Consider the following 89,506-nt stretch of genomic DNA (forward strand, 5'->3'; position numbering starts at 1 on the left):
CCATCCAGCCAGTCGGCCTTGTTTGGCTTGTAATGCTGGCCGACCTCGAATTCCTGCTCGAGATGTGCCCGCCAGTCCGCCTTCATCTTGTCGAATTCGGCTTGGGTGAGGTGGCCCTCGGCGATCAGCCGGTCGGCATAGATCTGCACCGTCGTCTTGTGGCTGCGGATGTTGCTGTACATGATCGGCTGGGTGAAGGCCGGCTCGTCGCCCTCATTGTGGCCAAAGCGGCGGTAGCAGAACATGTCGACCACGACAGGCTTGTGGAACTTCATGCGGAATTCGATCGCCACCTTGGTGGCATGGACCACGGCTTCCGGATCATCGCCGTTGACGTGGAAGATCGGCGCCTCGATCATCTTGGCCACATCCGATGGGTAGGGCGACGAGCGCGAGAAGCGCGGATTGGTGGTGAAGCCGATCTGGTTGTTGATGATGAAATGCAGTGTGCCGGCGACGCGGTGGCCGCGCAAGCCCGACAAGCCGAGGATTTCGGCAATCACGCCCTGGCCGGCAAAGGCGGCGTCGCCGTGCAGGAGCAGCGGCAGCACCTTGGCACGCTCTTCCAGCGGCACGATCTCCTCGCGGCTGCGGCCGAACAGGGAGTCCTGCTTGGCCCGCGCCTTGCCCATCACCACCGGATCGACGATTTCCAGATGCGAGGGATTGGCGGTCAGCGACAGGTGCACCTTGTTGCCGTCGAACTCGCGGTCCGACGAAGCACCGAGATGGTACTTCACGTCGCCCGAGCCCTCGACCTCGTCGGGTGCGGCCGAGCCGCCCTTGAATTCGTGGAAGATGGCGCGGTGCGGCTTGGCCATCACCTGGGAGAGCACGTTCAGCCGGCCGCGATGCGCCATGCCGAGCACGATCTCCTTCATGCCGAGCTGGCCGCCGCGCTTGACGATCTGCTCCAGCGCCGGGATCAGCGCTTCTGCGCCGTCGAGGCCGAAGCGCTTGGTGCCCTTGTACTTGACGTCGATGAACTGCTCGAACCCTTCGGCCTCGACCAGCTTCTGCAGGATCGCCCTCTTGCCGGCAGCGGTGAAGGAGATCTCCTTGTCGGTGCCCTCGATGCGCGCCTGGATCCAGGCCTTCTCCTCGGGATCGGAAATATGCATGAACTCGACGCCGAGCGTCGAGCAATAGGTGCGGGTCAATATGTCCAGCATCTGCCGGATGGTGCCGAATTCGAGGCCGAGCACATTGTCGAGGAAGATCGGGCGATCGAAATCGGCGGCGGTGAAGCCGTAATTTTCCGGCGACAGCTCGTTGTAATCCTCGAGCGGCTTGGCGATGCCGAGCGGATCGAGATTGGCGTGCAGGTGGCCACGCATGCGGTAGGCGCGGATCATCATGATGGCGCGCACGGAATCGCGCGTCGCCTGATGCACGTCGGCGTCGGAAAGGGCGACGCCGTTCATCACCGCCTTGTGCTGGACCTTCTTCTCGATGTGCTTTTCGACGATGCCCCAATTGCCGTCGAGCGCCGACACCAATTCGCCATTGGCCTGCAGCGGCCATGAGGGCTTGGCCCATGAGGCGCCCTTGGCATTCTTGCGGACATCGCCGGCGTCGTCCTTCAGCGCCGCGAAGAAATCCCGCCATTCGGGATCGACCGAAGAGGGATCGTCCTCATAGGCGGCGTAGAGCGCGTCGATATAATCGGCATTGCCGCCATAGAGGAAAGAGGTAAGCGAAAATTGGTCGTTGGCCTGATCTTGTCTTGCCATTTTTTCCGCGGAGCCTGGCTCCGTCTCCTTTTCCGAAGGGGAGTAAGGGAATAGGGGATTAGGGCAGTAGGGAAAGTGGCAATCGTCGCCACTCGTTCCGTTCTTCCTATTCCCCTACTCCCATACTGCCCTACTCACTTAACCCTTAATTGCTTCGACCAGGGTCGTGCCGAGCCGGGCCGGCGACGGCGAAACTTTTATTCCAGCCGATTCCATCGCCGCGATCTTGTCCTCGGCGCCGCCCTTGCCACCGGAAATGACCGCGCCGGCATGACCCATGGTGCGGCCGGCCGGCGCCGTGCGCCCGGCGATGAAACCGGCCATTGGCTTCTTGCGGCCACGCCTGGCTTCGTCCTTGAGGAACTGCGCGGCGTCTTCCTCGGCCGAGCCGCCGATCTCGCCGATCATGATGATCGACTGGGTCTCGTCGTCGGCGAGGAACATCTCCAGCACGTCGATGAACTCCGTGCCTTTGACGGGGTCGCCACCGATGCCGACGGCGGTGGTCTGGCCGAGGCCGACATTGGTGGTCTGGAACACTGCCTCATAGGTAAGCGTTCCCGAGCGGGAAACAACGCCGACCGAGCCCTTGCGGAAGATGTTGCCGGGCATGATGCCGATCTTGCATTCGTTGGGGGTCAGGACGCCGGGGCAGTTGGGACCGATCAGCCGCGATGTCGAGCGGTCGAGCCGCGCCTTGACCTTGATCATGTCGATCACCGGGATGCCCTCGGTGATGCAGACGATCAGCGGAATTTCGGCTTCGATCGCTTCCAGGATCGCTTCGGCGGCGCCCGCCGGCGGCACATAGACGACGGAAGCATTGGCACCGGTCTGCGCCTTGCCTTCGGCGACGGTGGAAAAGATCGGCAGGCTCTCGCCCTTGGTACCGGTCCACGTCTCGCCACCTTTCTTGGGGTGGATGCCGCCGACCATTTTTGTCCCGTGATAGGCAAGCGCCTGCTCCGTATGGAACGTGCCGGTCTTGCCGGTTAGGCCCTGCACGAGCACCTTGGTGTTCTTGTCGACGAGAATGGACATGGTGGTCCTTTTTACAAACCGTTGATCGAGGAAGGCTGCGTGGTCATCGTCAGAGCCGCCATGGTCAGAGACGCTTGAGATCGGCGACGGTGAGGTCGCTCTTGGCGTTGCCGGTGTTGAGCGTCGTCGCCGGCTCGAACATCAGCACCACCGGCTCCTCGCTCAGCGAGCGCGGCCGGTGCTCGACGGCGCGCGGCACGACGATGAACTCGCCGCTGCCAAGCTCGACCGTTCCGTCGCGGAAATCGATGGCAATGCGGCCGCGAAGCACCAGGAACGCTTCGTCCTCATTGTCATGCGCATGCCAGTCAAAGACCTCGCCGAACTTGGCGATCTTGACCTGGGCATCGTTGACGTCGCCGGCGATATGCGGATCGAAGACTTTCTTGATCTTCGTATCCGCCGCCTCGACCAGATTTATCTTGTGCGGAGGCACCGGATCAGCCCTTCACTGCCGCCACGATCTTCTTGGCGGCATCGTCGAGGTCGTCGGCCGACACCACGTTCAACCCGCTGTCATTGATGATCTTCTTGCCGAGTTCGGCGTTGGTGCCTTCCAGCCGCACCACCAGCGGCACTTGCAGGCCGACTTCCTTCACCGCCGCAATAACGCCCTCGGCGATGATGTCGCACTTCATGATGCCGCCGAAGATGTTGATCAGGATGCCTTTGACCGCCGGATCCTTGGTGATGATCTTGAACGCCGCCGTCACCTTCTCCTTCGACGCACCGCCGCCGACATCGAGGAAGTTGGCGGGCTCGGCGCCATAGAGTTTGATGATGTCCATCGTCGCCATGGCGAGGCCGGCGCCGTTGACCATGCAGCCGATATTGCCGTCGAGTGCGACATAGGCGAGGTCGAATTTCGACGCCTCGATCTCCTTCTCGTCCTCTTCGGTAATGTCGCGCAGCTCCATCACGTCGGGATGGCGGAACAGCGCGTTGTTGTCGAACGATACCTTGGCGTCGAGCACGCGCAGCCGGCCGTTCTTCATGACGATCAGCGGGTTGACCTCGAGCAGGCTCATGTCCTTCTCGACAAACGCCTTGTAGAGGATCGGGAACAGCGTCTCGCCGTCCTTGGCCGCGTCGCCGTCGAGCTTCAGCGCGCCGTTGAGTTCTTTCAAATCATCCGCCGTCATGCCCTTTTCCGGGTCGATTGCGACGGTGATGATCTTTTCCGGCGTGTCATGGGCGACCGCCTCGATGTCCATGCCGCCCTCGGTCGAGACGACGAAGGCAATGCGGCCGACGGAGCGGTCGACCAGCAGCGACAGATAGAGCTCGCGGTCGATGTCGGCGCCGTCCTCGATGTAGAGGCGGTTGACCTGCTTGCCCGCCGGGCCGGTCTGCTTGGTGACCAGCGTGTGGCCGAGCATCTCGTTGGCGTTGGCGACGACATCAGCAACCGACTTCGCCAGCCTGACACCACCCTTGGCGTCGGGGCCGAGCTCCTTGAACTTGCCCTTGCCGCGGCCGCCGGCATGGATCTGGCTCTTCACCACATAGAGCGGGCCGGGCAGCGCCTTGGCGGCGGCTTCCGCTTCGCTTGCCTCGAACACCGGCACGCCTTCGGCCACCGGTGCGCCAAAGCCCTTCAGCAGCGCCTTGCCCTGATATTCATGGATGTTCATGCGCGTTGTCTCCAGATCAATTTACTGGCGGGTCACTTGGCGGCGGGTCACTTGGCGGCGAGATGGGGAGCGATCTTGACGCAGGCCTCGCACAGGCCCTGCACCGCCGCCACCGAACTGTCGAACATCTTCTGCTCGGGCTTGCTGAGCTCGATCTCGATGATGCGCTCGACGCCGGCGGCGCCGATCACCACCGGCACGCCGACATAGGTGTTCTTGACACCATACTGGCCGGAGAGATGCGCAGCACAGGGCAGCACGCGCTTCTTGTCCTTGAGATAGGCTTCGGCCATGGCGATCGCCGAGGCGGCCGGTGCGTAGAAGGCCGAGCCGGTCTTGAGCAGGCCGACGATCTCGGCGCCGCCGTCGCGGGTGCGCTGCACGATCTGGTCGAGCTTTTCCTTCGAGGTCCAGCCCATCTTGACGAGGTCGGGCAGCGGGATGCCGGCGACCGTCGAATAGCGGATCATCGGCACCATGGAATCGCCATGGCCGCCAAGCACGAAGGCGGTGACATCCTCGACCGACACCTTGAATTCCTCGGCCAGGAAATATCGGAAGCGCGCACTGTCCAGCACCCCGGCCATGCCCACGACATGGGTCTTCGGCAGGCCGGAGAACTTCTGCAGCGCCCAGACCATGGCGTCGAGCGGATTGGTGATGCAGATGACAAAGGCTTTCGGCGCGTATTTCTTGAGACCCGCGCCAACCTGCTCCATGACCTTCAGGTTGATGCCGAGAAGGTCGTCGCGGCTCATGCCGGGCTTGCGCGGCACGCCGGCGGTGACGATGCAGACGTCGGCGCCCTCGATGCCGGCATAATCGTTGACGCCGGTCAGCCTGGAGTCGAACCCATCGACCGGCGACGATTGCGCGATATCCAGCCCCTTGCCTTGCGGGATGCCCTCGGCGATATCGAACAGCACAACGTCGCCGAGATCCTTGAGGCCGATCATGTGGGCGAGCGTGCCGCCGATCATGCCCGAGCCGATAAGCGCTATCTTGTTGCGTGCCATGTCAGGATGTTTTCCCTTTAGACTGTGACGGCGCCCAAATCCTTCACGAAATTGGATGACGGCGTCGAGGAAGGAGGCCGGAATGCAGCGGGGAAGCCGCAAAGATTTCGCCGAACCCAATAGCCCCGGCGCCCGAAATATTCAAACGATTATTTTGGAGTGAGTTTTTTCAATCGGTTAGATGAATTGGGATTTACGTAAACGTCAAAGTTTGCAAGCCGACTTGGGAGATTTACACAAGTGGATGTGCAAATCGTAAGGCTCAACCCCGGAGATGAAGCCCTTGTGATGCGGGTCGCCGAGGATGTGTTCGATGAAGCGGTCAGGCCGGATCGGCTGGCAGCGTATCTCCGCGAACCCGGCCATTTCATGATCATCGCCGTGGCCGACGGCATAGTCGTCGGCCAATGCGCAGCCGTCATCCACCGCCACCCGGACAAGGTGAGCGAACTCTACATCGATGAAGTCGGCGTATCGCCGGCCTTCCAGCGCCAGGACATAGCGACGAAAATGCTCGACGCCATGTTTGAGCTCGGCCGCGAGCATGGCTGCGAGGAGGCCTGGGTCGGCACTGAGCCGGACAATATTGCGGCCCGCGCGCTTTACGAGGCACGGAAGGAGCCGCATGGATCGGCGGAGGAGTTCGTGATGTATGTTTATCGCCTCTAGGCCTGCGCCTGCCTCGCCTCCACAGGCACCACCTTCCCCCTCTGCCTCCCCGCCCAGTCTTCCAGCCATTCGTGACTCTGCATCTCGATCAGCCGTGACGCGGTGCGCTCGAACTCGAAGACCTCGTTGCCGCGTCTGGCCGTATACAGCTGCGGTGGCGGTGCAGCGGCGCTCACCACCAGCCGCACATTATGGTCGTAGAGCGTATCGATCAGCAGGATGAAGCGCTTGGCCTCGTTGCGCATGCCTTCGCCAAGCACCGGCACATGATCGATGAAGATGGTCGAGAAGCGGTCGGCAATCGCCAGGAAATCGCGGGCACCGAGCGGTTTTTCACAGAGATCGGCGAAGGAAAACCGCGCCGCTTCGCCGGCGGCTCGCGGCACCACGACCTGCCGGCCCTTTACCGTCAATGCCGCCTCCGCTGTCCGCCGGCCACGCGTCATCACTTCCCAGGCCTCGTCGAGGACAGCATCGGCGGCGGCATCGGCAGGGGTGACATACATCGGCAGGCGGCTGAGCTTGTCCAGCCGATAGTCCTTGTCGGCATCCAGCGCCAGCACCTGCGCATGCCGCTCCAGGATGCCGATGAAGGGCAGGAAAAGCTGGCGGTTCAAGCCGTCGCGGTAGAGATCCTGCGGCGCGACATTGGACGTGGCGACCAGCACGACGCCGTTGGCAAACAGCGCCGAGAACAGCCGGGACAGGATCATCGCATCGGCGATGTCGGTGACGGAAAACTCATCGAAGCACAGCACCCAGGCTTCCTCGGCCAGCGCGCGGGCCACCGGCGCGATCGGGTCGTCTTCCCTGACGGCGCCCTCTTTACGCGCCTGCCGGTGCTTCTGGATGCGATCCTGCACATCGGCCATGAAGTCGTTGAAATGCACACGACGCTTGCGCCTGACCGGCACCAGCTCGAAGAACATGTCCATCAGCATGGTCTTGCCGCGGCCGACGCCGCCATGGATGTAGAGGCCCTTGACGGCCTCGCGCGTTTCACGCTTGCGGGCGAACAGCCAGCCCAGCGCGCTCGATTTGTGCGCCAGCCGCTTTGCCGAGATCTCATCGATCAGCCGGTCGAGTGCCGCGACGATCCGCTCCTGCGCCGGATCGCGGTCGATCAGGCCGGTATCGACCAGATGGTCGTATCGCTGCCGGACGGTCGCATGGGTCTGAAGGCCGTCACGCAGATGCATCGGTCACGTCGTTCTAGAGCAATTCCAGCAAAAGTGCTTAGCGGTTTTCGGTCCGGAATTGCGTATCAACAAAAGGCAGCAATTCCAGGAAAAGTGTGTAGCGGTTTTCCGTTCGGAACTGCGTAAAACAAATAAGCGGCGGGTCAGCCTCTTGTAAGCGAGATCGGCAGGCCGTTGGAAGTCTGGCCGTCGAATTTCTCGCCGCCTGAGGAATAGAGCCGTGCCAGCGTGCCGCCATTCTCGTCGTACAGCGTCAACTGCTTGCCGGCGACGTTCCACGATTTGATGCCGTCGATCGGCGCCGGGCAATGCAGCGGTCCGGCCCGGTAGCCCGCGCCGAACTTGGTCTGCGGCGTCGCCACCTGGCAGCTCTGGCCGGACACACTGGCCTTCCACACGCCGGCGACGCTGCCTGCGGTAAGATCCGGGGCTCCGGCAGGAGCCGTCCCGTCCGGCGGCAGCGAGGCGACCTGGGGGTTTAACGTCCCTTGCGGCGCCGTCGGAAATTTCGACGGGTCGGCCGTGCCGGGCGACGCCGGCGGCGGCAGCTGATTTGCGGTCACCTTGCCAGAGGGCGCGGCTTGCAGCGGCGACGGCTGCTCCTGGTCCATCGACGAGAACCGTGACGTTGAACAGCCGCTCGCAACGAGCGCGGCAAGCGATACGGCCAGCAGACCGGTTTTCGAAAAATTCATTTCAAACCTCCGTCGGATCCGGCTGGGGCTGCCGTCCGCACAATATCCCCTTCACCAAGATGGAGAAGGTGGCGAAATTTCAACCCGATATGGTTAAAATACCATTTGAGGCAGCATCTGTTGCAATTTTACCACAAAATGCATGCCGCCCAGCCTGCACTTCGGGCCTGACCCGAGGCTGCCAGTGGTCTACCCGGACAAGCATGCCCTTGGCATTCCGGTCACCAAATGCTTGCGTCAATCGGCTTCGGTCCTATCTCTGATGAAACGGAACCCTGCCGGAGGCGAAACCTTGGCTGCGAGAAAAAGAGCCGCCAATCGCTATTACAGCGGCCCACCGAGCGATCATTTCGACGGCACCTTGTTCTTCAATCCCAACGGCAAGCCGCCTGCCCGCTTTTCCGATCTTTTGAAGTGGCAGCTGGGCGGCGAGCGCTCGAAATGGCCGGCGGCGAATCCGAGTCCGTTTCATCAAGCGACACCGGCCAAACGGATCGACGGCTCCGGGCTGAGGCTGACCATGGTCGGCCACTCCTCGCTGCTCATCCAGACGGCCGGCCTGAACATCCTCACCGACCCGGTCTGGTCTCGGCGCGTCTCGCCGCTGTCCTTTGCCGGGCCGAAACGGGTCAATCTGCCGGGCATCGCCTTTTCCAACCTGCCGCCGATCGACCTCGTATTGGTCAGCCACAACCACTACGACCATCTCGACCTCGCCACGCTGAAGCGGCTGAAGATAAAGCACGACCCGCTGGTGCTGGCGCCGCTTGGCAATGACGCCATCATCGACGATGGCGTTCCCGGCGTGCGGCTTTCCGTGCATGACTGGGGCGAGCGGGTCGAGATTGGCAAGGACCTCGCCGTCTATGTCGAGCCGGTGCACCACTGGTCGGCGCGCGGCACCCGCGACCGGCGCATGGCGCTGTGGGCGGGATTTGTGGTCGAGACGCCGGGCGGAAAGGTCTATTTCGCCGGCGACACCGGTTTCCACGATGGCATCAACTACCGGCTGATGGCCGAAAGGCACGGCGGCTTCCGCCTAGCCATCCTGCCGATCGGCGCCTACGAGCCGCGCTGGTTCATGGCGCCACACCACCAGAACCCGGAGGAGGCTGTGCAAGGCATGCTTTTGTGCAACGCCGCCCATGCTGCCGGCTGCCATTGGGGCACGTTCCGGCTGACCAACGAGCCGATCGACGAGCCGGCCAGAAAGCTTGGCGAAGCCCTCGACGATCAAGGTATCCCGCAAGAACGCTTTCGCGCCTTGCGTCCCGGCGAAGTCTGGGACGTGCCGGCGGTCTAGGCAGGCGGCCGGCTTCGCGGCGAGCGGAACCCGGGACGTCGTAAACGCGTTGGCAGGTATCCACAACCGTCGGCTGCGAGGTTTTTTCTCATGATCAAATGGATTGTCATTCTTCTGATCATCGCGGCCGCGGCAAGCCTGCTCGGTATGCCGGCATTGGCCGGAGCCGCCGCCACCGGCGCCCGTATCCTCATCGGCATCGTGCTGATCATCTTCCTGCTGATCGTGCTTGGCGTCTTCGCGGTGGCCTAATGCATGTCGCGCAAAAGTGCGCAGCAGAAAGCACGTGCGCTGGTTCAAAAATGTCAGAGCGTACTTTGTGGGTCCAAATGGACGCACGTCGCTCTGACGTCCGCACACTGGTAATTTCGGCCGGTATCCGCCATATAGGCGCCAAACCGGCATGAGACCTTTCGATCCATGGCAAGCACCGCCCCCTTCGCCAAGATGAACGGCATTGGCAACGAGATCATCGTTGCCGACATGCGCGGTCGCGCCGATCGGGTGACGCCGGCTGCCGCCCTTGCGCTCAATGCCGATGCCGCGACGAAATTCGATCAGATCATGGCGATCCACGACGCCAGGACGTCGGGCACCGCCTTTTTCATCGACATCCTGAATTCCGACGGAACCGGCGCGCAGGCCTGCGGCAACGGCATGCGCTGCGTGGTGCAGGCACTTGCCGCCGAGACCGGCCAGAAGACATTCGCCTTCGAGACCGTCGCCGGCATCCTCAACGCCGAAGAACATGCCGACGGGCTGATCTCGGTCGACATGGGCAAGCCGCGTTTTGGCTGGCAGGATATTCCGCTCGCCGAGGAATTCCGCGATACCCGCATGATCGAGCTGCAGATCGGCCCGATCGACGCGCCTGTGCTGCATTCGCCCTCGGTCGTGTCGATGGGCAATCCACATGCCATCTTCTGGGTCGACCGCGATGTCTGGTCTTACGAGCTCGACCGCTTCGGCCCGCTGCTCGAAAACCACCCGATCTTCCCCGAACGCGCCAACATCACCATCGCGCAAGTGACCTCGCCCGAGACGATGGTCATCCGCACCTGGGAGCGCGGCGCCGGCCTGACCAAGGCGTGCGGCTCGGCCGCGTGCGCCGCGGTGGTTGCCGCGGCCCGCACCAAGCGGACCGGACGCAGCGTCACGCTGATGACGCCCGGTGGCGGCTCGCTGCATGTCGAATGGCGCGGCGACGACCACGTCATCCTCACCGGTGCCGCCGAATGGGAATTTTCCGGCAGCTTCGACCCGTCGACCGGCGTGTGGGCCCGCGACACCGAAAGCGCCGCCTGATGGCTCCTCTTGCCAAGAAGGGAGTAGACGTCGTCACCTTCGGCTGCCGGCTGAACACCTACGAATCCGAGGTGATGCGGCGGGAGGCGGAGAGCGCCGGCCTTGGCGCGCTGGAAGGCGGCGCAATCATCTTCAACACCTGCGCCGTCACCGGCGAGGCGGTGCGCCAGGCAAAACAGTCGATCCGCAAGGCCCGGCGCGAGAACCCGGCCGCCCGCATCATCGTCACCGGCTGCGCGGCGCAGACCGAGCCGCAGAATTTCGTCGCCATGGACGAGGTCGATCTCGTCCTCGGCAATGAAGAGAAGCTGAAGGCGCATTCCTATCGCGCGCTGCCGGATTTCGGCGTCAACGATACCGAGAAGGCTCGCGTCAACGATATCTTTTCGGTACGCGAGACGGCCGGCCACATGGTCGACGCCATCGAGGGCCGGGCGCGGGCCTTCGTCCAGGTGCAGAACGGCTGCGACCACCGCTGCACCTTCTGCATCATCCCCTATGGCCGCGGCAATTCGCGCTCTGTGCCGATGGGCGCCGTGGTCGAGCAGGTCGAGCGGCTGAGTGGCAATGGTTATGCCGAGATCGTGCTGACCGGCGTCGACATGACCAGTTTCGGCGCCGACCTGCCTGGCAGCCCGAAACTCGGCAAATTGGTCAAGACGATCCTGAAGCAGGTGCCTGGCGTGAAACGCCTGCGCCTCTCGTCGATCGATTCGATCGAGGCTGACGACGATCTGCTCGACGCGATTGCCACCGAGCCTCGGCTGATGCCGCATCTGCATCTGTCGATGCAGGCGGGTGACGACATGATCCTGAAGCGGATGAAGCGGCGGCACAACCGGGATCAGTCGATCCGTTTTTGCGAGGATTTGCGCAAATTGCGTCCCGGCATTGTCTTCGGCGCCGACATCATCGCCGGCTTCCCGACCGAGACGGACGCCATGTTCGAAAAATCGCTGGAGATCGTCGAGGAATGCGGGCTGACGCATCTCCACGTCTTCCCCTTCTCGCCGCGCGAAGGCACCCCCGCCTCGCGCATGCCGCAGCTTCGCCGCGAGGTGGTCAAGCAGCGTGCGGCACGACTGCGCGCCGCCGGTGACGCCGCTTATCGCCGCCACCTCGCTGCACTCGCCGGAACACGCCAGTCGATCCTGGTCGAGCGCGACGGGCTCGGCCGCACCGAAGGCTTTACGCTTGCCACGATCTCCGCGGGCGCGCCGGGCGAAATCGTTGAGGCCGATATCGCCGGCCATGACGGCGCGCGGCTGATCGCGGCGCCGCTTGCCGCCCGCGCCGCTTGAGACGCAGAACATGGCTGGTTTTTTCAAGAAGATATTTTCGTTCGGCAAGAAGGAAGTGGTCGACGAGCGGATCGATGAGTCAACACCCCTGCCGCCGATCAAATGGGATGCGCTGGAGGCGCTGAAACCGGCCTCCGAGCAGACCGTTTCGGAATTTTTGAAACGCGAAGAGCCTCGGCCCGAAGCGGAAGCTGTGCCTCCGCCGCCGGTCGAGCCGGAAGCACCGCCCGCGCCGCAGCCGGCGCCTGTTGAAGAAGCCGAGCCCGAACCTGCGCCGACCATTCGGCCCGAGCCGGACATCCAGCCGGAACCCGCTCCGGTCGAGGAGCCGGAGGCGCCCGCCGAACAGGCGGCGCCAAAGGAGATTCCGGTCGCTCCCGTCATTCGCCAGCCAGCTCGGGAGCCAGAGCCGGAGGAAATTCCTGAGCCAGAGCCGGCGCAGGAGATTGTCCAGTCTGAGCTTCCGTCATCCGAACGTGGCGCTGCCCCTCATCCGCCTGCCGGCATCTTCTCTCCGTATAGGGACGGGGAAAAGGGTGCTGATCGTCACGCCGAGCCTCCTTTTGAAAGCGGCAAAGAAGAAGCTCCTACGCTGACGCCCCCCTCTCCGCGTCCTTTACGGGGAGAGGGTAAGGGTGAGGGGCAGCGCGGACCTGCGCAAGATGCCGCGCCGCCGGCCGAGCCCCCCTCAACTGCGCCCGAGCCTGAAGCGCCGGCGGCCGAAATCCCGCCCCCCATTCGCCAGCCTGCGCCGGTCGAGGCAAAGCCGGTCCTTGCCGAGATCGCACCGGAGCCGAAGGCCGTTCCGCAGCCGCCGCCGGAGCCAAAGCCCGCTCCCGGCAAGGTCACCGTAACCAAGAAGGTCGAGCAGAGAGCCGAACCGCAGAAGGCGCCGGGACCAGCACCGAAACGCTCGTGGTTCCAGCGCATGAAGGAGGGGCTTGCCCGCTCTTCTCGGGAACTGTCCGGCAACATCGCCGGCGTCTTCACCAGGCGCAAGCTCGACGAGGACACGCTGCAGGATCTGGAGGACGTGCTGATCCGCGCCGACCTCGGTATGGAGACGGCGTTGCGCATCACCGATTCGCTGGCCGCCAGCCGCTACGGCAAGGACGTCTCCGAGGCGGAAGTCCGCGCCATCATGGCGACCGAAGTGGAGAAGGTGCTGACCCATGTCGCCTTGCCGCTGGAGCTCGACCTCAGCCACAAGCCGCACGTGATCCTTGTCGTCGGCGTCAACGGCACCGGCAAGACCACGACCATCGGCAAACTGGCGGCAAAGCTCACCGATGGCGGCCTGTCGGTGATGCTCGCAGCCGGCGACACGTTCCGCGCCGCGGCGATCGAGCAGTTGAAGATCTGGGGCGAGCGCACCAAGTCGCCGGTCATCGCCTCGAAGCTTGGCGCCGATGCGGCAGGTCTTGCTTACGAGGCCTTCGAACAGGCCAAGCAAGCCGGCTCCGACGTGCTGATCATCGACACCGCCGGGCGGCTGCAGAACAAGACCGAGCTGATGGCGGAACTGGAAAAGATCGTCCGGGTGCTGGGCAAGCTCGATCCGGAGGCGCCGCACACCGTGCTGCAGACGGTCGACGCCACCACCGGCCAGAACGCGCTCAACCAGGTCGAGATCTTCCGCAATGTCGCCGGCGTCAACGGCCTGGTGATGACCAAGCTGGACGGCACCGCACGCGGCGGTATTCTGGTGGCGATCGCGGCAAAGCACAAATTGCCGGTCTATTTCATCGGCGTCGGCGAACAGGTCGACGACCTCGAACCATTCTCCGCAAGCGAGTTCGCCAGGGCGATCGCTGGAGTGGCGTAACAAGCATGATCCCAAGAAGTCGCAGACTTCTTGGATAGGGTCATGCGCAAGAAGGAAAGCCTATGAACCCGCGCATCCTCGAACGCGACCCATCCGACCCGCAGAAACAGAAGAAGGAAGGCGTCAATCCGCTGCTCAAGATGGTGCTGGAGCTCGGCCCGTTGATGGTGTTCTTCTTCGCCAACGCCCGCAGCGCATGGCTGACGCAGAAATTTCCGGCGCTGGCCGAATTCGGCGGGCCGATCTTCGTCGCCACCGGCCTGTTCATGGCCGCGACCGCGATCGCGCTGATCGCTTCCTGGCTGCTCACCCGCACCTTGCCGATCATGCCGATGGTATCGGGCGTCGTCGTCTTCGTCTTCGGCGCGCTGACGCTCTATCTGCAGGACGACATCTTCATCAAGATGAAGCCGACCATCGTCAACATGCTGTTTGGCGGCGTGCTGCTCGGCGGGCTGTTCTTCGGCAAGTCGCTGCTCGGCTACGTCTTCGATTCGGCTTTCAGCCTCGATGCCGACGGCTGGAAGAAACTCACCTTCCGCTGGGGCCTGTTTTTCCTGTTTCTGGCCCTTGTCAACGAAGTGGTCTGGCGGAATTTTTCCACCGACGCCTGGGTTACTTTCAAGGTCTGGGGGATCATGCCGATCACGCTTCTTTTCACCTTCAGCCAGATGCCGCTGATCATGCGCCATTCGCTTGAAGGTAAGACCGGAAACGAAGAGAAGGCCGGCAAGTAACGGTTAAGGAGAGGGCATGGAATTCGTCACCACGCGCGAGGAGCTGAGAACGATCTACAAGACGCCTCGGCCGACCGACGGCTCGATCCGCAAGGAATTGAAGGCGCTGGATGGCCACAGCCGTTCCTTCATCGGCAAAAGCCCGTTCGTGCTGATCGGCTCCTCCGACCGCGCCGGCAATGCCGATGTGACGCCGAAGGGCGACAGACCGGGCTTCGCCGCCGTGCTTGACGAGAAGACCATCGCCATCCCCGACCGGCCCGGCAACAACCGGCTCGACACGCTGGAGAACATTCTTCTCAACCCCTCGGTCGGACTGCTCTTCCTCATTCCAGGCATGAATGAGACACTGCGCGTCAACGGCGATGCCCGCATCACCGTCAATGCGGCTTTGCGCGAGCGGCTCGCCGTCGACGGCAAGGAACCGCAAAGCGTCGTCCTGGTGACGGTCAAGGCCGCCTACATGCATTGCGCCAAGGCTTTCATGCGCTCCGATTTGTGGAAGCCGGAAACCTGGTACGACCGCGCGACGCTGCCGACGCTCGGTCAGATCCTGCGCGACCAGCTGGCGCTCGCCGATTCGGCCGAGGCGACCGATCGCTGGCTGGACGAAGAATACAAACACACCATGTGGTAAATCTGCTCGGGCGCGATCCGCCCGAGAAGGCATAGCAATGTGCTCGCTTGCATATTGCTTGGCGGCCGCTCAGTAGGTCTTTGCGCCGTTGACCATCAGCCGTACCATGTAGAGCGAGGTCGTGCCGGCGATGTAGAGGCAGTTCAGCTTGTTGCCGCCGAACACGCAATTGGCGACGACTTCCGGCACCTTGATCCTGCCGATCAGCGTTCCGTCCGGATCGTAGCAATGGATGCCGTCGGCGGCACTCGTCCAGATCCGCCCTTGATCATCGAGCCTGAAGCCATCGAACAGGCCGGCCGTGCAGTCGGCGAAGACATTTCCGCCGGAGACCTTCTTGCCGCCCTCGTCGACATTGAACACCCGCATATGCGCCGGATTCTGGGCGCCATGCGTGCGACCGGTGTCGACGACGTAGAGCTTGCTCTCGTCGAGCGAGAAGGCAAGCCCGTTGGGCCTGACCATATCGGTGATCACCGCTTCGATCTCACCGGTGCCGGGGTCGGCCCGGTAGACATGACAGGCGCCGATCTCGCTCTCGGCCTTGTCGCCCTCGTAATCCGTATCGATGCCGTAGGTCGGGTCGGTGAACCAGATCGAACCATCGGACTTGACCACCGCGTCGTTGGGCGAGTTCAGCCGTTTGCCGCGCCATTTGTCGGCGATGGTGGTGATCGAGCCGTCGTGCTCGGTGCGGCTGACGCGGCGGCCCGAATGCTCGCAAGTGACCAGCCGGCCCTGCCGGTCGACGGTGTTGCCGTTGGAATTGCCCGACGGCTGCCGAAACACGCTGACGCTGCCATCGGTCTCGTCGTAACGCAGCATGCGGTTGTTCGGGATGTCGGACCACACCACATAGCGACCGGCCGCAAACCAGGCCGGCCCTTCCGCCCACCGGCATCCGGTGAACAGCTTGTCCACCTGCGCGTTGCTGTTGAACAGCCGCGCAAAGCGCGGATCGAGAATCTCGTAGTCTTCGGCGGCCATGGTTTCCTCCCGGTCATGCAAATCGCTAGTGCCGGGGCGATCAAGCCAGCCGGAGATCGATATGGCAAGATCGTTGATATCTGTCTCACCGCATCTTGAGACATTGGGGCAAAACGCGGCAAGGCCACCCTTGATGACGGGCCCTAAATGACGGCGCTCATTTGCCGTTAACCGGCTATGCGCTCAGTGCAATGGTGCATTGCAACATCTTCTTTTTGCAACGCACCATTACTATGTCATGCTCCATATCGATCAGGGAGGAACAACCTGCCGCTACAATGCGGCACAGAAGGAACCTCGCTATGATTCTCGACAGCCTCATGAGCCGCGCTCGCACCAGCATCGCCAAGCGCCGGCAATACAACCGTCTCGTCGCCGAAATCGACTCCTTTTCCAGCCGTGATCTGGCCGACATGCGCGCCGACCGCAGCGAAATGCTCTACCAGGTCCACAAGCAGATCTACGGCTGAGGCGAACGCATGATCCCGAACCGAAGGTCAGCGCAGCAAAAAGTTGCCGACTTTCGGACGAGATCATGCGCAACAAGAACTGTTTGATTGGGCTTAGCCAATCCATTCGATCCAGCGGCCGTGGTAATCGCAATTGGCTAGGCGGCGTGTCTTGCCGCCGGGCCATAGAGTGAGGCTGAGTACCGCCCACTGCTTTGTCGGATCGCGCGGCTCCATCCTCAGCCTTGCGATAGGCGCAACGGCCGTGGCCTCTCTGCCCGACTGCTCCAGGGTGGCGGCGATGGCATCCTTGGTCGCCCGCGGCAGGTATTGCCACATGATCGAGTGATAGAGCACGAAGGCGCCGCCCGGCTGCCGTGCCGCCAGCGCCTTCTCGACAAAATCCGCCGCGTCCGCTTTGACAGGCAGCGGTTGAAACTTTTCGGCAAGTGACAGCGCGGCGTCGAGCCGGGCCAGTCGTTCCGTCTGATCGGCCCAGACGTAAGACCGAAGCCGTAACCGCGCCGCTGCGTCGGCGGCGTCGACCGGCGCGATGTCGCAGCCGGCGCGATGGCGGACGTTGATCGCTCCTCCAAGCGGAACAGCGTGGCCGCGCACCTCCGGCGCCAACCGGACTGGGGAGGCCGGGTCTCCCCACTCGGCATCGCCGTAGCGGTAGTGAAAGCTGTCGAACAGGAGATTGAGCCCGGCGCTGGCGCCGATCTCGCACAGATCCAGCGGCAGGCCGGTTTCCCGCGCCACCATCAGAAATCCAGGCAGCAGCATCGCCGACCGGGCGATTTCATTGGTCTGCGGCGCGCCGGCGAGGCCGGCGATGATCTGATCGGCGGACCGCGCAATTACCTCCGGCAGCACCGCCGCGATCTCGGATTCGCTTGTCTGGTTGGGTGGATAGATCAGTGCCAGCCGCTCACTGGCACCCGTCAGGACCAACGCATGCAGCGCGCCGCAGAGCCGCAATGCAAGCCCGTCGGCGCGCGCATTGCCCGGCCAGCCGAGCACCGCCTGCCCACCCCTGGTGTTTGCGTCGAGAACCTTGGCCAGCGCACGGCATAAATTCGCGGTGAAGGGCGAGCCAAGTCGATCGCAGGCTCTCGCCTGAGCCAGAAAATGGTCGCGGATGTCTCGTTCGTCCATCGCGTTTTCGCTGTCTCAGCCCGGAGCGGCCAGCGCCTTCTCGATCTCGGGCAAAAGCAGCGTCTGTGCCGAGCCTGGCGTCAGCGGGCCGACATGTTTGTAGGCAATCTTGCCGTCCTTGCCGACGACGAAGGTTTCCGGCACGCCGTAGACGCCCCAGTCGATTGCCGCGCGCCCCGCCGCGTCGACGCCGATCGCCTGGAACGGGTTGCCGAGATTGCCGAGGAACCGGCGGGCGTTTTCCGGCTGGTCTTTGTAGTTGAGGGCGGCGATGACGAAGCGCTTGTCTTGCGACAGCGCCAGCAGCACCGGATGCTCGTCGCGGCACGGCCCGCACCACGACGCGAAGACGTTGACCAGCGTAACCTTGCCGGCGAACTGCTTGGAGTCGAGCCCGGGCAAATTCATGCCCTCCAGCGCCGGCAGGTTGGTCGGCGGCGCGGGCAGGCCGATCAGCGCCGATGGCACTTCCGAAGTGTCGCGGCCGGACAGCAGCTGCGTCAGGAACAGTCCCGCCAGCCCGAGGAAAATCAGCAGCGGCAAAAGCACGATCAGGCGCCGCGCGCGCGCCGGCGTTTCCGTTTGCATGCTCATGATTTCCCCGCCTTGTCGGAGCGCCGCCGCACGCCGGACGCTTCCAACTCGGCGAGGTCCCTCTTGCGTGCACGCTGGTCGAACAGGATCCAGCCGATCAGCCCGGCCAGAACCACGGCCGTGATGGCATAGGCAGCGGTCACATAAAGGGCGTGTACGCTCATTTCTCGATCCAGGCTTCTTGCAGCGAAGTTCATAGCTGCACTGGCTGTTCGTCGCAATGAACGCCGTCTGCGGCGGATTTGCGGTCACTCGGAATCGGAAGTTCATCTACTGCGACTGCAGCAGACCGGATATTTTGACGATGCGCATGAACTGGCATGTGAGGGACAGCCTCACAGCTCCTTCGCAGGTGAGCAGAATTTTGCCTGCGTCGTCCCACATTCTGACTGCGCTCCTGTCATGACTCTGGAACTTGCGAACGCTGATCGACTCGACACCTTCGAACGCGAGTTCAAAATACACCGCGTTGAATGGTCCCCATTTGACGGGAGGCCGGTAGGGGAGACGGGTGGATATAAAATGCAGGTGCAGGCCAGGCCCGTCGCGACTGATTTCGGCCTTGGTGATCTCGACAGAAGACAGGTCCGGATAGTGGCCGTAGATGGTCTGGAGAAAGATCGGATTTTCTATGCGTAGCGGCCACATCAGTCCGCCGCATGACGCAGCGCCAACGCTGCCGCAACCGGCCCCAGCACGGCAAGAAACAAGGTCAGCGCGGCGAGGATGAGGAAAGGCTGCAGGAACGGATCGGGGTTCGCCACCGCGCCATAGCTTGCCGACACGCCAAAGATCAGCACGGGAATGGTCAGCGGCAGCACCAGCACCGAGATCAGCAGCCCGCCGCGCGGCAGCGCCACCGCCACCGCCGCACCGGCAGCGCCGATGAAGGTGATCGCCGGCGTGCCGACCAGAAGGGTCAGCGCCGTGGCGCCGATGCTGATCGGCTCCATATTCATGAACAGGCCGAGCAAGGGTGCCGCGATGACCAGCGGCAGCACGCTTCCCGCCCAATGCGCCAGGCATTTCGTCAGAACGGTCAGCGCCAGCATCTGCCGGTCGTTGCCGAGCACCAGCAGATCGAGCGAGCCGTCTTCCCGGTCGGCCTGGAACAATCGGTCGAGACCGAGCAGGCAAGCGAGCAAGGCGCCGATCCACAGGATCGCCGGGCCGATGCGGGCAAGCAGATTGAGGTCCGGCCCGACGCCGAAGGGGATCGTGGCGATCACCGCGAGAAAGAAGATCACGCCGGTCAGCGCCCCGCCGCCGGCCCGGATATTCAGGCGGATATCGCGCAGGAAGAGGGCTAGCATGGTGTGAGACGCCCTTGCCCAGGACAGAGGGGGGCGCGAAGGAATGCCGACATTACCCAGTTTCCCCCATCACCAGCGCTTGTGCCCCGTCGAGCCCCAATGGCAAATGCGTTGCCGCAATGACTATCCCGCCTTCTCCGCAATGCTGCGTCATCAATCGGGCGAATCGCTCTTCCGAAGCCTTGTCCAGCCCGGCCGTCGGCTCGTCGAGCAGCCACAGCGGTCGCCGACTGACCAGCAGCTTTGCGATCGCCGCGCGGCGGCGTTGCCCGGTGGAGAGATAGCCGAACGGCAGATGGCCGATACCATCAAGCCCGACCATTTCCAGCGCCGCTTCAGCGCTCAAAAAATCCGCGCCCGAAAAATCGCCCCAGAAGCGCAGATTTTCCGCCACGCTCAGCGCCGTCTTCATCGCGTTCTGGTGGCCGAGATAGTGGCAAGCCGAGGCGACCGACGGAAAATCCTCGCCGCCGCCTTCGAAAAGCAAACCGCCTGCCGCCACCGGCAGCAGCCCGGCGACGACCCTGAGCAGCGTCGATTTCCCGGCGCCGTTCGGCCCGGTGACGATCAGCGCCTGGCCTTTCTCAAGGGCAAAGCCGATGCCGGAAAAGACCGCCTCGCCGCCGCGTTCTCCGCCCAGATTTTCGGCGATCAGCCGCATTCATTCCCCTTCGCCGAAAGTCCTAGCGCGGCTTCGGTGCGCCGCAACAAAAATGGCGATTCCGTGTCTAGAACTATTCCAGGAAATTCTCTATATGCGGGTCATCCGTGCCAGCGGTCGGCACGGGAACAGAATTAGCGCCGAACCAGCGCACGCGCCGCCTTGAACGGCTCGGGTTGGCTGGGAACGGACAGCGGAAATGGCCGTACCCGCACCTTTGCGCGTGATTGCATGCCATCGGCGTCCGTTCCCTTTCAGGCTGAACAGACAAGGACGGACCGCACGTGTCAAAATCCCTCGATAGTTTCAATTGCCGCCGCACGCTGACCGCTGGCGGCGCCGAGTATGTCTATTACGACCTCATAGAGGCCGAGAAGAACGGCCTCACCGGTATCGCCCAGTTGCCCTATTCGATGAAGGTGCTGCTGGAGAACCTGCTGCGCAACGAAGACGGCCGCTCCGTCACCAAGGAGAGCATCCAGGCGGTCGCCGGCTGGCTGACCGACAGGGGAACCGCGGGCGTCGAGATTGCCTATCGCCCGGCCCGTGTGCTGATGCAGGATTTTACCGGCGTTCCGGCCGTGGTCGACCTGGCCGCCATGCGCGATGCCATGGCCTCGCTCGGCGGCAACCCGCAAAAGATCAATCCGCTGGTGCCGGTCGACCTGGTCATCGACCACTCGGTCATCGTCGATGAATTCGGCACGCCGCTGGCTTTCGCCCGCAATGTCGAGCTTGAGTACGAGCGCAACGAGGAGCGCTACAAATTCCTCAAATGGGGCCAGCAGGCCTTCCGCAATTTCCGCGTCGTGCCGCCCGGCACCGGCATCTGCCACCAGGTCAATCTCGAATATCTCGGCCAGGTCGTGTGGACCAACACTGAAGGCGGCGAAACCACCGCCTACCCCGATACCTGCGTCGGCACCGATTCGCACACCACCATGATCAACGGCCTTGGCGTGCTCGGCTGGGGCGTCGGCGGCATCGAGGCCGAGGCCGCCATGCTCGGCCAGCCCGTCTCCATGCTGTTGCCCGAAGTCATCGGCTTCCGCCTTACCGGCAGACTGAGGGAAGGCGTCACCGCCACCGACCTCGTGCTCACCGTCACTCAGATGCTGCGCAAGAAGGGCGTCGTCGGCAAATTCGTCGAGTTCTTCGGTCCGGGTCTGTCCAACATGACGCTGGCCGACCGCGCTACTATCGGCAACATGGCGCCCGAATATGGCGCCACCTGCGGCTTCTTCCCGGTTGATGGCGAAACCATCCGCTACCTCACCATGTCCGGCCGCGAGGAAAACCGCATTGCGCTGGTCGAGGCATACGCCAAGGCGCAAGGCATGTGGCGCGATACCGGCTCGGCCGACCCGGTCTTCACCGACCTGCTCGAGCTTGATCTCGGCAGTGTCGTGCCGTCGATGGCCGGCCCCAAGCGTCCGGAAGGCCGCGTAGCACTGGAAGACATTCCGACCGGCTTCGCCAAGGCGATGGAAACCGAATACAGGAAGGCCGCCGAAATCGACAAGCGCTATGCCGTCGAGGGCACGGACTACGACCTTGGCCATGGCGACGTCGTCATTGCCGCCATCACCTCCTGCACCAACACCTCGAACCCGAGCGTGCTGATCGGCGCCGGGCTTTTGGCGCGCAACGCCAACCGGCTCGGGCTTAAGCAGAAGCCGTGGGTCAAGACATCGCTGGCGCCGGGCAGCCAGGTCGTCGCCGAATATCTGGAGAAATCCGGCCTGCAGAAGGAACTCGACCAGATCGGCTTCAACCTGGTCGGCTTCGGCTGCACCACCTGCATCGGCAATTCCGGCCCGTTGCCGGCGCCGATCTCCAAGACCATCAACGATAAAGGTTTGATTGCTGCCGCGGTGCTTTCCGGCAACCGCAATTTCGAGGGCCGCGTCTCGCCCGACGTGCAGGCGAACTACCTCGCTTCGCCGCCGCTGGTCGTCGCCCACGCGCTGGCCGGGACCGTGACCAAGGATCTGACCACGGAGCCGCTCGGCGAGGACCGTGACGGCAACCCGGTCTACCTCCGGGACATCTGGCCGAGCTCGGTCGAGATCCAGGAATTCATCGAGAAGAATGTGACGCGCGAACTGTTCGCCCGCAAATATGCCGACGTCTTCAAGGGCGACGAATACTGGCAGAACGTCAAGGCGCCGGAAGGCCAAACCTACGCATGGGACGACCATTCGACCTATGTGCAGAACCCGCCTTATTTTGCCGGGATGACATCAGGCTTCGGGTCAATCGGCGACATCAAGGGCGCCCGGGTGCTCGGCCTGTTCGGCGACAAGATCACCACCGACCATATCTCGCCGGCCGGCTCGATCAAGGCGGCCTCGCCGGCCGGCAAATACTTAACCGACCATGGCGTCGGCGTTGCCGACTTCAACCAGTACGGCACACGGCGCGGCAATCACGAGGTGATGATGCGCGGCACCTTCGCCAACATCCGCATCCGCAACCACATGCTGGGCGAGAACGGCCGCGAGGGCGGCTACACCATCCACTATCCGTCGAAGGAAGAGAAATCGATCTACGACGCCGCCATGGAGTACAAGAAGGAAGGCGTGCCGCTGGTCATCTTCGCCGGTGTCGAATACGGCAACGGCTCGTCGCGCGACTGGGCTGCCAAGGGCACCAACCTCCTGGGCGTTCGCGCCGTCATCGCTCAGTCGTTTGAGCGCATCCACCGCTCGAACCTGGTTGGCATGGGCGTCATCCCCTTCGTCTTCGAGGAGGGCACCTCATGGGCGTCGCTCAACCTCAAGGGCGACGAACTGGTCGAGATCGACGGACTGAGTGCCATCAAGCCGCGCCAGAAGATGGTCGCGAAGATCACCTATGGCGACGGCAGGGTGAAGAACATTCCGATCATCTGCCGCATCGATACACTGGACGAGCTCGACTACTTCAAGAACGGCGGCATCCTGCAATATGTGCTGCGCGATCTGGCTGCTTAAGCAGCAAGGGAATAGGGCTTGGGCAGTAGGGAATAGGACTACTGCCTACTGCCTACTGTCTTCCCAAACCGCGCCGCCGCCGCCAGCAGCACACCGAGCATCAGCCCGTTGAGGATGTGCCACAGGAAATGCGTCCCGAGCGGGAAGCTGCCGCAGACCAGCGGATCGATCATCCTGAAGATGACCGACACGACGAAGATCGCCGAGCCTGCCAGATTGTACCAGCCGGCGCGGTTGCCGCTCGCCGCCACTAAGACGCCGAAGAAGGCGAGCGCCAGGAAGGGCGGCAGATAGCCGGTCGTGCCGTTCGATGCCTGGCGCAGCCAGTCCGGCACGGCCCAGGTCAATAACCCGGTGACGGCATAGAAGGCGACGAAGATGGCGATCGCCTTGCCCCATTTCATGCCGAGGAAACGGCGCAGGTTGAACAGCGTGTAGGCCAGCGTGAACCCGGCGATCGGCAGCACGTCGGCCCAGACCGTGCCATGGTTGGCAAAGGTGTGGAACAGCGCCGAGCCGACGCCGATCGCCACCACCCACCAGGCCAGCACTTCGGCGAAGATGCCGGTGCCACGCCGGCGCACCTCTCGGACACCCCACAGCCCGGCGACGAGAAAAGCCAGATTGGTCAGTGCGTTGACCGGCTCGGCCCAGAGCTCCGGCCCGACCCGCTCGCAGTACAGGTCGACCGGCGTCAGGAGAGTTTGCCACATGCTGATTGTTGCCCGAATCTGTATCTACCCAGAAGTGTAGCCCGTCGTATTGCGCCCTTGCAGTTGGTTACAACGGTAAAGTTTCACCGCAACGTGACTTCCCGTTGACTGCCGCTTCTGCCACATATTTCGCCAATCAGAATAAAGCAGGCCATCACCGGCGGGAGTCGAAACGGCTATGACACCTCGAAGACCATTGCGGCTTGCGGCGTTTGCGCTGGCCCTCTCGGTGTTTGCCGGCGCTGGACTAGCCGGTAATGCGCTTGCCGGCGAGGCCGGCAAGCCCCAGGCTGACAAAGCCTCGACTGACCAACCCTTGGGCGTGGTCGAGCTCTTCACCAGCCAAGGCTGCAATTCCTGCCTGCCGGCCGATGAATTCTTCGCCGAGCTTGCCACCAAGGAGAACATCGTCGCACTCGCCTATCATGTCGACTACTGGGATTATCTCGGTTGGAAGGACACGCTGAGCCGCAAGGAGAACACCGAGCGGCAATATGAGTATATGCGTGCCTTCGGCAGCCGCTCGGTCTACACGCCGCAGGCCGTCATCAATGGCCGCAGCCATGTCAGCGGCGCCAGCCGCAAGGAAGTCGACGGCGCGCTCGCCCGCATGGAGAGATCAGGCGAAGGCATGCGGGTCAGCATCAAGGTCAGCCGGACCAGCGACCGCGTCACGATCGACGCCGGCGATGCCGGGACCGGCCCCAGCGATGCCCATGTCGTCATCGTCTATTTCGACCCGCCGCAGTCGATCAAGATCGGCAAGGGCGAAAACACCGGCCGCAGCATGACCTACTGGAACGCCGTCTCCGGCATCCAGACCGCCGGGATGTGGCACGGCAAGGCGCAGCGCTACGAATTGCCGATGAGTGTGATCTCCAAGAAAGGCGGCTGCGCCGTGCTGCTGCAATCGGTGGGCAAGGACGGCTTGCCGGGCCCCATTCTGGGCGCCGCCTTAATCCACAAGCCTTTACCGGCTGCGCATTCTCGCCCATAGCATTTTGCAGCCAAACGTCTTCGTTTGGCGTCCGACAAAATGCGTTAAATAGTAGAGAGAGCGCGGTTTTGGTTCCCCCAAAACGCAATGCGCTATCCACTTCCATCCAGGCATAAAAAACCGGCGTCAGCTTGCTTCTGACGCCGGTCATTTAGGTTTTGGGATCGTCGCACCCGATTTTTCTCAGGGAAAAACCGAGGTTGGTTCGATCCGACGCAGACCCGTGGGCGGGGGGCTTGGGGTTTACGAGCCAGTGCCGGACCGAACCGTCTCAGGCAACACCCGTAAATTCGTCGGACATTGGGGCATGAGCGCGGATAAAAGATGGCAGGATTGTGGCGAAGCATCACCAATTCCAACGGGCGTTTTACAAACGTGACTGGACACTGCGGAAACGGTGCGCCGCCGCCATTGTCCGGCTGGGCTTGCAATTCCACGGCGAAAGCGCCAACTTTGGTTGGCGTAAGATTCATTCGAAGGGATCGAGGCATGACTGATCACGGCAGTGGGACGGAGGATGGGGACGCATCCGCAATACTGATCCCGCTGCATGAGGCAAGACGCGAACGCCTCGACCAGCCCGTGCGGTTCGATCGGCGCGAACTGGACCAGATCCTGAGGCTTTACGGGCGCATGGTCGCTGCCAATGAATGGCGCGACTACGCCATCGACCATCTCACCGACCGCGCCGTCTTTTCCGTGTTCCGTCGCACCAGCGAGGTGCCGCTGTTCCAGATCGTCAAGGATCCGAAGCTGGCGCGCCGGCAAGGCGCATTCGCCGTCATTGCCGCCGGCGGACGCATCCTCAAGCGCGGCCAGGAACTTGGCCGCGTGCTTGGCGTCTTCGACCGCACGCTGAAGGTGGTCGAGGCCTAACTACTTATTGCTGCTGGCGGAATCTCCGTTCCGGCAACGAGTTGGGATCGGGCGGAACCAGAGCTCCGTCATTGATCGGCAGTTGCATGAACACAGTGTCGAGCCAGCGTCCGTGCTTGTAGCCGGAGCCTTCCAGGCGGCCCGAATGGCGAAAGCCGAGCTTTTCATGCAGCCGCACCGAGGCACTGTCCGGCCGACCGTCGCCGATCACCGCGATGATCTGGCGGAAGCCCGCTGCAGCGGCCGCCTCGATCAGCCCTTGCATCAGCTTGAATCCGATGCCATGGCCCTTGGCCTCCGGCGCGACATAGACGGAATCCTCGACGACAAAGCGGTACGCAGGGCGCGCCCGGAAGGCACCGGCATAGGCATAGCCGAGCACAATGCCGTCTTTTTCCGCCACCAGATATGGAAAGCCGCCCGCTATCAAACTGTCGAAGCGTTGGCCCATCTCGGCGCGATCAGGCGGCTCCAGTTCGTAGCTCGCCGTGCCATGGGTCACCGCATCGGCATAGATATCCGTGATCCGATCGAGATCGGCCGAAGTCGCGGCCCGTATCGTGATGCTGCTCATAATTTATGCAAGTCGTTGATCTGCCTTCCATCAGAGCAAAGGCCGGCACAAAAGGAAAGGGCGGCGTTGAGCCGCCCTTTCCAAAATCGCTGGTCCAGCAGATCGCCTGTTAGCGACGGTCGCCCATGAACTGCAGCAGGAACATGAACAGGTTGATGAAGTCGAGATAGAGCCTCAGAGCGCCCATGATCGCCTTACGGCCGGCGACATCAGTCTCGTCGCCCTCGAAATACATCTCCTTAATGTTCTGCGTGTCGTAGGCGGTGAGGCCTGCGAAGATCAGCACGCCGATCGCCGACACGGCGAAGGAAAGCGCCGACGACTGCAGGAAGATGTTGATCACCATCGCGATGATCAGACCGACCAGGCCCATGACAAGGAACGAACCGAACGCAGAAAGGTCGCGCTTGGTCGTGTAGCCGTAGAGCGACAGCCCGCCGAAGGCGGCCGCAGTGGCGAAGAAGGTCTGCGAAATACTGGCGGTGGTGTAGACCAAGAAGATCGACGACAGCGACAGGCCGACCAGGCCGGCATAGACCCAGAACGTCGTCTGCGCGGCAGAAACGCTCATCGACTGGACGCGGAACGACAGGAACAGCACGGCGGCGAGCGGGGCAAAGATCACCAGCCATTTCAGCGGCGAGCCGAAGATCGCGTAGCCGAAGGAGGTCAGCATGTCGCCGTTCGGCAGCGTGGCGACCGCCGAAGCCGGATCGGTGGTGGTGGCCAGCATGATCGTTCCGACCGCGGCGAGGCCGGTGATGAGGAGGCCAAGCCCCATCAGATTGTAGACTTTGATCATATAGGCGCGCAGGCCCTGGTCGATAGCAGCATCGACGCCGGCGCCGGGCACGGCACGCGTCTGATAATTGCGAACGGGTTCAGCCATTGAAATCCTCATATTGCTTCTGCCCCGTCCGGTGTCCGGTCCATTTTGACCGCGGCGCCGCTGGCGGGGCTCCAGCATGCCTGTGGCGAAATATGATGGTTATTGGCGTCAAGAACAAGACCGTAACCGAATGTAATGCTTCGTGAAGACGCGAAAATCTGCATTTATCGGCCTTCCGAAGCCAACATTAACAAGATTTAACCGAATCCTGGTCGCGTTGAGCCTGTATATGCTTGCAGATCAGAGATTGCGCAGCACCGGCGCCGCCTTGTGGCCCAGCACCCGCCAGGTGCCGGCGAGGCCGATCCCGACCGTGACCACCAGCGCAAAGACGATGGTCGCCACCGCCACATCAGGCATGAAATGCGACGGCAGCGTCATGACGCGCGCGACAACGAACCACGCCGCAATCCCGCCTGCCGCCAGCGCGAAAATCGCGGTGGCGAGGCCGATCAGCATATATTCCAGCGAAAAGGCCGCGATCAGCGTCTTCCTGGTGGCGCCCAGCGTCTTCAGCACCACCGCATCGTGGATGCGGGCGCGGTTGCCGGCGGCCAGCGCCCCGGCCAGAACCAGCACCGAGGCGATCAGCGCCACGCCGGCCGCGGCCCTGATCGCGGTGCCGAGTTGCGCCACCAGCCGGTTGACGATGTCGAGCGCGTCCTTGACCCTGACTGTCGTCACTGCGGGAAAAGCACGGGTGACCGCGTTGAGAAGACGGGCATCGTCGGCCGGCGACGCGCCCTTTTCGGTCAGCGTCGCCAGCCAGCTATGCGGCGCGCCGGCAAATGTGCTGGGCGAGAACACCATGACGAAGTTGATGCCCATCGTCTCCCACTCGACCTGGCGGAAATTGGCGATCTTCGCCGTCACGTTGCGGCCAAGCACGTTGACGGTGATGGTGTCGCCGAGTTTCAGCCCGATCTCTTTGCCTTCCTCGGCCGAAAACGATACCAGCGGCTCGCCGGCATAATTGTCCGGCCACCATGTGCCTTCGGTCAGCGTCGCATTCGCGGGAATGCTGGCCTCGTAGGTCAGCCCGCGATCGCCGCGCAGCACCCAGGCTCCTTCCGCCGGAACTTTGACCTTGTCGACGTCGACGCCGTTCAGCGCCATCACCCGGCCGCGCAACATCGGCACCTTGACCAGCGTGCCTTGCGGTGCCTCCTTGCCGACCAGCGCCGAGAACGCATCGACATCGCTGCTCTGGATGTCGACGAAGAAGAAGTTCGGCGCCCGTTCCGGCAGGCTGCCGGAAATCTGCCGCCTGAGATTGCCGTCGATCAGCGCCAGCGTCACCAGAAGCGTCAGCCCCAGTCCCAGCGACAGCACCACCGATGGCGTCAAGGCACCCGGCCGATGGATGTTGCCGATGGCGAGCCTGAGCACCGTCGAGCCAACGCGGGGGCTCTTTTTGGCGGCCCACTGCACCAGCGCGCCGACGATGCGCAGCACCAGGAAAGCAAAAATGGTGGCGCCGACGAAGATCGAGGCGATATAGCGGTCGCCGGAAAACAGAATGGCCAGCGCCGCCAGGAGCATCGCGATGCCGAGCGACGCCGCCGTGTAGAGCGGGCGCGGAAAACCGCGGCCCTCAAAACCCATTTCGCGAAACAGCGCCGTCGCCGGCACGTCGCGCGCACGGCCGAGCGGCAGCAAGGCAAAAGTCAGCGTCACCAGCAGCCCGAACAGCGCCGCCATGCCGAGCGCGCCGGGATAGAACCCACCTTCCGCCGGCACCGGAATGATCGACTGGAGCGCCGCACTCGCCGCGAACGGCATCAGCGCGCCAAGCACGACGCCGAGCGTGATGCCAAGGGCGGCGATCATCAGGATCTGCACGAGGTAGACGGCAAAGACGAAACCGCCCGATGCCCCCAGGCTCTTGAAGGTGGCTATGACCCCGCGCTTGCCGTCGAGATAGGCGCGCACCGCATTGGCCACGCCAACGCCGCCGACCACCAGCGCCGTCAGCCCGACCAGCGTCAGGAACTGCGAGAACCGTTCGATGTTGGAAGACAACGCCGGTGCCGCGTTGCTGCGCGTGCGGATCGACCAGCCGGCCTCGGGAAAATCCTCCCCGGCCTGATCCTGGATCGCCTTGATACGCGCTTCGCTGGCGCCGCTGGGCAGGCGGATCTTATAGGCATTTTCGACCAGGCTGCCGGGCTGGATCAGCCCGGAAGCGGCAAGCCCTTGCGTCGAGACCATCAGCCGCGGCGCAAAGCCGAACCCGTCGGACACCGCGTCCGGCTCGTTGACGAGCCTGGCGCGCAGTTCGAAGGTGGCGCTGCCCAGCTTCAGCCGGTCGCCGATTTCAAGGTTCAGCCGATCGAACAAAAGATCGGGTGCGGCGGCGCCGAAAACACCGGATTGTTCGCCGAACAATTCCTGCTTCGACAGCGCCGGCTCGGTTTCCAGCGCGCCATACAGCGGATAGGCGCCGTCGACGGCCTTGGCCTCGACCAGCGCCTGGTCGGAACCGTCCTCGAGCCGCGCCATCGAGCGCATGTTGGCGCTGTGCGAGACCGTGCCCAGCCCGTTAAGAAAGACATGCTCGGCTTGCGTCGCGGCGCGCTGATTGAGCTGAAAACGAAGATCGCCGCCGAGCAGCGACTGGCCTTCGTTGGCGACACCGGCGGTAATCGCCCGGGCCACCGAGTTGACGCCGCCGATCGCCGCGACACCGAGCGCAATGCAGGCAAGGAAGATCAGGAAGCCGGACAGCCCGCCGCGCATCTCGCGCAGCGAGAAGCGGAAGGCGAGCTTCAGCGTGCGCGACAGCGGCATCAGGCCGGCACCTTACCGGGCTTTAGAGCTGGTTCTGGCGCGTCCTCGATCCGGCCCGACCGCATCGATACCTGCCGGGAGCAGCGTGCGGCGAGCGCCGGATCATGAGTGACCAGCACCAGCGTCATGCCGCGCTCGGCCGCCTTGGCGAACAGAAGATCGGCGACCTGCCGCCCCGTTGTCTGGTCAAGATTGCCGGTCGGCTCGTCGGCGATCAGAATGCGCGGCGAAGGCGCCAGCGCCCGGGCAATCGCCACACGCTGCTGTTCGCCGCCGGACAATTCGCCGGGATAATGAGTGACGCGGTCGCTCAAGCCCACCGCCTCCAGCTCCCGCGCCGCCACCCCGAACGGATCGCTATGGCCGGCCAGTTCCAGCGGAACTGCGACATTTTCGAGCGCCGTCATATTGGGGATGAGGTGGAAGGACTGGAATACGATGCCAATATTTCGCCCCCGAAACGATGCGATCTGATCTTCACTCTTGCCGTTCAGCAATTCTCCCGCAATTCGTACCGTACCCGAATCGACCTTTTCCAAGCCGGCAAGGACCATCAGCAGCGTCGACTTTCCCGAGCCAGAAGGGCCGACGATGCCGGTCGCCTCTCCGGCAGCCACATCGAGGCTGACACCTTTCAGCACATGGACGGAAGACGCTCCTTCGCCGAGCGTCAGCGATACGTTTTTCAGCGCGATGACGGCTTCTGTCAAAATAAAATCGTCCTATATGGGATAGGGCAGGCTGGAATTCTGCCTGCCGCCAATAAATGTCCTTCGTCATATGGGGCCTGCCGCATGGCTTTCAAACACACACTTGCCGCAGCCTTGATCCTTTTCCTTGGAATTTCCGGCGCCATTTCGTCGGCGCGCGCCGAGCCCCTGAAGATCGTCGGTTTCGGGGACAGCCTGATGGCGGGCTTTGGCCTCGGGCCGGACGAAGGCTTCACCCAGAAACTTGAGGCAGCACTTCGCGCCAAGGGCCACGATGTGACCGTCACCAATGCCGGTGTCTCCGGCGATACGTCGAGTGGCGGCCTGTCGCGGCTCGACTGGTCGGTGCCGGACGGCACGCAGCTGGTCATCCTCGAACTCGGTGCCAACGACATGCTGCGCGGCGTTTCTCCCGCCATCACGCAAAAGAATCTGGACGCCATGCTGGCGAAGCTGAAGCAGCGCAAGATCGCCGTGCTGCTGGCCGGCATGCGCGCCGCACCCAATCTAGGCGCCGACTACCAGAACGGCTTTGACGCGATCTTTCCGGAACTGGCGGCAAAATACGGCGTCCCGCTCTATCCGTTCTTCCTCGACGGCGTCGCCGGCGACGCCACTTTTCAGCTCGAGGACGGCCTGCACCCGAATGCCAAGGGCATCGACCGCATGGTCGAGCGCATACTGCCGGATGTCGAAAAAGCCATTGCCGTAGTTAAGGGCAACTCTTGAAGGACTGAATTTCGATGAGGCTTCGCATTCCCCTGCGATTTAGGCCAGGTGCGATCAACAAACCGCTTGCCCCGCTTGATTTTCGATGATTCGCTAGGGACAAGAGTTCGATTCGAGGACAGGAGGCTTGCCATGCCGCGTCTTTTCACCGCCCTCGAAATACCGCGTGACGCCGCCCTTTCGCTGTCCCTGCTCCGGGGCGGCCTGCCCGGGGCCCGCTGGATCGACGTCGAGAACTACCATTTGACGCTGCGCTTCATCGGCGATGTCGAGGGCCATGTCGCCGACGAGATCGCCAACGCGCTCGACCGAGTCCACCGCCCATCCTTCCCGCTGACGCTGTCCGGCGTCGGCGCCTTCGGCCAGAAGAAACCGCATGCGGTATGGGCCGGCGTTTCCGCCTCGCCCGATCTTTCGGCACTGCAAGCCGAAATCGAGCGCATCTGCCAGCGCCTCGGCATCCCCGCCGATCCGCGCAAGTTCATGCCGCATGTGACCTTGGCGCGCTTACGCAATTCGAGCCCGCTCGACGTCGCCCAGTATCTTTCGGCACGCGGCAATTTTTCGACGCTGCCCTTCCGTGTCGGCCGCTTCGTCCTGATGTCGTCGCGCGATTCGGTCGGCGGCGGACCCTATATCGTCGAGGAGGCCTGGCCGCTGTCGGGCGCCGACAGCCGTGCCTCAAGCCGGGTCGCCAGCGCCTCCGACGCTTCGCGGATCATGCGGTAGACCGAGGCAAACGCCTCCGGCCCCTCGTGATAGGGGTCCGGCACGTCGCTCACCCTTCCCTCCGCGAACTCCAGGAACAGATGGACCCGGTCGCGCATGGCGGCAGGCACCAGTGCTTTCAAATCCAGGAGATTCGATCGGTCCATGGCGAGAATCAGGTCGAAACGCGAGAAATCGTCCGGCGTCAGCTTGCGCGCCCGCTGTCTGGAAATATCGATGCCGTGCCGCTCTGCGATCGACATCGAGCGCGGGTCGGGTGCCGAGCCGGCTTCCCAGTCGCTGGTTCCGGCCGAATCAAGCAGGATATCCCGATCGAGACCGCGCTCCGCCAGGACGGCGCGCAACACGCCCTCCGCCAACGGTGAGCGGCAGATATTGCCGAGACAGACGAAGAGAATGGATTTTATCGGCTTTGCGCTCATCGATCCGGCACTATGCTGAAGACTGCGAATCCAGATAGCACGGGAAACGACCATGACGAGAGAGAAACTGGGCAAGGAGGCGGTCGCCGAGGCGCTGGCCGGGCTCGACGGCTGGTCGCTGGCCAAGGACGGCGGTTCGATCGCGCGCAGCTTCACCTTCAGGAATTTTTCCGAAGCTTTCGCCTTCATGACCCGCGTCGCCCTGGCGGCGGAGAAGATGGACCATCACCCCGACTGGTCGAACGTCTACAAGACCGTGAACGTGACGCTGAACACCCATGATGCCGGCGGCCTGACCGCGCTCGATTTCGAACTGGCCAAGAAGATGGACGGCTATTTCGACGGCTGAGCCAATGCACCAAAGCCTGCCCCGTGGCTCGACCCGAGTTGCGCAGCTCACGACATGCATGAAAGACAGCATCTTGCAGCCCGGTTCTGGTTTCACCACATTTCCATTCGCGGTCGCGCGTGGAGCCACCCGATGGCCGGCAAGGAGAGAGTGATGGCGCAAAAATCCGGTTTTGATTTCTTCGGCTTTGGCGGCAAGGCGGGCGATGCCAGCGAAGTGCGCGAGAAATTCTGGCGCACGGCCAAGAGGGCTGCCCGGCAGATCCCGTTCATGGAAGAGCTGGTCGCCGCCTACTACTGCGCCATGGACAAGAACACGCCGCTCCGCGCCAAGGGCATCCTGGTGGCGGCGCTCGGGTATTTCGTGATGCCGGCTGACGTCATCCCCGACTTCGTCTTCGGATTGGGCTTTACCGACGACGTCGCGGTGCTGACCGCCGCGATCACCACCGTCAAAGCCCATATCACACCCGCGCATCGGCTCGCCGCCAAGCAGGCGATTGCCGACAACAGCTGAGCCGGCGATAAGGCAGAAAAGTCAAACTCTTGCCGCTTTCGTGGCATCCAAGTCGCGAAAGGGACGTTGCAACTGCCGCTTTTGGAGCGACGGGCGCAAGGATGGCGGCGGTTTCCTGGGTGGATCTCCTTTTCCTGAAGGGAAGTTCACCGTTTGGTAACCCAGATTAAATCAAAATGAAGCGACGGGCAGGACGCCGAGCCGGCCTGCTTCCGCACCATATATGGGAAAAGCGATGCGCGGATTGATTGCTACAATTTCGAGCTTGGTCGTGGTGGCCATGACAGCGCCGGCTCTGGCGCAGTCGGCGACCAAGATCGGCCAGCACAATGCCTGGGGCACTTACAGCTATCAGGCGTCGGGCGGCAAGGTTTGCTACGTGTTGACCGTGCCGACCGACAAGCAGCCGCCGACGCTTGACCATGGCGACATGTTCTTCTTCGTCAGCCAGCGGCCGGGACAACAGGTGTCCTATGAACCGCAATTCATCGCCGGCTACAATTTCCAGGAAAACTCCAAGGCCACCGTCACCATCGACGGCAAGAGCTTTTCGATGTTCACCCGCGGCAAGTCGGCCTGGGTCGAGAACGCCGCCGAGGAGCCGGTGCTCATCGCCGCGATGAAGTCCGGCAGCGACATGAGGGTGCAGGCGAAATCCGGCCGCGGCAACACCACCACCTATGTCTTTTCGCTGAAAGGCATTTCGGCGGCGCTGTCGTCCATCGCCAAGTGCAAATAGCCATAGGCGAAGCGGAGGTTGAGTAAGGGCCGGGCCGCAAGCCCGGCTTTTGCCTTTGAAGCGCCGTCGGCGGCCACATCGCGGCGGGCCTTGCGCCGCCGCCACCCATGACTCGGCCATCAACCTGTGCTATGCGCCGCGCTTCATTTCCAGCACGATGCTGTAATCGGCCGTAAATCGCTTATATTGGCGCAACCATGACCTTTTCGCTCGATCTTACCACTGAGGGCCCCCGTGACGCGTTGCGCGCCCGCGCCACGCCGGCCGAAAAACCGTCGCTGATCGGCCTGACCCGGGCCGAGCTTGGCGCAGCACTCGTTGCATCAGGCATCGTGCCGGAGCGCCAGGCCAAAATGCGCGCCCAACAGCTCTGGCACTGGATGTATGTGCGCGGCGTCTCCGACTTTGCCGGCATGTTCAACATCTCCAAGGATTTGCGCGCCGAGCTCGACAAGCATTTCACCGTCGCCAGGCCCGAGATCGTCGAGGAGCAGATTTCCTCCGACGGCACGCGCAAATGGCTGTTTCGCTTTCCGCCGCGCGGCGCCGGCCGGCCCGTCGAAATCGAGACCGTCTACATTCCCGAAGAAGGCCGCGGCACGCTCTGCATCTCCTCGCAGGTCGGCTGCACGCTGACCTGCTCCTTCTGCCACACCGGCACGCAGAAGCTGGTGCGCAACCTGACATCAGAGGAAATTCTCGCCCAGCTTTTGACCGCCCGCGACCGGCTCGGCGATTTCCCCGACCGCGACACGCCGGACGGCGCCATCGTGCCGGCCGAGGGTCGGAAAGTGTCCAACGTCGTCATGATGGGCATGGGCGAGCCGCTCTACAATTTCGAGGCGGTGAAGAAGGCGCTGCTGATCGCGTCCGACGGCGACGGGCTTTCCCTGTCGAAAAGACGCATTACGCTGTCGACCTCCGGCGTCGTGCCGGAAATCTTCCGCACCGGCGAGGAGATCGGCGTCATGCTGGCGATCTCGCTGCACGCCACCAACGACGATCTGCGCGACCTTTTGGTGCCGATCAACAAAAAATATCCGTTGAAAGAGCTGATCGCCGCCTGCCGCGCCTATCCCGGCCTGTCGAACGCCCGCCGCATCACTTTCGAATATGTGATGCTGAAGGACGTCAACGATTCGATCGAGGACGCCAAGGGGCTGATCAGGCTGCTCAAGGGCATTCCGGCCAAGATCAATCTGATCCCGTTCAACCCGTGGCCAGGCACCAACTACCAGTGCTCGGACTGGGAGACGATCGAGAAATTCGCCGACTACATCAACAATGCCGGCTATGCTTCGCCGATCCGCACGCCGCGCGGCCGCGACATCCTCGCCGCTTGCGGCCAGCTCAAGTCGGAGTCCGAGCGCATGCGCAAGGTCGACCGGCTGGCGCTGGAAGCGATGATGATCGCGGGGCACGGCGAGGCATGAACCGCCTTGTCGCCTATCTCATTCGCTTCGCCGTCATCCTGATCGGCTATGTCGTCGCCGCGCTGGCGGCCAGCGCCTTCCTCAACATCATGTTTCTGGCGTCGCTGGGGCTGATGACGGACGAGACGCAACCGGCGGCGCAGGCCTCGCTATGGGTTTCCGTCCCCTTCGTCGCGCTGTTCGTCGCCTATTTCGCCTTCATGCCGGCGGCCATCGCCATCCTCGTCTCCGAAATCTTCGGCCGGCGCGACTGGCTGTTCTATGCGCTGGCGGGTGCTGCGGTCGCCGCGGTTTTCCTCGGCTTCGTCCACCAGACGGCCGACGCCAATTTCGAGGTCACCAGCACCAGCGTCATGCTGGCGGTGATTGGCTGCGGCATTGTCGGCGGCATTTTCTACTGGCTGAGCGCCGGGCGCTCGGCCGGAAGCTGGCGCGAAATCGGAAATCCTATTTCGCCTGGGCCGTCAGGATCTTGAGCGCGAAGGCCGAAAACACCCCGGCGAACAGATAGTCGACGGCGCGCGTCACCCGCGGGCTGGCCTTCATCGCCGTCGAAAACTTCTCCGCTGCAAAAACCATTGGCGCCGTCACCGGGATCGACAGCACGATAAACATCGCGCCGAGGAAGAACAGCTTTCCGGGCGCGTTCGGATCATGGGCGGAGACGAATTGCGGCAGGAAAGTCATGAAGAACAGGATGATCTTCGGGTTGAGCAGATTGACGCCGAGCCCTGCCGCCCAGGTGCGGAACAGAGAAATCTCAGGCCCGCTCTTCTTCTCCGGCGAAAAGGCCGACCCCCTGGTGATTGCCTGCCAGGCCAGGAAGACGAGATAGCCGGCGCCGAAAATCTTGAGCGCAAGAAAGGCCCCCGGCGAGGCGACGATCAGCGCCGAGACGCCGACCACCACCAGCGTCGTGTGGATCAGCGTACCACACAGCGCGCCGGCCATCGAGGCAAAGCCGGCGGCGCGGCCCTGGCTCAGCGTGCGCGACACGAACAGCGTCATATCAGGCCCCGGAGTGATCGCCAGGATCACGGTGGCGATGGCGAACTGGATCAGCGTCGTGGTGTCGGGAATGAAGGACATGGGCGGGCCTTTGGAGGCGTAAGACGGCGAAGCCTATAGCGCAGGCAGCGTGCCTGCGCCAGCGATTGGACCGCGCAATAGCTGATCCAGCGTGCCTGTCGCACCCTTCGTCCCTTGCACTAGCCGGAATTGGCGTGATACCTCGCCCGCCGAGAACCCTTTTCGCGGAACCGCCAACAATGTCCCCCAGCATGTCAAAAGCAAAAGCCGTCAAGAAGGTCGTGCTCGCCTATTCCGGCGGCCTCGACACTTCCATCATCCTGAAATGGCTGCAGACCGAGCTCGGCGCCGAGGTCGTCACCTTCACCGCCGATCTCGGCCAGGGCGGCGAGCTGGAGCCGGCGCGGCGCAAGGCCGAGATGATGGGCATCAAGGACATCCGTATCATGGATGTCCGCGAGGAGTTCGTTTCCGACTTCGTGTTCCCGATGTTCCGCGCCAATGCCGTCTATGAAGGCACCTATTTGCTCGGCACCTCGATCGCGCGGCCGCTGATCTCCAAGCACCTCGTCGAGATCGCCAAAGAAACCGGCGCCGATGCGATCGCCCACGGCGCCACCGGCAAGGGCAACGACCAGGTCCGCTTCGAGCTTTCGGCCTATGCGCTCAACCCCGACATCAAGGTCATCGCGCCATGGCGCGATTGGTCGTTCAAGTCGCGCACCGACCTGATCAACTTCGCCGAGCAGCACCAGATCCCGGTGCCGAAGGACAAGAGGGGCGACGCGCCGTTTTCGGTCGACGCCAATCTTCTGCATTCGTCTTCCGAGGGCAAAGTGCTGGAAGATCCGTGGAGCGAGCCGCCGGAATTCGTCCATCAGCGCACCATCTCGCCGATGGACGCGCCGGACAAGGTCACCGAGATCGAAATCGAATTCCTGAAGGGCGATCCGATCGCGCTCGATGGCACGAAGCTGTCACCGGCGACGATGCTGGCGGCGCTCAACGATCTCGGCCGCGACAACGGCATCGGCCGGCTCGACCTTGTCGAGAACCGTTTCGTCGGCATGAAATCGCGCGGCGTCTACGAGACCCCTGGCGGCACCATCCTGATATCAGCCCACCGGGCGATCGAATCGATCACCCTGGACCGTGGCGCCGCCCACCTCAAGGACGAGTTCATGCCGCGCTATGCCGAGCTGATCTACAACGGCTTCTGGTTCGCGCCCGAGCGCCTGATGCTGCAGGCGATGATCGACAAGAGCCAGGAGGATGTCGAAGGCACGGTGCGGCTGAAGCTCTACAAGGGCAACGTCATCGTCACCGGCCGCAAGTCGAAGAAGACGCTCTATTCCGACGCGCTGGTCACCTTCGAGGACGACCGCGGCGCCTACGACCAGAAGGACGCCGAAGGCTTCATCCGCCTCAATGCGCTGAGGCTGCGGACGCTTGCCGCGCGTAATCGAAAAAGCTAGCCAGTTTCTCTGCGCAGAGGGATTCGGCTCTTTGGCTGAGCCTGGAAAGAACTGTGGACCGCTGCCGATCGGCTTCCGGCCGCAAGTCTCCAACGCTCGCGATTAGCGTTAGGCCCACCACGTGTTCGTCATCCCAGGGCGGAGCAAGGAGCGAAGCGACGCGGCGCAGACCCTGGGATCCATGCCGTTACCTCAGCCGAAGAATGCAGCGGCTCAGAATGGCGCTTGTATCCGCCACTGCGCCAGCTACCCTTCAATGATGACCGGCTATGCCTACATGACCGCGAGCCAGAAGCGTGGCACGATCTATATCGGCGTCACCAACGATCTCGGCCGCCGCATGCCGGAGCACAAATCCGGCCAAGGCTCGCGCTTCACCAGCCGCTACGGCGTGCAGCGTCTGGTCTGGTAGAAGAACATTTCGGCATTCGTGACGCCATCCAGCGCGAGAAGTCGCTGAAGCGCTGGCCGCGCCAGTGGAAGATCGAACTGATCGAGAAGACCAATCCAGAGTGGTTCGAGCTTTTTCGCGGAACGGGGTGGTAGCGTTCGGTTCTGGTCCGCAGGAGCACTGCCGCGAGGTAACGGCATGGATCCCAGGGTCTGCGCCGCGTCGCTTCGCTCCTTGCTCCGCCCTGGGATGACGAACGGAGGGGTGTTCGGCTAATCTCGAAAATTTGCGATTTGCCACTGAAATTGGCCGCCGAAAAACTATCGACGTTCGCTGCCGGTCGGCTTCCAACTGCGTCGGCCCGATGCCTATCAGGGTTTTTGCACTGTCGATCCGCCCCGTCTGGCCCATGGCCGGAAGGCTCTTCTTCAGCTCAACATTGCCTAACGATTATGCGAGGGAATCATGCGAAAACTGATCTCCACCGGCTCGCCCTTCGAAAAGATCGCCGGTTATTCGCGCGCCGTGGTCCAGGGCGACTGGTGTTTCGTTTCCGGAACGACCGGCTACGACTATGTGACCATGTCGATGCCGGAGACGGTCGAGGCGCAGACGCGCAATTGCCTGGCGACGATCGCCAAGGCGCTGCAGGACGGCGGCTTCGAGATGGCCGATGTGGTGCGGGCGCATTACTACGTCACCGACGCGGCTTTCGTCGACATCGTCTTTCCGATCCTCGGCGATGCCTTTGGCGACATCAGGCCGGCGGCAACGATGATCGTCTGCCAGCTCAACAAGCCGGAAATGAAGATCGAGATCGAAGTGACGGCGCTCAAGCGCAAGGCCTGAGCGCGGCGGCGGTGCAGAAGCTTGCGCGACGTCGGCAGGAAAGCGCCCCCCCGGCAGGACTGATGGGAGCACGAGGATCGCCAAGATGCTCTGAACCAAACGCTTGCGCATAGCCCGCTTGGCGTTTAGCAAGGCCGCGGCTCACGACAGCGCCGCGCGTCCTTTTGGACGCGCAAAGGACGCTGTAGAATTTTGGTTCTGCGCATGATCCTTTCCGAAATCGATTCCGATTTCGGGGTCATGCGCCACAGTTTAGGACGGTTCTGATGGCTTCGAAAAATCTTCTCCTGCTCGCCGGCGACGGCATCGGCCCCGAGGCCATGGCCGAGGTGAAGAAGCTGATCGCCGCCATGAACGTCAAGCTCGGCAGCGGTTTCGTCACCGATGAGGGGCTGGTCGGCGGCTGCGCCTATGACGCGCATGGCGCAGCGATTTCCGATGCCGACATGGCCAAGGCGATGGCCGCCGACGCGGTGCTGTTCGGCGCCGTCGGCGGGCCGAAATGGGATGCGGTGCCGTATGAAGTGCGCCCGGAAGCCGGGTTGCTGCGGCTGCGCAAGGAAATGGAGCTGTTCGCCAATCTCAGACCGGCCATCTGCTATCCGGCGCTGGCGGCGTCCTCCTCGCTCAAGCAGGAAGTGGTCGAAGGGCTCGACATTCTGATCGTGCGCGAGCTCACAGGCGGCGTCTATTTCGGCGAGCCCAAGCAGATCATCGATCTCGGCAACGGCCAGAAGCGCGGCATCGACACGCAGGTCTACGACACGTTCGAGATCGAGCGCATTTCGGGCGTTGCCTTCGAGCTGGCGCGGACACGCAAGAACCACGTTACTTCGATGGAAAAGCGCAATGTGATGAAATCAGGCGTTCTGTGGAACGAGGTCGTCACCCAGACCCACAAGGCCAGATATGCCGACGTCAAGCTCGACCACATGCTGGCCGATGCCGGCGGCATGCAGCTGGTGCGCTGGCCCAAGCAGTTCGACGTCATCGTCACCGACAATCTGTTCGGCGACATGCTGTCCGACATCGCCGCCATGCTGACCGGCTCGATCGGCATGCTGCCTTCGGCGTCGCTCGGCGCGCCGGATGCCAAGACGAAAAAGCGCAAGGCGCTGTACGAACCGGTACACGGTTCGGCGCCCGACATCGCGGGCAAGGGCATCGCCAACCCGATCGCCATGATCGCCTCCTTCGCCATGTGCATGCGCTATTCCTTCGGCATGGTGGCTGAAGCCGATCGCCTGGAAAGCGCCATCGCCGCCGTGCTCGACGACGGCCTGCGCACCAGGGATATTCATTCGCCAGGGATGACCGAGGTCGGCACCACTGAGATGGGCGATGCGATCATCGCCAAGTTCCTGGGCTGACAGACATATGGGCGAGGTACGACGCGCCATCGAAAGGGATGTTCTTGGCGGGCACAAACGCCAAGCGGACTTTCGCGGCGCCAGCACCTCGCATCGTTGCTGCAGCTAGTTTGCGAACGACCTTCAGCCGAGAGAGGCAAACTCTATCTGATCGGCAGCATTTCTGAGCAGAGCGAGATGCTTCTCTCGATCTGGCTTTGGCCGGATGAGGTGGTTGACTGCGAAATTGCCTATGACGGATCGAAGTTTGAAATTGTTGCAACACGCGCAATCGCGGCCCACAAGAAAGCGCTTCGTGGTCGTGCTCTGAAAGACTTCCAGCTCGTCGAGCGAGTCGCCTTGAGCGAGCAGCCTTGGCAGACTAACTCAGGTCAGGACTAACTGGTCTTCACCCCCGCCGGCACCGGGCCCCACTGGTTTTCACGAGCCTGCGTCGGGATCAGCGCGAAGACCAGGATGATCAGCCAGCCGATAGTCGGGATGAACACCACCAGAAAAAGCCAGCCGGTCAAGCCGATATCGTGCAGGCGACGCACGTTCAGTCCGATCCATGGCGGGATTGTCGCCAGCACAAACGCGCCGCAAAGACCGACCGCCACTGCCGGCAATTCGTCAAGATGACCCATGGCATCGTCGAGGAAGAGGCCGATGCCGACGACCACAATCAGCGCGATCGTCCAGAACAGGCAAAAGCCCCAATATTCCTTGCGGCGGGCACGGCCGGCGAAGTTGAAGTAATTTTCAGTCAGGCCCCGCCAGAAATAATCCCACAATCCGGTAGCCGAGGCGGGACGCCTTTCAGCGGACCGGCCGAAATGTTGCGGCGCCCCGGGCGCATTGCCGGTTTGAGTCGGGGCGGCGGTTGCGGCAGGCGGACTGGCAGCCTGGGCACGGATCGAAAAAACGTCGCGTGCCCGTCCGCCAGCCGGCTGGAACTCGATGGCCGTGCCCCTGCCTATCGTCGCCTCTCGGCGCAGATCCTCGCGCGCGAACGTGTAGCGGTTGCCGTCGGCTCCGGCGATGAAACCAAAACCCTGGTCCTCGTCATAGTGAAGCACTTCGCCGCGCATGCCCTGCCCCTCGTCCCGCTGGCCAGACTGTTCAAAGTTGCGGCAGACCGCAAGGGGTGCGTGCGAAGACGCCGTGCATCGGCTATGAGCAGGTGGCCCATGCTTTCATCATCCCCGGGCGGAGCGAACGCGAAGCGGAGCGCAGACCCTGGGAATGACGAAGTGAGGGACGTTCCGGTCAATCCTAGAGGTTTGCGATTTGACACGGAACGCAGCAATCGACGTTCACTCGGCCGGCCTCCGACCTGTTAAGATTACCGTGTCGAGGAACTAAGCCGGCCGCTTCTTCGATTTCTTGTTCTTGGCGGGTCCGGTCTTGTCGAATTTCGGCTTGCCTACCTTCCCCGCCCAGGGCTTTGCCTCGAACGCGGCAGCGCGCTGATCGGCTGATGGTGCGCGCTTCTCGAATTTGGGCGCATTCTGGTCGAACGTCCGCTTGCCGCGGTGCGGCTTCTTGTCGGGTCGCGGTTCCTGATAGCCGGCCCGCGACAGGTCGGGCGTGCCGTCCAGCCGCTTCACCGCGATGTTGTTCTGCAGCTTGCGGTCGGGGCCAATCGCCTGGAGAAACCGGTCAGCCCAATCCGCCGCGATCTGCACGAAGGTTTCCTTAGGCTGCATCTTGATGGCACCGATCTCGCGCTTGCTGATACCGCCGGTCCGGCACAGCATCGGGATCAGCCAGCGCGGCTCGGCATTCTGCCGGCGTCCCACCGACAGCGAGAACCAGACGCTGTCGCCGAAATCGTCGCGGCGGCTGGGCGCCTCGTCCCTGCGCGCAAACTTGTCGCCCGACGGCGTGAACGGCACGACGTCAAGAAGATCCTCGGGCGCCGAGCGGCTGGAGCGGCACAAGCGCACGAACGCGGCGGCCACCTGTTCGGGGCCGTGCTGCTCGAGAAGCGCATTGATGAAGCCGCGCTCCTCTTCCTTCACCGGTTCGCTGAAGACCGGGTCGGCGAGGATGCGCTCGTCGTCGCGACGCAGCACGTCGTCGGCCGAAGGCGGGCTTGCCCATGTCGCCGCAAGGCCGGCACTTTGCAGCAGCCGTTCGGTGCGCCTGCGGGCACTGTTGGGCACGATCAGCGCGCTGACACCTTTGCGTCCCGCCCGTCCCGTCCGCCCGCTTCGGTGCAGCAGCGTCTCCGGATTGGTCGGCAGGTCGGCATGGATCACCAGTTCAAGGTTGGGCAGGTCGATGCCGCGTGCCGCCACGTCGGTGGCGATGCAGACCTTGGCGCGGCCGTCGCGCATCGACTGCAGCGCGTGGCTGCGCTCGTTCTGACTCAGCTCGCCCGAAAGCGCCACGACGGAAAAGTTGCGGTTGTTGAAGCGCGCGGTCAGGTGATTGACGGCGGCGCGCGTGTTGCAGAACACCAGTGCGTTCTTCGCCTCGTAATAGCGCAGCACGTTGATGATGGCGTTTTCCCGATCGGGCTGAGCTACGCTCAGCGCCCGGTATTCGATGTCGAGATGCTGCTTCTCCTCGCCGGAGGCCGAGATGCGCACCGCATCGCGCTGGTAGCCTTTGGCCAGTGTGGCAATGGCGCGCGGCACGGTAGCCGAAAACATCAGCGTGCGGCGCTCGGCAGGGGCGGCGTCGAGGATGAATTCGAGATCCTCACGAAAGCCGAGATCGAGCATCTCGTCGGCCTCGTCGAGCACCACTGCCTTCAGTTCAGACATGTCGAGCGAGTTGCGGGTGATGTGGTCGCGCAGCCGGCCGGGCGTGCCGACAACGATATGGGCGCCGCGCTCCAGCACGCGCCGCTCGGTTCGCATGTCCATGCCGCCAACGCAGGACGCTATCGCTGCGCCGGTCGGTTCATAGAGCCATTCGAGCTCGCGCGTCACCTGCAAAGCGAGCTCCCGCGTCGGCGCGATGGCCAGCGCCAGCGGTGCTGCGGCATGGGAAAAGCGCTCCGCGCCGTCGAGAAGAGTCGGCGCCAGAGCCAGGCCGAAGGCAACGGTCTTGCCAGAGCCGGTCTGCGCCGAAACCAGCGCATCGGCCTGCCCGAGCTCGAGAACCGCCTCCTGCACAGGCGTCAGCTCGACATAGCCGCGTTTCTCCAGCGCCTTTGCAAGCGCGGGGACAATAGCTTCGAAATTGGACATATGCTTCTTTCGGAATTCGGATTCTTTTATGCCCCGCAATGGGTCATCCGTCGGCGAGCGCCAGGAGCGCCACGAGCCGAACATCCAATCGTTCGTACTTCGCGCCGCCGCCATTGTACAGGGCAAGCCGCCTCGCCGGGTCGCGATTGACTCTTTGCGCAAACTGCGTAAAAGCCGGCACCGAACGGGATAGTTTCGATGCGCGGCCTTTTGATGGCGCTTCTTGCATTCGACCTCCCCGGCCGCAATGCGAACCATTGGGCCGGGCGTGTCGGCGCGTCTCCTCGTTCCAGCAAAACTACGGCTAAAACGACCACTAAAACGGTCTGATTCCCTTGGCCTAACCACCCTCTCCCGGGTCCGGCCCGGGGGTTGAAACCCGCATCGGTCGGCGGGTTTTCTCCAAAAACCGAGCGGAGAGGACAGGAGATTTCGATGAGTTTCAAGGTTGCAATCGTCGGCGCCACGGGCAATGTGGGCCGGGAAATGCTCAACATACTGGAAGAGCGCGGCTTTCCGGTGAGCGAGGTGGTGGCGCTGGCCTCGCGGCGCAGCCAGGGCACGGAAGTGTCGTTCGGCGACCGCACACTGAAGGTCAGGGCGCTCGACCAATACGATTTTTCCGACACCGACATCTGCATCATGTCGGCCGGCGGCAACGTCTCGAAGGAATGGTCGCCGAAGATCGGCAAGCAGGGCTGCGTCGTCATCGATAATTCGTCGGCCTTCCGCTACGATCAGGACGTGCCGCTGATCGTGCCGGAGGTGAACCCGGACGCGATTTCGCTGTTCACGCGCAAGAACATCATCGCCAATCCGAACTGCTCGACGGCGCAACTGGTCGTGGCGCTAAAGCCGCTGCACGACTTCGCCACCATCAAGCGCATCGTCGTCGCCACCTACCAGTCGGTATCCGGCGCCGGCAAGGAAGGCATGGACGAATTGTTCACGCAGACGCGGGCCGTGTTCGTCGCCGACCAGGTCGACGTCAAGAAATTCACCAAGCGCATTGCCTTCAACGTCATCCCGCATATCGACGTCTTCCTCGACGACGGCTTCACCAAGGAAGAGTGGAAGATGGTCGCCGAGACCAAGAAGATGCTCGACCCCAAGATCAAGCTGACGGCGACCTGCGTGCGCGTGCCGGTGTTCATTGGCCATTCGGAAGCAGTCAACATCGAATTCGAAAAGCCGATCACCGCCGACGACGCGCGGGAAATTCTCCGGGATGCCCCCGGCTGCCAGGTTCTCGACAAACGCGAGGACGGCGGCTACATCACGCCGCTGGACTCGGCCGGCGAAGATGCCACATTCATTTCGCGCATCCGCGAGGATTCGACCGTCGACAACGGCCTGTCGATGTGGATCGTCTCCGACAATCTGCGCAAGGGCGCGGCACTCAACGCCGTGCAGATCGCGGAGCTGCTGATCGAGCGCGGGCTGATCCAGCCGAAGAAGAAGGCGGCTTGATTCTCGCTCACGGGCTCGGCCTTCGGCCGGTTTAGTTTTGCTCACGGGCCGTATCGCCGCTGCCGCGGCGGGCCCTCTGCGGGGGCGCCGGAAAGCCGGCGGCCCGCAGTCGCGGGCTCGGCCCTTGGCCGATACAGCCTACAGCCGATTCTCCTCCGCCAGCCTCTTTAGAATCGCCATTGCCTCTTCCGCCTGGTCGGCGGGCACGAACAAATGGTCGTGGTAGAAGGCCGAGACCGGATTGACGCCGATGCCGGCGGCGGCCAGACGCGTGGTGATGGCGGCGAGGAAGCCGACCGCCTCCAGCGACGAATGGATGTTCAGCGTCACCATCCGGCAGCGGAACACGGTCTCCAGGCCAGCGGCCTTGGCTCTCTCTTCAAGCGCGATCGCCGTCGTCCCCTCGCGCTCGCGAAACAGCATCATCGGCTCGAGGCTGTCCGGCACGGGCGCATCGGGCGGCAGTGTGGCGAAGACATGGGTGCCGGGACGCAATTCCGGCGTCATCGTTGCCAGCAGTTTCTTCAGATCGGTCTCGCCGGCCATCGATTGCTCCCGAATGTCTTGCGGATTTTCGATAACGTGCTCGGCCCAGGCCCGCAAGGCGACGCCGCCATGTCGCTGACGGCTGGGCTTGTGCGTGTATTGCATCGCACAATGGAACCGATCAGGATCATTGCCGGTCCGTGAAAGGGGTTTCGATGATCGTTCGCCCGCGCCCGGGATTCTTGCATCTGTTCTTCATCATGCGCGGCTCGGTGGTGCCGCGCATCCTGCCGCAGATCTTCGGCTTCGGTGTCTATGGCGCGCTGGTGGTGCTGGCGGTCAGGGCGCTGAAGCTCGACTTCGGCGATGCCGGCCCCGCGCCGTTTGCCTTGCTCGGTGTGGCGCTGTCGATCTATCTCGGTTTCCGCAACAATGCCGCCTATGACCGCTGGTGGGAAGCGCGCAAGCTGTGGGGCCAGCTTGTCTTCGACATTCGCAATCTGGCGCGCGCCAGCACCGGGCTGATCGAAAACCCGGCGGAACTGCGCGGCCTGTTGATGGAGGCGATCGCCTTCTGCCACTTCCTGCGCGGCCTGCTTCGGCGGGTAGATGCCACGACCGAAGCACGCGCGTTCATCGGCGAAGAGGCCGAAAGTGCCGCCAGGCTGGCCAACCCGCCCGACGCCATGGTGCGGCGTATGGGCGAGCGAGCCGCCGCGCTATACAGGGCCGGGGCGATCGATGTCATGGGCTACCGCATCCTCGACGAGCGCCTGTCGGAAATCGCCGCAGCGCAAGCCGGCTGCGAGCGCATTATGGGGACACCGCTTCCGTTTGCCTACACGCTGCTCTTGCAGCGCACCGCCTATATCTTCTGCCTGCTGCTGCCGTTTGGGCTGGCATCGACTGCCGGCTGGGCGACGCCGCTGTTCACGGCGCTGATCGCCTACACCTTCTTCGGCCTCGACGCGCTTTCGGAAGAACTCGAGGACCCGTTCGGCACCGAGGCTAACGATCTCGCCCTCGACGGCCTGTGCCGCGTCTGTGAAATCTCGGTGTTCGAATCGCTCGGCGAGCCGCCGCCGAAAATGATCCCTGCCGAAAAGTTCTATTTTTCTTAACGGTTTGTTCCGGCGCTCATCGCAGCACCATGCGCTCAAAAGATCGTAGGCGTGTCGGATCGTCGTCTCACGCCGCGTCCTTGGTTCGACCCTGGCGAAGAGCGGCCAGCGCTTGAAACAACCGGAGGACCAATGACCATGTCTCAAACTGCATCCGTCACGCCGGGCGCGCTGTGGACCGGCCGCGGGCTCAGCGCCCTCATCGTGCTGTTCATGATCTTCGACGGCGTCATCAAGCTGCCGCCGCTCGATATCGTTACCCAGACCATGGTGCAGCTCGGCTGGCCGGCCGATCCCGATGCCTCGCGCATGCTCGGCATCATCGGACTGATCTCGACCGCGCTTTATGCGGTGCCGCGCACCTCGGTGCTTGGCGCCATCCTGCTCACCGCCTACCTCGGTGGCGCCATCGCGACGCATATACGTATCGGCAGCCCGCTGTTTTCGCACACACTGTTCGGCGTCTATCTCGGTTTCATCTTGTGGGGCGGCCTTTTCCTGCGCAACCCCAGGGTGCGCGCGCTGATCCCGTTCAGCCGATAGTGGCGGCTTCAAAAGCCGTTCGATGGCGGTCGCGTCGCCGGAGAGGGCGCGGTCTGCCGCCGCCCTTCTTCTGTCTTCGGATCAAATCGCCTGGTTGCGAGTTAGAAGATGTGGCGGCGAGGACGGAAAAACCCGTTTGAGAGGAACGACAATGAAGAAACTGGTAGTCCTGATGATATTGGCAACCTCGCTCGCAGCCTGTTCCCGGACCGAACAGGGCGCAGCGGTCGGTGGCTTGGGTGGCGCTGCTGTCGGCGCTGCAGTGGCCGATGACGACGTTGAAGGGGCGGTGATCGGTGGTGCTGTCGGCGCCCTCGCCGGCGCACTGATCGGTCGTGCTACCGAACCCGGACGGTGCCGCTATCGCGGTCGCGATGGGCGTGTCTACATCGCCCGCTGCCCTGAAGGCTATTGATCGGGCCGCGTCATAAGTCGGACGGAACAGCAAAACGGCGGACAAAGCGCCCGCCGTTCATAGGGGATAGAAAGCGAATTATTCGGCGGTCGCGGCTTCCGCCTCGGCCGGCGCGGCTGCCGCGGCGGCAACAGCGGCGGCTGCATCGTCCTGCGCCTTCTTCAGAAGCGCGGCGCGTTCCTGCGCCTTCTTGCCGGGCTCGGCCTTCTTCGGATTGGAGCGGGCCTCACGCTTGGCAATGCCGGCCTCGTCGAGGAAGCGCAGCACGCGGTCGGTCGGCTGGGCGCCGTGCGAGAGCCAATGCTTGACGCGGTCGGCGTCGACCTTGACGCGCTCGCCGTCCTTGGGCAGCAGCGGGTTCCACGAGCCGAGCGACTCGATGAAACGGCCGTCGCGCGGCGAACGGGCGTCGGCGACGACGACGTGGTAATAGGGGCGCTTCTTCGAGCCCGCACGGGCCAGCCGGATTTTCAATGGCATTTCTTTTCTCCTAAAACTCTGATTTTCGGGTTTACGGCTGGTCCTCAGCCGGTTTTCGTTACGCCGTTGGATGCGGCGATGTGCTCATGATGTCGGATCACTTCGCGGACAACGAAGTTCAGGAATTTCTCCGCGAAATCCGGGTCGAGATGGGCATCCTTCGCCAGTTGGCGAAGGCGGGCGATCTGCTGCTGCTCGCGTGCCGGATCGGCCGGCGGCAGGCCATGCGACGCCTTCAGCTCGCCGACCGCCTTGGTGCAGCGGAAACGCTCGGCCAGCATGTAGATGAGCGCTGCGTCGATGTTGTCGATCGAGGCGCGGTAGTCGACCAGCGCCGCACGTGCGTCGGCCATGTCCTTTTCTTCGTTCATGGCGCCCTCACTTCTTCTTGCCAAGGCCGGGAAGCCCGCCACCGCCCAAGCCAGGAAGCTTCATGCCGCCGGGCAGCCCAGGCAGGCCGCCACCCCCATTGGGAAGGCCACCGGGCAGGCCCTTCATGCCGCCGAGACCGGCTGCCTGCGCCTGCTTTTGCAAGGCTTCGAGCTGCTTGGGGTCCATCTTGGACAGATCCGGCATGCCGCCGCCCATCATGCCGCCCGGGCCACCAATGCCTCCCATACCCCCTGGCATCATGCCGCCGAGGCCCATCTTCTGCGCCAGACCGCCCATCATGCCGCGCATCAGGCCACCGCCTTTGCCCTTGCCGCCCATCGCCTTCATCATATCGGCCATGCCGCGGTGCATCTTCAGGAGCTTGTTGATCTCGGCCGCATCGGTGCCGGAACCGGCGGCGATGCGCTTCTTGCGCGAGTGCTTCAGAATATCGGGGTTGGCGCGCTCGGCCTTGGTCATCGATGAGATGATGGCGAGCTGGCGGCCGAACATCTTGTCGTCGAGACCGGCGGCGGCCATCTGATCCTTCATCTTGCCCATGCCCGGCATCATCCCCATGATGCCGCCCATGCCGCCCATCTTCGACATCTGCTGAAGCTGGCCGGCAAGGTCGTTCAGGTCGAATTTGCCCGACTGCATCTTCTTGGCCATCGCCGCCGCCTGCTCGGCGTCGATGTTTTCGGCAGCCTTTTCGACGAGGCTGATGATGTCGCCCATGCCGAGGATGCGGTCGGCGATGCGCTTGGGATGGAATTCCTCCAGCCCGTCCATTTTCTCGCCGGTGCCGATCAGCTTGATCGGTTTGCCGGTGACGGCGCGCATGGAAAGTGCTGCACCACCACGGCCATCACCGTCCATGCGGGTCAGCACCAGCCCGGTGATGCCGACGCGCTCATCGAAGCTTTTCGCCAGATTGACGGCGTCCTGGCCGGTCAGCGAATCGGCGACCAAAAGAATTTCGTGCGGCGACGACACCTTCTTGATGTCGGCCATCTCGACCATCAGCGGCTCGTCGATATGGGTGCGGCCGGCGGTGTCGAGGATGACGACGTCATGGCCGCCGAGCTTTGCCGCCTGCACGGCGCGGCGGGCGATGTCGACCGGCGTCTGGCCCTCGACGATCGGCAGCGTGGCGACCTTGACCTGTTCGCCGAGCTGACGGAGCTGCTCCTGCGCGGCGGGACGCCGCGTGTCGAGCGAGGCCATCAGAACCTTCTTGTTCTGGCGCTCGCCGAGGCGCTTGGCGATCTTGGCCGATGTCGTGGTCTTGCCGGAGCCCTGCAGGCCGACCATCATGATGACGACCGGAGCCGGTGCATTGAGGTCGATGGCGACGCCCTCGGCGCCCAGCATCTCGACCAACTCGTCATGAACGATCTTGACGACCATCTGGCCGGGCTTGATCGACTTCAGCACGGCGGCGCCGACGGCCTTCTCGCGTACCCTGTCGGTGAAGGAACGTACCACTTCCAGCGCAACGTCGGCCTCGAGCAGCGCACGGCGCACCTCGCGCAGCGCCGCCGAGACGTCGGCGTCGGACAGGGCACCGCGGCCGGTGAGGCCGTTCAGGATCGAACCAAGACGCTCTTGCAGCGATTCAAACATTCTTTTTCCTTTTCCCTGGCACCCGGATGATGCCCGAGAAGTAATGCGTTCGCGCCCAGTGTCCAAGTAAAGCCCAAAGCCAAAAAGCACCCGGGGGCGCACAGCGCTGCCGGATGTTGGCCTCCAGGATCGATTTACAGCACGTCACCTCAAAGAGGCTTCGGCGTCCCGGTCGGCTTGCTCGGAGGGATACTCGTCGCGGAATTCGCGGCGTGTAGACAGGAAATCGGCCGCGGAGTCAAGGTGCGGGCCGAATACGCGAACCGGGCCGGTTCGGTTTATCGCAGCACCACCAGCGTGATGCGCATCAGCTTGGGCCGCCGCGCTACGAAATATCCGGCTCGACCTTGAGCGGCGAGCGCGGATGCAGCAGCAGCAGAACAGTCGACAGGCTACTGACGATGCCGATCGCCGCGATGAGGACGGCATCAAGCGTCGTCCAGCCAGGGCCTTCGAGCGGCTTGGCGTTGAACAGGGCGAAGGAATTGTAGCTTTGCTGATGCGAAATCAGCAGGAAACCGGTCAGATTGTTGCCGAGATGAGCGCCGAAGGCCGCGCCGAGATTGCCCGTGGCATAGACCACAAGCGTCAGGAGCAGCGCAAAAGCGGCGATCGAGGCCAGCACGCAGGCGTTGATGGCGGCCGTCGAGCTTGGGCTCCAATGCATCGCAGTGAACAGAAGCGCTGGCAGCAATGCCCAGATGAAGGGGCTTTGAAACCGGTTGGCCAGGCCCCTGAGTAGATAGCCGCGAAACAGCACCTCTTCGGACGAGGTCTGCAGCAGGGTCAGCGCAGCGATCGGGATCAGGAACAGCAGCCAGGACGACAGGCCGATCGCGCCGCGCGCAATCTCGGGCTGCAGGAGATAGAGCAGGATTTCGGAGAGCAGCGATGTGATCAACACCGCGGCCAATCCCCTAAGAAATCCCGAGCGCGAAACGCGGCGGCTGGTGCCGATCAGCGCCGCCAGCGGTTCGCGATGGACCCAGCGCATGGCAGCCCACAGACCGAGCCATATCCCGGCAAAGGAGGCGAGCGCGGCGAGGATCCCGGCGGGCGAGGCCATGAAATTCTGCACCGCCCCTCCTTCCATCGGGGCGCCAGACGATGCCTGCCAGACGACGAAGAAATAGGCGCCGCCGAACAGCATGGCGACGGTTGTCGCGACCCAGAACAGGACGACCATCGCCGTTCCGAGCAGGAGCCGCGGCAGGGTCGTCTTGGCGTTGGGAGAGCGCCGGTAGCGCTCGAACGCGACAGGGTCTGATATCACGCGGGTTCCTTGCCTGATGCATCGGGTCGCATGATCTAGAGCATTGGGCCCGAAAGTGGAACCGGTTTGGGAAAATCCGACGCTCGAACAAAAGGCTGGAGCGGCGGGCACGCCGCTCCAGCGCGAAGCTCCGGTTAACGTGGCGGACAGAGGCGGCCGCAGTCGGCTCGTGCCGGGCGGCCGCCTGATTGCTCGCTGATGTCAGCGCTCGACGTACATGATGCGTCGGGTGCCGGGATCGACCAGCGCCGGCTGCCCATTCACATAGACGTAGCGGTAGTCGTAGTCCGGAATCTCGCGCAACTCGACGGTATCGGGCAAGGTCGCGCCGGTAACCACCTCGCCCTCGAGATAGACCGGGTCGACTCGGTTGGTCTCGATGTAGGTGCGGACCTCGGCCGGAGGCCGCCTGATCGGCTCGATCGGCTCGCCGGCGACGATCGCTCCGGTATAGATGTCGGGATCGTCGACGTCGGCCGGCGCTTCGACGATGGTAATGTCTGCGTCGGCCGGGCGCCGGGTCAGGACGACCTCGTTGCCGCCGAAATCGGCCGTCACATAGTCGGAATAGATCCAGCCCTGGCCATTGGCCTCGGCTATGGTGCACCATTTGCTGTTCTGGATGCAGCCATCAAGCGTTGCCGACTGGCCGGCGGCGAGCACGCCGATGACCGGGTATTGCGGGCCGGGGCCGGCTCGAATGTTGAGATCGGCGACAGCCGAGACAGCGGTATCGGCCAAGGCTGTACCCGACATGGCGACAAGCGCTCCGGCGACAGCAGGAAACAGTATGCGGTTCATGGTTTCGCTCCGTATTGATGGTCCCTCACGAACGGAAACGAAACAGGGCTTCATGCGTTCCGGCTAAAACGCCTCGGCCGGCTCACGTTTTGTTCCGGTTTCTTTCACGTCAGCCAGCAGTTCATGGACGAAGGCCAGCTTCCGTGCCGTCACCTCCGAGATGACAAAGGGGTAAAGGTCCGGCAGGCCCATGCAGCGGTTGATCGAGTTGGACGCTTCCGACAGCACCAGCCAGCGGGCCAGGATCTTTTCGAACGGTTCGGGAACGGCCGCAGGTTCCGACGGCGCCGGTTGCAGCTCGCCGCCGGTGTCGCTGCGCGACAGCTCGTTGGCCTCTACCGTTTCCAGTCGGCCGAGCGGGAAATTCAGCGCGTGCACCATCTCCAGCGTATCGGTGATGTGCAGGTGGTGTGCCCATGTCTCGGCCCAGTCCTCCCAGGGATGAGAAGTGGCATAGGCCGAAATGTGGTCCTGCTGCCAGTCGGGCGCAGCACCATTGGCATGGTAGGCCTTCAGCGCCTGCTCGTAATCGATGCGCTCGTCGCCGAACAATGCGCGGAAGGCGGCAAGCCGTTGCGGGTCGTCGCGGATCAGGCGGTCCCAGTAATAGTGGCCGAGCTCGTGGCGGAAATGACCGAGCAAAGTGCGGTAGTTCTCGCCCATCTCGACGCGCCGTCTTTCGCGCTCGGCCGAGTCCGCCTCGGCGACATTCAGTGTGATCAGGCCGTTGTCATGGCCGGTCAGGATGCGCTCGCCACCCGGACCGCCGATCGGATCGGCGAGGAAGTCGAAGGCCAGGCCGGCCTCGTCGCCGACGTTCCGCTTGGGTGCGACCGGCAGTCCGGCGGCGAGCAGCGAATAGATTGCCCGTTTCTTAGCCGCTTCGACGCGGATCCAGCGACGGCGGTTGCCATCGACCGAAAGGTCCGGGATCAACTGGTTCAGCTCGCAGGCGCGGCAGAAGGCATGGCCAGGTTCCGCCATCCAGTTGCAGGCGCACTCGTCGGCATTGGTGCACTGGAAAACGCCGCCGGCGCCGGACAACACGAAGCGCGCATGCTCGGGATCGTACAACACGGGGCTGGCGCAGTTCAGGCACTGGGCGTTCTCGAAATAGAGGCGGTGGCCGCAATGCGGGCAAGCGAAGAGCTTCATCCCAATCTCAAATCATCAGGTCTCAAATCATCAGGTCCGGATATAGTGCGGAGCGGCATATCGCCCAAACGCCTGTCGGCGGCCGGCGTTCCTGCCAATGCTATTTTGCCGCAAGTTGCGCGGCGACCGTTCTCGCCACCGCCTCGCCCGACAGCCTGGCGCCGCCGCAGGTCTGCATCAGCGGACCGGCCAGATGCTCGCCGGCGAAGAAGATTTTTTCCGCCACCGGCTGCATCAGCGTGGCGCGCGCCTGCGAACGGCCGGGCCGGGCCGCCGCATAGGCGCCGCGCACGAACCGCTCGCCGCCCCAATTGGTCATCATGGCGCGCCCGACATGTTTCCGCACGTCCCCGCCGAATATGGCGCACAGCCGGTCGACGACGAAGTCGACGCCTGCCGCCTCGCCCGCCGCCGACATCTCCCAGGCGAAATCGCCGCCGACGAAGCCGACCATCAGGTCGAGGTCGAAGGGAAAGCAAAGGAAGTAGATGTCGTGCCTGGCCAGCCGCTCGATCAGCAGGTCGTCGAAGGGCGCCAGCCCGAGCCTTGTGCCCCTGATTTCGACCGGCAGCTTGGTCAGCATGCCCATCGGCAGGTCGAAGAAGGCAGCGAAATGTGTGTCGGGCAGCGCCGGCGAGAATTCGATCTCCTCGAAGGCGAGCACCGCCGGCGAGGCGGTGACGATGGCCGCCTTGGCGTGGATGGTGCCGCGATCGGTGACGCAGGCGACGCCAGGCACGTCCCAGAGGATTTTCCGCACCGGCGTCGACAGCTCGACGGGCACGTCGGCGCCGAAACGGGCGACCAGTGCGCCGAACCCCTCCTTGGTGAAATAGTTCGGATCGAGATCGGCGGCGGCCTGAAAGTCGCGGATCGAGATCTCGTCCTCGTCGGCGCCGAAGTCCATTGGCCCGGCGAAGGTGGCGGCGGCGCGCGGCGCATGGCCTTTGGCGAGCAACGCCGAAAGACGGTCGTCGTCACCAACCTTGACCTCATGCGCAGCCAGAAGCTCGAACAGCCTGCTATCGGCCGCTTTCATCGCGGCCTCTTCGTCCTCGCTCGCCTTTCGATTGCGATAATAGAGATGATCGACATTCATGTCGTGATGGTGAAGCGTCCAGCGGGCAGCTTGCGCCTCCGGAAAGTAGGGATTGCGGTCGGCCGCGTGCAGCCAGGCGCAGCCGATATCGAAAGGAATGCCGAAATGCTGATCGCTGGTCCAGGCGCGGCCGCCGATACGGTTCATCGCTTCGAACAGCTTGAAGGAAAGGCCGGCCCCAGCCAGGGTCTTGGCGGCGGAAAGTCCCGCCGAGCCGGCGCCGATGACCACGACGTCAACGTCTTCCATGGATATTCTAGCCCCCCGCCACAATAATTACTTGATCGTAAGCAACTTGTCCGGCATTCGCCAGCGCTGCGGCGGCGATGCGTAAACGAGTTCTTAGCGCATCGGCTCGAAAATCGGTGCCGATTTTCGGAAGCACAATGCGCAGATTGTAAAGTGTTGGAACGTACTGCGTCCAAGCGGCGCACGTCGCTCCAACGGTGACAAGTGGGCGTTTCGCTGGCAAATTCGTATTCGGGACAAAATCCAGGCAACCAGGAGAGCAACATGGCATTTTTTGCCAAGGGAAAGATTTTCGCGGCGGCGGCATCGATGATGCTTGCGGCGGCAACAGGCGCACAGGCCGCTCAATGCGGCAATACGGGCGCGGGCTTCGAAGCGTGGAAGGCTGAGTTCGCGCAGGAAGCAAAGGCCAGCGGTGTAGGCTCGAAGGGTCTGGCCGCTCTGGCACGCGCGACCTACGCAACAAAGACGATCGGCGTCGACCGCGCCATCCACAAGGCTTTCAGCGGCTCGGTGGAAAGTTTCATGAAGCGCCGTGGCGCGTCCACCATCATTTCCAAGGGCCGTTCGCTGAAGAAGTCGAACGCGGCGCTGTTCGGCAAGATCGAACGGACCTATGGCGTGTCGCCGGGTGTGTTGCTCGCCATCTGGGGTATGGAAACCGGCTTCGGTTCCTTCTTGGGCAAGCAGAATACGGTCTCCGCCATTTTAACGCTTGCCTATGATTGCCGCCGCCCGGAATTCTTCTACCCGCATGCTGTTGCAGCCCTGAAGCTGGTTGATAGCGGCGCTTTGAGCGCCTCGTCGGTCGGTGCCGCGCATGGCGAGATCGGCCACACACAGTTCCTGCCCGGGAATGTTTTGACGTATGGAGTTGGCAACAAAAATCTGCGCGACAAGGCCACCGCGTTGGCTTCCACCGCCAACTTCCTCAGAGGTCATGGTTGGCGGGCCGGCGCGAGCGCGGAAGCGAATATGGGCGCAATTGCTGGCTGGAATTCCGCGAGCGTCTATCAACAGGCCATCGCCCGCATGGCCACGGCGATCGATGGCGATTGATAGAATCTCTATTCGACGGAAAGCCCGGCCATGCGCCGGGCTTTTTTGTTGATGCTCTAAGGTTACGACAGCCGCCGCTCGGCCCCGCCTCGGGAACGCGCGAAGCAAGAAGCTAATTCGGCGAGCCGAGCGCCTTGTCCATCGCCTCCCTGACCTCGGCGGGCCACGTGTTCACAGCTGGCCACGCGTCCGGCTCGGGCTTGTCGCCCCGGCGGGCGAAATAGAGCTTGTTGTTGGCCGGATCGACCGCCATGAAGCCGTCATTGCCGCCGCAATCGTGCGGCACGCAGCCGCTGGCATAGAAGGCGCCCGAGGCGGTTTTCTCGGTGCCGCCGCCGACCAGCAGGCGGGTCGCCATCTCGGGCATCTCCTTGCCGAGCAGCGTCTCGGCCAGCCTGTAGACGGCCTCGTTGTGGAAAGCGTCGACGACGTTGTCGTATTTCGACGGATCGACGTCTTTCCAGTCAGTGCCGGGCTCCGGCATATAGGTGAGATTGCCGGAAGTCGTCAGCCCGTCCGTCGGCGACCATTGCAGCGCCGGCTTGGAAACGCCCGGCAGCAGGTAGGGCACGAAATAGATGGCGTTGTCGGAGATCGCAGCCGGCGGTGCGCCACATTCATCCTGCTCGACCGTGATGCTCTGGACGGTGCCGCCTTCTGGCTTCCAGACGATCACCGTGGCCGGGCCGCACTGGTTGCCGCCATCGCCGACATCGACCAGCGCGACGTTGACCCCGCCGACCTTGACGATCTTGTCGAACGACACCTCGTAATTGCTGGCCAGCTGCTTGCCGTCATAGGCCAGCACCTTCTCGCCATACTCTTCCTGCTGGGTGATGGTCAGCTGCCCACTCTCGAACGGGACCGGTGCTTGGCTGTCATCGTCGGCTAGGGCCGCATTGCTCGACGCGCCCAGGTCGGCGGCCCCGCCGGACGCATCGTAAGCCGGCACAAGCACCATGTCGGTCTGTGCATGCGCGCCAGTCACCGGCATTAGAATCCACGCCAGCGCGCAGGCGCCGGCAAGAAGCGAACGTATCATGACTGTCCCTCGTTCAGCCGCCACGAACCCGGCCTGTCGCGGCCGGGTCATCGTACCGCTCAGGCCCAGGGGCGTTCAGCGGCGTTCTTCTTCTCGAACGAGGCGATGGCGTCGGCCTTCTCCATGGTCAGGCCGATATCGTCGAGCCCGTTGAGCAGGCAGTGCCGCTTGAAGTCGTCGAGGTCGAACTTGACCACGCCGCCGTCCGGTCCGCGGATTTCCTTGGCTTCGAGGTCGACCGACAGCGTTGCGTTGGAACCGCGCGAGGCGTCGTCCATCAGCTTCTCCAGATCCTCGGGGCTGACGGTGATCGGCAGGATGCCGTTTTTGAAGCAGTTGTTGTAGAAAATGTCGGCGAACGAGGTCGAGATGACGCAGCGTATGCCGAAATCGAGCAGCGCCCACGGCGCATGTTCGCGCGACGAGCCGCAGCCGAAATTGTCGCCGGCGACCAGGATCTGCGCCTTGCGATAGGCCGGCTTGTTGAGCACGAAGTCGGGGTTTTCCGAACCGTCGTCCTTGTAGCGCATTTCGGCAAACAGTCCGCTGCCGAGCCCGGTGCGCTTGATCGTCTTGAGATAATCCTTGGGAATAATCATGTCGGTGTCGACATTGACGATCGGCATCGGCGCGGCAACGCCGGTGAGCTTCGTGAATTTTTCCATGGTCTTGCCCGTCTTCTTTTCTCTGCGGGGATGTGTTGGCGCCCGGTTTACACAAAGCTGCGGGCAAATAAAAGGCGGCTGTTTTCGGCTGGCCTTGGTCCTGGAGCACAGACCGCTTCAAAACCGCCGCCCTATGGTGCACCTTGGCCGGCATGACAACACGTCCCAAAGTTCTCTACGCCAGCGAACCGACCCTCGACGCAGCCGAGTTCCGCCGCGTGCTGGTGGAATCCGGCCTCGGCGTCACTCGGCCTATCGATGACGACCTCCGTCTGAAGGCGATGCTTGCCAATGCCGATCTGGTGTTGACGGCGCGGCTCGATACGCCTGGCAAGCCGCTGATTGGCCTCGCCCGAGGCATCACCGACTTCTCGTGGGTGTGCTATATTTCCGAGCTCGCCGTCTGCAAATCGGCGCAAGGGCTCGGCATCGGCAAGGGCCTGCTCGACGAAGCGCGGCGGCAGCTCGGGCCATCCGTCGCCATGTCACTGATTTCCGTGCCCGACGCCGTCGGCTTCTACGAACGGATAGGCATGACGCGCATGGCGGACGCGTTCTGGTTTGGCCGCGAGCGCTGACGGACGCATTTTTCTGCCGGCGGGAGCCAAGCAGCGGCCGAGCACGCGGAATAGTGCTGACAGGTGAGCGCCGGCCGCATGGTCTCGGCCTAGTACCGCTCCCTTGACCTGCGCAGTGCCCTGTCCACATCTCCAGCATGGAAAAGCATCGATGCTTCGTGGGCACGGCCGGTTGGGGCATCCCGTCGCGCTACAAGGATCTTTTCCCGGGATCCGGGGCGCATCTCGAGCGTTACTCCGGCCGTCTTGCCGGCGTCGAAATCAATTCATCCTTTTATAAGCCGCACCGCCGTCAGACCTATGAGCGTTGGACGCATTCGGTCCCGGAAGATTTCCGCTTCTGCGTGAAGGTCCCCAGGACCGTGACACACGAGCATCGGCTTGCCGACTGCGAAGACCTGATCGAGGCATTCCTCGGGCAGGCCGGAGGCCTAGGCCGGAAGCTCGCTGTGCTGCTAGTGCAGTTGCCACCCAGCCTGTCCTTCGAGCCGCGTGTCACCGAGGAGTTCTTCGGTTTGTTGCGAAAGCAAACCGGCTCGAAAATAGCTTGCGAACCTCGTCATGCGAGCTGGTTCGAACAGGACGCCGATGCGCTTCTGACCGGTTTCCGTGTAGCGCGTGTGGCAGCCGATCCGGCTCGCGTTCCCGCTGCAGCCACGCCATCCGGCTGGCCGGGCCTCGTCTATTTCCGCCTGCATGGCGCGCCGCGTATTTATTACTCGGAATATGACACTGACAGCCTGATCGCGATTAGGCAGCGGCTGGATGCGGCGAGCGCGGCGGGCGCTGAGGCCTGGTGTATTTTCGACAACACGGTTAAGGGCCATGCGCTCGGCAACGCCCTTGCCGTAGACGCGATGGCGCCTCAGATCACGTTCAGCTCGCGAAACGCCCGGCCTTCAGCGACACGGGTGTACCCAAACGCCGCGCAATCCACCGTGCGGTAGCCGCCATGCACGATCAACTCGGCCAGCGCCTTGCCGACCGCCGGCGCCTGCTGCAGGCCGTGGCCGGAAAAACCGTTGGCGAATAGGAAATTCCTGACCTGCGGATGCGGGCCGATCACCGCGTTCTGGTCGAGCGTGTTGTAGTCGTAATGGCCGGCCCAGGCGCGCGTCGGCTTGATCGCTTCGAAGGCGGGAATGCGGGTCGCCAGCACTGGCCAGATCACCTCTTCGAACAGCGGCCAGTCGGGCTCGAAATCAGCGGGATCGGCGGGGCCGTCGCCCTCTTCCGGCTCGGCGCCGCCGGTGATGTAGACCGAACCTTCCGGCCTGACGTAAATGCCGCTCGGATCGACCAGCAGCGGCATGTCGGCATATTTCTCGCGCGCCTCGAAGATGAAGACATTGCGCTTGCGCGGTTCCACCGGCAGCACCAGTCCGGCCATTGCGGAAACCTTGCCGGCATTCGGCCCGGCGGCGTTGACGACGATGCCGGCCTCGAGCCGCTGGCCATTGTCGAGGTTGACGCTGGTGACGCGGTCGCCCTGCCGCTCGATGCCGGTCGCATCGGCGGTGACGAAATCGATGTTTTTCTCGCGCAGCGCCTTGCGGAACAGCATCAGCATCGCATGCGCGTCGAACCAGCCCTCGCCGCTGCGGCCATAGGCGCCCGCGGTGATGCCTTCGGCCGATAGCCATGGGAAGCGACGCACCAACGCATCCGCATCCTCAAGGACAATGTCGGCGCCTTCGGCGATCTGCGCCTCGTGGTTCGCCTTGAGGATCGGCAGTCCGTTCTCGCCGGCGAGGATGAGATAACCGCCTTCGCGAAAGCCGATATCGGCGTCGGCTCCAAACTCTTCCGTCAGCCGCCGGAACAGTTTCAGCGTGAACTGCGACAGGCGGATGTTCTCGGGAATTGAAAACTGCTGGCGAATGGAAGCACAGGACAGCGTCGTTGCCGCATGGGCGAATTGCGGGTCGCGCTCGACCAGCGCGATCGAGCCCAAAAAGCCTTCCTCGCGCAGATAATAGGCGATCGAGGAGCCGACGATGGCTCCGCCGATGATGACGACGTCGTAGCGCACTTTTTTGCGTCTCCAGTTCTAGAGCATGATCCCAAAAGCCGGTTTTCGGAATCAGGCTCCAATTCATACAGCCGGCAAGATGATCTCGAAGCGCGTGCCGCGCTCGGAGTCAACCAGGCGGATCGTGCCATCATGCGCTTTCAGGAGGGCCAGCACGATGCCAAGGCCCATGCCGGTGCCGCCTGCATCGCGGCGCGTGGTGAAGAACGGCTCGAATATCCGCCCCCGATTGCTGGGCGAAATGCCGGCGCCGTCGTCGCTCACAAGGATCGTCGCCTTGGCGTCCGCGCCCGCCCCCGCGATCGAAACGAGCGTTGCGCCATGGCGCGCCGAATTGTCGATGAGATTGGCGAGCACGATGGCCGCGTTCTCGGCCGACATGCGCAGGCGGATATCGCCGCCTCCCTCGACACGGACCGCCAGCCTGGCCTCGGCCGGCAGCAGCGCCAGTGCAGCACTGAGCGATGTGCTTTCGCCGCTTGGCGCGAGATTTTCGGCGCGTGCCAGGTCGAGCAGACGGCGCACGAGCAGATTAAGCCGCCCAGCGTCGGTGACGATATTGTTCGAAAACCGCCGCCGCTCGGCCTCGTCCATTGCGCTACCCGAATCGCGCAGCAGTTCGGCCGCCCCCTGGATCGCCGTCAGCGGCGATTTGAGCTCGTGCGAGACATGCGTGGCGAAGGTCTGGATGCTGTCCGAGCGCGCATGCAGCTTTTCGGCCATGTCGAGGAAGGCGTCGGAAAGCGCCGCCATCTCGCGCGTGCCGTGATGATCAAGCGGCCTGATCGCTTCGCGATCGCCGGCGGCGATGCGCTTTGTCCGCTCCATCAGCGCGTAGATCGGCCGGCTGACGGTGCGCAGGAAGACCAGGCCGATAAGCAGCGTGCCGCCGAGGATGGCGATCGCCGCCAGCCCCACTTTGCCGCGCTCACCATAGAGGTGCTTGACGATGTTGTTCGGCGTTCGCGACAGATAGACCACGCCGGCGACCCTGCCGTCGACCGCGACCGGCATGGCGACGAAGACGCGGACTCTCGTGCCGCGGCTGACCGAATAAAGCGATGGTGGCGGCTCGTCGGAGATCCTCTGCCGGAGCGCGCTGGCGTAGCGGCCGGCAAGTGCTGCGCGAACCTCTGCAACAGCGCCGAGCGACAGGCCGATCTCCTCGCGCCCGGCGATGACGACGCCTTTGGGGTCGAGCAGCCGAAAGCCGGCAAGCGTGGTTTTCTGCGTCTCGGCAAGAATGCCCGACAGCCGCGCGCCGATCGCCGCGAAGGCTGGATCGACGGTGGCGGCCGTCGCCGCAGGTCGGGTCGGTAGAACCCTGTCGGAGGCAAGATCGAGGCTTGGCTCGATCGGCCGGTAGGGAGAGTCCGGGTTGTCTCTCTCGGCAGGCACGGCTGCGCCGAGCTTTTCGATGGCGATGCCGGCGTCGCGGACCTCTTGCGCATAGATGGCGGCAAGGGCCGCACCTTGCGCGATCAGTTCTGCCTCGGTCTGGCGGATCAGCTGGTTTTCGTAGAGCCGGAAGAAGAACAGGCCAACCAGCGGCAGCGCCATCACCATGATCAGGATGGCAACAACGACGGTGGCGAGGCGGGGCCGCCATTTGCTGCCAATCATTTTTGGGTGCTCACGCGCCGCACCGGCCCAGCCGGAAGCCGACGCCGTGCACGGTCTCGATTGCGTCCGTGCAGCCGGCCGCCGCCAGCTTGGCGCGGATGTTGCGGATATGGCTGTCGACAGTGCGGTCGGCGACATGGATGTTGGCGGCATAGGCATTGGCCATCACCATGTCGCGGCCGAGCACATGTGCTGGGCGCGCCAGAAACCCTTTCAGGATCGCGAATTCGATCGACGTCAGCACCAGCGGCCTGCCGTCGAAGCTGGCCGCGTGGCTGGCCGGCAGCAAAGCCAGTCTGCCGTGCGAGAATTGCCGGTCGTCGGTCTGTTCCGCCTTTGCCGGGCGGGCGCGCCGCAGGATGACATTGACGCGGGCGACCAGTTCGCGCGGGCTGAAAGGTTTGGTGACATAGTCGTCGCCACCCATTTCGAGCCCGAGGATGCGGTCGATTTCTTCATCACGCGCGGACAGGAACAGCACCGGCACATCGGATGTGTGCCGCAGCCGCCGGCAGACCTCCAGCCCATCCATCTCCGGCATGCCGATGTCGAGCACGACAAGATCGGGCGCGCGGCGCTCGATTGCCTGCAAGGCGGCTGCGCCGTCTGATACTGCAACCGTCTTCATCCCCGCCTTTTCGAGCGCAAAGCAGATGATTTCGCGGATATGCGGATCATCGTCGGCGACCAGGATGTGATGCGGCATGGATCAGCGGCCCGGCACGAAGTGTTCGGAGCCCTGAGGAACCACGAACGGGATATATGTGTCGAGAGTGCGAAGGAGCCGCCAGTCGCGAAAGCTCCAGGCGCGCCAGTTTTCTTGGCCGGCGCGGTAGCGGATCTCGTCCTGCCCAAGCAAACGGACGAGTTCGCGGTGGGAGGGAATGCTGGCCGCACTCGTCCTGCCCTGATGCTCGAGGAAGCGATCAAGCGCCGGCCAGGCGCTGGGACCGAGCGAACGCAGGTACCAGAAGTCGAGCTTAGTGCCTCGGCCGGTCATTTCAAAGGAGTGCTCGACATTGTAGTTGGCGATCAGCGCCGCGAAGTTGATGAAGGAGCAGGCATAGAGCGTCACCGAAAGCGTCAGAAGATTGGCGGAAAGTAGCCATTCATTGGATTTTTCGAGCGCGATGCGGGCGATGATCAGAGCAAGGCCCGCCGCCACCAGCCCCATCCAGACGAAGGCGGCGACGCGCCAGTAGGTCAGCGCATAGACGCCGATATAGAGGTCGAGCCGCAGGATCGACGAGATGACCAGAACGATGTTCTGCGCCACCCAGACATAGACCAGCCGACGGATGAGCGGATCGCCGGAGGTAGCGCTTCCCGGCCGCAACGCCGCCAGGACGAAACCGGCGGCGAGCAGCGCCGTGACGATCAGGGGATAGGCGCCGCGATACGCGTAGGCGGCATAGGTCAGCCCGTCGGGCAGCGCGATGCCGCCCCACAGATAGGTGGCGTCGAGTGCGGTCTGCACCGCGAACAGGATGTTGAAGACGACCAAGGCGCGAAGAATGGCGGCCTTGCCGAAGACGATGTCCTCGATCGCCTTGGCGGATTTTGTCGTCGTCACCCCGAGGGGGATAGGCAACTCGAGATGTGCAATGCGGCGGAAAAAGCGCGGCAGGCGCGGGCGCAGAAAGACCCAGACGCCGGCAAGCACGACCAGCCAGAACGCCAGCCGCGGCAGCTGGATGAGGTCGAGCAGTGCGTCGAGATCGATCAGCGACAGCCAGTATTCAATAACCGGATTGGCGGCGCCGAACAGCGCGAGAAACACTGCGCCCAGGGTCAGCGGCATGATCCAGACGCCGATCGCCGCAACGCGGATACGCCGCTGGCCAAGCCGCCGCGCCGCCTTGCGCCAGCGGAAGAAATCGTGGACGAACCGGAATGGTGCCGCGAGCAGGAAGAGCGCGACCTGGCCGGCAATGCGGGCAAGCCCACGCCGCAGCCGGCCGACCAGCCAAAGCGTGAAGACGACCATCGCCGCCAGCCCGATCGCGACGGACAGCGCACTGACATTTTCAAGGAGCGGCAGCAGCCCGACAAGCAGGGCGGCGAGCCCGAGCCACAGGCCGCGGGCGTCGAGTGCCGAAGGCTGGATGGCCGCGACGGCGGCAAGCGTAATGCTGAACAGGAAAAGCGTGATGCCGACGGGCTGCCCGTAGAAGAAGAAATCGGCCAGCGCGGCAAGCAGGACGGCAACGCCGAATCGCGCGCGATAGCTCGGCGCGGCCTTAAGCAACGATGTCACGATCGGACTTTCTCAGCGGCTTTGATCCGACCGGCATACCGGGGCGGAGATTTGCGGATGAAGGGGAGTAGGGTCGCCGAACGGTGCGTCCGGAGTGGATCGACAAGCCACCAGCCGTCATTGCGGAGGCGGTAAGGCAGGGACCAACGGGGTTTTTCTCGCTCTTGCATACTGCCTTTTCGCCGGCCGAAATGCAGGCGGCAGGGCGGGTCCGAGGAGATTTTCGGGAGTTTTATGCAGTTTTCGTGCAGGCGAAGACGGCTTGCCTCGACCGGCCGCAGACGGCATAGATCGGACATGACGACCGAAACCTACCGCCCGCGCCGCTCGGTGCTCTACGTCCCTGCCTCGAACGACAAGGCGCTGGCCAAGATCTCACCGCTGGCCTGCGACGCCGTCATCATCGATCTCGAAGATGCGGTAGCCCCGGCCGATAAGGTTTCTGCGCGCGAAAAACTGGCCGGCATCTTCGCCAATCGCCCCGGCCGGCGCTGCGAGATGGTCGTGCGCATCAACCCGCTCTCCAGCAAATGGGGCGCCGACGATTTGCTGTCCGCGTTACGCTGCGAGCCCGACGCCATCCTGCTGCCCAAGGTCGACACGCCGCGCGACGTCCTTGAGGCCGGCGACGTCCTCGACGACAATTTCGCACCCGACGCGGTGAAACTATGGGCGATGATCGAAACGCCCAAGGCTCTGCTCAACATCGGACCGATTGCCGAGCTTGGCCGGGATCCGGCCTCGCGGCTGGTCTGTTTCGTTGCCGGAACGAACGACCTGGTCAAGGACACCGGCATTCGCGCCACGCCCGACCGGCGCTATCTCACACCGTGGCTGATGCAGATGGTGCTCGCCGCGCGCGCCGGTGGCCTCGACCTGCTCGATGGGGTCTTCAATGATTTTCGCGATCTGGACGCGTTTGCGCGCGAATGCACGGAAGCCGCCGCCATGGGGTTTGACGGCAAGTCGCTGATCCACCCGGCCCAGATCGATGCCGCGAACCGGGCCTTCGCGCCATCTGCCGAAGCCGTGGCCGAGGCGCGCTTGGTGAAAGCTGCCTTCGCGCTTGCCGAAAATGCCGGCAAGGGCGTCATCGCACTGAATGGAAAAATGGTCGAGCGGCTGCATCTGGCGCAGGCCGAAAAACTGCTGGCGAAGGCGGCCGCCATCGGGGCATGATTGGCAACCCACCTACAGGAATGAAAATGAAACTCTACCGCTTTCTGTCCGCTCCGGACGATTCCAGCTTCTGCCACAAGGTGACAGCGGCGCTGAACAAGGGCTGGCACCTGTTCGGTTCGCCGACCTATTCCTACGACAAGCAGACCAAGAGCATGCGCTGCGGCCAGGCCGTGGTGAAGGATGTCGCGGGCCAGGAATACGGGCCCAGCACCAAGCTCAGCGATTGGTGAAACACGTCGTTGAAGCGCTCATCCTTCGTCATCCTAGGGCGGAGCGAACGCGAAGCGGAGCGCAGACCTAGGATCCATGCCGTTACCTTTGCCGAAGAGCACGGCGGATCAGGATTAGTGCGATCATAACGACCGATCGGGATGGCCGCCTGTTTGCCCGTTACCGCAGAACGGGATGGTGAGCGTTCGGTTCTGCACCGCCGGAGCACTGCACCACCGTCACGGCATGGATCCCAGGGTCTCCGCGACGTCGCTTCGCTCCTGCTCCGCCTGGGATGACGAAGCGTGGGGCCCTTTACTCCGCTGCCTCTTCGATCCGCTCCATATCGTCGTCCGACAGGCCGAAATGGTGGCCGATCTCGTGGATCAGCACATGAGTGACGATATCGCCAAGCGTCTCCTCGTTCTCGGCCCAGTAGTCGAGGATGGCGCGGCGGTAGAGCGTGACGCGGTTCGGCCCCTCGCCGGTCTGCGGATTCCAGCGCTCGGCGATGCCGCGCCCCTCAAACAGGCCGAGCAGGTCGAAAGGCGTTTCCAGCGACAGATCGTCCATGATCTCGTCGGTCGGAAATTCGGCGATCTGGATTATAATCTCGCCGGTCAGCTTGCGAAATTCCTCCGGCAGATGGGCGTAAGCCTCTAAGGCCAGGAACTCCATTTCCTCCATCGACGGCGAAAGCTCGTCGTGCCAGGTACGGGTCTTGTAGATGCGGGCCATGCTTTGTCCTTCTGATCCCGGCATATAGGCTTTCGAGCCGGACTCGGCAAATGGCCGGTTTGCCGTCCCGACGCGGGCAGGAATAAATTCCCCATGACTCCGCTTGACTCTTCGGGCGCCCTCTGGAATCCTAAAGAACATAACAGGAACAATTGTGAGTGGAAGCTGACCGTCATGGCGACAAGCGCCGTGGCGCGGGAGACTGTTTTTGCCCTGCGCCGACAGATCGCGAAGATCGAGGGAACGCTGCCCGAGCGCCTGGAGGCGCCGGCCGGCGCAGCTCCCGTTGATGCGGATGTCACGCCCCGGGATCTAACAATCGTCCGCCGCGGCCTCGCCGTGGCGCCGCCCGATGCGTTTCTGCGCACCGGCGCCGAGGGTCTCGATACTGCGCTCAGCGGCGGCCTGCCGAAGGCGGCGCTGAGCGAGATCCATGGCGCCGCGACACGTGATGCCGGGGTCGTCGCCGGTTTCGCCCTGTCGCTCGTCAGCCTGATCCTCAAACAGGAGCCGCCGCGACTGCCGGTCCTGTGGATCGGCACCGCGGAGGTCTTCCGCGAGGCCGGCTTCCCCTATGCCAGAGGGCTTCATGGCCTTTTCGGGATCGAGCCGGAGCAATTGCTGTTTTCCGAGGCGCCAAGGCTCCTCGATGGGCTGTGGGTCGCCGAGGAAGCCGCCCGGATGACGGCGCTCGCCGCCGTCATCCTCGAAATCCGCGGCAGCCCGCAGCGGCTGGACCTCACCGCGACGCGGCGGCTGCACGCCCGGGCACAGAGCGCCGGCCGGCCGGTGTTCCTGCTGCGCCAGGCCGGCGAGGCCGAACCGACGGCGGCATCCGTCCGCCTCGTCCTGTCGGCTGCGCCGTCGGCACCACGCCAGACGCTCGCCGGGCCGCTCGCCGGCTCGATCGGCCGCCCCGCCTTCACCGTCAGCATCGGCAAGAGCCGCACGGGCTTGCCGGGACAATTCACACTGGAGTGGAACCCCGATGAACGCAATTTCGAGGAAAGAAGGGCCGGGGAAGAACGGGCAGCGAATCCTGTCCCTGTGGTTTCCGCACCTCGCCGCGGAAAGGATCCTGCGGCAGCGTCTGGGGCGGTCCTGGCGTTCGCGGCCGTCGGATCACCTGCCCCTGGTGATCAGCCATCGCCAGGGGAACGCGCAGCGCATCGCCGCCCTCGACGAGCGGGCTGAGACGCTTCATCTGAAGCGCGGCATGGGCATAGCCGACGCGCGCGCCATGCACCCATCGATCGACGTAGTGGAAGCCGATCCCGAGGCCGACCGCCGCCTGCTCGAAAGCCTCGCCGACTGGTGCGACCGCTACACTCCGCTGGTGGCGATCGACGCAGCCGACGGCCTGTTTCTCGACGTCACCGGCTGCACCCACCTTTTCGGCGGCGAACGGGCGATGCTGGACGACATTCTGTCGCGCTTTTTCCATCAGGGTTTCGATGTCCGCGCCGGCCTTGCCGCCACACCTGGTGCTGCCTGGGCGGCAGCGCGGTTTGCCAGTGACCGCATCGTCCCCGGTGGCGAGGAGGAAGCGCTCCTCGCACCCTTGCCGCTGGCGGCGCTGCGCATCGAGCCTGATATCCGCGCCAGCCTGGAAAGCGTCGGCCTGCGCACGGCGGGCGCCATCATGGCAGCACCGCGCGCGCCGCTCGCCCGCCGCTTTGGCACATCGCTGCTTTTGCGCCTCGACCAGGCGCTCGGCCGCCTCGACGAGGCGGTGTCGCCGCGCCTGCCGGTCGCGCCGCTTTCGGTCGAACGCCATCTCGCAGAACCCATCATGCTGACCGACGAAATAGAGCGGCTGGTGAAAATGCTGGCGACGACGCTGAAGGTGGACCTCGAGCGCCGCGGCGAGGGCGCACGAAGGCTGGCGCTGCTGCTTTTCCGCGTCGACGGCGCCGTCAGCCGCATCACCGTCGGCACCTCGCGGCCCTTGCGCGAGCCGTTGCTGATCCAGAAATTGTTTCACGAAAGGCTTGCCGCGCTCGAACAGGACATCGATGCCGGCTATGGCTTCGATCTCGTGCGCCTCTCGGTCCTGTCGGCCGCGGCCTTCGACATGCAGCAGGCGGATCTCGCTGGCGAAACGCACGATGACGGCGCCGACATCGCCCTTTTCGCCGACCGCATCCGCGCCCGGCTCGGCGAAAGCGCGGTTTTGAAACCGGTTGCCGTCGAGAGTCATCTGCCGGAGCGCGCCGTCGCCACGCTTCCCTATGCGGAGGCGCCGCAAAGGGTCTATCCGCCGAAGAAGCCGGACAAGATACAAGACACTTCATCCACGCCTGTCTTTCAGCCGGAACGGCCGATCCGGCTGTTCCGTTCGCCCGAACCGATCGAGGTGCCGGCCACCGAAATGCCTGAGGGACCGCCGATGAACTTCCGCTGGCGGCGCGCGCTGTACCGGGTCGCGCGCGCCGAAGGGCCGGAACGCATCGCCCCGGAATGGTGGCGGGAGACGTCGGGGCCGGAAGACGCGCCGACCCGGGATTATTTCCGCATCGAGGATAGCGACGGCCGCCGTTACTGGCTCTACCGCCAGGGTCTCTACGGCGCCTCTCAAGTCCCGCCGCGCTGGTTCATGCATGGGGTCTTCGCATGAACGTGCTGACGGTCGTTCCCTATGCCGAATTCGGCATTCAGTCGAATTTCTCGTTCCTGCGCGGCGCCTCGAAACCGGAGGAACTGGTGGTCGCGGCAAAGTTCCTCGGATTTTCGTCGATCGGGCTTGCCGACCGCAACACGGTGGCCGGTGTCGTGCGCGCTTGGCAGCAGGCCAAGGTGGAAGGTCTTTCCTATCATCCCGGCTGCCGCCTGGTTTTTTGCGATGGCACGCCCGACGTTCTCGCCTATCCGCAGGACCGCAAGGGCTGGGGCCATCTGTGCCGCATGCTGACGCAAGCCAATATGCGCGACGATAGCGAAAAGGGCGCACCGCTTCTCTATCGCGACGACTTTTTTGAATGGGGCGATCTCATGTCCCTTGCGATCCTGCCGGATCTGTCGACGCCGGCGGAGGATGATCTCAAGCTGGTTAGCCAGCTCAAAGACCGCTTCGGCAAGAATCTGCGGCTTGCCGTTTCGCCGGATTATCGCGGCAACGACCGCTACCGTATCGAGCAGGCAGCTGCCATGGCTGAGGCATCAGGCCTTCCGCTGATGGCTACCAACGACGTTCTTTACCATACGTCCGAACGGCGCCGGTTGCAGGATGTGCTGACGGCGATCCGCCTCAACATACCTGTTGCCGAAGCGGGGCTGGAACTTGCGGCCAATGCCGAGCGCCATTTGAAGCCGCCAATGGAGATGGCGCGGCTGTTCCGGCGGCATCCGCAAGCACTGGCGGAAACGCTGCGCTTTGCCGGCGAATTGAGCTTCTCTCTCAGTGACCTCCAATACAATTATCCCGATGAACCGACGGAATCGGGCCTCGGGCCACAGGCCGAACTGGAAAGGCTAGCTCGAGAGGGAGCCGCGATGCGCTACCCCTCAGGCGTTCCCGCCGATGTGACTAGGCGGATCCGGGAAGAGCTCGCTTTGATCGAGCGCCTGAACTACGCGCGCTATTTCCTGACTGTCTACGACATCGTCAAATTCGCCCGCAGCCAGGGCATACTCTGCCAGGGGCGTGGCTCCGCGGCTAACTCGGTGGTCTGCTATTGCATCGGCATCACCGAAGTGGGACCCGAGCGGATCGACTCGCTTTTCGAGCGTTTCATTTCCGAGGAAAGAAACGAGCCGCCCGACATCGATGTCGATTTCGAGCATGAAAAGCGCGAAGAGGTCATCCAGTACATCTACGAGAAATACAGTGCCAAGCGCACCGCGCTTGCCGCGGCCGTCGTCAGCTACCGTGGCCGCTCGGCGATGCGCGAAGTGGCCAAGGCGATGGGCCTGTCGGACGATGTCAGGAGCGCGTTGTCCAGCTCGATCTGGGGTTGGTCGACCTCGGAGCTCGGCGAAAAGGAGACCAGGGCCGGCGGCCTCGACCAGACCGACCAATCGACAAGGCATGTGATCGAATGCGCCAACGAGATCATGGGCTTTCCCCGTCATCTGTCGCAGCATGTCGGTGGCTTCGTCATCACCAGGGACCGGCTCGACGAGATCGTGCCCATCATCAAGACGGCGATGGACGAACGCAAGATGGTCGAGTGGGACAAGGACGATCTCGACGCGGTGAAAATCCTTAAAGTGGACGTGTTGGCGCTCGGCATGCTGACCTGCCTGCAGCGCGCCTTCACCCTGCTTAGGGATTATTATCCTGAGGCGCGGGATGGCTATGGGCAACCCTATGTGCTGGCCACCCTCCCTGCCGAGGACAAACATGTCTACGACATGATCTGCCGCGCCGACACGATCGGCGTCTTCCAGATCGAATCCCGCGCCCAGATGTCGATGCTGCCGCGCCTCAGGCCGAAAACATTCTATGACCTGGTCATCGAGGTGGCGATCGTGCGACCAGGCCCGATCCAGGGCGACATGGTCCACCCCTATCTGCGCCGCCGGCAGGGCAAGGAAAAGCCCGAATATCCCAAGCCGGAACTGGAAGAAATACTCGGCAGGACATTGGGCGTTCCGCTGTTCCAGGAACAGGCGATGAAGATCGCCATCGTCGCCGGCGGCTTCAGGCCGGGCGAGGCCGATGAACTGCGCCGCGCCATGGCCACCTTCAAGCGCACCGGCACGATCGGCAATTATCGCAAGCGGATGGTCGATGGCATGGTTTTGCGGGGTTACGAAAAGGATTTCGCCGAGCGCTGCTTCAAGCAGATCGAGGGTTTTGGCGAATACGGCTTTCCCGAAAGCCATGCCGCCTCCTTCGCCCTGCTGGTCTATGCCTCCTGTTGGTTCAAGACATTTTATCCGGACGTGTTCTGCGCCGCGATCCTGAATTCCCAGCCGATGGGATTTTATCAGCCGGCTCAGCTTGTCCGCGACGCGCGCGACCATGGCGTCGAAATCCGCGAGGTCGACGTCAATTTTTCCGGTTGGGACTGCGCATTGGAGGACGCACCCTTCGACCCGGCCCGCATCCTCGGCCGCCATGCCGAAATGCGCGGTGTCATCCGGACCAATCATGCCGTCCGGTTGGGTTTTCGCCAGGTCAAGGGCCTGTCGAAGGAGCGCATGGAGGTGTTTGTCGCCAGACGCGGCGACGGCTACGAATCCGTTCGCGATGTCTGGCTGCGCTCAGGCCTCTACGTCGATGAGATCGAGAAGCTGGCGCAAGCCGACGCTTTCCGTTCGCTCGGCCTCGACCGCCGCGTCGCCCTGTGGGCGGTCCGCGCGCTCGACGGCAAGAGTGCCGCCGAGACCCTGCCGCTGTTCGACCAGCCGGCGATCCGCTTGCGCGATCTTGAGCCCGCGACCAAGCTGCCGACAATGCCGCTCGGCGAGCATGTCATCCACGACTATCGTTCGCTCGGCCTGTCGCTGAAGGCGCACCCGCTTGCCTTTCTGCGTCAGCGGCTGGACCGTTCCGGCGTCACGCCCAATGCGCGCCTCGGCCAGGTTCGGGACGGCAAGCGGGTTTCGGTCGCCGGCCTTGTCCTGGTGCGGCAGCGGCCGGGTAACGCCAAAGCGATTTTCCTGACGCTGGAAGACGAGCAGGCGGTGGCCAACGTCATTTTCTGGGAAAGAACCTTCAGCCGCTACCGGCCCATTGTCATGGGGGCGCGGTTGGTCCGTGTCACCGGCAAACTGCAGTCGGAATCGGACGTTATCCATATCGTTGCCGACAAGGTCGAGGATCTGACGCCGTGGCTGTCCGTGCTTTTGGAGGAGGCCGGCACCGGCCAGCCTGTCAATGAGCCTTCGGCCAGTGGGCGCATGGAGAATGACAACCGCGAAGAGGGCGTTGCAGACGCACATGCCCCACAAGCCGCGCCGGTCCAGCGGGATCTCGCGGCGCTGTCGGGAAAGGCGGAGAAGGTCATGCCAAAGGGGCGCAATTTTCAATAGGCCTTACACCGTTCAGGACGGTCCGCCCAGGCGCGGCGGCAATCCGTCCTCGAAGGGGAGCGAGCGCGCCTCCGAAGGCAGCATGATCGGGATGCCGTCACGCACCGGATAGGCAAGCCGTGCGACCCTCGAGATGAGCTCGCCTCGCTCCGGATCCCAGGTAAGCGGGCCCTTGGTCAGCGGGCAGGCCAGCAATTCCAGCAGTTTGGGGTCGACATTGGCCTTCTTTCCATCACGCCCGTCCACCATTCGGTCTGTCCTTCTCTGGGGTCACATTAGGTTTCGCGCGGCTCTCCCTTCTCCCCTTGTGGGAAAAGGTGTCGCCGAAGGGCGACGGATGAGGGGTGTGCCAGCTTGGCACCAACGGCGCTCCGTCCAGCACCCCTCAACCGTCTTGGCGCTGCGCGCCAATCTTCCTTCTCCCACAAGGGGAGAAGGAAGAGCCCCTATTGCAGGCTCGACCCGAAATCCTCGTTTTCGCGTGCCAGCGCCATTTCGGTGATGGCGATCAGCGTTTCGGCGCGTGTCTTCAGGTCCGCCGCTTCGAGCAGCGCCTGTTTCTCGGCCGGCCCGTAGGGAGCCATCATCGACAGCGCATTGACCAGCATGGCATTTTCGGCGCGGCTGACGCTTTCCCAGTCGGCTTCAAGATCGTTGGCCTGCAAATAGGCGCGAAATGCCTTGAGCAGCGCCGGCCGGTCGATCTCGGCCTCTGCCTGATCTTCGTCGAGATCGGTGAGAAAGGGCGCAAACCGGCACTGGCGGAAGGGCGTCTTGACCGCGAGCTCCTGCACGATGCGGAACCGGCACACACCTTGCAGCGAAATCAGGTAGCGGCCATCGCCGCTCTCGGACAGTGCGATGATACGTCCGGCGCAGCCGACATTGCAGAGTTCCGGCTCGCCATCGCCACGCCGCGCACCATCGAGGCTGGGCTGTATGACGCCGATCAGCCGCGATCCGGCGATCGCCTCATCCACCATCTCGAGATAGCGCGGCTCAAAAATGTTGAGCGGCATGCGGCCGCCCGGTAACAGCAATGCGCCTTCAAGCGGGAAGATCGGCACCGTCGACGGCAAATCCGTATCGAGCCGGTAATGCGCGTTTCCCGCCTGCACTTCAAACCTCCGCTCGCTTCCCTCAAGAAGCGCATCAAGCCCGCCCGCCCATCCATCGCAACCTGACGCGTAATCGTCACGAAGCGAAGAACGGATCGGTCAGGCCTCCTAATCTGGCGCAGCCGTCGTCGACCGCAAGGCCATCAGGCAAAAACAGCTTGATGCGCGCTCAGGAAAACAGCAGCGACGACAATTTGCGCCGCGCCGCCAGCGTTGCCTCGTCGGTCATGCCCCATGCCTCGAAGAACTGCAGCAACTGCGTCTTGGCGCCGTCGTCGTTCCACGAGCGATCGGCCTTGACGATCGCCAGCAGATTGTCGGCCGCGGCCATGCGCTCGCCGTTGGCGTTCTGGATCATCGCAAGATCGAAACGTGCCTGGTGGTCCCCGGGGTTCTCAGCCAGGCGCCGCTGGAGTTCGGCCGGATTGCCAAGTGCTGCTGCCTGCGCGGCAAGCGCCATCTTGGCGCGTACGGCGGCGAGTGGCGGCGCATCCTTCTTGGCTTCCGGCGCCCGCGCCAGCACCGCTTCGGCGCCCTCGCCATCGCCGGCCTCGAACAGCAGATCGCCAAGCCCGGCAATCGCCTCGATCGTGTCCGGCGCCTGTTCCAGGACGGCGTCGTAGATGTCCGCCGCGGTCTGTACATCGCCGGCGGCGCGCGCCTCCGCGGCCGCGGCAAGCGCCTCGGCCACCTGCGGCGCACCATTATTCTTGCCGCCGACCTTCTGGATGAACGCGGCGATCTGGCTCTCGGGGATGGCGCCCATGAAGCCGTCGACCGGCTGGCCATCCCTAAAGGCGATGACTGCCGGTATCGACTGAATGCCGAGCTGGCCGGCGATCGAAGGATGGTCGTCGATGTTCATCTTGACCAGCTTGACCTTGCCGCCGGCGGCCGTGACCGCCTTTTCCAGCAGCGGCGTCAGTTGCTTGCAGGGCCCGCACCATGGCGCCCAGAAATCGACCAGCACCGGCTGGCGGCGCGATTCCTGGATGACGTCGGCGGCAAATGTGGCGGTCGTCGTGTCCTTGATGACGTCGACGGCGACAGGCGGCTCGCCAAGCGCGACTTTCGCGGGAGTGGCCTCAGTGCCGCCATACTGCCCTGTGGTGGCATACTGTCCGCCATTGCTGCCAAATGGGCCGCCAAATTGATTGTTGTCGCTCATCTCGTCGCCCTTTCGGTCGCGCCGCCGGCCAACCGGCCCGGTGCAACGTCGTTAATTCTCACTCAGAAATCGGTTTATCGTCACCCATGTGGCGATCATCCCGTGACTTTCAAGATAACAGCATCATGCCCGGTTGCCTCGACGAATTTGACGAGGTCGGCGGCGGCGATTGATGTCGTTGCCTCATTGGTCAGCGGATGGGCATTGATGACGGCATGGCGCATCAACTCCTGGTCGAGAACGACCTTGACCCGCCGCGCCGTATCGTTGATCACGCCGAAAACCGTCACCGCGCCCGGTACGACGCCGAGAAGCTCCATCAGCATCTCCGGCTTGCCGAAGGAAACGCGCCCGGCGGCGCCGATGACATGATGGATCTGCTTGAGATCGACCACCGCCTCCTCGTCGACGCTGACCAGGAAGAAATTGTCCTTCTTGTCCTTGAGGAACAGGTTCTTGGTGTGCCCGCCGATAATTTCTCCACGCAGCGCCTGGGAATCGGCGACAGTGAACAGCGGCGGATGGCGCAGCGTCGAGACCTCGATTCCAAGATCGGCGAGAAAGGCGAAAAGCTCGGCTTCGGTTTTCGGCATGTTGTTTCTTGTGGGACTTTCTTGTTGTCGCGGTTTGGATCATGCCGTTTACGGCCAATGACGCGGCCGAGACAAGACCGTTGCGCGGCGACGCGCTGATTCCGCGCACGATCGGCGCTACGGAAGGCTTGTTTATTACGTGGCCGGGTGTGGCCAAAAAACCTGCGATTTCCCTGTTGCAATCGCTGCGCCCTTCAGCCATATAGGCGCGGCTTGCGGTCCAAAAGCCGCGCGAGCGGGTGTAGCTCAGGGGTAGAGCACAACCTTGCCAAGGTTGGGGTCGAGCGTTCGAATCGCTTCACCCGCTCCAGTTTCCTCTCGGAAATCAAGCGATTAAGAGGCGCCTTTCGGGGCGCCTTTTGCTTACAGGGCGTTGCAGCGGCGCGCGTCTCCCAGTCTCGCTCGCGATAGCGTTTGCGCTGGGCCGTGCGCAACGGGTTCTTCTCGCCATCGGCGGCGCCGGTGGCGGCCACCAACCTCCAACTCCACACAACCTATGTGGACGCGACCCCGCTCGGTGGTCGACTGCACCTCTGCGGACATTCGAAACCATGATGTTGCTTGAGTTGCAATGCGCTCCAGCGTCGGCACTGCCAACCGGCAAATCAGGCCGGGAGCCGCCACATTCGCACACGACCCGTACCACGCAATTCCGTTTCCTCGAGTGGGTCGCAAGGAAAATTTGGTCCGAGCAGTTTGCGAGTTGCATCCGAAATACGGATTTCATCGGGCTCCGCTGACGTTTGAATACGTGCGGCGAGATTAACGGTCTCGCCCCACAGATCATAGGCAAACCGCCTCTTGCCTATGACGCCCGCGACGATTGGTCCTGAGTGAATTCCAATTCTGAGTCTTATCGGTTCTCCTGCGAAGCGTTCGTGCTCAACCGCCTTCCGCAGTTCAAGTGCATAGTGCGCAAGGGCTTCTGCATGATCGGATCGCGCGGCGGGCAGGCCAGCGACCACCATCACACAATCGCCGATTGTCTTGATCTTTTCGCAGCCGTATTGTTCCGAGAGCAGATCCGCCGCCTTGAAGAAGTAATTTAAAATAGCGAGCGTTGTCTCGGCTCCGACGCTCCGCGCTCTTTCCGTAAAGCCGACGATGTCGGCAAAAAGCACACTCACGTCAGCATGGTTGTCTGCAATTTGTTCGTCCGCTTTTAACCGCTCCGCGATCGACGCCGGAAGAATGTTGAGGAGTAGGCTTTCGGCGCGCTGGTATTCACGCGACAATCCCTCTTGGCTCTGCCTCAACGCCTCGTTCGTCAATTGTAATTTTTCGTTGAGTTGACGCTCCCTCTCTTGCAGGAGTGTCATTTCATAAGCCTTCTGTTGAAGCCGCTGCCTGTTGTCGCGTTCGGCAGTGGCGTCAAGAAAGAGCAGCCACACGCTGGCATTGTCAGCAAAAAGATGAAGGTCCGCGACACGCCCGCTGGGCAGTTCGACCATGGCCATATGATATGGCAGCTCCGGACAAGGCAGCAAACCTTCCATGAATTCAAGCTGCTCGGCAACAGGCTCGCCAATGCGAAGTGATGAGAGTCCGTAGTGTTCAACACTACCGCCCATCGCTGCGATGCAAAGTTGGGCGTCAATTTTCAGATATGCGACAGAGTGCTCGTGGTAGAAGAAATCGTAAATCCAGCTTCTGACTTCTCGTGGCAATCCATGCATGGTCTATTTGGCAACCATCGAAGCAAGCTGACGAAACGCATCATCAACACATTCACCCGAAAGCGCACTTGTTAGATAGATTTGCCATCCAAGTTGCCTCAGTTCGTTAATCTCACTATCCGATATTGCCCAGCGATCGGCCAGATCGGATTTGTTGAACAGCAATACGAAAGGCATAGGGCCGAATTCGGCCTCGGCCCGCTCGCGCAGCGTGAGCGCCACGGCAAGAGTAGCGGCGCGGGTTCCATCGACGACAAGCACGAGCCCGCTCGCACCTCGCACATAGCTGACGCGGAATGAGCCGATATCGTCTTCGCCGGCCAAATCCCACAAAATCAGATCCACGGTTTTATCGGGCAATACAACACTCTTCTTGTCGATTTTCACTCCCACCGTGGTCAAGTAGGTTTCTGAAAAGATGCTTTGCACAAACCTGCGAACCAGACTTGTCTTTCCGACAGCGAACCCGCCCAACATGCAGATCTTCTTTTGCAATATCCTGGGCTCCGCCCTAGTGGAAATTTACCGTAACCGAAACTCTGCGATTGGCGGAGCTCCCGGTTCGGCTATCTTCAGCCTCCGCTGGCTCAAAGGTGCCCGCGCCGCGGACCAAGAGCAATTCCGGATCGACGCCGCGCTTCTTGAGAAGCGCACGAACTGTCTCCGCGCGGGCGGCGCTGATCGACACCTTGGCCGTTTCACGGCCCGTCGCGTCCGAATGGCCGGTCAACATGAACTGGGCTGTTACACCTGCCTCGCGGGCATCCTTGGCCAATTCCTTCAACTGATTCGCCAATTTGTCGAGAACCGGCAATTGCTCTGGTCCCGGTACAGCCTTGCCAGAATCGAAGAAAATGTCGACCGCTTGAATAGCGTCCCTCAAATGCGTGAGTTCCTGAGGGGTCGACTCACGCAGCTCGGAGATATCTAGAGAGAGTCCGTCCGCGGACAGCTGTTGGGAGGCGACCCGCGCCCGGTTTATCCAGGCGGCAGGAGCCTCACCCACGGCAACGATGCGATCCTGGATGGTCATAAGCCGAACCGATTTCGGCGGAGCAAGCGACGCCACCAGCCGCTTCAGCACGAACTTCGGATCGAGGCTCTGATAGAATTGCCACTGCGAATGAACGCGAGCCGGATCAACCCCTGTTCCGGACAGCAGAGCCTGCGGGTCGGCGGCCTGCGGGTCTCTCAGGCCGGAAATATAGAAGTGTCCACCCCTCGCCCTTTGTTGGGCGACGATGATCCCCGGTTGAGCCTCAAGTCGCGACACATAAGTCTGCCAGTGCTCCGCCTCGCGTGCTTCGGGGCTCACATCACGAACCTTGGAGATGTCGAATACCGGTCCGCCTGCCGAAAGCTGTCGGGCCGCTGCGCGCGCCCGATCTATCCAGGTGTCGGGAGCCTCACCCTCGGCAACGATGCGATCCTCGACGATCGAAAGCCGAACCGATTTCGGTGGAGTCAGCGACGCGGTTAGCCGCTTCAGCACGAACTTCGGATCAAGGCTCTGATAGAATTGCCACTGCGAATGAACGCGGGCAGGATCAATCTGCGTTCCGGACAGCAAAGCCTGCGGGTCAGCGGCAAGCGGGTCTCTCAGGCCGGCAATATAGAATTGGCCATCGCGCATCTTTTGTTCGGCAACGATGATGCCCGGCTGGGTCTCCAGTCGCGACACATAGGCCTGCCAGCGCTCCGCCGCGCGTGCTTCGGGGCTCACATCACGAACCTTGGAGATGTCGAATACCGGTCCGCCTGCCGAAAGCTGTCGGGCCGCTGCGCGTGCGCGATCTATCCAGGTGTCGGGAGCCTCACCCTCGGCAACGATGCGATCATTGACGATCGAAAGTCGTACTGAATCCGGCGGAGCCAGCGACGCCGTAAGCCGCTTCAACACGAACTCCGGCTCAAGGCTCTGATAGAATTGCCACTGCGAATGAACGCGGGCGGGATCGACCTGCGTTCCGGACAGCAAAGCCTGCGGGTCGGCGGCAAGCGGATCTCTCAGGCCGGCAATATAGAATTGGCCATCGCGCACCTTTTGTTCGGCAACGATGATGCCCGGCTGGGTACTCAGCCGCGACACATAGGCCTGCCAGCGTTGCCCGGATTGCCAGGAAAGAAGGAACCAACCGCCTGCCGGAATCAAAACCAGCAGGACTGCAGCCACCACCAGCCAAGGAAATCCCTGGTTAGAGTCCTCCTGCTTTAGTTCAACGCAGGTCTGCAACAGCGTCTCTACGCCGACCAACTGCGAACTGTCGCCGCCAAACTGCTCTAAAGCCTGTGGGCCTTCATCATGGATGCGAAGCAACACATCGCGAAATATTTCATGTAATTCCTCTGGCGGATTTCCCCGGATCACCGCAACCAAGGTCGCAAACGGTCCAACTTCCGACCAGAGACGAAGCTCCCCAAAACGGATAGTGTCCAGGCCGCTCTGTTCTTTCTCGTTAAATGAGTCTTTCACAAAATCTTGAATTGCACTAAGCATCGAAGAAATGAGTTGAGGATCTTCGCTCGTTGCATTTTCGGCAGTTACATGCGCTATCAAAAGCCCGGAATTGCGGTTAATCAGAAAGACATGCTCTACACGATAGACAAGCGAATGCTTAAGAACAACTTCTGAGAAGCTTGCGCCCGTTCTCCAAGCTTCAAATCTCCACTTGAGCCCATGCCAGGTAAATATATGTCTTAAAGTTTCATTCAGCGACTGAAAGGTCTGATCGATCTTTTCCCCGATCGACTTGCGAATTGCCGGCAGAAACACCGGGTATAGTATATCCGTAAGCGTACGCGGGCTCTTCTGGATGGACCGTTGCACGGCCCTCTCGACAGCTGGCGCAAGTGCCTCGCCGAGTTGCGCATGAGGCGCACGTGCGGCTGCACTGGGGAGAACACCCCCCACTGCAGACGCAAGCTGCTCAGGTTCGTCGAGCAGGTGCGTAACTCGTGAAAGCTCCGAAATTTCGCGGCCGACCAGCAACTGGCGCAGCGTTTCCATGCGAGGATCGGCGGTGGGAACTCCGTCGAGACGCGCACGATAGTCCGGATCAACGTTCCGGGCAATTTCGACCAAAAGATTAGCCAGAGCCTCGCGATCAATCTCTGTATCGTTCGAAGCTGCTCTTTGAGGAAGGCTGATTGGGTCGACGGTCGACGTCAAGTTCCGATCAACTCACTTTCCAGCTACGTTCCGAGTTGCTCTTGCTGCCGACGGGATCCTGATTTAGACATTTTGCAACCTCAACAAACAGGCCGGCCAAAAGATTTCGGTCGGTCTTGACGTTGCTGAGATCGGAAAACATCTTTTCCATTAGCATCTGCATGCTTTCATTCTTTTGCTTGATTTCCTCACGCAGCAATTGATCGCTTCGATTTATCCGGTCCGCGACTTCGCGCTCAAGCTCGCTCAATTGATCCGACAACGCGCGCACCTGCTTTTCAAGCGCCTGATTTTGCTCACGAAGATTCCGGTCAATCTCCTTGTCGGCCTCGGCTCGTGCATCTTTTTCGTTCCGCAATTGCGCCGCGAGCGATTCGACCTGCTTCTTTGCATTTGACTCGTACATTTCAAGATTGCGCTTGGCCTCGGATTCTACATCCTTGAAGCGCTGCAAGAACCGTTCTTCAAGCTTGGAAAAACGGCGGTCATAGTCCTGCATCTGGTTGCCGAACAGCAGATCACGTATCTTGTCGACACCTACAGCGTCGCCGGAGACCCCGCTCTCGCGAGCCTGGACCCCCATGAAGGCCAGCCCGTTTCCGTCTGCATTACTTATCAGATTTTCGTCCGCTTTATTTGCTGAAGAAGCGGTATTCGAAGATTCCTTAGCCATCCTTATGCCCCTTCATTTGAACACCTGCCACAGTGCAAAACTCAAAAACACCCAAGCATGTCAGCAAAATACCCGGCTCGCAAGCCGGAATCTTCTTGACGTAAGCCAATTCGTGCGTCCCTTTTACATCTCTTCGACTAGCAGCAATGCACGAGTTCCGATTGGTGTCGCTCTCGCATCTCTTTGTGATAGCAGCCACAACCGGCTAATCTAATCGACCATTGGACGCAATCTACTATCGAGATGAGTAATACAATGTTCCGGCTATAGCTACTGGAGCGCAATTAAGTAGCGCGGACCCATTAGAAGTATCTAAATTAGCTGGTCTGGCGGCGCACATACTGTCTCGCACCCGGCTATATACTGCGACGATCCGCTTCCGATGCGGGCCCAACGGTAGAAGGGAGGTCCTCTTTCGCACGGAGAATGGCTGTTCGAGAATGCCCCTCGGAATCGGGGCGTTTCGGTCGACAGGAGGGGAGCAATTGTCCCAATAACGGCAGTCATTCACACCATAGCTTCAGTGGGCTTGCATTTACGGCGCCCCCGATTGCAAAAGACATCTGTCTGCCGTAGCTGTTCACTCATACGGTGCCAGGGACCATAGCTTGTGGTCATGGAGCCGACTCCGGGGATCGACATGAGTATGCGGCATGCTTGGCTTTGACGTGCATCTGCGACAGCTGGCGCCCAAGCTCGGCGGCACGGATGCGAATGCTGCGCCAGGCTTCCAGCATCGGTAGCGCGACAGGAAGAGTTCGCAGGAGACTGTTTGGACGCAGCGTCCCTTAGGACCGTTCCCTTTGGCAGGAATCGCCGGCTATGTTTCGGGACTCTTGTTCTACCTTCGAACCAGGCACGGGTAAGACGGCGTGGTGCATAATCCCTTGGTTTCAATCGTGGTTCCTGCGCACAACGCTGAGGTAACGCTGGCGCGCGCACTCGATTGCCTTGTCGATCAGGAAATAATGGACTGGGAGGCGATCGTCGTCGACGACGCCTCCACGGACGCCACCGCCGCGATTGTCGCCGGTTATGTGGAGCGCGATGCCCGGTTTCGGACGTTGAGCTCTTGCGCGCATAGCGCCGCCGGCGCGCGCAATAGCGGGATCTCGACAGCGCGCGGCCGCTGGCTCATGTTCCTGGATGCGGACGATTGGGTGGACGCCAGCTTCCTTGCGAAAATGCTGGCCGCACTTGAAGCCGCGCCCGATGCGGTCGCCGCCTATTGCGGTTCCCGGCGCGTGATGCCCGATGGCGAACTCACCCCGTCGAGCATCCCGACGGAGGTTGCGATCCAGCCCTTCGAGACATTCGCCCGCCGGTGTGCCATTTGCAGTCACGCGCTGCTCGTCGAGCGGAAGACAATTGTCGAGTTGGGCGGCTTCGATGTTTCGCTGCGCACCTGCGAGGACTGGGATGTGTGGCAGCGCCTCGCACGTCTAGGCAAATGTTGGGTGATGGTCGACGAGCCGCTCGCTTTTTATCGGACCAGCCCCAACTCGCTCACCCGCAATTCGACGCAGATGCTGGTAGATGCGGAAATCGTGATCGCCCGCGGCTTTTCTCCTGATCCCAGGGTCAAACACCCAGCATCGGCTCACGCCAATGGAGCGATCGAGGCTAACGGCCGCACCGCTTCCGAAGCACTCGCGTGGTTCGCATTGTGGAACGCCGCGTCGGATTGCGGCTGCGGCTCGCGATCGATCGACCCGCAGTCCCTGCGCGCGCTCCCGGCAGGACGTAAGTGGGCGCGTGACATCGCCAAGGTGGCCCTCGATGGCCTTATGGTAGGAAGCCTATCGGTGCCAGCGCAATTGGCTGCCAGATGGGACAGGTTCGGCGGCTCCCTCACCGAGTTGATCACCGAACTCGGCAAGGTCTGGGACGATCCCGTCGCGGGTCGCCGCGTTCAGTATCAGCTTGAGGAAATGCTTCTCGACTTCGACGATCTTGCCGCGCCGCGCAGACTGGCGCGGACACTCGGAATTCGCGTCGACGCTCGAGATCCGGCCTCGATCGAATTGCCGGAAGGAATCGATCAAATTTATGCCTATCTGGTGATGGATGGCCAGATCGAAGCTGTCGTGCTGTTCGGCGTACTCGGGAAAGTGACAAGGCGCCATTGGATTGAATTGATCCGGAATTTCGTGCCCCCTGAGCGGCTTATACACAGTGCCGCTCGACCTGCGAGGCGATCGCCTGTACATGCCCCGCAAAAGGACGCCGGTGCCGACAAGTCAAACATGTTTGCAGCCGAGGCATTGTTGTCCATCGGGGGACGCCGGTCTGATCGGAACACTCACTTCGGCAAACTCGCGCGGTTGGCCGCGGAAGCGCGGGGGCTGGTTCGGTCGAGCGCCGAAGCTACAGAGCCGCTTGCAGCGCCACGCCGTGCATCGGCCGCGGATGGGCACGACAATGATCGCACGTCGTTCTGGAATCGCCGTTTCGCGATCGAGGATCCCTGGAACTACGGTTCGTCTTATGAGCAGGAAAAATATGAGCGGCAGCTCGATATTCTGCCTGCCGGTCCGATCGAACGGGCGCTTGAGCTGGCCTGCGCGGAGGGGCACTTCACGCGGCAGCTGGCGCCGCGAGTGGGCCATTTGACCGCAACCGACATCTCCGCCGTAGCCATCGGGCGAGCGCGCGCGCGATGCAGCGATCAGCCGAATGTTGAGTTCGGCGTACTGGATTTCTGCGCGAACACGCTGCCGGGTGAGATGGACCTGATTGTCTGTTCGGAAGTGCTCTACTACCTCGATGATCTCGCCGAGTTGCGGCGCATCGCCAAAAAAATCGTTGAGGCATTGGCGCCTGGCGGCAGTTTCATCAGCGCACACGCATTCGTGTTACGTGACAATGTTGAAAGGACCGGCTTCGACTGGAACACATTCGGTGCACAAGCGATCTCAGAGACGCTGGCAGGGACCGAAGGCCTCGTCCTCGATAAATCGATCCAGACCGAGCTCTATCGCATAGACCGCTTCCGCCGCCTGTCACCGGACGACGTGGCGACGGAACCGATGATTGATCAAGTGCCAATCCGCGCGCGCCTTGAAATCGGGGTCGCGCGAAATATCGTCTGGGGCGGGGCGCGGGCCTTGCGCCGCGACGTTGCGCGTAGCGAGCGGCGACAGCGTATCCCTGTCCTCATGTATCACAGCGTCTCCGATGAAGGTCCGGCCGCGCTCGCCCGTTTTCGGCTCACGCCCGCCGCATTCCACAACCAGATGGCATGGCTACGCGCCAATGGCTTTCACGCGATTAGGTCCGAGCAGCTGGAATGGTTCATCGCCAACCGTCAACCTTTCGTTGGCCGCCCAGTGCTCATCACCTTCGACGACGGCTTCCAGAACTTTGCCGACCATGCCTGGCCGATCTTGCGCGCGAACGACCTGACCGCGGAAGTGTTCCTGGTGACGGACCTGGTGGGTGAAAGTGCACTGTGGGACGCCGACAGCGGTCCGCCAACGCAGCTTATGGACGCCGGGACGGTGCGACGCCTCGCCGGCGAAGGTGCGTTCTTCGGAAGCCATCTGGCGACGCATCGCGCGATCGATGGTCTGTCGAGCTCTGACTTGGCCGCCGAGCTCCTGCGCTCTCGTATGTTCATCGAACGGTGGACCGGTCGGCCAACCACGGCGTTCGCTGCACCCTTCTCTGTCACCGACCGACGGCTTGGCCGGCTGGCCAAGGAGTGCGGCTATCGGATCGGCTTCGGCGGCAGACATGGGCCGGCGGGCCTCGATTGCGATCCCATCGACCTTCCGCGCATCGAGATTCGCGGGGATCGCTCGCTCGATGACTTTGTTGCCCGTGTCGAGGCCGTGCTCGAATGAACGGTGAAGCCGGGTGCGTGGCTGCCACGAGCGTGCGGGTCATTGCCAGAACCGTACATTCTGGCTCGCCGAGGTCAACGTCCAGATTTGTAACAAATTTGGTTCCGCTTTTTGTTCAGCGTCCCGCCCGTTTACCTCGTTCGCAAGTCTATTGGGCGACTTGGGACACGGCTGACATCAGCTCCTGCGGGTTTGGCCCCCTAAACATGTATCGCCCACCCTCTGGAACCTCCGTGAAGCTCCAGCGGACGATCCCCTGCCGGTCCAGTAGGAATTGACCGATCAGTTGTCCGAGTCCCGTTGCCATCATCTGCTCGTCGGCTTCGGTCAGTTCGTAATGGTCCCTTTTGTCGAGGATTTCGCCGGCCGCAATAGGATCCATTGGACCGGGCAACTCGCTTGGGATATCGACCCGCATATCCTTCACCGCTGCCATCGAGACCTTGTACGGCCAGTTCGTCTCGTTTTGGGTGAATTCGAGATTGGGCAGTCCAAAAGCACGATGTGAAGCGCGTTCAGGGTCGGAGGCCGCAAGCAGATTCGGCATCGGGTGGTAGCGGAAATAGAGACGCGCCCGCTCGATCGGCGTGTTGACCACCGTCAGGCTCCCCACGCCCTTTTCGCGCAGCTCCGGATCAAGCCGCGCCTGGGCGGCGATATGGCGCCGGCAAAACGCACAATGCAGACCTCGAAACAAGCCGACCAGCACCGGTTTTTGTCCGCGAAAGTCGTCAAGCGCGATCTTGCCTTCCTGGGTAATGGCGTCGAGTACCACGTTCGGCGCACGGTCGCCCGGTTGAAGCGGTACCAAGTCACTAGGCGCGGACATTTCCAACCTCCAACCCCGGCTAGTCGAGAAAAGGCAGCACCACAAGCGCTTCCGGGTCGAGCCCGTGCTGGGCGCATATATCCTGCGCCAGGGAAAAGTAGCGTTCGGCCTCGTCCAGATTGTCGAGGTCGAGATTAAGCGTTGCAAGACCATCATAGCACGGAAACAGCAGTTGGGGTTCGCCCGTTTCTAGGGCTACGTCCAGTGCTTCGTTAAACAAGCCAACCGCCAGTTCCGGACGGCCGTTGCACTGGTGGATCTGCCCAAGCACGATCAACGGCACCGGCAGGTGCTCGCGCTGGTCGAGTGCCCGGTCGATCTCGATGGCCTTCTCGGCAGCAGGCACGCCCTCCGTTGGACAGCGATCCGTGAAAGTACAACAAGCGACCGCCAGATTGGCGAGGAGGCGCGCCTGGAAGCCTAAATCACCAATATGGCGCGCCACTTCAAGACCGCGCCGACAGACCTCCATCGCCTGTGCCGGATCGATGGTCGTGTAAAGCACGCCGAGATTGGTGTAGCCGCGGCAGGCCGCACCCAGTAGGCCGGCGGCTTCGGCCAATTCAATGCTGTGCTCAACCTGACGCACGGCTTCACGGTTTCGCCCAAGGCGAGCCAACGCAACAGCCTTGGTATTAAGTGCCTCGGCGGTCACAAGAGTGGCATCACACCCCGCCTCGGAGACATCCTCCGTTGTAAGAGTGCCTACGCAATCCAGCGCCGCGTCTGCCCATTTTGCCGCGAGAGCGTGATCTCCGTTACGGAACGCCTGTCGGCCACGTTCTTGCCAGAGATGCGCCTGCTCGACTGGGGCATCCGCTCCATCGAGGAGCGCTGCCGCTTCAGCATAGCGGGTTTCTGCGCTGTCCCGCTTGCCGACGTCCCAGAGCAGCCGACCGATCTTACGCAAAACTCGCGCCGATGCGACACGATTGGCCGACTCGCGGTATGCCTGCAACACCGTCTCGTAGTGGTGGTGCGCGATCTCGCGGCGGCCTACCGGGCCACTCAAATCGGCAATGCGCTCTGCAATTGCCAGTTTGAGCGGTGTTTGCCCGGTCGCGCCCAACGCAGCCAGTGCTCGCTCGTAGAAGCGAAGGGCGTCGTCGTTGGCGTATATCATGCGAGCACGATCGCCCGCCGCCTGCAGGTAATGCGCGCCCCTCTCCCGCTCGGCGCTCTGTGCGAAATGATGACCGAGTACGGTCAAGTCCTCGAGCCGTTCCGGCTTACCGCCGCACAGTTGCTCCAAGGCAGCACCGACCCGCCCGTGGATGTCGGTCCGGCGTTGCAGGAGCATATTCTGGTAGATCACGTCCTGCAGCAATGTTTGCGTAAAGCGGTAGCTTTGCGACGAGACCGAGCCTGATCCGGCAACTTCCTCGATGATTTCCGCATCGCAAAGCAGTTCGCAGCCGGCTTCTAGCCGGTCGGGGTCGGCTGTCACGGCTTTCAGAAGTGTGGCATCAAAGCGCGGGCCGATTACCGCGGCTTCCTGGGCCAGCCGGCGCACCTCTTGGGGCAGCCGGTCGACGCGGGCAAGCAACATTGCCTGGATAGTGGCGGGAATGCCGGTTGCGACTTCGCCTGCCACAGTCCGCCATCGCTGGCCCTCGCGCATCAGCACACCGCGATCGATAAGGCCGCGAACGATTTCTTCTACAAAAAGGGGGTTGCCGCCCGCGCGCTCGAGGATCTGGTCGAGAAGCCCTCCTGCGGAGTTTACCCAGCTCTCGCCGAAAAGCGCCGCCAGCAGGCTGCGTCCGTCATCATTGTTGAGCGGCGAAAGCCTGAGCGCTGTGTGACTGACCCGGCTTGAGTCGAGCTGGCCGTTGTCCGGCGCCGGACGATGCGTGACCAGCAACATCAACCGCGTGCGTTCCAACCTGTCCATCACGAAACGTAGTGCCTCGAGCGACACGGCGTCGGCCCAGTGCAGGTCTTCGACGACAATCAACAGCGGCGACAGCGCAAGCCGCCGTTCGACGATTGTGCGGACTGCGTAGAGAATTTGCCGCCGCAGCTGCTCGGGCTCGACATGCTGCAAGGTGGCATCAGGGTCGCCAAGGCCGAGCACATGGTAAAGCAAAGGCATCAGCCGCTTCGCCGCCTCGCCCTCCAGGCCGAGATCGGCAAGCAAGCCTGCGAGCTTCCCCCGCACTTCGTCCCCACTGTCGTTTTGCATCATCCCGGCAGCGCTGCGCACCACTGCGCCCAAGGCGCCAAATGATTGTTCGCCCAGCGGTGAGCACGTGGCCAGCCGCACGGCGACCTTGCGAAAACGATCCTCGTCGCCGACGCGGGCGACGAACTCCTTCACCAGCCGCGATTTCCCGATACCGGCTTCTCCGACGAGGCGGACAAGTTGGGCCGAGCCGCTGCACGCCTGGTCAAGGCTCGCCATCATTCTATTGAGCTCCGCACCACGACCTACTATCGGCGCACTGAGGCCGAGCGCCTCAAGCCCACGCGCTGCACGCGGCCTCGCGAGCGGTGCATCCAGTCGATGGACGAGCACACTGCCAGCCTTGCCGCGAAACACGACATCACCCAGCGATTCGTACGAGAAGGCATGCCGGGTCAGCCTGTGAGTGAGCTTGCCTACCAGCACCTCACCCGGTGCGGCCAGCGATTGCAGGCGTTGCGCCGTATTCACTGTGTCGCCGGTCACCGAATAGGATTTGGCGGTGCCGATGCCCAATCCGCCAGTAACGACCGGACCAGTGTTTATGCCGATGTGGAGTAACAGAGGCGAGCCGGAGTGGGGGGTGCTTTCGCCGAGCCGGGCCGTCCGGGCGATCATGTCGAGAGCGGCGCGAAGCGCACGTTCCGGATCGTCCTCATGCGCGACCGGCGCACCGAACAAAGCGAGCAGTGCATCGCCGATGAATTTGTCGACGAAACCACCAAAGTTTCGCACGGCCGCCGTCAATTCCTTGAACAGTTGGTTCTGCAGCGCTTGCATGACCTCGGGGTCGAGCTGCTCGCTGAGCGTCGTGAAGCCGCAAAGGTCTGCGAACAGGACGGTTACCGTCCGTCGATCGGCGTCGGAGACGGGATGCAGCCCATCTTCGCTTTCGATGTTCGGAAGCAGCGACGGAGTTCGAGAAGGCGGCACAGGGGTCCGGCTTGGCGTCGGAACAGTCCGTTCGACGGCTTTTGCGGGCGCACCGACGCTTGCTCCACATTTAGGACAGAACTCGAAATCAGGTGCGCAGGGGTAGCCGCAACTGGCGCATGGCACGGGCTGGCGCCTGCCACACCTCGGACAGAAGGCGTAACCGCCCTCAACTTCGAAACCGCAGCCCGAGCAGTCCATCGAACAAGACCTCACTAGAGGCCGTGACGCCGTGATCTCGCCACGCACTTCACGGCCAGGCTATTATCAAGGATGCACCGATAGCCGCCGACCGGCAAGCGGCAGCGCAAATGGGCATCTAGCGATCCGTGTAGGTCTGGCCGTCGTTTGCGAAAGTTCCCTCTTACCCTCCGTCTTCCTGCTATTGTGGAGATGAGGACACGGACCCATGAGCGAGAATCGTAAGCTAGTCGCAATCCTGGCTGCAGATGTGGTCGGATACAGCCGGCTCGCGAGCGCGGACGAAGATCGTACTTTGGCGAGGTTGCGGGCACTGCGCAGCGACCTGATCGATCCGACCATCGCAGTGCACCACGGGCGGGTGATCAAACGCACCGGGGATGGGGCGCTGGTTGAGTTCCGCAGTGTGGTGGATGCCGTGCGCTGCGCCGTTGAGGTTCAGAATGGTATGGTTGAGCGCAATGCCGGCGTGCCGCAGGACCGCCGCATCGAGTTCAGGATCGGCATCCATCTGGGGGATGTGGTCGAAGAAAGCGACGGCGACCTGATGGGCGACGGCGTCAACATCGCATCGCGTTTGGAGGGCGTCGCGGCGCCCGGCGCCATCTGCCTGTCCGAGGATGCCTATCGCCAGGTCAAGGCGAGGCTCGACCTCTCGGTCAGCGAT

General features: G+C 62.8%; 87 protein-coding genes, 1 tRNA gene and 1 pseudogene. 40 read left to right on the forward strand and 49 right to left on the reverse strand.

Going from position 1 to position 89,506, the window contains the following annotated elements; genetic code table 11:
• The 5 genes from EOA78_RS08615 to mdh all read right to left on the reverse strand — a co-directional run.
• Nucleotides 1–1,733: thiamine pyrophosphate-dependent enzyme (locus tag EOA78_RS08615; RefSeq protein ID WP_245477436.1), on the reverse strand; the 1,733-nt coding region annotated here is incomplete at its 3' end.
• Between the two features lie 138 nt (nt 1,734–1,871).
• Nucleotides 1,872–2,774, reverse strand: coding sequence for a succinate--CoA ligase subunit alpha (sucD, locus tag EOA78_RS08620; RefSeq protein WP_127314772.1), 903 nt, complete (start codon nt 2,772–2,774; stop codon nt 1,872–1,874).
• 64 nt (nt 2,775–2,838) lie between these two features.
• Complete coding sequence (locus EOA78_RS08625; protein ID WP_127314773.1) at nt 2,839–3,210, reverse strand: cupin domain-containing protein; 372 nt, start codon at nt 3,208–3,210, stop codon at nt 2,839–2,841.
• A 4-nt stretch (nt 3,211–3,214) separates the two neighbouring features.
• On the reverse strand, nt 3,215–4,408 hold the full coding sequence (gene sucC / locus EOA78_RS08630; protein ID WP_127314774.1) for an ADP-forming succinate--CoA ligase subunit beta: 1,194 nt from the start codon (nt 4,406–4,408) through the stop codon (nt 3,215–3,217).
• A gap of 47 nt (nt 4,409–4,455) precedes the next feature.
• On the reverse strand, nt 4,456–5,424 hold the full coding sequence (mdh, locus tag EOA78_RS08635) for a malate dehydrogenase (RefSeq protein ID WP_127314775.1): 969 nt from the start codon (nt 5,422–5,424) through the stop codon (nt 4,456–4,458).
• A 240-nt stretch (nt 5,425–5,664) separates the two neighbouring features.
• Between mdh and EOA78_RS08640 the strand changes: the two genes are divergently transcribed.
• The gene (locus EOA78_RS08640; RefSeq protein WP_127314776.1) at nt 5,665–6,093 is read left to right on the forward strand and encodes a GNAT family N-acetyltransferase; all 429 of its coding nucleotides are present in this window, start codon (nt 5,665–5,667) and stop codon (nt 6,091–6,093) included.
• On the opposite strand, the gene zapE is transcribed toward EOA78_RS08640, so the two are convergent.
• Both zapE and EOA78_RS08655 read right to left on the reverse strand, forming a co-directional pair.
• Nucleotides 6,090–7,292: a cell division protein ZapE gene (gene zapE / locus EOA78_RS08645; RefSeq protein ID WP_127314777.1), complete on the reverse strand. Its 1,203-nt coding sequence runs from the start codon at nt 7,290–7,292 to the stop codon at nt 6,090–6,092. The genes EOA78_RS08640 and zapE overlap by 4 nt on opposite strands.
• A gap of 143 nt (nt 7,293–7,435) precedes the next feature.
• Nucleotides 7,436–7,987, reverse strand: a complete 552-nt coding sequence (locus EOA78_RS08655; RefSeq protein ID WP_127314779.1) for an AprI/Inh family metalloprotease inhibitor — start codon at nt 7,985–7,987, stop codon at nt 7,436–7,438.
• 262 nt (nt 7,988–8,249) lie between these two features.
• Here EOA78_RS08655 and EOA78_RS08660 point away from each other — a divergent pair, with 262 nt between their 5' ends.
• From EOA78_RS08660 to EOA78_RS08690, 7 genes are all read left to right on the forward strand, one after another.
• Nucleotides 8,250–9,290, forward strand: coding sequence for an MBL fold metallo-hydrolase (locus EOA78_RS08660; RefSeq protein WP_164783678.1), 1,041 nt, complete (start codon nt 8,250–8,252; stop codon nt 9,288–9,290).
• A gap of 90 nt (nt 9,291–9,380) precedes the next feature.
• Complete coding sequence (locus EOA78_RS08665) at nt 9,381–9,542, forward strand: DUF1328 family protein (protein ID WP_029349395.1); 162 nt, start codon at nt 9,381–9,383, stop codon at nt 9,540–9,542.
• A 168-nt stretch (nt 9,543–9,710) separates the two neighbouring features.
• Complete coding sequence (dapF, locus tag EOA78_RS08670) at nt 9,711–10,595, forward strand: diaminopimelate epimerase (RefSeq protein ID WP_127314781.1); 885 nt, start codon at nt 9,711–9,713, stop codon at nt 10,593–10,595.
• Nucleotides 10,595–11,896 carry a tRNA (N(6)-L-threonylcarbamoyladenosine(37)-C(2))-methylthiotransferase MtaB gene (gene mtaB, locus EOA78_RS08675; RefSeq protein ID WP_127314782.1) on the forward strand — a complete coding sequence of 434 codons (1,302 nt, stop codon included), beginning with the start codon at nt 10,595–10,597 and terminating at the stop codon, nt 11,894–11,896. The genes dapF and mtaB overlap by 1 nt, the downstream gene beginning before the upstream one ends.
• A gap of 10 nt (nt 11,897–11,906) precedes the next feature.
• Nucleotides 11,907–13,721, forward strand: a complete 1,815-nt coding sequence (ftsY, locus tag EOA78_RS08680) for a signal recognition particle-docking protein FtsY (RefSeq protein ID WP_127314783.1) — start codon at nt 11,907–11,909, stop codon at nt 13,719–13,721.
• A gap of 62 nt (nt 13,722–13,783) precedes the next feature.
• Nucleotides 13,784–14,458, forward strand: coding sequence for a septation protein A (locus EOA78_RS08685; RefSeq protein WP_127314784.1), 675 nt, complete (start codon nt 13,784–13,786; stop codon nt 14,456–14,458).
• A gap of 16 nt (nt 14,459–14,474) precedes the next feature.
• The gene (locus EOA78_RS08690; RefSeq protein WP_127314785.1) at nt 14,475–15,095 is read left to right on the forward strand and encodes a pyridoxamine 5'-phosphate oxidase family protein; all 621 of its coding nucleotides are present in this window, start codon (nt 14,475–14,477) and stop codon (nt 15,093–15,095) included.
• A 69-nt stretch (nt 15,096–15,164) separates the two neighbouring features.
• On the opposite strand, the gene EOA78_RS08695 is transcribed toward EOA78_RS08690, so the two are convergent.
• Complete coding sequence (locus EOA78_RS08695; RefSeq protein ID WP_127314786.1) at nt 15,165–16,082, reverse strand: SMP-30/gluconolactonase/LRE family protein; 918 nt, start codon at nt 16,080–16,082, stop codon at nt 15,165–15,167.
• Between the two features lie 302 nt (nt 16,083–16,384).
• On the opposite strand from EOA78_RS08695, the gene EOA78_RS08700 reads away from it, so the two are divergent.
• Nucleotides 16,385–16,552, forward strand: coding sequence for a hypothetical protein (locus EOA78_RS08700; RefSeq protein WP_127314787.1), 168 nt, complete (start codon nt 16,385–16,387; stop codon nt 16,550–16,552).
• A 93-nt stretch (nt 16,553–16,645) separates the two neighbouring features.
• On the opposite strand, the gene EOA78_RS08705 is transcribed toward EOA78_RS08700, so the two are convergent.
• The 6 genes from EOA78_RS08705 to ccmA form a co-directional block, all read right to left on the reverse strand.
• Nucleotides 16,646–17,689: a DUF2332 family protein gene (locus EOA78_RS08705; RefSeq protein WP_127314788.1), complete on the reverse strand. Its 1,044-nt coding sequence runs from the start codon at nt 17,687–17,689 to the stop codon at nt 16,646–16,648.
• Nucleotides 17,690–17,704: 15 nt separating this feature from the next.
• A complete protein-coding gene (locus EOA78_RS08710) occupies nt 17,705–18,283 on the reverse strand; it encodes a DsbE family thiol:disulfide interchange protein (protein ID WP_127314789.1) in 579 nt (192 codons plus the stop codon).
• Nucleotides 18,280–18,447 carry a heme exporter protein CcmD gene (gene ccmD, locus EOA78_RS08715; protein WP_029349414.1) on the reverse strand — a complete coding sequence of 56 codons (168 nt, stop codon included), beginning with the start codon at nt 18,445–18,447 and terminating at the stop codon, nt 18,280–18,282. Before ccmD ends, EOA78_RS08710 begins: the two co-directional genes overlap by 4 nt.
• 106 nt (nt 18,448–18,553) lie before the next feature.
• Nucleotides 18,554–18,931 carry an Imm50 family immunity protein gene (locus EOA78_RS08720; RefSeq protein WP_127314790.1) on the reverse strand — a complete coding sequence of 126 codons (378 nt, stop codon included), beginning with the start codon at nt 18,929–18,931 and terminating at the stop codon, nt 18,554–18,556.
• Nucleotides 18,931–19,596: a heme exporter protein CcmB gene (gene ccmB / locus EOA78_RS08725; protein WP_127314791.1), complete on the reverse strand. Its 666-nt coding sequence runs from the start codon at nt 19,594–19,596 to the stop codon at nt 18,931–18,933. Before ccmB ends, EOA78_RS08720 begins: the two co-directional genes overlap by 1 nt.
• A gap of 52 nt (nt 19,597–19,648) precedes the next feature.
• Nucleotides 19,649–20,257 (reverse strand): heme ABC exporter ATP-binding protein CcmA, encoded by a 609-nt coding sequence (gene ccmA, locus EOA78_RS08730; RefSeq protein WP_127314792.1) that lies wholly within the window; start codon nt 20,255–20,257, stop codon nt 19,649–19,651.
• Between the two features lie 284 nt (nt 20,258–20,541).
• On the opposite strand from ccmA, the gene acnA reads away from it, so the two are divergent.
• Entirely contained in the window at nt 20,542–23,232 is a 2,691-nt protein-coding gene (gene acnA / locus EOA78_RS08735; protein ID WP_127314793.1) for an aconitate hydratase AcnA, read from the forward strand.
• Nucleotides 23,233–23,270: 38 nt separating this feature from the next.
• Here the strand turns inward: acnA and EOA78_RS08740 are convergent, their stop codons facing one another.
• Complete coding sequence (locus EOA78_RS08740; protein ID WP_127314794.1) at nt 23,271–23,945, reverse strand: ceramidase domain-containing protein; 675 nt, start codon at nt 23,943–23,945, stop codon at nt 23,271–23,273.
• Between the two features lie 178 nt (nt 23,946–24,123).
• On the opposite strand from EOA78_RS08740, the gene EOA78_RS08745 reads away from it, so the two are divergent.
• Both EOA78_RS08745 and EOA78_RS08750 read left to right on the forward strand, forming a co-directional pair.
• Nucleotides 24,124–24,942: a thioredoxin family protein gene (locus tag EOA78_RS08745; RefSeq protein WP_127314795.1), complete on the forward strand. Its 819-nt coding sequence runs from the start codon at nt 24,124–24,126 to the stop codon at nt 24,940–24,942.
• 489 nt (nt 24,943–25,431) lie between these two features.
• Nucleotides 25,432–25,818, forward strand: coding sequence for a DUF2794 domain-containing protein (locus EOA78_RS08750; RefSeq protein ID WP_127314796.1), 387 nt, complete (start codon nt 25,432–25,434; stop codon nt 25,816–25,818).
• A 4-nt stretch (nt 25,819–25,822) separates the two neighbouring features.
• Here the strand turns inward: EOA78_RS08750 and EOA78_RS08755 are convergent, their stop codons facing one another.
• The 4 genes from EOA78_RS08755 to EOA78_RS08770 form a co-directional block, all read right to left on the reverse strand.
• On the reverse strand, nt 25,823–26,392 hold the full coding sequence (locus EOA78_RS08755) for a GNAT family N-acetyltransferase (protein ID WP_127314797.1): 570 nt from the start codon (nt 26,390–26,392) through the stop codon (nt 25,823–25,825).
• Nucleotides 26,393–26,501: 109 nt separating this feature from the next.
• Nucleotides 26,502–27,281 (reverse strand): Bax inhibitor-1/YccA family protein, encoded by a 780-nt coding sequence (locus tag EOA78_RS08760; RefSeq protein WP_127314798.1) that lies wholly within the window; start codon nt 27,279–27,281, stop codon nt 26,502–26,504.
• Between the two features lie 240 nt (nt 27,282–27,521).
• Nucleotides 27,522–30,071 carry an ABC transporter permease gene (locus EOA78_RS08765; RefSeq protein WP_127314799.1) on the reverse strand — a complete coding sequence of 850 codons (2,550 nt, stop codon included), beginning with the start codon at nt 30,069–30,071 and terminating at the stop codon, nt 27,522–27,524.
• The gene (locus EOA78_RS08770) at nt 30,071–30,781 is read right to left on the reverse strand and encodes an ABC transporter ATP-binding protein (protein WP_127314800.1); all 711 of its coding nucleotides are present in this window, start codon (nt 30,779–30,781) and stop codon (nt 30,071–30,073) included. Before EOA78_RS08770 ends, EOA78_RS08765 begins: the two co-directional genes overlap by 1 nt.
• 84 nt (nt 30,782–30,865) lie before the next feature.
• Between EOA78_RS08770 and EOA78_RS08775 the strand changes: the two genes are divergently transcribed.
• Together EOA78_RS08775 and thpR are read left to right on the forward strand one after the other, a co-directional pair.
• On the forward strand, nt 30,866–31,510 hold the full coding sequence (locus EOA78_RS08775; protein ID WP_127314801.1) for an arylesterase: 645 nt from the start codon (nt 30,866–30,868) through the stop codon (nt 31,508–31,510).
• Nucleotides 31,511–31,642: 132 nt separating this feature from the next.
• Nucleotides 31,643–32,239, forward strand: coding sequence for an RNA 2',3'-cyclic phosphodiesterase (thpR, locus tag EOA78_RS08780; RefSeq protein ID WP_127314802.1), 597 nt, complete (start codon nt 31,643–31,645; stop codon nt 32,237–32,239).
• Here the strand turns inward: thpR and EOA78_RS08785 are convergent.
• Nucleotides 32,143–32,661 carry a low molecular weight protein-tyrosine-phosphatase gene (locus EOA78_RS08785; RefSeq protein ID WP_127314803.1) on the reverse strand — a complete coding sequence of 173 codons (519 nt, stop codon included), beginning with the start codon at nt 32,659–32,661 and terminating at the stop codon, nt 32,143–32,145. The genes thpR and EOA78_RS08785 overlap by 97 nt on opposite strands.
• Nucleotides 32,662–32,713: 52 nt before the next feature.
• Here EOA78_RS08785 and EOA78_RS08790 point away from each other — a divergent pair, with 52 nt between their 5' ends.
• The 5 genes from EOA78_RS08790 (at nt 32,714) to EOA78_RS08810 (ending at nt 36,174) form a co-directional block, all read left to right on the forward strand.
• Nucleotides 32,714–33,010, forward strand: a complete 297-nt coding sequence (locus EOA78_RS08790) for a 4a-hydroxytetrahydrobiopterin dehydratase (protein ID WP_127314804.1) — start codon at nt 32,714–32,716, stop codon at nt 33,008–33,010.
• A gap of 153 nt (nt 33,011–33,163) precedes the next feature.
• Nucleotides 33,164–33,526 (forward strand): YkvA family protein, encoded by a 363-nt coding sequence (locus tag EOA78_RS08795; RefSeq protein ID WP_127314805.1) that lies wholly within the window; start codon nt 33,164–33,166, stop codon nt 33,524–33,526.
• 235 nt (nt 33,527–33,761) lie between these two features.
• Entirely contained in the window at nt 33,762–34,265 is a 504-nt protein-coding gene (locus tag EOA78_RS08800) for an invasion associated locus B family protein (RefSeq protein WP_127314806.1), read from the forward strand.
• A 197-nt stretch (nt 34,266–34,462) separates the two neighbouring features.
• A complete protein-coding gene (rlmN, locus tag EOA78_RS08805; RefSeq protein ID WP_127314807.1) occupies nt 34,463–35,698 on the forward strand; it encodes a 23S rRNA (adenine(2503)-C(2))-methyltransferase RlmN in 1,236 nt (411 codons plus the stop codon).
• Nucleotides 35,695–36,174, forward strand: coding sequence for a hypothetical protein (locus tag EOA78_RS08810; protein WP_127314808.1), 480 nt, complete (start codon nt 35,695–35,697; stop codon nt 36,172–36,174). Before rlmN ends, EOA78_RS08810 begins: the two co-directional genes overlap by 4 nt.
• Here the strand turns inward: EOA78_RS08810 and EOA78_RS08815 are convergent.
• Complete coding sequence (locus EOA78_RS08815) at nt 36,146–36,787, reverse strand: LysE family translocator (RefSeq protein WP_127314809.1); 642 nt, start codon at nt 36,785–36,787, stop codon at nt 36,146–36,148. The genes EOA78_RS08810 and EOA78_RS08815 overlap by 29 nt on opposite strands.
• A 191-nt stretch (nt 36,788–36,978) precedes the next feature.
• Between EOA78_RS08815 and EOA78_RS08820 the strand changes: the two genes are divergently transcribed.
• From EOA78_RS08820 to EOA78_RS08840, 5 genes and pseudogenes are all read left to right on the forward strand, one after another.
• Nucleotides 36,979–38,202, forward strand: a complete 1,224-nt coding sequence (locus tag EOA78_RS08820) for an argininosuccinate synthase (protein WP_127314855.1) — start codon at nt 36,979–36,981, stop codon at nt 38,200–38,202.
• 259 nt (nt 38,203–38,461) lie between these two features.
• A pseudogene (locus EOA78_RS08825) lies at nt 38,462–38,748 on the forward strand (GIY-YIG nuclease family protein).
• Between the two features lie 310 nt (nt 38,749–39,058).
• Nucleotides 39,059–39,442 (forward strand): RidA family protein, encoded by a 384-nt coding sequence (locus tag EOA78_RS08830; RefSeq protein WP_127314810.1) that lies wholly within the window; start codon nt 39,059–39,061, stop codon nt 39,440–39,442.
• Between the two features lie 266 nt (nt 39,443–39,708).
• Nucleotides 39,709–40,812: a 3-isopropylmalate dehydrogenase gene (leuB, locus tag EOA78_RS08835; RefSeq protein WP_127314811.1), complete on the forward strand. Its 1,104-nt coding sequence runs from the start codon at nt 39,709–39,711 to the stop codon at nt 40,810–40,812.
• A 96-nt stretch (nt 40,813–40,908) separates the two neighbouring features.
• A complete protein-coding gene (locus EOA78_RS08840) occupies nt 40,909–41,193 on the forward strand; it encodes a hypothetical protein (RefSeq protein ID WP_164783679.1) in 285 nt (94 codons plus the stop codon).
• Here the strand turns inward: EOA78_RS08840 and EOA78_RS08845 are convergent.
• The 3 genes from EOA78_RS08845 to EOA78_RS35885 all read right to left on the reverse strand — a co-directional run bounded on the left by EOA78_RS08845 (nt 41,190) and on the right by EOA78_RS35885 (nt 44,223).
• Nucleotides 41,190–41,882 carry a DUF805 domain-containing protein gene (locus EOA78_RS08845; protein WP_127314813.1) on the reverse strand — a complete coding sequence of 231 codons (693 nt, stop codon included), beginning with the start codon at nt 41,880–41,882 and terminating at the stop codon, nt 41,190–41,192. The two genes, EOA78_RS08840 and EOA78_RS08845, sit on opposite strands and share 4 nt — an antisense overlap.
• Before the next feature lie 270 nt (nt 41,883–42,152).
• Nucleotides 42,153–43,994, reverse strand: coding sequence for a DEAD/DEAH box helicase (locus tag EOA78_RS08850; RefSeq protein ID WP_127314814.1), 1,842 nt, complete (start codon nt 43,992–43,994; stop codon nt 42,153–42,155).
• A gap of 43 nt (nt 43,995–44,037) precedes the next feature.
• Nucleotides 44,038–44,223 (reverse strand): hypothetical protein, encoded by a 186-nt coding sequence (locus EOA78_RS35885; protein WP_164783680.1) that lies wholly within the window; start codon nt 44,221–44,223, stop codon nt 44,038–44,040.
• Between the two features lie 206 nt (nt 44,224–44,429).
• Between EOA78_RS35885 and EOA78_RS08855 the strand changes: the two genes are divergently transcribed.
• Complete coding sequence (locus tag EOA78_RS08855; protein ID WP_127314815.1) at nt 44,430–45,464, forward strand: aspartate-semialdehyde dehydrogenase; 1,035 nt, start codon at nt 44,430–44,432, stop codon at nt 45,462–45,464.
• 138 nt (nt 45,465–45,602) lie between these two features.
• Here EOA78_RS08855 and EOA78_RS08860 read toward each other — a convergent pair whose 3' ends face one another.
• On the reverse strand, nt 45,603–46,010 hold the full coding sequence (locus EOA78_RS08860) for an ACT domain-containing protein (RefSeq protein ID WP_127314816.1): 408 nt from the start codon (nt 46,008–46,010) through the stop codon (nt 45,603–45,605).
• Nucleotides 46,011–46,165: 155 nt separating this feature from the next.
• On the opposite strand from EOA78_RS08860, the gene EOA78_RS08865 reads away from it, so the two are divergent.
• The 3 genes from EOA78_RS08865 (at nt 46,166) to EOA78_RS08875 (ending at nt 48,029) form a co-directional block, all read left to right on the forward strand.
• Nucleotides 46,166–47,071: a bestrophin family ion channel gene (locus tag EOA78_RS08865; RefSeq protein WP_127314817.1), complete on the forward strand. Its 906-nt coding sequence runs from the start codon at nt 46,166–46,168 to the stop codon at nt 47,069–47,071.
• Between the two features lie 132 nt (nt 47,072–47,203).
• Nucleotides 47,204–47,614, forward strand: a complete 411-nt coding sequence (locus EOA78_RS08870) for a DoxX family protein (RefSeq protein ID WP_127314818.1) — start codon at nt 47,204–47,206, stop codon at nt 47,612–47,614.
• Nucleotides 47,615–47,765: 151 nt separating this feature from the next.
• Nucleotides 47,766–48,029: a YMGG-like glycine zipper-containing protein gene (locus EOA78_RS08875; protein ID WP_065007301.1), complete on the forward strand. Its 264-nt coding sequence runs from the start codon at nt 47,766–47,768 to the stop codon at nt 48,027–48,029.
• Between the two features lie 78 nt (nt 48,030–48,107).
• Here EOA78_RS08875 and rpsP read toward each other — a convergent pair whose 3' ends face one another.
• The 7 genes from rpsP to EOA78_RS08910 all read right to left on the reverse strand — a co-directional run bounded on the left by rpsP (nt 48,108) and on the right by EOA78_RS08910 (nt 55,084).
• Nucleotides 48,108–48,509 carry a 30S ribosomal protein S16 gene (gene rpsP / locus EOA78_RS08880; RefSeq protein ID WP_027153676.1) on the reverse strand — a complete coding sequence of 134 codons (402 nt, stop codon included), beginning with the start codon at nt 48,507–48,509 and terminating at the stop codon, nt 48,108–48,110.
• A gap of 44 nt (nt 48,510–48,553) precedes the next feature.
• Nucleotides 48,554–48,880: a chorismate mutase gene (locus EOA78_RS08885; protein ID WP_065007303.1), complete on the reverse strand. Its 327-nt coding sequence runs from the start codon at nt 48,878–48,880 to the stop codon at nt 48,554–48,556.
• A gap of 7 nt (nt 48,881–48,887) precedes the next feature.
• Entirely contained in the window at nt 48,888–50,507 is a 1,620-nt protein-coding gene (gene ffh / locus EOA78_RS08890) for a signal recognition particle protein (RefSeq protein ID WP_127314819.1), read from the reverse strand.
• Nucleotides 50,508–50,832: 325 nt separating this feature from the next.
• Nucleotides 50,833–51,780, reverse strand: coding sequence for a type II CAAX endopeptidase family protein (locus EOA78_RS08895; RefSeq protein WP_127314820.1), 948 nt, complete (start codon nt 51,778–51,780; stop codon nt 50,833–50,835).
• 201 nt (nt 51,781–51,981) lie between these two features.
• Complete coding sequence (locus EOA78_RS08900; protein ID WP_127314821.1) at nt 51,982–52,581, reverse strand: DUF1236 domain-containing protein; 600 nt, start codon at nt 52,579–52,581, stop codon at nt 51,982–51,984.
• Nucleotides 52,582–52,644: 63 nt separating this feature from the next.
• A complete protein-coding gene (locus EOA78_RS08905) occupies nt 52,645–53,736 on the reverse strand; it encodes a putative zinc-binding metallopeptidase (RefSeq protein WP_127314822.1) in 1,092 nt (363 codons plus the stop codon).
• 100 nt (nt 53,737–53,836) lie between these two features.
• The gene (locus EOA78_RS08910; RefSeq protein WP_127314823.1) at nt 53,837–55,084 is read right to left on the reverse strand and encodes an NAD(P)/FAD-dependent oxidoreductase; all 1,248 of its coding nucleotides are present in this window, start codon (nt 55,082–55,084) and stop codon (nt 53,837–53,839) included.
• Nucleotides 55,085–55,348: 264 nt separating this feature from the next.
• Between EOA78_RS08910 and EOA78_RS08915 the strand changes: the two genes are divergently transcribed.
• Complete coding sequence (locus EOA78_RS08915; protein WP_127314824.1) at nt 55,349–56,143, forward strand: lytic transglycosylase domain-containing protein; 795 nt, start codon at nt 55,349–55,351, stop codon at nt 56,141–56,143.
• A gap of 112 nt (nt 56,144–56,255) precedes the next feature.
• On the opposite strand, the gene EOA78_RS08920 is transcribed toward EOA78_RS08915, so the two are convergent.
• Nucleotides 56,256–57,185 (reverse strand): hypothetical protein, encoded by a 930-nt coding sequence (locus EOA78_RS08920; protein WP_127314825.1) that lies wholly within the window; start codon nt 57,183–57,185, stop codon nt 56,256–56,258.
• A gap of 59 nt (nt 57,186–57,244) precedes the next feature.
• Entirely contained in the window at nt 57,245–57,850 is a 606-nt protein-coding gene (gene leuD / locus EOA78_RS08925; protein WP_127314826.1) for a 3-isopropylmalate dehydratase small subunit, read from the reverse strand.
• A gap of 152 nt (nt 57,851–58,002) precedes the next feature.
• Here leuD and EOA78_RS08930 point away from each other — a divergent pair, with 152 nt between their 5' ends.
• Entirely contained in the window at nt 58,003–58,428 is a 426-nt protein-coding gene (locus EOA78_RS08930) for a GNAT family N-acetyltransferase (protein WP_127314827.1), read from the forward strand.
• A 137-nt stretch (nt 58,429–58,565) separates the two neighbouring features.
• A complete protein-coding gene (locus EOA78_RS08935) occupies nt 58,566–59,375 on the forward strand; it encodes a DUF72 domain-containing protein (RefSeq protein ID WP_127314828.1) in 810 nt (269 codons plus the stop codon).
• Here EOA78_RS08935 and EOA78_RS08940 read toward each other — a convergent pair.
• The 4 genes from EOA78_RS08940 to EOA78_RS08955 form a co-directional block, all read right to left on the reverse strand.
• Nucleotides 59,294–60,460, reverse strand: coding sequence for an FAD-binding oxidoreductase (locus EOA78_RS08940; protein WP_127314830.1), 1,167 nt, complete (start codon nt 60,458–60,460; stop codon nt 59,294–59,296). The two genes, EOA78_RS08935 and EOA78_RS08940, sit on opposite strands and share 82 nt — an antisense overlap.
• Before the next feature lie 63 nt (nt 60,461–60,523).
• Entirely contained in the window at nt 60,524–62,083 is a 1,560-nt protein-coding gene (locus tag EOA78_RS08945) for an ATP-binding protein (RefSeq protein WP_127314831.1), read from the reverse strand.
• Nucleotides 62,084–62,093: 10 nt separating this feature from the next.
• The gene (locus EOA78_RS08950) at nt 62,094–62,789 is read right to left on the reverse strand and encodes a response regulator transcription factor (RefSeq protein ID WP_127314833.1); all 696 of its coding nucleotides are present in this window, start codon (nt 62,787–62,789) and stop codon (nt 62,094–62,096) included.
• A 3-nt stretch (nt 62,790–62,792) separates the two neighbouring features.
• Nucleotides 62,793–64,340 (reverse strand): DUF4173 domain-containing protein, encoded by a 1,548-nt coding sequence (locus tag EOA78_RS08955; protein ID WP_127314834.1) that lies wholly within the window; start codon nt 64,338–64,340, stop codon nt 62,793–62,795.
• A 297-nt stretch (nt 64,341–64,637) separates the two neighbouring features.
• Here EOA78_RS08955 and EOA78_RS08960 point away from each other — a divergent pair, with 297 nt between their 5' ends.
• Entirely contained in the window at nt 64,638–65,519 is an 882-nt protein-coding gene (locus EOA78_RS08960; protein ID WP_164783681.1) for a CoA ester lyase, read from the forward strand.
• A 26-nt stretch (nt 65,520–65,545) separates the two neighbouring features.
• The gene (locus EOA78_RS08965) at nt 65,546–65,752 is read left to right on the forward strand and encodes a DUF1737 domain-containing protein (protein ID WP_127314838.1); all 207 of its coding nucleotides are present in this window, start codon (nt 65,546–65,548) and stop codon (nt 65,750–65,752) included.
• A 295-nt stretch (nt 65,753–66,047) separates the two neighbouring features.
• On the opposite strand, the gene EOA78_RS08970 is transcribed toward EOA78_RS08965, so the two are convergent.
• Nucleotides 66,048–66,470, reverse strand: a complete 423-nt coding sequence (locus tag EOA78_RS08970) for a metallopeptidase family protein (RefSeq protein ID WP_127314839.1) — start codon at nt 66,468–66,470, stop codon at nt 66,048–66,050.
• A gap of 174 nt (nt 66,471–66,644) precedes the next feature.
• On the opposite strand from EOA78_RS08970, the gene EOA78_RS36960 reads away from it, so the two are divergent.
• The 3 genes from EOA78_RS36960 to EOA78_RS08985 are packed head-to-tail and all read left to right on the forward strand — an operon-like array spanning nt 66,645 to nt 72,449.
• Nucleotides 66,645–67,664, forward strand: coding sequence for a hypothetical protein (locus EOA78_RS36960; RefSeq protein ID WP_127314840.1), 1,020 nt, complete (start codon nt 66,645–66,647; stop codon nt 67,662–67,664).
• Complete coding sequence (locus tag EOA78_RS08980) at nt 67,606–69,087, forward strand: DUF6504 family protein (protein WP_127314842.1); 1,482 nt, start codon at nt 67,606–67,608, stop codon at nt 69,085–69,087. The genes EOA78_RS36960 and EOA78_RS08980 overlap by 59 nt, the downstream gene beginning before the upstream one ends.
• On the forward strand, nt 69,084–72,449 hold the full coding sequence (locus tag EOA78_RS08985) for an error-prone DNA polymerase (RefSeq protein WP_127314844.1): 3,366 nt from the start codon (nt 69,084–69,086) through the stop codon (nt 72,447–72,449). The genes EOA78_RS08980 and EOA78_RS08985 overlap by 4 nt, the downstream gene beginning before the upstream one ends.
• A 12-nt stretch (nt 72,450–72,461) precedes the next feature.
• On the opposite strand, the gene EOA78_RS08990 is transcribed toward EOA78_RS08985, so the two are convergent.
• From EOA78_RS08990 to EOA78_RS09005, 4 genes are all read right to left on the reverse strand, one after another.
• Nucleotides 72,462–72,698, reverse strand: coding sequence for a Trm112 family protein (locus EOA78_RS08990; protein WP_095520024.1), 237 nt, complete (start codon nt 72,696–72,698; stop codon nt 72,462–72,464).
• A 197-nt stretch (nt 72,699–72,895) separates the two neighbouring features.
• The gene (locus tag EOA78_RS08995) at nt 72,896–73,567 is read right to left on the reverse strand and encodes an LON peptidase substrate-binding domain-containing protein (protein ID WP_029349515.1); all 672 of its coding nucleotides are present in this window, start codon (nt 73,565–73,567) and stop codon (nt 72,896–72,898) included.
• 169 nt (nt 73,568–73,736) lie between these two features.
• Nucleotides 73,737–74,735: a thioredoxin gene (gene trxA / locus EOA78_RS09000; protein WP_127314845.1), complete on the reverse strand. Its 999-nt coding sequence runs from the start codon at nt 74,733–74,735 to the stop codon at nt 73,737–73,739.
• Nucleotides 74,736–74,830: 95 nt separating this feature from the next.
• Entirely contained in the window at nt 74,831–75,328 is a 498-nt protein-coding gene (locus tag EOA78_RS09005) for a prolyl-tRNA synthetase associated domain-containing protein (protein WP_127314846.1), read from the reverse strand.
• An 8-nt stretch (nt 75,329–75,336) separates the two neighbouring features.
• Here EOA78_RS09005 and EOA78_RS09010 point away from each other — a divergent pair, with 8 nt between their 5' ends.
• Nucleotides 75,337–75,534: a hypothetical protein gene (locus tag EOA78_RS09010; protein ID WP_127314847.1), complete on the forward strand. Its 198-nt coding sequence runs from the start codon at nt 75,337–75,339 to the stop codon at nt 75,532–75,534.
• Nucleotides 75,535–75,563: 29 nt separating this feature from the next.
• Nucleotides 75,564–75,638 (forward strand) — tRNA-Gly (locus EOA78_RS09015).
• Nucleotides 75,639–75,933: 295 nt separating this feature from the next.
• Here EOA78_RS09015 and EOA78_RS09020 read toward each other — a convergent pair.
• Genes EOA78_RS09020 through EOA78_RS09035 form a run of 4 tightly spaced genes read right to left on the reverse strand, consistent with a single transcriptional unit; the run spans nt 75,934 to nt 80,846 of the window.
• Nucleotides 75,934–77,004 (reverse strand): adenylate/guanylate cyclase domain-containing protein, encoded by a 1,071-nt coding sequence (locus tag EOA78_RS09020; protein WP_127314849.1) that lies wholly within the window; start codon nt 77,002–77,004, stop codon nt 75,934–75,936.
• Nucleotides 77,005–77,007: 3 nt separating this feature from the next.
• Nucleotides 77,008–77,499: a Rab family GTPase gene (locus tag EOA78_RS09025; RefSeq protein WP_245477437.1), complete on the reverse strand. Its 492-nt coding sequence runs from the start codon at nt 77,497–77,499 to the stop codon at nt 77,008–77,010.
• Nucleotides 77,500–77,515: 16 nt separating this feature from the next.
• A complete protein-coding gene (locus EOA78_RS09030) occupies nt 77,516–80,173 on the reverse strand; it encodes an OmpA family protein (protein WP_127314851.1) in 2,658 nt (885 codons plus the stop codon).
• 7 nt (nt 80,174–80,180) lie between these two features.
• A complete protein-coding gene (locus EOA78_RS09035) occupies nt 80,181–80,846 on the reverse strand; it encodes a hypothetical protein (protein ID WP_095520020.1) in 666 nt (221 codons plus the stop codon).
• Between the two features lie 872 nt (nt 80,847–81,718).
• On the opposite strand from EOA78_RS09035, the gene EOA78_RS09045 reads away from it, so the two are divergent.
• Nucleotides 81,719–84,691, forward strand: a complete 2,973-nt coding sequence (locus tag EOA78_RS09045) for a trifunctional glycosyltransferase/class I SAM-dependent methyltransferase/polysaccharide deacetylase (protein ID WP_127314853.1) — start codon at nt 81,719–81,721, stop codon at nt 84,689–84,691.
• Nucleotides 84,692–84,839: 148 nt separating this feature from the next.
• On the opposite strand, the gene EOA78_RS09050 is transcribed toward EOA78_RS09045, so the two are convergent.
• Entirely contained in the window at nt 84,840–85,520 is a 681-nt protein-coding gene (locus EOA78_RS09050; RefSeq protein ID WP_127314857.1) for a redoxin domain-containing protein, read from the reverse strand.
• 19 nt (nt 85,521–85,539) lie between these two features.
• Nucleotides 85,540–88,839 carry an adenylate/guanylate cyclase domain-containing protein gene (locus tag EOA78_RS09055; RefSeq protein ID WP_127314854.1) on the reverse strand — a complete coding sequence of 1,100 codons (3,300 nt, stop codon included), beginning with the start codon at nt 88,837–88,839 and terminating at the stop codon, nt 85,540–85,542.
• A gap of 208 nt (nt 88,840–89,047) precedes the next feature.
• Between EOA78_RS09055 and EOA78_RS09060 the strand changes: the two genes are divergently transcribed.
• Nucleotides 89,048–89,506 (forward strand): adenylate/guanylate cyclase domain-containing protein (locus EOA78_RS09060; RefSeq protein ID WP_164783683.1); only part of this gene is annotated, 459 nt, incomplete at its 3' end.

This window comes from Mesorhizobium sp. M5C.F.Cr.IN.023.01.1.1 (genome assembly GCF_003997585.1).
Classification (GTDB): domain Bacteria; phylum Pseudomonadota; class Alphaproteobacteria; order Rhizobiales; family Rhizobiaceae; genus Mesorhizobium; species Mesorhizobium wenxiniae.

Coding starts and splice junctions, on each gene's coding strand:
- ffh (WP_127314819.1), bottom strand. CDS start 50,507: ATGTTTGAATCGCTGCAAGAGCGTCTTGGTTCGATCCTGAACGGCCTC.
- ccmD (WP_029349414.1), bottom strand. CDS start 18,447: ATGAGCGTACACGCCCTTTATGTGACCGCTGCCTATGCCATCACGGCC.
- EOA78_RS08720 (WP_127314790.1), bottom strand. CDS start 18,931: ATGTGGCCGCTACGCATAGAAAATCCGATCTTTCTCCAGACCATCTAC.
- ftsY (WP_127314783.1), top strand. CDS start 11,907: ATGGCTGGTTTTTTCAAGAAGATATTTTCGTTCGGCAAGAAGGAAGTG.
- EOA78_RS08950 (WP_127314833.1), bottom strand. CDS start 62,789: ATGCCGCATCACATCCTGGTCGCCGACGATGATCCGCATATCCGCGAA.
- EOA78_RS08685 (WP_127314784.1), top strand. CDS start 13,784: ATGAACCCGCGCATCCTCGAACGCGACCCATCCGACCCGCAGAAACAG.
- EOA78_RS36960 (WP_127314840.1), top strand. CDS start 66,645: ATGGCGACAAGCGCCGTGGCGCGGGAGACTGTTTTTGCCCTGCGCCGA.
- EOA78_RS09020 (WP_127314849.1), bottom strand. CDS start 77,004: ATGCATGGATTGCCACGAGAAGTCAGAAGCTGGATTTACGATTTCTTC.
- EOA78_RS08795 (WP_127314805.1), top strand. CDS start 33,164: ATGGCGCAAAAATCCGGTTTTGATTTCTTCGGCTTTGGCGGCAAGGCG.
- EOA78_RS08935 (WP_127314828.1), top strand. CDS start 58,566: ATGGAAAAGCATCGATGCTTCGTGGGCACGGCCGGTTGGGGCATCCCG.
- EOA78_RS08775 (WP_127314801.1), top strand. CDS start 30,866: ATGGCTTTCAAACACACACTTGCCGCAGCCTTGATCCTTTTCCTTGGA.
- mtaB (WP_127314782.1), top strand. CDS start 10,595: ATGGCTCCTCTTGCCAAGAAGGGAGTAGACGTCGTCACCTTCGGCTGC.
- EOA78_RS08845 (WP_127314813.1), bottom strand. CDS start 41,882: ATGCGCGGCGAAGTGCTTCACTATGACGAGGACCAGGGTTTTGGTTTC.
- thpR (WP_127314802.1), top strand. CDS start 31,643: ATGCCGCGTCTTTTCACCGCCCTCGAAATACCGCGTGACGCCGCCCTT.
- rlmN (WP_127314807.1), top strand. CDS start 34,463: ATGACCTTTTCGCTCGATCTTACCACTGAGGGCCCCCGTGACGCGTTG.
- mdh (WP_127314775.1), bottom strand. CDS start 5,424: ATGGCACGCAACAAGATAGCGCTTATCGGCTCGGGCATGATCGGCGGC.
- EOA78_RS08860 (WP_127314816.1), bottom strand. CDS start 46,010: ATGGCCGGCGAGACCGATCTGAAGAAACTGCTGGCAACGATGACGCCG.
- ccmB (WP_127314791.1), bottom strand. CDS start 19,596: ATGCTAGCCCTCTTCCTGCGCGATATCCGCCTGAATATCCGGGCCGGC.
- leuB (WP_127314811.1), top strand. CDS start 39,709: ATGGCTTCGAAAAATCTTCTCCTGCTCGCCGGCGACGGCATCGGCCCC.
- EOA78_RS08815 (WP_127314809.1), bottom strand. CDS start 36,787: ATGTCCTTCATTCCCGACACCACGACGCTGATCCAGTTCGCCATCGCC.
- EOA78_RS08900 (WP_127314821.1), bottom strand. CDS start 52,581: ATGAACCGCATACTGTTTCCTGCTGTCGCCGGAGCGCTTGTCGCCATG.
- EOA78_RS08740 (WP_127314794.1), bottom strand. CDS start 23,945: ATGTGGCAAACTCTCCTGACGCCGGTCGACCTGTACTGCGAGCGGGTC.
- ccmA (WP_127314792.1), bottom strand. CDS start 20,257: ATGCGGCTGATCGCCGAAAATCTGGGCGGAGAACGCGGCGGCGAGGCG.
- EOA78_RS08855 (WP_127314815.1), top strand. CDS start 44,430: ATGAGTTTCAAGGTTGCAATCGTCGGCGCCACGGGCAATGTGGGCCGG.
- EOA78_RS08945 (WP_127314831.1), bottom strand. CDS start 62,083: ATGATTGGCAGCAAATGGCGGCCCCGCCTCGCCACCGTCGTTGTTGCC.
- EOA78_RS08745 (WP_127314795.1), top strand. CDS start 24,124: ATGACACCTCGAAGACCATTGCGGCTTGCGGCGTTTGCGCTGGCCCTC.
- EOA78_RS08990 (WP_095520024.1), bottom strand. CDS start 72,698: ATGGTGGACGGGCGTGATGGAAAGAAGGCCAATGTCGACCCCAAACTG.
- EOA78_RS08915 (WP_127314824.1), top strand. CDS start 55,349: ATGGCATTTTTTGCCAAGGGAAAGATTTTCGCGGCGGCGGCATCGATG.
- EOA78_RS08700 (WP_127314787.1), top strand. CDS start 16,385: ATGATTCTCGACAGCCTCATGAGCCGCGCTCGCACCAGCATCGCCAAG.
- EOA78_RS08965 (WP_127314838.1), top strand. CDS start 65,546: ATGAAACTCTACCGCTTTCTGTCCGCTCCGGACGATTCCAGCTTCTGC.
- rpsP (WP_027153676.1), bottom strand. CDS start 48,509: ATGCCATTGAAAATCCGGCTGGCCCGTGCGGGCTCGAAGAAGCGCCCC.
- EOA78_RS09055 (WP_127314854.1), bottom strand. CDS start 88,839: ATGGACTGCTCGGGCTGCGGTTTCGAAGTTGAGGGCGGTTACGCCTTC.
- EOA78_RS09035 (WP_095520020.1), bottom strand. CDS start 80,846: ATGGCTAAGGAATCTTCGAATACCGCTTCTTCAGCAAATAAAGCGGAC.
- EOA78_RS08830 (WP_127314810.1), top strand. CDS start 39,059: ATGCGAAAACTGATCTCCACCGGCTCGCCCTTCGAAAAGATCGCCGGT.
- EOA78_RS08870 (WP_127314818.1), top strand. CDS start 47,204: ATGACCATGTCTCAAACTGCATCCGTCACGCCGGGCGCGCTGTGGACC.
- EOA78_RS08750 (WP_127314796.1), top strand. CDS start 25,432: ATGACTGATCACGGCAGTGGGACGGAGGATGGGGACGCATCCGCAATA.
- EOA78_RS08810 (WP_127314808.1), top strand. CDS start 35,695: ATGAACCGCCTTGTCGCCTATCTCATTCGCTTCGCCGTCATCCTGATC.
- EOA78_RS08920 (WP_127314825.1), bottom strand. CDS start 57,185: ATGATACGTTCGCTTCTTGCCGGCGCCTGCGCGCTGGCGTGGATTCTA.
- sucC (WP_127314774.1), bottom strand. CDS start 4,408: ATGAACATCCATGAATATCAGGGCAAGGCGCTGCTGAAGGGCTTTGGC.
- EOA78_RS08790 (WP_127314804.1), top strand. CDS start 32,714: ATGACGAGAGAGAAACTGGGCAAGGAGGCGGTCGCCGAGGCGCTGGCC.
- EOA78_RS08960 (WP_164783681.1), top strand. CDS start 64,638: ATGACGACCGAAACCTACCGCCCGCGCCGCTCGGTGCTCTACGTCCCT.
- zapE (WP_127314777.1), bottom strand. CDS start 7,292: ATGCATCTGCGTGACGGCCTTCAGACCCATGCGACCGTCCGGCAGCGA.
- EOA78_RS08850 (WP_127314814.1), bottom strand. CDS start 43,994: ATGTCCAATTTCGAAGCTATTGTCCCCGCGCTTGCAAAGGCGCTGGAG.
- EOA78_RS08885 (WP_065007303.1), bottom strand. CDS start 48,880: ATGAACGAAGAAAAGGACATGGCCGACGCACGTGCGGCGCTGGTCGAC.
- EOA78_RS08695 (WP_127314786.1), bottom strand. CDS start 16,082: ATGGCCGCCGAAGACTACGAGATTCTCGATCCGCGCTTTGCGCGGCTG.
- leuD (WP_127314826.1), bottom strand. CDS start 57,850: ATGGAAAAATTCACGAAGCTCACCGGCGTTGCCGCGCCGATGCCGATC.
- EOA78_RS08875 (WP_065007301.1), top strand. CDS start 47,766: ATGAAGAAACTGGTAGTCCTGATGATATTGGCAACCTCGCTCGCAGCC.
- EOA78_RS08785 (WP_127314803.1), bottom strand. CDS start 32,661: ATGAGCGCAAAGCCGATAAAATCCATTCTCTTCGTCTGTCTCGGCAAT.
- sucD (WP_127314772.1), bottom strand. CDS start 2,774: ATGTCCATTCTCGTCGACAAGAACACCAAGGTGCTCGTGCAGGGCCTA.
- EOA78_RS08665 (WP_029349395.1), top strand. CDS start 9,381: ATGATCAAATGGATTGTCATTCTTCTGATCATCGCGGCCGCGGCAAGC.
- EOA78_RS09005 (WP_127314846.1), bottom strand. CDS start 75,328: ATGCCGAAAACCGAAGCCGAGCTTTTCGCCTTTCTCGCCGATCTTGGA.
- EOA78_RS08985 (WP_127314844.1), top strand. CDS start 69,084: ATGAACGTGCTGACGGTCGTTCCCTATGCCGAATTCGGCATTCAGTCG.
- EOA78_RS08765 (WP_127314799.1), bottom strand. CDS start 30,071: ATGCCGCTGTCGCGCACGCTGAAGCTCGCCTTCCGCTTCTCGCTGCGC.
- EOA78_RS08930 (WP_127314827.1), top strand. CDS start 58,003: ATGACAACACGTCCCAAAGTTCTCTACGCCAGCGAACCGACCCTCGAC.
- EOA78_RS08970 (WP_127314839.1), bottom strand. CDS start 66,470: ATGGCCCGCATCTACAAGACCCGTACCTGGCACGACGAGCTTTCGCCG.
- EOA78_RS08710 (WP_127314789.1), bottom strand. CDS start 18,283: ATGAGCATGCAAACGGAAACGCCGGCGCGCGCGCGGCGCCTGATCGTG.
- EOA78_RS35885 (WP_164783680.1), bottom strand. CDS start 44,223: ATGCAAGAAGCGCCATCAAAAGGCCGCGCATCGAAACTATCCCGTTCG.
- EOA78_RS08800 (WP_127314806.1), top strand. CDS start 33,762: ATGCGCGGATTGATTGCTACAATTTCGAGCTTGGTCGTGGTGGCCATG.
- EOA78_RS08910 (WP_127314823.1), bottom strand. CDS start 55,084: ATGGAAGACGTTGACGTCGTGGTCATCGGCGCCGGCTCGGCGGGACTT.
- EOA78_RS08655 (WP_127314779.1), bottom strand. CDS start 7,987: ATGAATTTTTCGAAAACCGGTCTGCTGGCCGTATCGCTTGCCGCGCTC.
- EOA78_RS08865 (WP_127314817.1), top strand. CDS start 46,166: ATGATCGTTCGCCCGCGCCCGGGATTCTTGCATCTGTTCTTCATCATG.
- EOA78_RS09050 (WP_127314857.1), bottom strand. CDS start 85,520: ATGTCCGCGCCTAGTGACTTGGTACCGCTTCAACCGGGCGACCGTGCG.
- EOA78_RS08905 (WP_127314822.1), bottom strand. CDS start 53,736: ATGAAGCTCTTCGCTTGCCCGCATTGCGGCCACCGCCTCTATTTCGAG.
- dapF (WP_127314781.1), top strand. CDS start 9,711: ATGGCAAGCACCGCCCCCTTCGCCAAGATGAACGGCATTGGCAACGAG.
- EOA78_RS08705 (WP_127314788.1), bottom strand. CDS start 17,689: ATGGACGAACGAGACATCCGCGACCATTTTCTGGCTCAGGCGAGAGCC.
- EOA78_RS08755 (WP_127314797.1), bottom strand. CDS start 26,392: ATGAGCAGCATCACGATACGGGCCGCGACTTCGGCCGATCTCGATCGG.
- EOA78_RS08820 (WP_127314855.1), top strand. CDS start 36,979: ATGTCAAAAGCAAAAGCCGTCAAGAAGGTCGTGCTCGCCTATTCCGGC.
- trxA (WP_127314845.1), bottom strand. CDS start 74,735: ATGAGCGACAACAATCAATTTGGCGGCCCATTTGGCAGCAATGGCGGA.
- EOA78_RS08760 (WP_127314798.1), bottom strand. CDS start 27,281: ATGGCTGAACCCGTTCGCAATTATCAGACGCGTGCCGTGCCCGGCGCC.
- EOA78_RS08660 (WP_164783678.1), top strand. CDS start 8,250: ATGAAACGGAACCCTGCCGGAGGCGAAACCTTGGCTGCGAGAAAAAGA.
- EOA78_RS08690 (WP_127314785.1), top strand. CDS start 14,475: ATGGAATTCGTCACCACGCGCGAGGAGCTGAGAACGATCTACAAGACG.